This is a genomic window from Nocardioides pinisoli (assembly GCF_024199985.1).
GTDB classification, from domain to species: Bacteria; Actinomycetota; Actinomycetes; order Propionibacteriales; family Nocardioidaceae; genus Nocardioides; species Nocardioides pinisoli.
Genome location: NZ_JANARS010000011.1, coordinates 1 through 114117 on the forward strand (window position 1 = coordinate 1; position 114117 = coordinate 114117).

At 72.1% G+C, this 114117-nt stretch carries 96 protein-coding genes, 5 tRNA genes and 1 other RNA gene; 59 read left to right on the forward strand and 43 right to left on the reverse strand.

All coding sequences use genetic code 11. The features are described from left to right. Nucleotides 1-164 precede the first annotated feature (164 nt). From NCI01_RS19550 to NCI01_RS19570, 5 genes are read left to right on the forward strand one after another with little or no spacing between them, the layout of a single operon-like run. On the forward strand, nucleotides 165-614 hold the full coding sequence (locus NCI01_RS19550) for a YbaB/EbfC family nucleoid-associated protein (protein ID WP_254183169.1): 450 nt from the start codon (nucleotides 165-167) through the stop codon (nucleotides 612-614). Next, the gene (locus NCI01_RS19555) at nucleotides 611-928 is read left to right on the forward strand and encodes a type VII secretion target (RefSeq protein WP_254183170.1); all 318 of its coding nucleotides are present in this window, start codon (nucleotides 611-613) and stop codon (nucleotides 926-928) included. The genes NCI01_RS19550 and NCI01_RS19555 overlap by 4 nt, the downstream gene beginning before the upstream one ends. A 1-nt stretch (nucleotide 929) precedes the next feature. Next, nucleotides 930-1751 carry a hypothetical protein gene (locus NCI01_RS19560; RefSeq protein WP_254183171.1) on the forward strand — a complete coding sequence of 274 codons (822 nt, stop codon included), beginning with the start codon at nucleotides 930-932 and terminating at the stop codon, nucleotides 1749-1751. Continuing rightward, complete coding sequence (locus tag NCI01_RS19565; protein ID WP_254183172.1) at nucleotides 1748-2155, forward strand: YbaB/EbfC family nucleoid-associated protein; 408 nt, start codon at nucleotides 1748-1750, stop codon at nucleotides 2153-2155. Before NCI01_RS19560 ends, NCI01_RS19565 begins: the two co-directional genes overlap by 4 nt. Continuing rightward, nucleotides 2152-2808 carry a hypothetical protein gene (locus tag NCI01_RS19570; RefSeq protein ID WP_254183173.1) on the forward strand — a complete coding sequence of 219 codons (657 nt, stop codon included), beginning with the start codon at nucleotides 2152-2154 and terminating at the stop codon, nucleotides 2806-2808. The genes NCI01_RS19565 and NCI01_RS19570 overlap by 4 nt, the downstream gene beginning before the upstream one ends. Nucleotides 2809-2860: 52 nt before the next feature. On the opposite strand, the gene NCI01_RS19575 is transcribed toward NCI01_RS19570, so the two are convergent. From NCI01_RS19575 to NCI01_RS19585, 3 genes are all read right to left on the reverse strand, one after another. Further along, the gene (locus NCI01_RS19575) at nucleotides 2861-3781 is read right to left on the reverse strand and encodes a sugar ABC transporter permease (protein ID WP_254183174.1); all 921 of its coding nucleotides are present in this window, start codon (nucleotides 3779-3781) and stop codon (nucleotides 2861-2863) included. Then, entirely contained in the window at nucleotides 3781-4728 is a 948-nt protein-coding gene (locus tag NCI01_RS19580) for a carbohydrate ABC transporter permease (protein WP_254183175.1), read from the reverse strand. Before NCI01_RS19580 ends, NCI01_RS19575 begins: the two co-directional genes overlap by 1 nt. A 101-nt stretch (nucleotides 4729-4829) precedes the next feature. Beyond that, nucleotides 4830-6137 (reverse strand): extracellular solute-binding protein, encoded by a 1308-nt coding sequence (locus tag NCI01_RS19585; protein WP_254183176.1) that lies wholly within the window; start codon nucleotides 6135-6137, stop codon nucleotides 4830-4832. Nucleotides 6138-6262: 125 nt separating this feature from the next. Here NCI01_RS19585 and NCI01_RS19590 point away from each other — a divergent pair, with 125 nt between their 5' ends. The 3 genes from NCI01_RS19590 (at nucleotide 6263) to NCI01_RS19600 (ending at nucleotide 12183) form a co-directional block, all read left to right on the forward strand. After that, complete coding sequence (locus NCI01_RS19590; RefSeq protein WP_254183177.1) at nucleotides 6263-7282, forward strand: LacI family DNA-binding transcriptional regulator; 1020 nt, start codon at nucleotides 6263-6265, stop codon at nucleotides 7280-7282. A gap of 557 nt (nucleotides 7283-7839) precedes the next feature. Further along, nucleotides 7840-10176, forward strand: a complete 2337-nt coding sequence (locus tag NCI01_RS19595) for a DUF3376 domain-containing protein (RefSeq protein ID WP_254183178.1) — start codon at nucleotides 7840-7842, stop codon at nucleotides 10174-10176. 714 nt (nucleotides 10177-10890) lie between these two features. Further along, nucleotides 10891-12183: an HNH endonuclease signature motif containing protein gene (locus NCI01_RS19600; protein ID WP_254183179.1), complete on the forward strand. Its 1293-nt coding sequence runs from the start codon at nucleotides 10891-10893 to the stop codon at nucleotides 12181-12183. Between the two features lie 17 nt (nucleotides 12184-12200). Here the strand turns inward: NCI01_RS19600 and NCI01_RS19605 are convergent, their stop codons facing one another. The 3 genes from NCI01_RS19605 to NCI01_RS19615 all read right to left on the reverse strand — a co-directional run bounded on the left by NCI01_RS19605 (nucleotide 12201) and on the right by NCI01_RS19615 (nucleotide 14725). Further along, nucleotides 12201-12884 (reverse strand): VIT1/CCC1 transporter family protein, encoded by a 684-nt coding sequence (locus NCI01_RS19605; RefSeq protein ID WP_302182356.1) that lies wholly within the window; start codon nucleotides 12882-12884, stop codon nucleotides 12201-12203. A gap of 103 nt (nucleotides 12885-12987) precedes the next feature. Continuing rightward, entirely contained in the window at nucleotides 12988-13566 is a 579-nt protein-coding gene (thpR, locus tag NCI01_RS19610; protein WP_254183181.1) for an RNA 2',3'-cyclic phosphodiesterase, read from the reverse strand. Nucleotides 13567-13579: 13 nt separating this feature from the next. Further along, entirely contained in the window at nucleotides 13580-14725 is a 1146-nt protein-coding gene (locus tag NCI01_RS19615; RefSeq protein WP_254183182.1) for an acyl-CoA dehydrogenase family protein, read from the reverse strand. 84 nt (nucleotides 14726-14809) lie between these two features. Between NCI01_RS19615 and NCI01_RS22870 the strand changes: the two genes are divergently transcribed. Beyond that, a complete protein-coding gene (locus tag NCI01_RS22870; RefSeq protein ID WP_254183183.1) occupies nucleotides 14810-16609 on the forward strand; it encodes a sensor histidine kinase in 1800 nt (599 codons plus the stop codon). A gap of 113 nt (nucleotides 16610-16722) precedes the next feature. Continuing rightward, nucleotides 16723-18525 carry a sensor histidine kinase gene (locus tag NCI01_RS19625; RefSeq protein ID WP_254183184.1) on the forward strand — a complete coding sequence of 601 codons (1803 nt, stop codon included), beginning with the start codon at nucleotides 16723-16725 and terminating at the stop codon, nucleotides 18523-18525. A gap of 3 nt (nucleotides 18526-18528) precedes the next feature. Here the strand turns inward: NCI01_RS19625 and NCI01_RS19630 are convergent, their stop codons facing one another. Next, nucleotides 18529-19206 carry an NAD-dependent deacylase gene (locus NCI01_RS19630; protein WP_254183185.1) on the reverse strand — a complete coding sequence of 226 codons (678 nt, stop codon included), beginning with the start codon at nucleotides 19204-19206 and terminating at the stop codon, nucleotides 18529-18531. 80 nt (nucleotides 19207-19286) lie between these two features. On the opposite strand from NCI01_RS19630, the gene NCI01_RS19635 reads away from it, so the two are divergent. From NCI01_RS19635 to NCI01_RS19645, 3 genes are read left to right on the forward strand one after another with little or no spacing between them, the layout of a single operon-like run. Further along, on the forward strand, nucleotides 19287-20090 hold the full coding sequence (locus NCI01_RS19635; protein ID WP_254183186.1) for an N-formylglutamate amidohydrolase: 804 nt from the start codon (nucleotides 19287-19289) through the stop codon (nucleotides 20088-20090). Further along, on the forward strand, nucleotides 20087-21274 hold the full coding sequence (locus tag NCI01_RS19640) for a peptidase MATCAP family protein (RefSeq protein WP_254183187.1): 1188 nt from the start codon (nucleotides 20087-20089) through the stop codon (nucleotides 21272-21274). The genes NCI01_RS19635 and NCI01_RS19640 overlap by 4 nt, the downstream gene beginning before the upstream one ends. Beyond that, nucleotides 21271-22311: a glutathione synthetase gene (locus NCI01_RS19645; protein ID WP_254183188.1), complete on the forward strand. Its 1041-nt coding sequence runs from the start codon at nucleotides 21271-21273 to the stop codon at nucleotides 22309-22311. The genes NCI01_RS19640 and NCI01_RS19645 overlap by 4 nt, the downstream gene beginning before the upstream one ends. Before the next feature lie 26 nt (nucleotides 22312-22337). Here NCI01_RS19645 and NCI01_RS19650 read toward each other — a convergent pair whose 3' ends face one another. Continuing rightward, nucleotides 22338-23498, reverse strand: coding sequence for a sterol desaturase family protein (locus tag NCI01_RS19650; RefSeq protein WP_254183189.1), 1161 nt, complete (start codon nucleotides 23496-23498; stop codon nucleotides 22338-22340). Between the two features lie 18 nt (nucleotides 23499-23516). Beyond that, nucleotides 23517-24452: a 1,4-dihydroxy-2-naphthoyl-CoA synthase gene (locus NCI01_RS19655; RefSeq protein WP_254183190.1), complete on the reverse strand. Its 936-nt coding sequence runs from the start codon at nucleotides 24450-24452 to the stop codon at nucleotides 23517-23519. Nucleotides 24453-24649: 197 nt separating this feature from the next. Here NCI01_RS19655 and NCI01_RS19660 point away from each other — a divergent pair, with 197 nt between their 5' ends. Continuing rightward, a complete protein-coding gene (locus NCI01_RS19660) occupies nucleotides 24650-25090 on the forward strand; it encodes a nitroreductase family deazaflavin-dependent oxidoreductase (RefSeq protein ID WP_254183191.1) in 441 nt (146 codons plus the stop codon). A gap of 3 nt (nucleotides 25091-25093) precedes the next feature. Here the strand turns inward: NCI01_RS19660 and NCI01_RS19665 are convergent, their stop codons facing one another. Next, nucleotides 25094-25261 carry a hypothetical protein gene (locus NCI01_RS19665; protein ID WP_254183192.1) on the reverse strand — a complete coding sequence of 56 codons (168 nt, stop codon included), beginning with the start codon at nucleotides 25259-25261 and terminating at the stop codon, nucleotides 25094-25096. Between the two features lie 134 nt (nucleotides 25262-25395). Between NCI01_RS19665 and NCI01_RS19670 the strand changes: the two genes are divergently transcribed. Next, nucleotides 25396-26712, forward strand: a complete 1317-nt coding sequence (locus NCI01_RS19670) for an MFS transporter (RefSeq protein WP_254183193.1) — start codon at nucleotides 25396-25398, stop codon at nucleotides 26710-26712. A 206-nt stretch (nucleotides 26713-26918) separates the two neighbouring features. Here NCI01_RS19670 and NCI01_RS19675 read toward each other — a convergent pair whose 3' ends face one another. From NCI01_RS19675 to recC, 4 genes are read right to left on the reverse strand one after another with little or no spacing between them, the layout of a single operon-like run. Continuing rightward, a complete protein-coding gene (locus NCI01_RS19675; protein WP_254183194.1) occupies nucleotides 26919-27527 on the reverse strand; it encodes an ACT domain-containing protein in 609 nt (202 codons plus the stop codon). A gap of 36 nt (nucleotides 27528-27563) precedes the next feature. Beyond that, a complete protein-coding gene (gene recD / locus NCI01_RS19680; protein WP_254183195.1) occupies nucleotides 27564-29372 on the reverse strand; it encodes an exodeoxyribonuclease V subunit alpha in 1809 nt (602 codons plus the stop codon). Then, on the reverse strand, nucleotides 29369-32734 hold the full coding sequence (locus tag NCI01_RS19685) for a UvrD-helicase domain-containing protein (RefSeq protein WP_254183196.1): 3366 nt from the start codon (nucleotides 32732-32734) through the stop codon (nucleotides 29369-29371). The genes recD and NCI01_RS19685 overlap by 4 nt, the downstream gene beginning before the upstream one ends. Nucleotide 32735: 1 nt before the next feature. Next, the gene (recC, locus tag NCI01_RS19690; RefSeq protein ID WP_254183197.1) at nucleotides 32736-36119 is read right to left on the reverse strand and encodes an exodeoxyribonuclease V subunit gamma; all 3384 of its coding nucleotides are present in this window, start codon (nucleotides 36117-36119) and stop codon (nucleotides 32736-32738) included. 246 nt (nucleotides 36120-36365) lie between these two features. On the opposite strand from recC, the gene NCI01_RS19695 reads away from it, so the two are divergent. After that, nucleotides 36366-37538 (forward strand): hypothetical protein, encoded by a 1173-nt coding sequence (locus NCI01_RS19695; protein WP_254183198.1) that lies wholly within the window; start codon nucleotides 36366-36368, stop codon nucleotides 37536-37538. Here the strand turns inward: NCI01_RS19695 and NCI01_RS19700 are convergent. Next, entirely contained in the window at nucleotides 37528-37701 is a 174-nt protein-coding gene (locus tag NCI01_RS19700) for a CsbD family protein (RefSeq protein ID WP_254183199.1), read from the reverse strand. The genes NCI01_RS19695 and NCI01_RS19700 overlap by 11 nt on opposite strands. A gap of 162 nt (nucleotides 37702-37863) precedes the next feature. After that, nucleotides 37864-38043 carry a hypothetical protein gene (locus NCI01_RS19705; protein ID WP_254183200.1) on the reverse strand — a complete coding sequence of 60 codons (180 nt, stop codon included), beginning with the start codon at nucleotides 38041-38043 and terminating at the stop codon, nucleotides 37864-37866. 126 nt (nucleotides 38044-38169) lie between these two features. Between NCI01_RS19705 and NCI01_RS19710 the strand changes: the two genes are divergently transcribed. Further along, complete coding sequence (locus NCI01_RS19710) at nucleotides 38170-39006, forward strand: DICT sensory domain-containing protein (RefSeq protein ID WP_254183201.1); 837 nt, start codon at nucleotides 38170-38172, stop codon at nucleotides 39004-39006. A 17-nt stretch (nucleotides 39007-39023) separates the two neighbouring features. Here the strand turns inward: NCI01_RS19710 and NCI01_RS19715 are convergent, their stop codons facing one another. Then, complete coding sequence (locus NCI01_RS19715) at nucleotides 39024-39299, reverse strand: DUF7218 family protein (protein WP_254183202.1); 276 nt, start codon at nucleotides 39297-39299, stop codon at nucleotides 39024-39026. 84 nt (nucleotides 39300-39383) lie between these two features. On the opposite strand from NCI01_RS19715, the gene NCI01_RS19720 reads away from it, so the two are divergent. From NCI01_RS19720 to NCI01_RS19735, 4 genes are all read left to right on the forward strand, one after another. Further along, on the forward strand, nucleotides 39384-39848 hold the full coding sequence (locus NCI01_RS19720; RefSeq protein WP_254183203.1) for a DUF6328 family protein: 465 nt from the start codon (nucleotides 39384-39386) through the stop codon (nucleotides 39846-39848). Between the two features lie 41 nt (nucleotides 39849-39889). Beyond that, nucleotides 39890-40489 (forward strand): Dps family protein, encoded by a 600-nt coding sequence (locus NCI01_RS19725; protein ID WP_254183204.1) that lies wholly within the window; start codon nucleotides 39890-39892, stop codon nucleotides 40487-40489. A gap of 63 nt (nucleotides 40490-40552) precedes the next feature. After that, nucleotides 40553-41131, forward strand: a complete 579-nt coding sequence (locus NCI01_RS19730) for a TetR/AcrR family transcriptional regulator (RefSeq protein WP_254183205.1) — start codon at nucleotides 40553-40555, stop codon at nucleotides 41129-41131. Beyond that, the gene (locus tag NCI01_RS19735) at nucleotides 41128-42249 is read left to right on the forward strand and encodes an SGNH/GDSL hydrolase family protein (RefSeq protein WP_254183206.1); all 1122 of its coding nucleotides are present in this window, start codon (nucleotides 41128-41130) and stop codon (nucleotides 42247-42249) included. Before NCI01_RS19730 ends, NCI01_RS19735 begins: the two co-directional genes overlap by 4 nt. A 331-nt stretch (nucleotides 42250-42580) precedes the next feature. Here the strand turns inward: NCI01_RS19735 and NCI01_RS19740 are convergent, their stop codons facing one another. Together NCI01_RS19740 and NCI01_RS19745 are read right to left on the reverse strand one after the other, a co-directional pair. Next, complete coding sequence (locus tag NCI01_RS19740; RefSeq protein WP_254183207.1) at nucleotides 42581-43573, reverse strand: formylglycine-generating enzyme family protein; 993 nt, start codon at nucleotides 43571-43573, stop codon at nucleotides 42581-42583. A gap of 49 nt (nucleotides 43574-43622) precedes the next feature. After that, a complete protein-coding gene (locus tag NCI01_RS19745) occupies nucleotides 43623-44924 on the reverse strand; it encodes an aspartate aminotransferase family protein (protein WP_254183208.1) in 1302 nt (433 codons plus the stop codon). Between the two features lie 77 nt (nucleotides 44925-45001). Between NCI01_RS19745 and speB the strand changes: the two genes are divergently transcribed. Both speB and NCI01_RS19755 read left to right on the forward strand, forming a co-directional pair. Beyond that, on the forward strand, nucleotides 45002-46012 hold the full coding sequence (speB, locus tag NCI01_RS19750) for an agmatinase (protein ID WP_254183209.1): 1011 nt from the start codon (nucleotides 45002-45004) through the stop codon (nucleotides 46010-46012). A 101-nt stretch (nucleotides 46013-46113) separates the two neighbouring features. Then, nucleotides 46114-46299 carry a hypothetical protein gene (locus tag NCI01_RS19755; RefSeq protein ID WP_254183210.1) on the forward strand — a complete coding sequence of 62 codons (186 nt, stop codon included), beginning with the start codon at nucleotides 46114-46116 and terminating at the stop codon, nucleotides 46297-46299. An 18-nt stretch (nucleotides 46300-46317) separates the two neighbouring features. On the opposite strand, the gene NCI01_RS19760 is transcribed toward NCI01_RS19755, so the two are convergent. The 3 genes from NCI01_RS19760 to NCI01_RS19770 form a co-directional block, all read right to left on the reverse strand. Beyond that, a complete protein-coding gene (locus NCI01_RS19760; RefSeq protein ID WP_254183211.1) occupies nucleotides 46318-47145 on the reverse strand; it encodes a nucleoside hydrolase in 828 nt (275 codons plus the stop codon). Between the two features lie 38 nt (nucleotides 47146-47183). Further along, complete coding sequence (locus NCI01_RS19765; RefSeq protein ID WP_254183212.1) at nucleotides 47184-47723, reverse strand: hemerythrin domain-containing protein; 540 nt, start codon at nucleotides 47721-47723, stop codon at nucleotides 47184-47186. A gap of 194 nt (nucleotides 47724-47917) precedes the next feature. Then, nucleotides 47918-47990, reverse strand: a tRNA-Arg gene (locus NCI01_RS19770). Nucleotides 47991-48196: 206 nt separating this feature from the next. Here NCI01_RS19770 and NCI01_RS19775 point away from each other — a divergent pair. The 6 genes from NCI01_RS19775 to NCI01_RS19800 all read left to right on the forward strand — a co-directional run bounded on the left by NCI01_RS19775 (nucleotide 48197) and on the right by NCI01_RS19800 (nucleotide 57206). Further along, nucleotides 48197-50035, forward strand: coding sequence for a phosphoenolpyruvate carboxykinase (GTP) (locus tag NCI01_RS19775; RefSeq protein ID WP_254183213.1), 1839 nt, complete (start codon nucleotides 48197-48199; stop codon nucleotides 50033-50035). A 35-nt stretch (nucleotides 50036-50070) separates the two neighbouring features. Continuing rightward, nucleotides 50071-52329, forward strand: coding sequence for a putative bifunctional diguanylate cyclase/phosphodiesterase (locus NCI01_RS19780; RefSeq protein ID WP_254183214.1), 2259 nt, complete (start codon nucleotides 50071-50073; stop codon nucleotides 52327-52329). A 45-nt stretch (nucleotides 52330-52374) separates the two neighbouring features. Further along, nucleotides 52375-53802, forward strand: coding sequence for a glycosyltransferase family 2 protein (locus tag NCI01_RS19785; protein WP_254183215.1), 1428 nt, complete (start codon nucleotides 52375-52377; stop codon nucleotides 53800-53802). Between the two features lies 1 nt (nucleotide 53803). Then, on the forward strand, nucleotides 53804-54082 hold the full coding sequence (locus NCI01_RS19790; protein WP_254183216.1) for a hypothetical protein: 279 nt from the start codon (nucleotides 53804-53806) through the stop codon (nucleotides 54080-54082). 128 nt (nucleotides 54083-54210) lie between these two features. Next, the gene (locus NCI01_RS19795; RefSeq protein ID WP_254183217.1) at nucleotides 54211-56058 is read left to right on the forward strand and encodes a phosphoenolpyruvate carboxykinase (GTP); all 1848 of its coding nucleotides are present in this window, start codon (nucleotides 54211-54213) and stop codon (nucleotides 56056-56058) included. Between the two features lie 140 nt (nucleotides 56059-56198). Continuing rightward, complete coding sequence (locus NCI01_RS19800) at nucleotides 56199-57206, forward strand: TrmB family transcriptional regulator (protein ID WP_254183218.1); 1008 nt, start codon at nucleotides 56199-56201, stop codon at nucleotides 57204-57206. A gap of 208 nt (nucleotides 57207-57414) precedes the next feature. Here NCI01_RS19800 and NCI01_RS22460 read toward each other — a convergent pair whose 3' ends face one another. The 3 genes from NCI01_RS22460 to NCI01_RS19810 all read right to left on the reverse strand — a co-directional run bounded on the left by NCI01_RS22460 (nucleotide 57415) and on the right by NCI01_RS19810 (nucleotide 58324). Continuing rightward, nucleotides 57415-57540, reverse strand: coding sequence for a hypothetical protein (locus NCI01_RS22460; RefSeq protein ID WP_299931283.1), 126 nt, complete (start codon nucleotides 57538-57540; stop codon nucleotides 57415-57417). Between the two features lie 165 nt (nucleotides 57541-57705). Next, nucleotides 57706-57799, reverse strand: a tRNA-Ser gene (locus tag NCI01_RS19805). A 63-nt stretch (nucleotides 57800-57862) separates the two neighbouring features. Beyond that, entirely contained in the window at nucleotides 57863-58324 is a 462-nt protein-coding gene (locus NCI01_RS19810) for a hypothetical protein (protein ID WP_254183219.1), read from the reverse strand. Nucleotides 58325-58448: 124 nt separating this feature from the next. Here NCI01_RS19810 and NCI01_RS19815 point away from each other — a divergent pair. From NCI01_RS19815 to NCI01_RS19825, 3 genes are all read left to right on the forward strand, one after another. After that, nucleotides 58449-58536 (forward strand) — tRNA-Ser (locus NCI01_RS19815). Between the two features lie 148 nt (nucleotides 58537-58684). Beyond that, nucleotides 58685-59557, forward strand: coding sequence for an AAA family ATPase (locus tag NCI01_RS19820; RefSeq protein ID WP_254183220.1), 873 nt, complete (start codon nucleotides 58685-58687; stop codon nucleotides 59555-59557). Further along, entirely contained in the window at nucleotides 59554-60933 is a 1380-nt protein-coding gene (locus NCI01_RS19825; protein ID WP_254183221.1) for a vWA domain-containing protein, read from the forward strand. Before NCI01_RS19820 ends, NCI01_RS19825 begins: the two co-directional genes overlap by 4 nt. Nucleotides 60934-60948: 15 nt before the next feature. Here NCI01_RS19825 and NCI01_RS19830 read toward each other — a convergent pair whose 3' ends face one another. From NCI01_RS19830 to NCI01_RS19840, 3 genes are read right to left on the reverse strand one after another with little or no spacing between them, the layout of a single operon-like run. Next, the gene (locus NCI01_RS19830; protein ID WP_254183222.1) at nucleotides 60949-62277 is read right to left on the reverse strand and encodes a hypothetical protein; all 1329 of its coding nucleotides are present in this window, start codon (nucleotides 62275-62277) and stop codon (nucleotides 60949-60951) included. Further along, entirely contained in the window at nucleotides 62274-63236 is a 963-nt protein-coding gene (locus NCI01_RS19835; RefSeq protein ID WP_254183223.1) for a hypothetical protein, read from the reverse strand. The genes NCI01_RS19830 and NCI01_RS19835 overlap by 4 nt, the downstream gene beginning before the upstream one ends. A gap of 1 nt (nucleotide 63237) precedes the next feature. Beyond that, nucleotides 63238-63678 (reverse strand): hypothetical protein, encoded by a 441-nt coding sequence (locus NCI01_RS19840; RefSeq protein ID WP_254183224.1) that lies wholly within the window; start codon nucleotides 63676-63678, stop codon nucleotides 63238-63240. Nucleotides 63679-63879: 201 nt separating this feature from the next. Between NCI01_RS19840 and NCI01_RS19845 the strand changes: the two genes are divergently transcribed. Next, entirely contained in the window at nucleotides 63880-65397 is a 1518-nt protein-coding gene (locus NCI01_RS19845; protein ID WP_254183225.1) for a potassium/proton antiporter, read from the forward strand. A gap of 184 nt (nucleotides 65398-65581) precedes the next feature. Here the strand turns inward: NCI01_RS19845 and NCI01_RS19850 are convergent, their stop codons facing one another. Both NCI01_RS19850 and NCI01_RS19855 read right to left on the reverse strand, forming a co-directional pair. After that, on the reverse strand, nucleotides 65582-66085 hold the full coding sequence (locus tag NCI01_RS19850) for a LytR C-terminal domain-containing protein (protein ID WP_254183226.1): 504 nt from the start codon (nucleotides 66083-66085) through the stop codon (nucleotides 65582-65584). Then, a complete protein-coding gene (locus tag NCI01_RS19855) occupies nucleotides 66082-66378 on the reverse strand; it encodes a type II toxin-antitoxin system VapB family antitoxin (protein ID WP_254183227.1) in 297 nt (98 codons plus the stop codon). The genes NCI01_RS19850 and NCI01_RS19855 overlap by 4 nt, the downstream gene beginning before the upstream one ends. 70 nt (nucleotides 66379-66448) lie before the next feature. On the opposite strand from NCI01_RS19855, the gene NCI01_RS19860 reads away from it, so the two are divergent. Next, on the forward strand, nucleotides 66449-68116 hold the full coding sequence (locus NCI01_RS19860; RefSeq protein ID WP_254183228.1) for a helicase HerA-like domain-containing protein: 1668 nt from the start codon (nucleotides 66449-66451) through the stop codon (nucleotides 68114-68116). A gap of 247 nt (nucleotides 68117-68363) precedes the next feature. Here NCI01_RS19860 and eccCa read toward each other — a convergent pair whose 3' ends face one another. After that, entirely contained in the window at nucleotides 68364-72359 is a 3996-nt protein-coding gene (eccCa, locus tag NCI01_RS19865) for a type VII secretion protein EccCa (protein WP_254183229.1), read from the reverse strand. 126 nt (nucleotides 72360-72485) lie between these two features. Between eccCa and NCI01_RS19870 the strand changes: the two genes are divergently transcribed. The 8 genes from NCI01_RS19870 (at nucleotide 72486) to NCI01_RS19905 (ending at nucleotide 81369) form a co-directional block, all read left to right on the forward strand. Beyond that, nucleotides 72486-73853 (forward strand): hypothetical protein, encoded by a 1368-nt coding sequence (locus NCI01_RS19870; protein WP_254183230.1) that lies wholly within the window; start codon nucleotides 72486-72488, stop codon nucleotides 73851-73853. A gap of 185 nt (nucleotides 73854-74038) precedes the next feature. Then, entirely contained in the window at nucleotides 74039-74350 is a 312-nt protein-coding gene (locus tag NCI01_RS19875) for a WXG100 family type VII secretion target (protein WP_129454118.1), read from the forward strand. A gap of 36 nt (nucleotides 74351-74386) precedes the next feature. After that, on the forward strand, nucleotides 74387-74677 hold the full coding sequence (locus NCI01_RS19880; protein WP_254183231.1) for a WXG100 family type VII secretion target: 291 nt from the start codon (nucleotides 74387-74389) through the stop codon (nucleotides 74675-74677). Nucleotides 74678-74826: 149 nt separating this feature from the next. Then, complete coding sequence (gene eccD / locus NCI01_RS19885) at nucleotides 74827-76209, forward strand: type VII secretion integral membrane protein EccD (protein WP_254183232.1); 1383 nt, start codon at nucleotides 74827-74829, stop codon at nucleotides 76207-76209. Nucleotides 76210-76225: 16 nt separating this feature from the next. Next, nucleotides 76226-77650, forward strand: coding sequence for a type VII secretion protein EccB (locus NCI01_RS19890; protein WP_254183233.1), 1425 nt, complete (start codon nucleotides 76226-76228; stop codon nucleotides 77648-77650). Then, on the forward strand, nucleotides 77650-78915 hold the full coding sequence (locus NCI01_RS19895) for a S8 family serine peptidase (protein WP_254183234.1): 1266 nt from the start codon (nucleotides 77650-77652) through the stop codon (nucleotides 78913-78915). The genes NCI01_RS19890 and NCI01_RS19895 overlap by 1 nt, the downstream gene beginning before the upstream one ends. A 34-nt stretch (nucleotides 78916-78949) precedes the next feature. Then, nucleotides 78950-80017, forward strand: a complete 1068-nt coding sequence (locus NCI01_RS19900; protein ID WP_254183235.1) for a sugar phosphate nucleotidyltransferase — start codon at nucleotides 78950-78952, stop codon at nucleotides 80015-80017. 50 nt (nucleotides 80018-80067) lie between these two features. Continuing rightward, nucleotides 80068-81369, forward strand: coding sequence for a UDP-N-acetyl glucosamine 2-epimerase (locus NCI01_RS19905; protein ID WP_254183236.1), 1302 nt, complete (start codon nucleotides 80068-80070; stop codon nucleotides 81367-81369). Between the two features lie 71 nt (nucleotides 81370-81440). Here the strand turns inward: NCI01_RS19905 and NCI01_RS19910 are convergent. Next, a tRNA-Ser gene (locus NCI01_RS19910) sits at nucleotides 81441-81526 on the reverse strand. A 106-nt stretch (nucleotides 81527-81632) separates the two neighbouring features. Between NCI01_RS19910 and ffs the strand changes: the two genes are divergently transcribed. The 7 genes from ffs to NCI01_RS19945 all read left to right on the forward strand — a co-directional run bounded on the left by ffs (nucleotide 81633) and on the right by NCI01_RS19945 (nucleotide 88139). Continuing rightward, an RNA gene (gene ffs, locus NCI01_RS19915) (signal recognition particle sRNA small type) lies at nucleotides 81633-81723 on the forward strand. Between the two features lie 91 nt (nucleotides 81724-81814). Beyond that, nucleotides 81815-84022 (forward strand): DNA polymerase III subunit gamma and tau, encoded by a 2208-nt coding sequence (locus tag NCI01_RS19920; RefSeq protein WP_254183237.1) that lies wholly within the window; start codon nucleotides 81815-81817, stop codon nucleotides 84020-84022. 55 nt (nucleotides 84023-84077) lie between these two features. After that, a complete protein-coding gene (locus NCI01_RS19925; RefSeq protein WP_254183238.1) occupies nucleotides 84078-84455 on the forward strand; it encodes a YbaB/EbfC family nucleoid-associated protein in 378 nt (125 codons plus the stop codon). Nucleotides 84456-84464: 9 nt separating this feature from the next. Then, complete coding sequence (gene recR / locus NCI01_RS19930) at nucleotides 84465-85061, forward strand: recombination mediator RecR (RefSeq protein ID WP_191194126.1); 597 nt, start codon at nucleotides 84465-84467, stop codon at nucleotides 85059-85061. 49 nt (nucleotides 85062-85110) lie between these two features. Beyond that, complete coding sequence (locus NCI01_RS19935) at nucleotides 85111-85692, forward strand: DUF5063 domain-containing protein (RefSeq protein ID WP_254183239.1); 582 nt, start codon at nucleotides 85111-85113, stop codon at nucleotides 85690-85692. Between the two features lie 91 nt (nucleotides 85693-85783). Next, nucleotides 85784-87082 (forward strand): aspartate kinase, encoded by a 1299-nt coding sequence (locus tag NCI01_RS19940; protein ID WP_254183240.1) that lies wholly within the window; start codon nucleotides 85784-85786, stop codon nucleotides 87080-87082. A gap of 1 nt (nucleotide 87083) precedes the next feature. After that, on the forward strand, nucleotides 87084-88139 hold the full coding sequence (locus NCI01_RS19945; RefSeq protein WP_254183241.1) for an aspartate-semialdehyde dehydrogenase: 1056 nt from the start codon (nucleotides 87084-87086) through the stop codon (nucleotides 88137-88139). Nucleotides 88140-88250: 111 nt separating this feature from the next. Here NCI01_RS19945 and NCI01_RS19950 read toward each other — a convergent pair whose 3' ends face one another. Together NCI01_RS19950 and NCI01_RS19955 are read right to left on the reverse strand one after the other, a co-directional pair. Beyond that, nucleotides 88251-88805, reverse strand: coding sequence for a hypothetical protein (locus NCI01_RS19950; RefSeq protein WP_254183242.1), 555 nt, complete (start codon nucleotides 88803-88805; stop codon nucleotides 88251-88253). 83 nt (nucleotides 88806-88888) lie between these two features. After that, nucleotides 88889-89863, reverse strand: coding sequence for a DUF2157 domain-containing protein (locus NCI01_RS19955; protein WP_254183243.1), 975 nt, complete (start codon nucleotides 89861-89863; stop codon nucleotides 88889-88891). A 149-nt stretch (nucleotides 89864-90012) separates the two neighbouring features. Between NCI01_RS19955 and NCI01_RS19960 the strand changes: the two genes are divergently transcribed. Then, nucleotides 90013-90714 (forward strand): LppX_LprAFG lipoprotein, encoded by a 702-nt coding sequence (locus tag NCI01_RS19960; RefSeq protein ID WP_254183244.1) that lies wholly within the window; start codon nucleotides 90013-90015, stop codon nucleotides 90712-90714. Further along, the gene (locus NCI01_RS19965) at nucleotides 90711-92486 is read left to right on the forward strand and encodes an MFS transporter (protein WP_254183245.1); all 1776 of its coding nucleotides are present in this window, start codon (nucleotides 90711-90713) and stop codon (nucleotides 92484-92486) included. The genes NCI01_RS19960 and NCI01_RS19965 overlap by 4 nt, the downstream gene beginning before the upstream one ends. 80 nt (nucleotides 92487-92566) lie before the next feature. On the opposite strand, the gene NCI01_RS19970 is transcribed toward NCI01_RS19965, so the two are convergent. From NCI01_RS19970 to NCI01_RS19985, 4 genes are all read right to left on the reverse strand, one after another. After that, a tRNA-Pro gene (locus NCI01_RS19970) sits at nucleotides 92567-92643 on the reverse strand. 99 nt (nucleotides 92644-92742) lie between these two features. Continuing rightward, nucleotides 92743-93378, reverse strand: coding sequence for a dihydrofolate reductase family protein (locus tag NCI01_RS19975; protein ID WP_254183246.1), 636 nt, complete (start codon nucleotides 93376-93378; stop codon nucleotides 92743-92745). 10 nt (nucleotides 93379-93388) lie between these two features. Next, nucleotides 93389-93949, reverse strand: a complete 561-nt coding sequence (locus NCI01_RS19980) for a dihydrofolate reductase family protein (protein ID WP_254183247.1) — start codon at nucleotides 93947-93949, stop codon at nucleotides 93389-93391. A gap of 76 nt (nucleotides 93950-94025) precedes the next feature. Next, nucleotides 94026-94961 carry a metallophosphoesterase gene (locus NCI01_RS19985; protein ID WP_254183248.1) on the reverse strand — a complete coding sequence of 312 codons (936 nt, stop codon included), beginning with the start codon at nucleotides 94959-94961 and terminating at the stop codon, nucleotides 94026-94028. A gap of 26 nt (nucleotides 94962-94987) precedes the next feature. On the opposite strand from NCI01_RS19985, the gene NCI01_RS19990 reads away from it, so the two are divergent. Then, the gene (locus NCI01_RS19990; protein WP_254183249.1) at nucleotides 94988-95446 is read left to right on the forward strand and encodes a GatB/YqeY domain-containing protein; all 459 of its coding nucleotides are present in this window, start codon (nucleotides 94988-94990) and stop codon (nucleotides 95444-95446) included. Between the two features lie 12 nt (nucleotides 95447-95458). On the opposite strand, the gene NCI01_RS19995 is transcribed toward NCI01_RS19990, so the two are convergent. After that, a complete protein-coding gene (locus NCI01_RS19995; RefSeq protein ID WP_254183250.1) occupies nucleotides 95459-97858 on the reverse strand; it encodes a transglycosylase domain-containing protein in 2400 nt (799 codons plus the stop codon). A gap of 196 nt (nucleotides 97859-98054) precedes the next feature. Here NCI01_RS19995 and NCI01_RS20000 point away from each other — a divergent pair, with 196 nt between their 5' ends. Further along, a complete protein-coding gene (locus NCI01_RS20000) occupies nucleotides 98055-98342 on the forward strand; it encodes a WhiB family transcriptional regulator (RefSeq protein ID WP_254183251.1) in 288 nt (95 codons plus the stop codon). Nucleotides 98343-98545: 203 nt separating this feature from the next. On the opposite strand, the gene bagB is transcribed toward NCI01_RS20000, so the two are convergent. Both bagB and bagA read right to left on the reverse strand, forming a co-directional pair. Next, on the reverse strand, nucleotides 98546-99718 hold the full coding sequence (bagB, locus tag NCI01_RS20005) for an ArsA family ATPase (protein ID WP_254183252.1): 1173 nt from the start codon (nucleotides 99716-99718) through the stop codon (nucleotides 98546-98548). A gap of 11 nt (nucleotides 99719-99729) precedes the next feature. Next, nucleotides 99730-100755, reverse strand: a complete 1026-nt coding sequence (bagA, locus tag NCI01_RS20010; protein WP_254183253.1) for an ATPase BagA — start codon at nucleotides 100753-100755, stop codon at nucleotides 99730-99732. Nucleotides 100756-100974: 219 nt separating this feature from the next. Here bagA and NCI01_RS20015 point away from each other — a divergent pair, with 219 nt between their 5' ends. The 3 genes from NCI01_RS20015 (at nucleotide 100975) to NCI01_RS20025 (ending at nucleotide 109613) form a co-directional block, all read left to right on the forward strand. Next, on the forward strand, nucleotides 100975-107928 hold the full coding sequence (locus tag NCI01_RS20015) for an OmpL47-type beta-barrel domain-containing protein (protein WP_254183254.1): 6954 nt from the start codon (nucleotides 100975-100977) through the stop codon (nucleotides 107926-107928). 187 nt (nucleotides 107929-108115) lie between these two features. Then, nucleotides 108116-108943, forward strand: a complete 828-nt coding sequence (locus tag NCI01_RS20020) for a CoA transferase subunit A (RefSeq protein WP_254183255.1) — start codon at nucleotides 108116-108118, stop codon at nucleotides 108941-108943. Between the two features lies 1 nt (nucleotide 108944). Next, entirely contained in the window at nucleotides 108945-109613 is a 669-nt protein-coding gene (locus NCI01_RS20025; protein ID WP_254183256.1) for a 3-oxoacid CoA-transferase subunit B, read from the forward strand. On the opposite strand, the gene NCI01_RS20030 is transcribed toward NCI01_RS20025, so the two are convergent. Further along, nucleotides 109540-110496, reverse strand: a complete 957-nt coding sequence (locus NCI01_RS20030) for a hypothetical protein (RefSeq protein ID WP_254183257.1) — start codon at nucleotides 110494-110496, stop codon at nucleotides 109540-109542. The genes NCI01_RS20025 and NCI01_RS20030 overlap by 74 nt on opposite strands. Before the next feature lie 113 nt (nucleotides 110497-110609). Between NCI01_RS20030 and NCI01_RS20035 the strand changes: the two genes are divergently transcribed. Continuing rightward, nucleotides 110610-111413: an aldo/keto reductase gene (locus tag NCI01_RS20035; protein ID WP_254183258.1), complete on the forward strand. Its 804-nt coding sequence runs from the start codon at nucleotides 110610-110612 to the stop codon at nucleotides 111411-111413. Between the two features lie 117 nt (nucleotides 111414-111530). Next, nucleotides 111531-112430, forward strand: a complete 900-nt coding sequence (locus NCI01_RS20040) for an arginase family protein (RefSeq protein ID WP_254183259.1) — start codon at nucleotides 111531-111533, stop codon at nucleotides 112428-112430. Between the two features lie 18 nt (nucleotides 112431-112448). On the opposite strand, the gene NCI01_RS20045 is transcribed toward NCI01_RS20040, so the two are convergent. Then, nucleotides 112449-112832: a VOC family protein gene (locus NCI01_RS20045; protein WP_254183260.1), complete on the reverse strand. Its 384-nt coding sequence runs from the start codon at nucleotides 112830-112832 to the stop codon at nucleotides 112449-112451. A gap of 197 nt (nucleotides 112833-113029) precedes the next feature. Between NCI01_RS20045 and NCI01_RS20050 the strand changes: the two genes are divergently transcribed. Then, nucleotides 113030-114085, forward strand: coding sequence for an LLM class flavin-dependent oxidoreductase (locus NCI01_RS20050; RefSeq protein WP_254183261.1), 1056 nt, complete (start codon nucleotides 113030-113032; stop codon nucleotides 114083-114085). The last annotated feature ends 32 nt before the right edge of the window (nucleotides 114086-114117 follow it).

Sequence of the window (114117 nt, forward strand, 5' to 3'; positions counted from 1 at the left end):
GGCCTCCTATGCCTGTGGATAGGTCGAGCAGGCCACTCCTGCCCGACAACCCACGTACATGCATGTGAGAGGCCCCGGCCTGCAACCCCCTCAGTCCGAGGCGGTCACGTCATACCGTCTGAGACCGGGGTTTGAGCGCGAGCGCGTCGGGGGACGATGCCGCCATGGCAGACGACGTCTCGGGAGCGGCACGGTTCGCCACCGGCCCGCTCCCGCTCCCGGAAAACCCGATGCGCACGGACAGCCCCAACCGGGCGGCCGTCCTCGACATCCGCGAGATGGTCCTGACCACCATGGAGAAGGCCATGGCCGACCAGGAGAAGGCCAAGGCGCGGCTCGACGCCGCCTCCGCCGGGGCCACCGGCGAGGCGCTGCAGGGCGCCGTCCAGGTCCGGGTCGACGGCAAGGGCCTGGTCAACGGTGCCACCTTCGGGCCCGAGGTGACGGGCATGACCCCCGACGAGCTGCGCGCCGAGACGCTCGCCGCCCTCGAGGACGCCAAGTCCAGGCTCGGCCTGCGGACGCTGCGCCCCGAGGACCTCGCCAGCCTCGACGCACGTCCGGTGGCCGACGCGATCATGAAGCTCCTCACCGGACGGGAGCGCGAGCGATGAGCGGCGGCTTCGAGGTGCAGCCGCAGGAGCTGCACACCAACGCAGGCGACCTCCTCGGCGTCGCCGGCCAGGTCGCTCAGGCGGCCGGCGCGGGCGCGGCCGTGACGGCGCTCTCGCCGCAGGCGTTCGGCCTGCTGTGCTCGTTCTTCACCCCGCCGTGCCTGGCCATGTCGGCAGCCGCGCTGGGCGCCATGGTGCCCCTCGAGGCCGCGCTCGTCGGCAACGCCGGTGTCGTCGGCGCCATCGCTCTCGACTTCGACGCCGCGGACGCGGCGTGTGCGGAGCGCTCCGACGTGCTGAAGGCGAGGCTGTGAGATGAGCGACGGACTGATCGACGTCGCCGCCACCGACCTCGCAGGCTCGCCCTACTCCCAGGTCGCCGAGGGCGACTTCTCCGGGCTGGTGCAGGCCTCCCCGGCCGCCGACGAGGCGTGGAAGGCCGGTGAGGCGTTCGCGCAGGGCGACTGGGCCCTCGGCGTGGCCAACGTGGCCGGCGGGTGCGCCGAGCTCGTCGCCATGATCATCGACCCGATCGCGGCGCTGGGCTCCAGCGTCGCGGGGTTCCTCCTCGACTACATGCCGCCGCTGCCGCAGATGCTCGACGCGCTGGCGGGCAACCCGGCCCTCGTGGAGGGCATCGGCGGGTCGTGGAACAACATCGGCGGTGCGATCGACACGGCCGCGACCGACCTCCAGGCCGCGATGCACAAGGTGATGGCGTCGTGGTCGGGCCTGGCCGCCGACGCCTATGCCGCGGCCGTCACCCTCCTCGTCGACGTGATGTACAAGATGGGCGGGATGTGCCGCGCCATCGGTCAGGGTCTGGCCGTGGCCAGCGACGTGGTGCAGGCGGTGCGCGGCTTCACCAAGAGCCTGATCTCCGAGCTTGTCGGCCAGCTCATCAGCTGGGCGGCGCAGGTCGCGGCCACCTTCGGCCTGGGCGCCTCGTGGGTGGTCCCGAAGGCGACCCACCGCATCTGGATCACGGTCGACGACTCGCGCCAGGTCGCCGACCTGCTGGTCAACGCGATCCGTCACTCCGACCTGCTGGTGACGACCCTCAAGGAGGTCCTGACCGACAAGGTCGCGGTGGGCCTCGCGGCCTACGCCGGCGGACTGGACGTGGCCAACGGATGAGCTACCAACCCCCTGTCCAGGTCACCGCCGACAACCTCGACCAGGTCGCCGACGACTACCGACGTCGCGCCCAGAAGGCCGACGTGGCCGGCGACCGGGTCCTGCTGATCCGCGCCACCGGTCGCTCCGCCCAGGGCCTCGTGGAGGTCACCGTCGACGGCAGTGCGATGGTGGTCGACGTGCAGTTCTCCCAGGGCGCGTCGAGCGCGCCCGCCAACCTCGGGTTCTTCCTCAAGCAGGCCCACGACCGCGCGGTCGCGGAATGGAACCGGCAGGTGACCGTGATCGCCGAGGAGGAGCTGCCCGACGACCCGCAGCTGCGCGACCACATGGTCCGGCAGAGCGCCGCCGACCTCGCCGCGCACGTCGACCCCGCCAACCTCGACGAGACCGAGGACGAGTGAGCTTCACGGTCGTGCTCGCCGCCGTGGGCGTCGTCGGGCTCTTCTACCTCGGCTACCGCGTCCTCGTGCAGGGCAAGCAGCTCTACGGCGTCGAGCGCTCCCGCGAGGCCGGGTGGGACGCCGGCCGGCAGAGCACCCTCGACCTGGCCGAGCTGCAGGGATGGGCGGTGGACGAACACCCCGTCCGCGCCTGGCCCGACGACCTCGTCTCGGCCCGCCCCGACGCGAGGACCTGCCTCCTCGTCGTCCGCGGACCCGACTTCGAGGCCAGCACCTGGGCGGCCAAGGAGCGCCTCGCCGGCGCCGGAGCCGGCGTGCAGAGCCGGATCTGGCTGCTGCGTCTCGAAGCCCCGGAGGTGCGCGACGAGCTCTTCGTCCGCCGCTCGACGGGCGGCGACGAGCTGTTGCTGCTGCCGCGACGCCTCGAGGGTCGGGTGCAGGTGCAGGAGCCGGTCGGCGGCCTGCTCGCCGGCGGCGACTTCCTCGCCGCTCGCGACCGCCTCGGCCCGCTCGTAGACCAGGTGGCCGCGAGCGGATCCTGGGTCATCACCTCGCCCGGGGAGGTCACTGTGCTGGCGACTCTGGTCCCCGACGCCGACGGCTTCGAGTGGCGGCTCGACCTGGCCCGCCGTGTCGCCGCGGCGCTCGCCTGACGCCGTACGGGCCGCGGCCGGGACCGTTCCCTGACCTGAGGCGGTCCGGGGCTCAGCCCTTCGTGCCGCCCGCGGTCAGCCCCGCCACCAGGTGCCGCTGGGCGAAGAAGAAGACGATCGCCGCGGGGAGCGTCACGAGGACGGCCCCGGCGGTGAGCAGCTCCCAGCGCGGGCTGAACTGCGGGACGAACTGCTGCAGGCCGGCACCGAGCGTGTAGTTGCGGCTGCTCTGCATGAACGCGATGGCGTACGCCACCTCCGCCCACGCGGTCAGGAAGGTGTAGAACGCCGTCACGGCGATGCCGGGCCGGGCGAGCGGGAGGACGATGCGCCAGAAGATGCCGAACGGGCCGAGGCCGTCCAGCGAAGCCGCTTCGTCGAGCTCGCGCGGGATGGTGTCGAAGTAGCCGCGGAGCATCCACGTGCAGAACGGGACCGCGACGGTGAGGTAGGCGATGACGAGGGACGCCTTGGTGTCGATCAGCCCGAGGTTCGCCATGATCGTGTAGATCGGCACGATGAGGATCGCCACCGGGAACATCTGCGTGAGCAGGAAGGTCCACATGAGGCCGCGCTTGCCCGGGAAGTTGTAGCGGCTCAGGGCGTAGCCGGCGGTGGCGGACATCGCGATGCCGAACGCCATGGTGAAGGCCGCGACGATGACCGAGTTGAGGAACCAGTAGGGGAAGTCGGTGTCGCTCAGCAGCGTCCGGTAGTTCTCCAGCGTCGGGCTGGCGAAGAGCGCGATCTCCGAGCGGCGGATCTCGCTGGCCGGCTTGATCGAGCTCAGCATCACCCAGGCGATCGGGAACAGCGCGCAGAACGTCGCCACGACCAGCGTGGCGTGCAGGCCGACGCTCGCGAGGACCGAGCGCTCGCTGCGGCGACGCTGGCGCGGTGCGCGCGAGGTGGCGACGGTCTCGACGGGGTCGGCCGCAACTGCGGCAGGTGGCATCGCGGACATGCCGGACATCAGAACACCTCTCCCTGCTTGGCGAGCATCCGCCTGTAGACGCTGGCGTAGACGACGAGGATCGAGAGGATCAGCACGCCGTAGGTCGCGGCCAACGAGTAGTCGCGGATGCCCTCGAAGGCCGCGCGATAGGCGCCGGTCACGAGGATCTCGGTCTCGCCGGCGGGTTGGCCGCGGGTGACGAAGAAGATGATCGGGAACATGTTGAAGGTCCAGATGGTGCCGAGCAGGATCACCGTCGAGCTGACCGGGCGCAGGCCCGGCAGCGTGATGTTGACGAAGCGCTGCCACGACGACGCGCCGTCGATCTCGGCCGCCTCGTAGAGGTCTCCGTTGATCGACTGCAGCCCGCCGAGCAGGGCCACCATCATGAACGGGACGCCCAGCCAGACGTTGGCGACGATGGCGGTGAAGAGTGAGGTCCAGCGTTGCTCGAACCATGACACCGGGTCGAGGCCGATCGCTCGCAGGGCGCCGTTGATCACCCCGAAGCGCTCATCGAAGATGAACCGCCACGCGAAGGCCGCCACGAAGGAAGGCACCGCCCACGGCAGGATCAGGGCCACCCGGTAGAAGCCGCGGAAGCGGAACTCACGGTTGAGCATCACGGCCAGGCCGAGCCCCAGCCCGAAGTGGAAGGCGACGCAGGCAACCGTCCACACCAGGGTGTTGACGAACTGCAGCCAGAAGTCGCCCTGCGCACCGGTGAGGATGTCGACGTAGTTGTCGAGCCCCACGAACTGCGCGGCGTCGGGGTTGGGCTCGCAGGTCTCCGCACCACCGAGGACCTTGGTGCAGATCTCGTCGCGCTGGTTGGACTCGTTCAGGTTGGTGAACGACTGAAGCACGCCACGCACCAGCGGGTAGAACACGAGGACACCGAGCACGATCACGGTGGGGAGCACCATCGCCCACGCGTACCAGTGCTTGTCGAAGCTCTTGCGCATCCGTTGTCTCCGGGGGTTCGAGAGGTTGTGCTGGGTCGGCGCTTTCCGCAGGGGGCCGGGCCGGGACGTCACCCGGCCCGGCCCCCGCGGTCAGCAGGGTGTCACTGGAGCGCGTAGTCCGTCACGACGTCGCTCTTGTAGGTCTTCGCGACCTTGTCCAGGGCGGGCTGCACCGGCTTGTCCTGGATGAGCACCTCCGTGGCCATCTCGTCGAGCGGGGCGAAGAACTGGCCGCCCTCGGCGATCCACGGCCGCGGCTGCGCGACCTCCATGGCGTCGGCCCACAGGGCGACGCGCTCGTTGCTGACCATGTCGTAGGCGTCGGCGTTGCCCGGCAGCAGGCCGAGCTCGTCGGCGATGAAGGCCTCGGACTCGGCCGAGCTCATGAAGGCGATGAACGCGGCTGCGGCCTCGGCCTTCTCCTCGTCCATGCCGGAGTAGACGACGTAGTTGTGGCCGCCCACCGGGGCACCCTGGCCGGCGCTGCCGGCGGGGACGGGCGCGACGCCGAGGTTGTCGATGCCTCCGAAGTTGGGGTCGTCGCTGATGCCGGCGACCTCCCAGGGGCCGTTGATGATCATGCCGACCTTCTGCTCCTTGAACAGGGTCATCATCGTGCCGTAGGGGTCGTTGGCGGTCGGCTTGACCGAGGTGCCGTCCTTGACCATGTCCTGGGCGGTCTGGATGCCGGTGACCGCCTCGGGGCTGTTGACGGTGATCTCCTCGGCCTCGACGTCGACGAGGTCAGCACCCTCGCCGTACATGAAGGGGAGCAGGAAGTAGCCGCCGGAGTTGAGGTAGATGCCGTCGACCTTGGCCTTGCTCTTGAGCGCCTTGGCCGCCTCGCGGACCTCGTCCCACGTCGTCGGCGGGGCTTCGGGGTCCAGGCCGGCCTTCTCGAAGAGCGCCTTGTTGTACATCAGGCCGAGGGTGTCCGTGACCTGCGGGACGCCGTAGGTCTTGCCCTCGTAGACGTTGCTGGAGAGCGGGGTCTCGAGGAAGTTGTTCTCCAGGGCGGCGGTGCCGTCGAGGGCGTAGAGGTAGCCCAGCGACGCGAACTCGGGGGTCCAGGCGACCTCGGCGCGGAGGATGTCGGGGGCACCCGAGCCGGACTCCGCGGCGGTCTTGAACTTGTTCTGCGTCTGGTCGAAGGGGACCGTCTCGTGCTTGATCGTGACGTCCGGGTACTCCTCGTTGAACTTCTTGATCAGCTCGTCGTAGGCGGGCGCCTCGTTGGTGGCGTCGGAGGTGTCCCACCAGGTGAGCTCGGCGCTGAGGTCGGCAGAGCTGCTGTCGCCCTCGTTTTCGGTGTTGCTGTCCGAGTCCCCGCTGTCGCTACCGCACGCCGCGAGCGTGAGGGCGAGGGCGGCGACGGCGATCCCGGCGGAGCCGGCCTTGAATCGGCGCATCGATGTCTCCCATGAAGAATGCGCGTCCGGATGGACGCTTGTGATGACGGTCACCGGAGGCTAGCAAGAACATTCAGGATCTGAAAGACCTTGCAGGCAACTTGCAAGACTGCTTACATTCCGCCATGGCCACCCTCTCCCAGATCGCCGTCGAGGCAGGCGTGAGCGAGGCGACCGTGAGTCGCGTCCTCAACAGCAAGCCGGGCGTCAGTGAGGGCACCCGGCAGTCCGTGATCACCGCCCTCGACGTCCTCGGCTACGAGCGGCCGACCCACCTGCGCCAGCGCTCGGCCGGCCTCGTCGGACTCGTGGTCCCCGAGCTCGAGAACCCGATCTTCCCGGCCTTCGCCCAGGTGATCGAGGACGCGCTCGCCCGCCGCCGCTTCACTCCGGTGCTCTGCACGCAGTCGCCCGGCAGCCTCTCGGAGGACGAGTACGTCGAGTCGCTCCTCGACCACGGCGTCGCGGGCATCATCTTCGTCTCGGGCAAGCACGCCGACACCCGCGCCGACCACGAGCGCTACCAGTCGCTGCTGGAGCGGGGACTGCCCGTGGTGTTCATCAACGGGTACGTCGACGGGGTGGCGGCGCCGTTCATCTCGGCCGACGACCGGGTCGCGATGGACATCGCCGTGGCCCACCTCGCGCACCTCGGCCACCGCCGCATCGGCCTGGCGATCGGGCCGGCGCGGTTCATGCCGTCGGCGCGCAAGCACGAGGGCTTCGTCGCCGCGCTGGAGACCCACCTGGGCCTGTCCGCCACCGAGGCGCGGTCGTGGATCGCGGAGACGATCTTCTCCGTCGAGGGCGGAGCGGCCGCAACCGACCAGCTGCTCGAGCAGGGCGCCACGGCCATCGTCTGCGGCTCCGACATGATGGCGATCGGCGCCATCCGGGCTGCGCGGGCCGCCGGTCACGGGGTGCCCCACGACGTCTCGGTCGTCGGCTTCGACGACTCCCCGCTGGTGGCCTTCCTCGACCCGCCGCTCACCACCGTGCGCCAGCCGGTGGCGCAGATGGGCAGTACGGCCGTCGCCGCCCTGGCCGACGCCATCTCCGGCGACCCCGTCGCGTCGCGGGAGTACCTCTTCGCGCCCGAGCTCGTGCTGCGCGGGTCCACCGGCCCGGCGGTCGACCGGGCCTGAGCACTTGGTGTGGCCTCGGGCCACCGGACACTCGCGGAGTTCGTTCCAGCCTTCGGCTGACGGCGATTGTCCTCGGTTTGGCCCTCTCCGTTCAGATTGGGCGAGTCTCTGAGGCGCTGCGAACCGCCCAGAATGGGCGCCCGACGGTGGCAGGTGATCTCTGTGCCGCTGCGCATTCTTGTGGAACATGCGGCGGGCAAGATCGACATGTCGGACTTCGACGGCTGAACGTGCCGTTGGCCTTCTGGATGACGAACACTGGCGCCGACGTGGGTTTCACCGTGGTGGACCTCTGAACCCCCTTTGGCGACCTCGAAGACGCGCGTGCCATTCCCGCCCGTGGCAAGCGGCCTTGGATCCATCCCATCATCCGTTCGGGGGTCCTTCGACGTGCTCCTGCGCCACGTTCATGTTCCAACCCGTCTGTCCACGGCGGCTTCAAGCTATCGATAGCGGAACGTTTGGTGTCGCCAATTCTGGGGTTGCGCCGCCTCCCGAGCAGGGACACCGTTCAAGAGCGCTCACAGCTCGGAGGTGGAGTTATGAAGGAAACCCGGGTGGCCCTGGTGATGAACGGCGGCGTCAGTCTTGCCGTGTGGATGGGTGGCGTGACTCACGAGTTGAACAGGCTACGACTGGCAGCTGGTGGCGTCGAGCCCGATGACGAGCGGGAGAAGGCCGTTCACCGAGCATGGAAGGCGATACTCGGCCCCCAGTCGCGGGTGGTCGTCGATACGGTCGCGGGCACGAGCGCGGGCGGACTCAACGGCACCCTGCTGGCGACCGCTGTTGCCCACGGCTCCGACTTGACGGGACTGAAGGAGGTGTGGCTCGAGCGTGCATCGCTTGAGCCGGGGAAGCTTCTCCGCCGTAACCCGCGCGACGCCAACAGTCTGCTGGACGGTGGCTACTTCACCGACTCGATCAACGAGGTACTGGCGAAAATTGCGCACGGAAAGACCGGGCAATTTCCAGTACAGGACGTCACCCTTCTCGTGACGGCGACCGGAATCGGAAACAACCTCGCCCCGATGTTGATGGAGGGAGGCGTCAGCGACTCGTACCGGGATAGCCGGCGGGTCTACCGCTTCCAACGCCGTGCCCGCCATGACGGCAATGAACTCAGCAACGACTTCGCGGTACCCAAGGAGCCTGCTCGCAATGGCGAGCCGTCTGGGCCGCTAGCCGGCGCGGCACGTGCCTCGGCGAGCTTCCCGACCGCCTTCACCCCGGTCCTGGAAGACGAAGATCTTCAGAAGTTTCGCGCGCCGGGCAGTGCCAACGTCGGTAGGAGCCGCCTGATGGACGGTGGCGTGCTGGACAACGCCCCATTCGGACCGCTGCTTGCTGCACTCCAGGAGCGTCCCGTCGACGCGCTGTTCGACCGAGTAGTGCTGTACGTCGTGCCTTCCGCAAGTGCTCGCAAGATCGCGCAGCTGGGAAACGACGAACTTCCTGACGTGGGAAACGTCCTCAGCGCCGTTGCCTCGACGGTCCGGGAGCCGGACCAGCGGCTCGACGTCACGCTCTTGGAGCATGCGTTTGAGCAGATGTCCTACCAGAACTCCACGACTCATGCGGTCCTGGCGGGGGCTCTCTGCGGCCGCCAACCCGACGCCAATGTGTTAATCGGCGCCGCGAGCGCACTCCTGGATACTTATCGCACCGGGCGCGGCGAGGCCGTCCATCGGTGGTTAGCCGGCATCGGTCGCCCCGTCGATCTGACGAGGCCGAGACCGATCAGCGGGAACCCCGACGTCATCCCTGTCGTCCCTCCGCCGCGCCGGACCGGCGCGCCCCCGCTGACGCCTGGAAAGCCCTGGGTCTGGGGCTCATCCACCGCGGATCGGGTGCTGCGCTGGCTCGGGCGAGCGCTCGTGCAGATTGCCTCCGATCGCGGGCCCGAGACGAGCGAGGACAAAGAATTGGCGACGACGTTCGCTGCAATCGGGCGATCACAACGGTGGGTGTATGAGGTAGATGGTGAAATCGTCCAAGCCTTGACCGACGCGGTTCAGCCCGGCGACGACCTGGACACCAGGCTCAAGACCTTCAAGAAAATCTTGACCGCTTACGACACGGAGGATCCATTCGGCAACGCTGTGCGCGACGCCGCGGTTGCTGTCGCCGCGTGGTTGTCATCACCGAACGACACAGTCGATCCGGATGACGTTATCGCTGCTGCGCTCGCCATCGAGGTCGTCAGCTCTGTGTTCGCGTGGGGTGGTGACGAGGGCGACGTCCCGATGTTCACCTACCTCCAGGTGTCGCCCCTGGCCCGCAGCCTGGTGTCCGTGCCACCGCTCAACAAGGATCCCGGCCAAGTTGGCTACGACGACCAGAATCAGCAGTGGGCGGCTCGGAAGCTCTATGGCGAGCGGTGGGGTCACTTCGGCGCGTTCGCAACCAAGAAGGGGCGACAGCACGACTGGCGGTGGGGGCGGCTTGACGGAGCCAGCGCATTGGTTCACATGATCTTGGGGCCAAACGCGGCAGAGGACGACCGAACGACCGACTTGGTGAACGCCATCTTGGCCGCCGAGTACTCCGGCGAGGGCCCTCCCCCATCACCCACGGAGCTGAGGAACGCGGTGGAGAGGGACGCGGAGCGCGTCATGGACTTGGAGATGGGTGATCTGTACCGGCTCATGCTCGAGGACGGTGGGGGCGAGGAGGCCCGCGAGCTGCTGTTGGCCACCGTCCCAGAGGTGCTCGGCGAAACTCCGGTAATTGGCGGGAAGGGCGAGTTTTTTGCTCGCGTCATCACCAAGGGCACTGAAGCGTACTTAGATGTCAGCGAAGCGGGGTCAGACGTCAAGGCAAGGTGCCGTGACATCCTTCAGGGGGCCTGGAGACACCTGCCGTGGGCGTCGAAGGAGGTTGACGACTCATGAGCGTCGAGAACCCCGTGAGCCCCAAGGCGATCGCCTCGACGGCCGGGGCCGGAATTGGGGCGGCCATCAGCAGCCTCATCACCTGGCTGCTCGAATCACGATCTGGGACGCATCATCCGCGGCGGCTGACGTATCCGACGCGATAGCCGCCGTGCCGGCGCCGGTATCTGGTTTGGTCGTCGTACTAATCCCCGCGGCCCTCGCGGCCGCCGCGGGCTGGAAGGTCAATGATCCGCATCGCATCACAACTTCGCAATTGAGCGAGCTTAGGGATGCGGGTAACGCATAGGCGCGTGCAGGCAGCCGCCCCAAGCCACGCGTCGGGAGGGAATGCAGACCAGCCCGCCCGCATCATTTGCCCGTGCCAACCCTGGAGCGACTACTCCCGACGGCGCTCAGCAGGCGAGGGTGGCCGATGCACGCCGCCCTGACGCGCCTTCGCTTGTGCCAGTAGCCGGCTCTGCCACCTTCCACGCAGGCGCATCGGCGACCATTCCGCCGCAATTGTCGTTCGAACACGCTTGCGAATAGGCGTTGCGACGTGTAGTCTGGTCGCACGCTTCAAACGGTCCATCGTTCTAGGGTCAGTGACTCGGACGGTGGCTGGGTGGGCGAGTTGCGAGGGATGTAAGTGTCCGGCTGGGCCGGCCTCCAGGAGCGACGACCGTCAGTGAGTTGCGCGTGCGCGACGACGTCGTCGAGAGGAGGCCGCACATGTCCCATCCGATCCTGGCTGCGGCCACGGCGATGGACGCCGTGCTGAAGGACGTGGCGGATGCCAACCCGCTCTTCATGTCGGCCGCTGAGAAGGCGGATGCGCTGCGCGAGCTGGCTCGCATCGAGTCCCGGGTAGCCGAGCTGCGGATGCGCGTGCTCGTCGACGCCGGGGACGTGGCGACCGGGGTCGGGGCGCGCGACGCAGCCGGTTGGTATGCCGACGCCACCCACACGCGGTTCGAGGACGCGCGGGCCGACCTCCGGCTCGCGACCGCGCTCGACCGGCGGTGGAGTGCCCTGGGGGCCGCCCTCCGCGAGGGCCGGGTCAACACCGCCCAGGCGCGGGTGGTCGTCCGATCGCTCGAGGACCTCCCCGACTCCGTGCCGGCCGAGCTGCTGGACCGGGCCGAGGCCTTGCTGATCGAGCACGCCCAGCGGCTCGGCCCGAAGCAGCTGGCGCGGGTCGGGCGTCACGTCCTCGAGGTCGTGGCGCCCGAGGTGGTAGCGGAGATCGAGGGCAAGCGCCTCTCCGCCCTCGAGGCGGAGGGTCGCCGCCGCACCCGGCTGATGCTCCGGCGGCTCGGGGACGGCACCACGCGCGTCTCGGGCCGCCTGCCCGACGCGGTCGCCACCCGCCTCGCCACCTACCTCGAGGCCTACGCGAACCCCCGGCGCGACGGGGTCACGACCCCACTCGGTGAGCCGGCCGCGCCCCTCCTCGACCCCGTGCCGCGGCTGCCGTACCCCCGCCGTCTCGGCGAGGCCTTCTGCCAGCTGCTCGAGAGCCTCGACCCGCAGCGCCTGCCGGTCCACGGAGGCGACGCGACCACCGTGGTGGTGACCATCTCGCTCGAGACGCTGAGGTCCGAGCTCGGCGCGGCCGACGTCCTCGGGGCGGGCACGGTGCCGGCCGATCCACACGGCGACCCGTGCGCCGGCGAGCGGATCAGCGCAGGAGAGGCGCGTCGGCTCGCGTGCAACGGACGGATCCTCCCAGCCGTGCTGGGTGGCAGGTCCGAGATCCTCGATCTCGGGCGCGCCCAGAGACTGTTCAACGCCGCGCAGCGGCGGGCCCTCCTGCTGCGCGACAAGACCTGCCGTGCCGCGGGCTGCGACGTGCCGGGCACCTGGGCCGAGGCCCATCACTGGCTGCCGTGGATGTTGGGCGGCCTGACCGACCTCGACAACGCCGTGCTGCTCTGCGCCCACCATCACCACCGGGCCCACGACGCCGACTACGTCGCCGAGCGTCTACCGAGCGGTGAGGTGAGGTTCCACAGACGCAGATAGGGCGCCGAGGCAGAGGACTATCCCAGCTGGGTGCCGGCGAGCGTGCCGATCAGGTAGGTGACGCCCATCGCCAGCAGGCCGCCGGACACGTTGCGCACCACGGCCGGCAGCCGCGGGCTGTAGCCGATGCGCGAGCTGACGAACCCGGTGAGCGCCAACGCCGCGACCGTGCTGAGGACGGTGACCAGGACCCGCACCGCGTCGGGCACGAACGCGACGACCAGCAGCGGGAGCAGGGCGCCGGCGGTGAAGGCGAGCATCGAGGCCCAGGCGGCGTGCCAGGGGTTGGTCAGGTTGTCGGGGTCGATGCCGAACTCGATGTCGGCGTGCGCGCGCAGGGCGTCGTGCTCGGTCAGCTCGCGGGCGACCTTCTCGGCGGTCTCCTTCGTGAGGCCCTTGTCGACGTACATCTTGGCGAGCTCGCGCTCCTCCGTCTCCGGCATCCGCTCCAGCTCGCGCGCCTCGAGGTCGAGCAGCGACTTCTCCGAGTCGCGCTGCGTGCTCACGGAGACGTACTCGCCGGTCCCCATGCTCAGCGCGCCGGCGGTCAGCGCCGCGATGCCCGCGATCACGATCGCGCCGCTGTCGTCGGTGGCGCCGGCCACGCCCATCACGACGCCGGCGGTCGAGACGATGCCGTCGTTGGCGCCGAGCACCGCGGCCCGCAGCCAGTTGAGGCGCGACCCGACGTGGTCGCCCATGTCGTCGTGGAAGTGCCGCGGGTCCTCGTCCGTTCCGATCTCAAGGCTCACGGGACGATCGTTCCTCCTGACCGCGCGCCGCGCAACGAAGGTGAGGCTGCGCTCAGCGAGCGCGCCCGGTGAGGGCGTACGTCGCGACGACCTCGTGGCGCGGGCGCCCGCGCGGTCCCTCGCCGAGGTGGGAGGCGACGAGGACGATCTCCTCGGCGACCCACGGCGGGCCGGCGTAGGCGTCGAGCAGGCGCACCCAGGACGTGACGTTGTCGGGGCGGCCCAGGCGCCCGAGCGTCAGGTGGGGCCGGAACCGTTGCCCGTCGACCCGCGCCCCGGCGCGCGACATCGCCGCCCGGCACCCGGCCGCGAGCAGGTCGAGCCCGGCCGCGACGTCGTCCCCCACGCCCAGGCGGGCGTAGAGGATGCGGGCGCGGTCGGCGTGAGGGAAGGCGCCACCCCCGGCGACCCGCAGCTCCACGGCCGGGCGGCGGGTCGCCAGACGCGCCAGCCGCTCGTCGAGGTCGTCGAGGCTGCGGTCGGGCACGTCGGCCGCGAACGCCAGCGTCAGGTGCCACTGGCCGGGGTCCGACCAGCGGAAGGCGGCTGCGTCGCGGCGTACGTCGAGGAACTCCTCGAGGTGCTCCACGGCGCCGGGCGAGGGCACCAGCGCGACGAACATCCGGGTCATGGCACCAGTGTGGCTACAGCCCCAGGTCGCGGCCGATCAGCATCTTCATGATCTCGTTGGACCCTGCCCAGATCTTGGTCACCCGGGCGTCGCGCCAGGCGCGGGCCACGCGGTACTCGTTCATGTAGCCGTAGCCGCCGTGGACCTGCACGCAGTGGTCGAGGACGTCGTTCTGGACCTGGGAGGTCCACCACTTCGCCTTCGCTGCGTCGACGGGCGTCAGCTCCTGCTTGGTGTGGGCGACGACGCACTGGTCGACGTACGCCTGGGTGACCTCGACCCTCGTCACGAGGTCGGCGAGGAGGAACTGGGTGTTCTGGAAGGAGCCGATCGGCTGGCCGAACGCCTGCCGGTCCTTGGCGTACTGGACCGTCTCGTCAAGGATCTGCCTGGCGTGGGCGAGGTTGGTGATGGCCGAGCCGAGGCGCTCCTGGGGCAGGAACTGCATCATCGAGATGAAGCCGGTGTCGAGCGGGCCGACGAGGTCGTCGTTGCTGACGCGCACGTCCTCGAAGGCGAGCTCGGCGGTGTCGGACTCGTCCTGGCCGACCTTGTCGAGCACGCGGCCGACGCTGAAGCCGTCGAGGGTGGTGTCGACGGCGAACAGCGAGATCCCCTTGGCCTTCTTCTCGGGGCTGGTGCGGGCCGCGACCAGCACGATGTCGGCCGAGCCGCCGTTGGTGATGAAGGTCTTCGAGCCGTTGATGACCCAGTCGTCGCCGTCGCGCACCGCGGTGGTCTTGAGGTTGGCCAGGTCGGAGCCGCCGCCGGGCTCGGTCATCCCGATGGCCGTGAGGATCTCACCGGTCGCGGCGCCGGGCAGCCAGCGCGCCTTCTGCTCGTCGTTGGTCAGGTGCACCAGGTAGGGCACGGTGATGTCGGCGTGGATCCCGACGCAGCTCGGGAGGGTCATGTTGACCTTGGCGAGCTCCTCGGTGAGGACCGCGTTGAAGCGGTAGTCACCGGCCTCGGAGCCGCCGTACTCCTCCGGGATCTCGAGGCCGAGGAAGCCCTGCTTGCCGGCGGCGAGCCAGAAGTCGCGGTCGAGCCCGTGGCCGGCGGCGTAGGTGTCGAGGTGCGGGGTGACCTCACGGTCCAGGAACTGCTTGACCGAGGCGCGGAACGCCTCGTGGTCCTCGTCGTAGATCTCACGCTTCATGCGGCTATGTTACCCGCGAGTCACCAAGTGTGGAGAAACAACCGGAACCGCTCCGGGCGGGCCGGATCAGGCGTAACGTCACGGGTGTCGGCTCGGGACGAGGCAGGGACGGTGATGGACGAGGACGGGCTGTGGGTACGCCCGCGGGGACGGGCCTGGGGCAACGAGGCCCAGCGCGCGGTGCTGCACGCCATCGCCGAGGACGTCGCCAAGCGGACCCACTACAAGGTGGTCGCCATCGAGGCCCTGCGGTCCGACGGCTACCTCGAGTTCGTCGCCATCGCCGGTGACGACGACGCCCGCGACAAGATGCTGGGCCAGGCCTCGCCACTGGCGCTCGACCACATCCACCAGCTCGGCGTGGAGATGGGTGGATGGCGGCACATCCCCGGCGAGCGGCTGGACGACGTCACGCGCGCCTGGCTGGACGAGTACGGCCACCGCCCCGACGTGCCCCCCTCCGGCCTGCCCGGCGGCTGGGACCCCGACGACCAGCTGGTGCGCCTGCTGGAGAACGACGACGGGGAGCTGCGCGGGCTGCTCTACCTCGACGAGCCGCACTCCGGGCTCCGCCCCACGCCCGAGACCGTGGCGGTGATCAACACCGAGGCCGGGGTGCTCTTCGAGGCGGTGATCAGCATCGTCGAGCGCGAGCTCTACGGCGAGCAGGTCCGCATGGTCACCCAGGCGCGGCGCGCGATCGAGAGCGTACGTCCTGGGCTGGGGGTGCAGGACCTGCGCAGCGAGCTGTCCCGCGCGATGGCGGAGGCGATGGACGTGGCGACCGTCGACGTGATCGTCGCCGGCGCGGACGTCCCCGGGCTCGAGGAGGACCGGCGCCACGTGACGGAGCTGATGCGTGAGCAGTGGGCACGCCGCGGGCACGTCGTCGTCGAGCGCCAGCGGACCTGGAGCACGCAGGAGGAGTCCATCGAGACCCCCCGGTCGCTGACGCGCCTGCTCGACGTCCACGACCTCGGGTCAGGGCTGCTGGTCCCGATCGGCGCCGGGGACGAGTACCTCGGCACGCTGTCGATGGGTCGTGCCCGCGACGCGCCGCGGTGGAACGCCTCCGAGATCAACGCGGCCACGACGGTGGCCTCGGACGTCGCGCGGCTCCTGCTCGAGGCGCGCCTGATGGAGCGGGAGCGGGCGCTCAACGCCGAGCTCCGCGACGTCAACGACTACCGCCGCGACATGGTGCTGACGCTCGCCCACGAGCTGCGCAACCCGGTGAGCGTCCTCTTCTCCCACCTCGAGCTGCTCGCCCTCGAGAGCCACAGCGACGAGTCGCGCCACTCCCTCGAGGCCCTCGACCGGGCCGCCCGCCGCATCGAGGCCATGGTCGCGGACCTGATGACCCTCGCCTCGGTCAGCGACCGCGAGCGCGGCGCTCCCTCGGACGAGGTGGACCTGTCGGCGCTGCTGCGCGAGACCGGCGACTTCCTCGCCCCGACGGCCTCGCGCGCGGGGGTGGCGCTCGACCTGGTCGTGGCCGACCACCTCCTCGTGACGGGTGACGCGGCCGGGCTGGAGCGGATGGTCGCCAACCTGGTGTCCAACGCGATCAAGTACTCCCAGGAGGGCGGGCGGGTGTGCCTGGAGGCCTCGCCCCGGTCGGTCGACGGGACCGACGGGGTGCTGATCACCTGCACCGACACCGGCATCGGCATCGCGGCCGCCGAGGTCGACAAGGTCTTCACCCCGTTCTTCCGCTCCCGCAGCCCCGAGGCGCGCCAGCGTCCTGGCACCGGCCTCGGGCTCGCGATCACCGAACGCGTCGTGTCCGGCCACGACGGGACGATCGGGGTCGACTCGGTCCTCGGCAGGGGCACCACCTTCACCGTGTGGCTGCCCGTCCGGGGCCCACGCACGACGTCCTGACGCCTCACCGGCCGGACACAGCATGTCCACGCCGGACGCCACAACCGGCAAAACGGTCCAGACCGCTGGGTCGCCCGCCTACGATCCGAGTGGCGGGTGGGAGGGCGGACGCCATGGAGCAGGTGCGGACAGGGGAGCGCAGGACGCGCGACCTCAGCTGGGGTGACCCGCGAGCGCGGGCGCTGGTGCACGCCCTGGCGCGCGACGCCGCCACCCGGACCGGCTTCCGGATCTGCGCCGTCGAGGTGGTCCGGCCCAAGGGCCTGCTCGAGTTCGTCGCGATCCACGGCGACCTGGCCAGCGCCGAGGAGCGGCTCGGCACCGCCTCGCGCCTCGCCGACATGCACCTCGTCTTCGCCGAGGGGGAGCAGCACGGCCGCCTCCTCTGGATCCCGTTCGAGAACCTCTCCGAGGACATCCTCGAGCGCCTCGACGGCGTCGTCGTGGTCCCTGACGTCCCCGCTCCCAGCGCACCCGGCGAGTGGCACCCCATGGACATGCTCGTCGCCCGGATCACCGACGAGCGCGGCGATCTGCGTGCCCTGCTCTACCTCGACGTGCCGACCGGCCTCGCGCGGCCCGACAAGGCCCGGCTCCTCGCGATCAGCGACGAGCTTGAGACGGTCCTGCTCTCGATCCTCTCGGTGGTGGAGCGCGAGGAGTACGCCGACCACATGCGCGTCATCCGCGCCACTCGTCGCCTGGCCCGCTCCAACCCGGCCCGCCACGACGTCGACCACCTGGTGCGGGAGGCCCGCTCGACCCTGCTCGGAGCGCTGTCGGTCGACGAGCTGGAGATCCGGGTCTTCATCGACGAGGGCACCGACACGCGCGACAGCCTGGGCCTCCGGATGGCGCCCGAGGTCCGGCGCGCGCTCGACGAGGCGGCCGCCCGCGCGTGGACCGACCAGCGCGTGCTGATCATCGAGCCGGGCCACGTCTGGGGCGACCCCGAGCTCGCGACGTACGCCGACTGGTTCACCGCCGCGCTCGACGCTGCCGGCTTCGAGGCCGTCGTCGTCGCGCCCGTCGGCGTCGACGACGAGGTGCTCGGGATGCTGACCTGTGCGCGCCGCTCCGGGTCGCGCCGCTGGACCGACGGCGAGGGCGTCGCCGCCCTGGAGCTGGGCCACGACCTCGGACGTGCGATCGCCAACGCCCATGCCACGCAGCGCGAGCGCCGCCTGCTCGAGGAGCTGCGCGAGCTCGAGGTCGCCCGGCACTGGTTCCTGCGCGAGCTGACCCACGAGATCAACAACCCGATGACGGTCATCGCCGCCAACGCCGAGTTCCTGACCTGGAGCGAGGACATCACCGCCACCGACCAGCGCCGGGCGCAGGCCATCCTGCGCGCCAGCGAGCGGTTGGACGACCTGCTGCAGGGGCTCTCGATGCTGTCGCAGGTCAGCGACCCGCAGCACCCGCCGGCCATGCAGCACGTCGACCTCGTCCGGGTGGTCGAGGAGACGATGTCGGCGATGACCGCCGTGGCCGAGCGCGCGGGCATCACGCTCCACCTGGTCGGAGAGCTCGACGAGGCCGTCGTCCAGGGCGACGCGCGCGAGATCGCCAGCGCTGTGTCCAACCTGGTCGACAACGCCGTGAAGTACTCCGACGCCGGTCACGAGGTGTGGATCGGCGTCGAGCGACGGGCCGATGGCGGGCTGTCCTTCGTCTGCACGGACGAGGGCCTCGGGATCTCGGAGGCCGACCAGGCCAACCTCTTCGCCCCCTTGTTCCGCTCGACCAACGAGCAGGCGCTGATGCGGCCCGGGACCGGTCTCGGCCTCGGCATCGTGCGGGAGATCATGCAGCGCCACGGCGGCACCATCGAGGTCGAGTCGACCCTCGGTCGCGGCACCCGGGTGCGGCTCCACTTCCGGCCCCTCCTGCCCCGGGCCGGCTCAGGGTCCTGACACTCAGGCGAGCAGCTCGTTAACCCAGTCGGGGACGAGGCGCGTGGCCGGCCCCCGGCGCGACTCGGCGAAGTCGCCGGCCCCGGCGCTGGGCTCGAGGTTGAGCTCGAGGGTGGCACCACGGGCCCAGTGGACGAACGCCGCCGCGGGGTAGACCACCCCCGACGTGCCGATCGACACAAAGAGGTCGCACTCCTCCAGCGCCTCCTCAACGAGATCCATGCCGTAGGGGATCTCGCCGAACCACACGATGTCGGGTCGGAGCTCGGACCCGCCGCACGCGGGGCAGGCCGGTCCGTCGGCCAGCGGGCCGTGCCAGTCGTGCCGCTCGTCGCAGCGGGTGCACCACGCCGAGCGCAGCCGGCCGTGGATGTGGTGCACCCGACGCGAGCCCGCCCGCTCGTGGAGGTCGTCGACGTTCTGGGTGACGACCAGCAGGTCGTCGCCGAGCGCGGCCTCGAGGCGTACGAGCGCGTGGTGGGCCGCGTTGGGCTCGACCTGCGTCAGCGCCGCCCGTCGCGCGTCGTAGAACCGCTGGACGAGGCCGGGGTCGTCGGCGTAGGCCTCCGGGGTGGCGACCTGCATGGGGTCGTGGCCCTCCCAGAGGCCGCCGGAGTCGCGGAACGTGGTGAGGCCGCTCTCCGCGGAGATCCCGGCACCGGTCAGGACGACGATCCGCATGCCCCAGTCCTACCAGCCCGTCACCCGAAGGGGTGCGCGTCAGGTGGAGGTGGGCTGCGGACTCCGGTAGACAGGCCGCCATGACTGACCTGGGAGGGACGTCGGACGCTGTCGCGTTCGTCGGCGAGTGGAACGGCCCGGTCGTGGCGACCGCGGTGCACGCGGGGCACGAGCTGCGGCCCGAGATCGCCGAGGCGATGGTGCTCGACCGGGTCGAACGCTTCCGCGAGGAGGATCCGTTCACCGACCGGCTCGCCGCTGTCGTTCCCGATCATGTGCTCACGTCGCGCTCGCGCTTCGAGGCCGACCTCAACCGGCCCCGCCGCGAGGCGGTCTACCGCACCCCGGACGACTGCTGGGGCCTCGACGTGTGGCGTGACGGCGAGCTGTCCGACGACCTCTTCAAGGGCAGCCTCGAGACCTACGACGCCTTCTACGACGCCCTCGCGCCGCGTCTCGACGCGCTGGCCGAGCGCGGGCCGTTCGTCCTGCTCGACGTGCACTCCTACAACCACCGGCGCGACGGCGCCGACGAGCCGCCGGCCCCGGCGTCGGAGAACCCCGAGGTCAACGTCGGCACCGGCAGCGTCGAGGAGGACGTCTTCGGACCACTGGTCGAGCGGTTCATGGGCGACCTGCGCGACGCCTCGCTCGGGTGCGGTCCCATCGACGCGCGGGAGAACGTCGCCTTCGAGGGCCGCAACCTCGCGTGGTGGGTGCACGACCGCTACCCGCGCGTGGGCTGCGTGCTGGCCCTGGAGTTCAAGAAGACCTTCATGGACGAGTGGACCGGCGAGCTGCACGCCGACCGCTTCCGCCGCTCCCAGATCGGCCTCGCCGCGGCCCTCCCCGGCCTGCACGACGAGCTCGAGCGCCTGCGGTGACCGACGGCGACCCAGCAGGGCCGGGTGCGGAGCTCAGTGCCACCGACCTGGCCGTGGACCACCACCTGTCCCTGCTGGCGCAGAGCTTCCGCTTCCTGCTCGACATCACCCCCGTCGACGCCGACGACCTGCGCGACGACTTCCTGGAGGGTCGTGCGCCCGAGCCGCCGTTCACCTACCGCGAGCTCGAGACCGACCCCGCCGTCGTACGCGCCGAGCTCGACAGCGTCGACCTCGGCACGGTGGAGGACCCCGTCCTCGGCCAGCTGCTGCGAGCCAAGCACCGCGAGATGGAGCTCCAGCTCGACATGCTGGAGGCGCGCGACACCGAGGACTTCCTGCCGCTGAGCGTGGAGCTCTACGGCGGGGTGTCGCCGTCCTTGCGCGCCCAGGCGGAGGCGCTGCTCGCCGGCATCACCCGCACGGAGCCCACCGACGAGCCGCTCGACGCCGAGGCGTTCCTCGAGCTGGCCGAGGCCGAGATCGCGCGCTACCGCGACGAGGACCCCGACCTCGACATGCACGCCGAGATCCGCTCGGACGTCAACGGCGTCATGGTCTCCGGCGACGTCTTGCTGATCGGCCCGGAGACCAAGGTGCAGCAGGCGCGCGCCCAGGCGCTGCTCCACCACGAGGTCGGCACGCACCTCGTCACCCAGGCCAACGGCAGCCACCAGCCGATCAAGGTCCTCGGCGTCGGGCTCGCGGGCTACGACGAGACGCAGGAAGGTCTGGCGGTCCTCGCCGAGATCGCCTGCGGCGGACTCACCGCCTTCCGCCTGCGCCAGCTCGCCAGCCGTGTCGTCACCGTGCACCGGCTCGTCGCCGGCGCGACCTTCGCGGAGGCGCACGAGGCGCTCGTCGCCGACGACTTCCCCGCCGGCAGCGCCTGGACGACGGTGATGCGCGTCTACCGCTCCGGTGGGATGACCAAGGACGCGATCTACCTCCGCGGCCTCGTCGAGCTGCTCGAGCACCTCGGCGCCGGCGGGTCGCTCGACCAGCTCTGGCTCGGCAAGTTCTCGCTGCGCGACCTGCCCCTGATCGGCGACCTGGAGTCCCGCGGACTGCTCCGGGCGCCCCGGGTCCTGCCCCGATACCTGCACGACCCGTCCGCGCACGACAACCTCGCCCGCGCGGCCGGCACCGAAGATCTCAGCACACTCCTGGAGGGACACGCATGAAGATCGGATTCGTCGTCAACGACATCGAGACGGAGAAGGCGGAGTACACCACCAACCGTCTCGCCCTGGCCGCCAAGGAGATGGGCCACGAGGCCTGGTACATGGGCATCGGCGACTTCGCCTACGAGCCCGACGGGTCGCTGAGCACCAAGGCCCGCGCCGGTCACGCCAAGTCGTACCGCTCGCTCGAGCGGCACCTGGCCGACGTGCAGAAGCCCGACGTCGAGCAGCTCATCGGCATGGACGAGTTCGACGTGGTCATGCTGCGCAACGACCCGGCCGACGACGCCGAGACCGACCCGTGGCGCAACAACGCCGGTGTCGCCTTCGGCCAGCTGATCGCCTCGAGCGGCGTGCTCGTCGTCAACGACCCCACCAGCCTCGCCAACGCCCTGTCGAAGGCCTACTTCCAGCACTTCCCGGAGATCGTGCGGCCGCGCACCCTCATCTCGCGCGACGAGGACATGATCGAGGAGTTCATCACCGACCTCGGCGGCAAGGCCGTGCTCAAGCCGCTCCAGGGCTCGGGCGGTGCGGGCGTCTTCCTCGTCGACCGCAAGGAGGCGCCCAACCTCAAGCAGATCATCGAGGCCATCTCCCGCGACGGCTACGTCGTCGCCCAGGAGTACCTCCCCGAGGCGGCCAAGGGCGACGTCCGGATGTTCGTGATGAACGGCGAGCCGCTGGTGGTCGACGGCGAGCACGCCGCGTTCCGCCGTACGCCGTCGACGAAGGACATCCGCTCCAACATGTCCGCCGGCGGCAAGGCCGAGAAGGTCAAGGTCACCGACGACATGCTGCAGATGGTCGAGGTCGTCCGTCCCAAGCTGGTCGCCGACGGGATGTTCCTCGTCGGGCTCGACATCGTGGGCGACAAGCTGATGGAGATCAACGTCTTCAGCCCCGGCGGCCTCGGCAGCGCGCACGCCCTCTACGAGGTCAACTTCGCGCCCGCGATCATCGGCGAGCTCGAGCGCAAGGTGAACATCCGCAAGCACTACCCCGAGATCGACAACATGAGCCTGGCGACCAGCTGAGCGGGTCGGGCCGAGCGGGGTCGGGGTCACGCGACGCCTGCAGCCGCGCGACGGGCGTACGCCCAGCCCGGGCGCCGCAGCAGGAACGACCATCGGTCCTGCCAGGTGTCGGCCGCGGCCACGTCGGCGGCGATGTCGACCCACTCGTGGGTGGCGATGCGCGCGGGGTTGTAGGAGCCGACATTGGCGGTGAGGCCGTAGACCACCGGCTCGTCCTCCTCCTCGAAGGTGCCGAAGAGGCGGTCCCAGAGGATCAGGATGCTGCCGTGGTTGCGATCGAGGTAGTCGCGGTTGGACCCGTGGTGCACCCGGTGGTGCGAGGGGGTGTTGAACACCTTCTCCACCCAGCCGAGCCGACGGATCGCCTCGGTGTGGATCCAGAACTGGTAGATCAGGTTGATGCCGCGCGCCTGCTCGATCAGCGCCGGACGGACGCCCGCCAGCGCGAGCAGTCCGTAGGGGACGGTGAGCGTCACGCCCTCGGCGACCGGCTGGCGCAGCGCCGTCGAGAGGTTGTAGCGCTCGCTCGAGTGGTGCACGACGTGCACCGCCCACAGCCAGCGGCTCTCGTGGCTGAATCGGTGGTTCCAGTAGTAGACGAAGTCCCAGCCGAGGACCGCCGCGACCAGCGCCCACCGACCGCCGCCGAGGTCGAGCGGTGAGCGGTCGAAGAGCCGCCTGCCCGAGGTCAACGCGGCCCACGTCGTCGAGGTGATGAGGGCGGTCGAGGCGACCGCGCTGACCGCGAGCGCGCCGTGCGCCTTGCGCAGCACCGGCGGTGTGCGGTCCTCACTGACGACGGCCGGGCCCTGGCGGATCTCGGCGAGCTCCTCCTGCACCTCGCGGACCTGCGCCGAGACGGTCTGCGGGTCCGGCAGCGACCCGTCGCGCAGCCGACGGCGTACGACGTCGCCGACCGTGGTCAGCACGGCGGCCGCCGCGCCCACGGCCAGCAGGGTGCGCCCGTGCCGGCCCACCCCCGGGGTGACGGGGTCGAGCAGCCGCTTCGCGACGTAGGGCGCGGCCAGGCTTCCGACGCCCATGCTTAGGCTGGCGACGGTGTCGGCCAGCTGGTAGTCACCGGCGCGGGTGCCCGGCTCGACCGGGTGCGCCCGCTGCCAGGCGTACTCCGCGGCCATCGCCCCGATGAAGGCGGGGATGGCCGCGACGGTCAGGTCGATCTTCACGCGGCCATGGTGCCCTGATCAGTAGTACCAGGGGTAGGGCGACCAGTCGGGCTCGCGCTTCTCGAGGAACTGGTCGCGCCCCTCCTGCGCCTCGTCGGTCATGTAGGCCAGACGGGTCGTCTCGCCGGCGAACAGCTGCTGACCGACGAGCCCGTCGTCGAGCAGGTTGAAGGAGTACTTCAGCATCCGCTGCGCGGTGGGGGACTTGCGGTTGATCTTGCGGCCCCACTCCAGGGCCTCGCGCTCGAGGTCGGCGTGGTCCACGACGCGGTTGACCGCGCCCATGCGGTGCATGGTCTCCGCGTCGTACTCGTCGCCGAGGAAGAAGATCTCGCGGGCGAACTTCTGGCCGACCTGGCGGGCGAGGTAGGCCGAGCCGTAGCCGCCGTCGAAGGAGCCGACGTCGGCGTCGGTCTGCTTGAAGCGGGCGTGCTCGCGGCTGGCGAGGGTGAGGTCGGCGACGACGTGCAGGCTGTGCCCGCCGCCGGCCGCCCAGCCGGGGACGACGCAGATGACGACCTTGGGCATGAAGCGGATCAGCCGCTGGCACTCGAGGATGTGCAGGCGGGCGAGCCTGGCCTTGTCGATCGGGTTGGGCTCGGCGCCGGCGTCGGTGTGCCCCTCGGTCTCGTACTGGTAGCCCGCCCGGCCGCGGATGCGCTGGTCGCCCCCGGTGCAGAAGGCCCACTTGCCGTTCTTCGCGCTCGGCCCGTTGCCGGTGAGGATCACGCAGCCGACGTCGGCCGACGTGCGCGCGTGCTCGAGGGTGCGCAACAGCTCGTCGACCGTGTGCGGGCGGAACGCGTTGAGCACGTCGGGGCGATCGAAGGCGATGCGCACCGTGCCGTGCTCCCGGGCCCGGTGGTAGGTCAGGTCGGTGAGGTCGTCGAAGCCGGGCACGACGTCCCAGGCCTCGGGGTCGAAGATCTCGCTGACGCCCTCGATCGCACTCATGCACGTACTCGCTTCGCTCCGTGCGCGCATGAGGCACTGGGCACGCTGCGTTGGATGATTCGTTCGCTGCGCTCACTCATGGCCGGAGGGTAGTTCACCGGGAAACGGTCGTCCGGACCGCCCGTCGACGACCGTTGACCGGTGGACTACCCGCAGCGGCGTGGAAGATCACCGGCGGTCGTGGTGTTGTGGCAGGCATGGCACTGACTGGAACGTACGTCCCGAGCAAGGCGGAGTGGGTCCGCAACCAGGTGGCCGAGTACGAGGCCAGCGACGGCCGGGAGGCGAACACGCTCCCCGACACGAACTACCCCATCGTCGTGATCACCTCCGTGGGCGCGAAGTCGGGCAACCTCCGCAAGAACCCGGTGATGCGCGTCGAGCGCGACGGCGCCTACCTCGCGGTCGCGTCGAAGGGTGGCGCTCCCGACAACCCGGAGTGGTACTACAACTTCGTCGCGCACCCCGAGGTCGAGCTCCAGGACGGCGCGGAGAAGCACGTCTACACGGCCCGCATCCTCGAGGGCGAGGAGCGGGCCGACTGGTGGGAGCACGCCGTCGCCACGTGGCCGACGTACGCCTCCTACCAGGAGAAGACCGACCGGGAGATCCCGCTCTTCCTGCTCGAACGCGCCTGAGCCTCAGGGCGAGGTGACCTCGGGCGGGAGGCCGCCCTCCTCGTCCACCACGGCTTCCTCGTCGAGGTCGAGGTGCGCGACCTCCTCCTCGTCCGGGTCGAGGTGCGAGGGCGCCTCGGGCTCGAAGGCGTCCGTCGACTGTTCGTCGGGTTCGATGTCGCCACTGGTCATGGTCTGTCCCTTCGTCGAGCAGGTCTCGTCCGCACCTGAGCGCACCACGCGCGTACGCACCGTGTCCACCGCGCAGGGCGAGGTCGTGCCGTGAAGTCCTTCCCGGGCCGCCGGTTCGGCCTCACAATGACGCCGTGACGACCACGCTGCCGACCCGTTCGGCGTTCGACGAACCCGTCGACAACCCGCCGGCTCGGTGGGTCGGCGCGCTGGTGCTGCTCAACCTCGGCGTGATGGCCGGGTGGTTCGGGCCGATCCAGGTCCTGCTCGCCCAGCAGGCCGAGCGGATCGCCGCCGCGGAGCCAGGGGGCATGAGCAAGGAGGCGCTGCTCGCCGTCGTCCTCTTCAGCGGGGCGGCCGTGTCGATGGTCGCCAACCCGGTCTGGGGCGCCTTCAGCGACCGCACGCGCTCGCGGGTGGGCCGGCGGGTGCCGTGGGTGCTCGGTGGCGTGGTGCTCGGCGCGGCGTCGCTGCTGCTGCTGTCCGTGGCCGAGAGCGCGCTGTGGATGGTCGTGGCGTGGAGCCTGGTGCAGCTCGCGCTCAACGCCGCGTGGGCCGGCGGTGTCGCGGCCGTGCCCGACCAGGTGCCGGTCGAGCGGCGCGGCCTCATCGGCGGTCTCGTCGCGATCGCCGGCACCGTCGGCGTGTTGATGGGCATCAAGATCGCGGAGGTGACCGGGTCGATCGCGCAGGGCTACCTCGTCATCGCGGTCGTGATGCTGCTGCTCTCGGTCCCCTACCTCGTCGGCTCGCGCGACCTCGCGCTGCCGCGCGACCACCCGCTCGAGCCGCTGGACTGGAAGCGGCTGGTCCGCTCCCTCTGGGTCTCGCCGCGCGAGCACCCGGACTTCGCGTGGGCGTGGCTCACCCGGCTGCTGGTCAACCTGGGCAACTGGATCGCGCTCAACTACCTCTACTACTTCCTCACCGACGGGCTCGGGTTCGGTGACGACGACGCCACGGCCAGGCTCGGGACGCTCGTGCTGATCTACGGCGTGTGCACCGTGGCCACCACGGTCGTCGTCGGGCACTGGAGCGACCGGGTGGGCCGCCGCAAGGTCTTCGTCATCTGGTCCGGGGTGCTCATCGGGGCGAGCTCGCTCGTCCTCGGCCTGTGGCAGGCCTGGCCCGGTGCGCTGCTGGCCGCCGCCGTCCTCGGTGCCGGGTTCGGCGTCTACCAGGCCGTCGACTTCGCCCTCATCACCCAGGTCCTGCCCGGTGCCGGCGACCGCGCCAAGGACCTGGGCGTCATCAACATCGCCTCCGCGCTGCCCCAGGTGCTCGCCCCGGCGATCGCCGGCCTCATCCTCGTCGTCGTACGCGAGCTGGGCGGGTCGGTGGCCACCCAGGGCGAGGGCTGGTCCCTCGGCTACGGCGTGGTCTACCTCGTCGGCTTCGGGCTCTGCGTCCTCGGCTCCGTGTTCGTCACCCGGATCCGGTCCGTCGCCTGACCCCCTCGCTCGTCGGAGCGGTGCGCGAGGCGGCTTTCCGGTCGGCGGAACCCACGTGACGCACCGCTACCGACATGTCGTACGCCGACTCGCGACTGGGGCGGTGCGCGAGGGGGATTCCCGAGCGCGCGGATCCCCCTGAGGCACCGCTCGAGGGGGCGCGGCAGTGAGGCAGGAGGGCAGCGGGTGGGGACCCGGGACCAGCGTCAGTGGCTGATGGTCATCGCGAGGCCGACGAGGTGCTCGAGGCGGGCGAGCTCAGAGTCGAGGAACTCCGGGCCGCCACGGCGGCCCATCAGCACGAGGTCGTCGCCGAAGGGGGCGGCGCACTCGACGTAGACCTCGTCGCCGGGGAGGCGCGTGGGAGCGGAGACCCGCTCGATGTCGTAGGCGGACGGGGCAGCGTCGGTCGCGTGGACGACGGTGGCGCCCACCCCGTCGACGCCCGGGGTGACGCGGGCGGCCCAGTCGACGCGGAAGGCGATCGGCAGCAGGTCGACCAGGCGGTCACGGGCGGAGTCGGGGTCCTCGGTGAGCGCCTCGACGACCTCGAGGTCGAGGAAGAGGTTGCCCCCGGCCGCGTAGCGGTTGATCCACAGCACGCTGACCCCGTCGAGCACGCTGCAGGCGGACACGACCGAGTCGGGCATGGTGCCCTGCGCCATCTCGAGGAGCACGTCGTCGACCGCGAACCCGTCGCGCTTCTCCACGATCTCGATCGCCTCGATGTCGCCGCCGGCCTCACCGATCGCGCTGGCGACGCGACCCAGCGACCCGGGGACGTCCGGGAGCTCGACTCGCAACAGGTAGGGCATGCGAGGAGGCTAGCGGTGATCTGTGTCGGCGGGGTTTCACGCGCGCGACGGCGGCACGCCCTCTTCGGTGGGTGAGCCGGCGGTGGCGAGACGCCGGGCGAGCCCGCTCGCGCGCTGGGCCCGACGGCCGATCGCGGCCCGGATCGCTGCCTCCGACCCGACCACGCGCACCTGCGAGCGGGCGCGGGTGACGGCGGTGTAGAAGAGCTCGCGCGACAGCAGCCGGGAGTCCTCGTCGGGCAGCAGGACCGTGACGACGTCGGCCTGCGAGCCCTGCGACTTGTGGATCGTCATCGCGTGCATCGTCTCGACGTCGCCCAGCCGGGAGGGCGCGAGGTCGCGCGGGCCCTCGCTGGCGGCGATCACCGCGCGCGGACCGGTCGGCGTCAGCACCACGACCCCGCTGTCGCCGTTGTAGACGCCGAGCTGGTGGTCGTTGGCCGTGACGAGCAGCGGCCGGCCGACGTAGGCCCGCTCGAACAGGGGGTCGCCGGTCTCGGCCGTGAGCCAGTGCTCGATGCGGCGGTTCCAGTGGCGTACGCCGAAGGGGCCGTCGCGGTGCGCGCACAGCAGCCGGTGGCGGTCGAGCGCCGCGAGCGCGCCGGCGACGTCGCCGCGCTCGGCAGCGTCGCGGACGGCGAGGGCCGCGTCGAGCGCGGTCGTGCGGATGCGCGAGGCCGGGTCGGGCTCGTCGACCCACTCGACCGCCTCGTGCCGGGCGGCGAGGACGGCGAGGGCGGTGTCAGCGTCGCCCGTGCGCAGGGCCTCGGCGAGCGCCCGGATGTCCGGCCCGAAGCGGTGGGTGGACTCCAGCGCGGCAACCGGCGAGTCGGCGCGGCCCTCGAAGCCGCGGACCACGTCGCTGAGCACGGCCCCGGCCTCGACCGACGACAGCTGGTGCGGGTCGCCCACGAGCACAAGCCGCGCATCGGGGCGTACGGCCTCGAGCAGGCGTGCCATCTGGGTCAGGGACACCATCGACGACTCGTCGACGACGACCACGTCGTGCGGCAGGCGGTTGCCGCGGTGGTGGCGGAAGCGGGTGGAGTTGCCCGGGTCGGGGCGCAGCAGCCGGTGCAGGGTGGAGGCGGTCACGCCGGCCAGCCGGGCCCGGTCGCCCTCCTCGAAGGCCTCGGCCTCCTGGTGCACCGCCTGCTGCAGGCGGGCGGCCGCCTTGCCGGTCGGTGCGGCGAGCGCGATGCGCAGGCCGCCGGGGTGCTGGTCGAGCAGGCCGACCAGCAGGGACGCGACGGCCGTCGTCTTGCCGGTGCCCGGACCGCCGGTGAGCACCGTCGTCCACTGCCCGGCCGCGGCGAGGCACGCCGCGACCTGCTCGCCGTAGGACGGCTCCGGCAGGCCTCGCGCCACGGCAGCCGCCTTCATCGCGGCCACCACGCGCTCCAGGGAGGCGCGCATCAGGTCGGGGTCGTGGTCGGGCGAGCTCGCGGCCCGCGAGAGCAGGTCGTCGACGACCTGGGTCTCCTGCTCGTGGTAGCGGTCGAGGTAGAGCAGGTCGTGGTCCCAGCGGACCAGGCCGGCCGCCACCAGCGGGCTGGCCGCGACGACGCGGGTCCACGCGGCGGTCTCGGGCCACGGGAGGTCGGGCGGGTCGGCCACGGTCGCGAGGTCGACGCAGACCGACCCGCCGCGCACGGCTCGCACGGCGAGCGCCACGGCCAGCAGCACCCGCTCGTCGCTCTCGCGTCCCAGTCGGCCGAGGGCGGCGGCGACGTGGACGTCGGCGCTGGTCAGCACGCCCGCGGTGTTGAACTCGCCGAGCAGACCGGTGGCGCCCAGCGCGAGCCGGGCGTCGGTGGCGTCGATCGGCTCGAAGAGGTCGGTCATGGGTGCACCCCGTCGAGGAGGTCGGAGAGTGCCGTCACCAGCGCGACCGGCGGCTGCCACGCGAACACGCCGCAGGGCTGTCCGTCGACGAGCGGCGTGGCGGGACCGCACATGCCGCGCAGGTAGAGGTAGAGGACGCCGCCGAGGTGCTCCGCGGGGTCGTAGTCGGGGAGCCGCCACCGCAGGTAGCGGTGGAGCACGACGGTGTAGAGCAGGGCCTGGAGCGGGTAGTCGGAGTGGCCCATCGCCTCGTCGAGGACCGCCGGCCGGTAGTCCCAGGCCGTGGCGGGCGCGGCGCGGTCGCCGAGCCAGTTGGTCTTGTAGTCGATGGTCAGGTAGCGGGTGCGGCCGGCGACCGGCACCCGGACCACGACGTCGATCGACCCGGTGAGGTAGCCCAGGAGCCGCTGGCCGGCCAGGTCGCGGTCGCCCTCGAGGGTCGCGGCGAAGGCCAGCAGCGGGTCGCCCGCGGGCAGGTGCGCGCGCAGCAGCGGGGCGAGGTCGCCGAGCACGACCGACGCCGCGTCGCGCGCCGACGTGAGGTCGCCGCCGACCAGCGGCACCTCGAAGTCGAGCTCGCGCAGCCGGTCGCCCAGGTGGATGTCGCGGAGGGTGAGTCCGCCCGCCAGCGGGCCGAGCGGGGAGTCGCAGACCGCGACGAGCGCGTCGGCCAGGGTCTCGGCGTCGACCTCGACCGCCCACCACGCGCGGTGCTCCTCGACCTGGGCCAGCAGCTCGGCGCGGAGGTCGGGTGCGGCGGGGTCGGCGTGCTCGAGGACCTCGTGGACGAGGGAGCCGAACGCAGCACCCACCGGCAGGTCGGCCATCGGTGAGGGCACGGCGGTCAGGGCCAGGTCCGGGTCGGGCGCGGGGGCCTCGTCGAGCGGCTCGAGCTCGGTGTCGTCGAGGTCGGGCGCGTCGTCGGGCTCGGACAGTACCCGGTCGGGCGCCCCCGCGTGGGGTGCGCCGGCGGCGGCGAGCGCGGAGTAGGACGTGCGGCGCCAGTCGGTGTCGACGTCGCGGTCGAAGGTGCGCACCGCCAACGGCGGCAGGTCGCGCTGGATCGGGGTCGTGTCGACCGGCACGAGGGCCGCCACCTCGGGCTGCGGACCGCCGGCCGCCTTCCAGCGACCGAGGATCTCGACGAGCTCGTCGTCGTCGACGACCGGCTGCTCGTCGTTGACGCGGGGGTGTCCCGGGGCGCGCCCGAACAGCATGCGGTGCAGCGGGGCCGCGGCGGTGTTGTTGGCCGTCGGGCAGTACCACGCGACGACCTGCGACTGGGCCCGGGTGAGGGCGACGTAGAGCAGCCGGAGCGACTCCCCGGCGTCCTCGTGGCGGCTCGCGGCCACGGCGGCGTCGCGCCACCGGCTCGGCCCGCCGACGTCGCGGCAGCGCTCGCCGTCGGCGTCGTGGAAGAGCGGTACGTCCTCGTCACGCACCCACCGGTCCCACAGGGTCGGGAGGTAGACGACGGGGTACTCCAGCCCCTTGCTGCCGTGGATCGTCACCAGCTGCACCGCTGCGGCGTCGGAGTCGAGGCGGCGGGTGCGCTCGGAGGCGACCTCGATCTTGTCGTCGGCCACCTGGGTGCGCAGCCAGCCCAGCAGGCCGACCACGCCGAAGCGCTCGCTGACGGTCACCTTGTGCAGCGCCTCCCCGACGTGGCGCAGGTCGGTCAGGGTGCGCTCCCCGCCGACGCGTCCGAGGACCCGGGCGGTGAGGCCGTCGAGCACCGCGCTCTCCAGCACCGCCGCGACGCCGCGCGCGGCGAAGACGTCGGCGAGGCGGCGTACGTGCTCGCTCAGCTCGTCGGTCGGGTCGGGCTCGGCCTGGAGGTCGTCGGCGCTGCGGCCGAAGAAGTCGGTCAGCGCGGCCGCACGCACGCGGTCGGCGCGGTGGGGCTGCTCGAGCGCCTCGAGGAGGGTGAGCCACTGGGTGGCCGCGGCGGTCTTGAAGACGGACCCGCCGGCGTTGAGCACGGCCGGCACGCCGACGGCGGCCAGCGCCTCCTGGGCGGCGAGCAGGTCGGCCCGCCGGGCCGCGAGCACGGCGACGTCCCGGGGCTCGATCGGCCTGGCGTCGTCGCCGGCACCGACGCGCGCGCCGCTGGTCAGCATGCGCTTGACGTCGGCGGCGAGGTCGGTGAGGACGTGTTCGCGCCAGTCGCCGATGCGGGGGCGCCGGCGGCCGAGCTCCTCGTGGCGCACGACCCGGAGCCGGAACGGCGCGCCCGCGCCCTCGAGCCGGGAGGTGTCGTGGTGGGCGCTGACCGGGTGGACGGGGATGCGCTCGTCGCCGAGGGCGGCGCCCTCGACGAGCACGTGCAGCGCGTCGAGCAGCGGCTGGTCGGCGCGCCAGTTGACCCCGAGCGTCTGCCGGGTGGTCGCCTGCTCGGCGGCCTCGAGGTAGGTGACGATGTCGCCGCCGCGGAAGGCGTAGATGGCCTGCTTGGGGTCACCGATCAGCACGAGCGTGGCCACTCCGTGGAAGGCGCGCTCGAAGACCTGCCACTGGACGGGGTCGGTGTCCTGGAACTCGTCGATCAGCGCGACCTTCCACCGCTGCCGCATCCGGGTGCGGGCCGGCGCGTCGTCGTCCTGGAGCGCGTCGGCGAGCTGGCCGAGGAGGTCGTCGTAGGACAGCACGCCCAGCCGGCGCTTGCGCCGGTCGATCTCGTCGAGCACGCCGCACGCGAAACGCACCCGGGCGGCGGCCCGGCCGTCGGGGTCGCCGGCGAGCGCCTCCTGGGGCGCCACCCGCGCCCGGGGGTCGCCGACGACCGCGCGGGCGATGCCGAGGGCCTCCTCGCGGGTCCACGCCGCCTGCTGCTCGCGGGCGAAGAGGCTGAGGTAGCGGTCGTCGGTGACCTCGGTGGTCAGCTGCTCGAGGTCCTCGACCAGGACGGCCCCGGTGTCGGTGTCGCCGGCGACGCCCAGGCTGCGCAGCACGAGCTGGCAGAACTGGTGGATGGTCGCGATCGTCGCGGCGTCGAACGACGTCAGCGCGTCGGTCAGCCGACCGAGCCGGACGGCCCTCTCGTCCTCGTCGGCGTCGAGCAGCCAGTCGTGGAGGCGGTTGGCGGGGTCGGCGGTGGTGGGATCGGCGAGCACGGCCGCGGCGTCGTCGAGCTGGCGGCGTACGCGGTCGCGGAGCTCCTGGCTCGCCGCGCGGGTGAAGGTGACGACGAGCATCTCCTCCAGGGTGGCGACGCCCTCGACGAGGTAGCGGGTGACCAGCGCGGCGATGGTCCAGGTCTTGCCGGTGCCGGCGCTCGCCTCGAGCAGCGTGGTGCCGGTCGGCAGCGGACCGCAGATGTCGAAGGTGTCCATGCCGGACGTGGTGGTGGGCAGGTCGCTCATGTCAGATCCCCCGCACCAGCTCGTGGGCGAGCAACGGCGACCAGACGCGGAGCGCGTAGAGGCCGAGCCGGTGGGGTGCCGGTCGGTCGGTGGTGCCGTCGTCGACCTCGTCGGACAGCAGCGGCGCGGCGAGGAGGTCGTAGGGCGCCTGCTCGCCCCAGGCGCGCACGTGCCACTGGTCGCCGTCCTCCTTGGGGAAGCCGGTCTCGTTGAAGCGCGGGGTCACCCACTCGGCGGCCGCCTTGGCGTCGGGGTCGGACTGGCCGCCCCCGCCCGACCGCTCGCTGATCGCGAACTCCTCGGCGAACGCCAGGCTGGTCTTCACCGGCAGCGGCAGCGGCTCGCGTCGGCCGCGCTCCATCACCGCGACGAGGTCGCGGAGGTGGGTGCGGGCGTCGTCGTCGGTCATGGGCGAGATCAGCGCGCGGCGGCCGGCGGATCGTCCCCAGCGTCCGATCGTGTGGGCGGTCCAGTTCTCGTCGGGGTGGCCGCCGGCGAGGGCGAGGGCGTCGAGCCAGGCCGCCAACCGGTGCTTGGCCCCGAGGCTGGAGTAGCTGACCGAGACGAGGTTGTTGCCGAAGACGCCGCCGACCGTGCCGGTGAGCCGGCGGTCGCCGAGGTCGATGTCGACATCGAGCGTGCGGGCAGGTCCGGCGCGCAGCGGGAGCGCGGCCTCCACCAGGGGGCGCACCCGCTGGACGATCTCGGTCAGCATGGCCGAGCCGAGCTCCTCGGGCGGCAGCAGCCCGCGCAGCTGCTCGGCCAGCATCGCCGCCTGCGGGTCGCCGCCGCTGAGCACGTCACGCACCAGCCGGTCGCCGACGTCCCACTTCTCGAGCCCGTCGAGCGTGATCGGGACGGCGTCCTTGGTCTCGTCGACGTCGTAGGGGGTGGTGACCCGCAGCTGCTGGCGCAGGAAGCTGCGCACCGGGTGGGCGAAGAAGTCGTGCAGGTCGGCGAGCGCCACCTCGCGGACGGGCTCGGGAGCGGGCAGGGGCGTGGGCACGAGCGCTCGCGGCGCCGGGCGCGGGGCCCGTGCCGCCCGGGCGCCGGCCAGCGCCGTGCGGTCGAACGAGAACGGACGGTCGAGGGAGGCGACCAGGGCGCCGGCGGTCAGGTTGGCCTCGTCGAACGGCTGGAGCGGGTGGTGCACGAGCACGTCGTCGCGCACCGGCGCGCTGCTCGTGCGGTCGAGGGTGTCGAGGAGCTCGCCGAGCGGCACGGCCGGGGGCTTGTCGTCGTTGGTGTGCTCGCCGCGTCCGGCGTAGGTCACCACGAGCGTCTCGGTCGCCGCGCCGATCGCGTCGAGGAGCAGCTGTCGGTCCTCCGAGCGGACATCACGCTCGCCGGTCATCGGCCGCCGGGCCAGGACGTCGTCGCCGTCGACCGCCTCGAGTCGCGGGAAGACGCCGTCGTCGAGCCCGACGAGGCACACGACGCGGTGGGGGACCGAGCGCATCGGCACCATCGTGCAGACGGTCAGCGTGCCGGTGCGGAAGTTGCTGCGGGTGGGGCGCCCGCGCAGCCGGTGGCGGAGCAGGGCGCGTACGTCGGCGTGGCGCAGGCGGGTCTCGTGGTCGCCGACACCGGCCGAGATGCGGGCCAGCTCACGGTCGAACTGCGCGACGCGCCACGCGTCGTCGGGTCCGCTCAGGGTGAGGCCGTGCACGGCCCGGCCGAGGGCGGTCGTCCAGTCCGCGACCGACGTCGCGGAGGCGGCGGCCCGCACGAAGGCGTGGAGGCGGTCGACCATCTCGACGAAGCTGCCGACGAGGTCGAGGTGGCCGTCGCCGACGTCGTCGAGCGGCAGCGTGCCACCCACGAACCGGTGGCCCTCCCCGGACATCGCCGCACCGAGGAGCACCCGCTGCAGGCCGGAGAGCCACGTGTTGGCGTCGAGGTCGAGGCCGAACGCGGAGCGGTGGTCACGGTCGTAGCCCCAGCGGATGGCCGCCTGGTCGACCCACCGCGCCATCCGCTCGAGGTGGTCGTCGGTGAACCCGAACCTGGCGCGCACCGGCTCCGTGGCGGCGAGGTCGAGGACCGAGGTGGCCGTCATCCGGCCGGCGGCCAGCTCGACGAGGTCGGCGGCCACGCCGAGGAGCGGGTTGGTCGCACCGGGCGACCGGTCGGCGAGGCGGACCCGGAGCCGGTGGGCCGGGTGCCCGACGTCCTCGCGTGCGACGTCGGCCAGCCCGAACCCCGCCGAGATGAGCGGCGCGTAGGTCTCGATGTCGGGACACATCACGAGGATGTCGCGCGGCTCGAGCGTCGGGTCGTCCTCGAGCAGGCCGACCAGGACCTCGCGCAGCACGTCGACCTGGCGGGCGGTGCCGTGGCAGGCGTGCACCTGCACCGAGAGGTCGGTGGGTCGGCGCACCCGGGCGGCGAGGGTGTCGGCGCCGGGCGCGCGGTTGGCCCGGAGGTCGGACTGCAGCCAGCCGAGCAGCGTCGCGGGGTCGGCGTGGCTCGCCGGGTGCTGCTCGGCCTCGAGGTCGCCGAGGGTGCGTCGCAGCTCGCGGGAGTCGCGGCCCAGGGAGGCCAGCAGCGGGTGGCGGACGAGGTCGGCGGACCGGTCGTCGGCGCGCGCAACGGGCCCGTCGGCGGCCGTCGGCGCGAGCGCCTCCCACAGGACGGGGGAGGGCTGCGGCAGCCACAGGTGGACGTCGCGGTGCTCGCCCAGGGCGCGCAGCAGCTCGACCTCGGTGACCGGCAGCCGCGTGTGGCCGAACAGGGAGAGGCGGCCGGGCAGGTCGAGGCCGTCGGCGCCACCGCGCAGCTGGTCGACCGTGGTGGCGTGCCGGAGGTCGGGCGCGGGTGACCCGACCCGGACGACCAGCCGCCTCCACAGCTCGGCCTGCCACCGCAGGTCGGGGTCGAGGGCGCCGCCGGCGCCATCGGTGTCGTCACCCGCCCGCCAGTCGCGCACGAGCTGCGGTCGCTGGACGGCGTAGGAAGAGAACAGTCCGGCGAGACGCCGGGCGACGGCGTAGCGGCGGGCCGAGCGGTCGTCGCCGGGGTCGCCGCCGCCGAGGTGGCGGGTGAGGTCGTCGAAGCCGGGCGCGCCCATCGCCTCGTCGACCACCTCGAGGAGCGGCCACGCCAGCCGGTCGGGGCTCCAGGGGTCCTCGGCGTCGCGGTCGAGCAGCATCGACACGAGCGAGTGCGGCGTCACGAAGTCGACGCCCGCGCACACGCCGTCGCCACCGCGGGCGCCCACGCCGAGCCGGTGCGAGAGCCGCTGGGTGAGCCAGCGCTCGACGCCGCGCGCGGGCACGACGACGACCTCGCGCGCGAACGGGTCGGCGAGCGGGGTGACCAGCAGGTCCGCGAGGCCGTCGGCGAGCGCGTCGGTGCGCTCGGCGGTGTGCAGGTGCAGGGTCACGGCGCCACCCTATGAGCGGCGACCGACACGCGTGCGGGCGACGCGGTCAGGCTGTGGACGGAGGCGTCAGCGGGAGAGGAGGTAGACGACCAGCATCAGCAGCACCGCCAGGATGATGCCGACGATCGCGCCCGTCACCAGGACCGGCCGACCGCTCTTCCGAGGGGTCGATCCGGTCGGGGTCGTGGCCGTGGGTCATGCCTCCTCGTACCCGCTGGTCGTCCGCCCATGCGCCACAATCGGTGGATGTGCAGCCGGGTCCTCGTGGTGATGGCGTCGTTGGGTGCCCTTGCGCTGGCGGCCTGCGAGGGGGAGTCCGCCCCGCCCGAGCAGGTGGAGATGACCTGGGTGGAGCGTCCGCTGCCGCCGCACCCGGGGCCGCCCGGTCGTACGGTCGTGCGTGACGCCGTGGAGTGCGGCGACGGCTGGTGGGTCGCCGGCGCGGTCTTCCTCGACCGGCCGACCGAGACCCGCGACACCCGCCCCGCGCTGTGGTTCTCCACGGACCGGGAGCGGTGGGAGCCGGTGCCCGTCGGGGCCCGCACCTACTGGGGGCGGCGGGCGATCCTCAACTCGATCGCGTGCTCGCGCGACCGGATCGCGGTCGTCGGGGCGCGCTCCGGGGGCGCGCACGGCAACCCCAGGGTCACCACCTTCTGGATGGACGGCAGGACGTTGGTCGACGTCCGCGCCGTGTTCACGCAGTACGGCGGCGTCAGCGCGACCAACGTCGGCCCGATCGCGGGCGGCCCGGCCGGCTGGCTGATCACCGGCAACCGGACCTCGGGGCCGGGGGTCTGGTGGACCGACGACCCGCGCGGGTTCACCCGGGTCGAGGGCGAGCCCGGGCTGACCGACGACGGCGACCTCGAGTCGCTCGCGCAGGGCGCCGGCTGGGCGGGGGAGGAGTGGGTGGTGGTCGGCGCGGGTGCGCGGACCGGTCGCCATCTCGACCCGGACCCGCTGGCGTGGACGTCGCCCGACGGACTGACGTGGGCGCCGGAGGAGATGCCGGCGGCGGACGGCGCGCAGGACGTGCACCGCGTGACGGTCCTCGACGACGGGCGGCTGCTGGCCGTGGGCCGCAGCGACGACACGTTCGCCGCCTGGGTGCGTGACGACGACGGCTGGCAGGGCCCGGTCGGGTTCGGCCGGATCGCGGACTCCTGGCACGGCACGCCCTACGTCGCCTCGCTCGCCACCACGACGGCCGGCGTCCTGGCGAGCGTCAGCACCGGCGACCACTACGAGCTGTGGCACACGTCCGACGCCCGCACGTGGCAGCGGGTCGAGGTGCCGCTCCAACCGCAGACCGCCGGCGACCACACGTTGTCGGTGGCCGCCGGCGGCGAGGTGCTGGTCGTCGCCGATGCGGGCGACGGTGGGCACGTGTGGGCAGGAGAGCCCGTCAGCCCTTGAAGGCGTCCTTGACCTTCTCGCCGGCCTGCTTGAGGTTGGCGCCGGCCTGGTCGGTCTTGCCCTCGGCCTCGAGCTGCTCGTCGTCGGTCGCCTTGCCGGTGGCTTCCTTCGCCTTGCCCTTGAGCTCGTCGGACTTGTTGTCGAACTTGTCGTCCAGACCCATCGTCGTTCCTCCTGTGGTGAGGGGTGGTGAGGTCGGTACGGACCTGGTGGTCCGTCCTCCAACCTGCCACGGGGGTGGTCGCGCAACGACACCCGTGCGGGTGGGCCGGGCCGGGGGTGCGCGCCGGCCCACCCGGGGTCGTCCACCGCGACCAGGAGGGGGTCAGGACGATCGCAGCGACGCGGGGTGGGAGCCCTCGGTGCCTCCGAGCTGGGGGCGCGGGGTCGGGGGAGGGGTGTGCTCGATCTCGTCGGCGCGGAGCATGTCCATGCGCCAGATGACGGCGCAGCCGACGATCGCGACGAGGATGGCGGCGGTGCTGATGAGGATCACGCTGACCATGGGAGTCTCCTGGTGGTCGATGGGTGGATGACGACAAAACCTCTACACACCTGTATAAGTTATGCGAGCAGGTCTGGCAAGGGCTGGGCGGCACGAGTTTCGGTCGACGACCACTGAGGAGGACGCGTGACGGAGCAGGTCTCGGAGGGCTTCAGCATCGGTGTGCTGGCGGCGCGCGCGGGCGTGACGCCGGGCGTGCTGCGCACCTGGGAGAACAGGTTCGGCTTCCCCCGCGGCGAGCGCTCCGCCTCCGGTCACCGCCGCTTCACCGACGCTGACGTCGACCTCGTGCGCCAGGTGCTGGAGGTGCGCGACTCCGGCCTGCCGCTCCAGGTCGCCATCGACTCCGTCGTGCGCGCCCAGGAGGCCGCGGAGGAGCGGTCGGTCTTCGCGGCGGCCGCCGACGCCGTCGCGGGCGTACGACCCCTCCGGCTGCACCGGCGCCCACTGATCGCCGCGTCGCACGCGGTGGAGGACGAGTGCCTGGCGCGCGGCGACCGGTCGGTCGTGCTCGGCGCGTTCCAGCTCGGCCACCGCTACGAGTCCTCGCGCCACCGCTGGGAGGAGCTGGGCCGCACCGCCGCGTGGGCCGCCGTCGTCGCCGACTTCGGCGGGGAGGCCGACCTCGGCGCCTCACCCGTGCGCTGCCAGCTGCCCGGCGACTCGCCGCTGCGCCGCGAGTGGGCGGTGGTCTGCCTCAGCGAGACCTATGCCGCCCTCGTCGCCGCGTGGGAGGTGCCGGTCGCGACGGGCCCGCCGGTCTACGAGGCCGTGATCAGCACGCACCGCGGAGCCGCGACGGCGGCCGGCCGGGTGCTCGCCGGGGTCGTGCGTGCGGCCGGGGGCGACGTACCTCCTGCGGCGGCACGGCTGCTCGACGCCGCGACACCGATGCCGGCGACGTCAGCGGTCGACGCCGACCGCACGTGGTTGCGCGCGCTGGCCGAGCTCGACCCGCGCTGAGGGGTGCTCGCCGGACCTCAGTGGTTGCGGAGCGCGTCGATCAGCTCGTCCTTCGTCATCGAGGAGCGGCCCTCGATGTCGAGCTCGGCCGCGCGCTTGCGCAGCTCGTCGACGGTGCGGTCCTCGTAGTCCTCGCCGTGCCCGCCGCGGCTGCCCACCTTCGAGCGGCCCTGGGCGGCCGCCGCGTTGGCGATGCGGGCGGCCTTCTCCTTGCTCGCGCCGTCGTCGCGCAGGGCCTCGTAGACCTCTGCGTCCTTGACGGACGGTCCCGGATCCTTCTTCTTCTCGGCCATCCATCCACGGTGCCACCACCCGTGCGCGGCCTGCTCACCCGTCAGGGGGTGGGCGGCCGGCGCACCGCGAGTAGCGTCGCGAGGATGGGTGATCCGGCACGTGACGAGACCCCGCAGGAGCGGGCCGACCGCAACTGGAACGACCTGCTGCAGGAGCTCCGGGTGAGCCAGACCGGGGTCCAGCTGCTGGCCGGGTTCCTCGCCACGCTGCCCTTCCAGTCCCGTTTCGAGGTGCTCGACGACTTCCAGCGAGCGTGGTACGTCGGCCTGCTGGCGCTGGCCTTCGGCACCGTCGCCGTCACGCTCGCGCCGGTCGCCATCCACCGTCGCGTCTTCCAGTCCGACGCCAAGCCCGAGCTGGTGCAGGCCGGGCACCGTTTGACCAGCGTGGCGCTGGTGATGATCGCGGTGCTGCTGGGCGGGATCTTCTTCCTCGTCGTCGACATGGTCTTCGACCGGATGGCGGCCGCTGCGGCGGCCGTGGGCTCCGTGGTCGTGCTGGCTGGGCTCCTGTTCGTGCTTCCGAAGCGGGTCGCGAGCACCAGCTGACGAGGTGGTGCCGGGTTGGGCGGCGAGCCTAGGTTGAGGTCATGGCCAAGAAGACGACACGTTCCTCCCGCACCGCCCCGGTCACCAGCGACGCCGACGCGCCGCTGACGGTCCCGGGTCTCGACACCACGACGGGTCACGCCGTCGCCGACGCCCTGCAGATGCGGGTGCACGCGCTCAACGACCTCGCGCTGACGCTCAAGCACGCGCACTGGAACGTCGTGGGCCCGCACTTCATCGGCGTCCACGAGATGCTCGACCCGCAGATCGACGGCGTGCGCGGCATGGTCGACGTCCTCGCCGAGCGGATGTCGACCCTCGGCGTCCCGCCCAACGGGCTCCCCGGGGCCCTGGTCGCCGCGCGCACCTGGGACGACTACGACGTCGACCGGGCCGACACCGCCGCCCACCTCGCCGCGCTCGACCTCGTCTACACCGGCGTCATCGAGGACCATCGCGCCGCGATCGAGGCCGTCGGCGACGACCCAGTCACCGAGGACATCCTGATCGGGCAGACCGGCGAGCTCGAGCAGTACCAGTGGTTCGTCCGCGCCCACCTGCAGGGCACGAGCGGCGCGCTCGTCTCGGCGGGTGCCGAGGACGAGGTCGGCGCCGCCCGGAAGGCCACCCGCAAGCGCTGAGACCATCCCCCAAACCTCATGTGTTAAGGTTTTGACCTAGACACATGAGGAAAGGGGGGGCGCATGCCTCGTGCAGGACTCACGAGCGCCCGGGTGGCGCAGGCGGCCGCCGACCTCGCGGACGAGGTCGGGCTCGAGCAGGTGACGCTGACGGCGCTCGCCAAGCACTTCGACGTGGCGACGCCGAGCCTCTACACGCACGTGCGCAGCAGCGCCGACGTGCGCACGCGCATCGCGCTGCTCGCGCTCGACGAGACCGCCGACCTGGTGGCCGACGCCCTCGCCGGGGTCAGCGGCCGCGCCGCGCTCGCGTCCGTCGGCAGCGTCTGGCGGGCCTACGCCCGCGAGCACCCGGGGCGCTACGCCGCCACCCGCCTGCCCCTCGACGCGTCGGAGGCGGCCGTGAGCGCGGGGCCGCGCCACGCCGAGCTCTCCCGCGCGGCCCTGCGCGCCTACGCCCTGTCGCCCGACGACGAGACGCACGCCGTGCGCCTGCTCGGCGCGACCTTCCACGGCTACGCCGCCCTCGACGCCGCTGGCGCCTTCAGCCACGGCGGACCGGACACCCCGACGTCCGACGACACCTGGGAGCGCGTCGTCGACGGGCTCGACACCCTCCTCCGAACCTGGGAGACCCGATGATCGACCACCCGCCGACCCCGCTGCTCCGGGGCGCCCTCGAGCTCGAGGACACCGGCACCGGCCTGCTGCCGCACCGCCTGCCCGCGTGGGCGCGCGCCCAGACCGACGACCCGCAGCTCCACCTCGTCGAGGCCCAGCCGGCCGGCGTACGCCTCGCGCTGCGCACGTCGGCCACCCGCCTCGAGCTCGACGTGCTGCCCACCAAGCGCCAGTACGCCGGGGCGCCCGCCCGCCCCGACGGCACCTACGAGGTGCTCGTCGACGGCGAGCTCGTGCAGCAGCTGTCCGCCACCGGCGGCAACGTGCTGACCGTCGACATGATGACTGGCGCGCACACGTTCGAGGCAGGCAGCCCGACGACGCTGCACGTCGACCTCCCCGCGGGCGAGAAGACCGTCGAGGTGTGGCTGCCGCACGACGAGCAGACCGAGGTCGTCGCGCTGCGCGCCGACGCGTCGGTGGCCCCCGTCGACGAGGACCGGCCGCGCTGGGTGCACCACGGCAGCTCCATCAGCCACGGCTCCGCGGCCACCCACCCCACCGGCACCTGGCCGGTCGTGGCCGCCCGCCTGGCCGGCCTCGACCTGGTCAACCTCGGGCTCGGCGGCAGCGCGCTCCTCGACCCGTTCGTCGCGCGCACGATCCGTGACGCCCCGGCCGACAGGATCAGCGTCAAGCTGGGCATCAACCTGGTCAACGCCGACCTGCTGCGGCGTCGTGCCCTCGGGCCGGCGGTGCACGGATGGCTCGACACCATCCGTGACGGCCACCCCGACACGCCGATCCGGCTCGTGTCGCCGATCTTCTGCGGCGTCCACGAGACCACGCCCGGACCCACCGCGCCCGACATGGCGGCCATGGCCGAGGGCCGCGTGGCGTTCGTCGCCGGCGGCGACCCGGCGGCGGTCGCGACGGGGGCGCTGACCCTCGAGGTGGTGCGCGAGGTCCTCGCCGAGGTGGTCGAGCGGCGTGCCGACCCCCACCTGTCCTACGTCGACGGGCTCGGGCTCTACGGCCCTGAGGACGCCGAGCGGCTGCCGCTGCCCGACAACCTTCACCCCGACTCCGCCACCCATCGGCTCATCGGCGAGCGGTTCGCCGCGCTCGGGGACTGGTAGCCGGGCCGGGGGCCCGATGGTGGCGGCACATTGCGTCGAACGGCGCCCGTGGCCTGCGATCTGCCGCCACCTCGGACGGGGCCATGGCGATGGTGGCGGCACATTGCGTCGAACGGCGCCCCTGGCCTGCGATCTGCCGCCACCTCGGACGGGGCCATGGCGATGGTGGCGGCACATTGCGTCGAACGGCGCCCGTGGCCTGCGATCTGCCGCCACCTCGGACGGGGCCATGGCGATGGTGGCGGCACATTGCGTCGAACGGCGCCCCTGGCCTGCGATCTGCCGCCACCATCGGCGGCGGTGACACGTGAACGCTGGGCGCCGGCCTCTTTCACCCGTCGTTGGCGCAGCGGAAGCCGATGTTGCCTGAGGACGACTCGGCGGTGTTGGAGGACCGCGCGGCCACGCGGTAGCGGTTGCAGTAGCTGTCGTGGCACAGGTAGGACCCGCCGCGCATCACCCGCGGCACCAGCCCGTCGTCGACCGAGGACGGCTCGGCCGCGACCGGGTCGACGACCGCGGCCTCGCCCGCCCGGTCGGCGTACTCGCCGGGCCGGAACGCGTCGTGGCACCACTCCCACACGTTGCCGACGGTGTTGTGCAGGCCGTGGCCGTTGGGCTGGAACGCGGTCACCGGCGCGGTCGTGAGGTAGCCGTCCTCGAGCGTGTTGCGCCGGGGGAAGTCGCCCTGCCAGATGTTGCAGCGCCAGTGGCCGCCACGGGTGAGCTCGTCGCCCCAGGGGTAGCGCGCGCGGTCGAGCCCGCCCCGCGCGGCGTGCTCCCACTCGGCCTCGGTCGGCAGCCGCTTGCCGGCCCAGCGGCAGTAGGCCCGGGCGTCGCGCCACGAGACGTGCACGACCGGGTGGTTCTGCAGGTCGCCGATGTCCGAGCGCGGTCCCGCCGGGTGGCGCCAGTCCGCGCCGCGCACCGCCAGCCACCACGGCACGCCGGCCACGCGCCGGAGCACGTCGGCCGGGGCGGCCTGCACGGCGAGGTGGAAGACCGCTGACACGCCGTCGCGCTCGGCCTCCGTCACGTGGCCGGTCGCCTTGACGAAGGCGGCGAACTGCCTGTTGGTCACGGCCTTGGTGTCGATGAGGTACGACGACAGGCGGACCGCGTGCACGGGACGCTCGCCGTCCGCGGGGTCGCCGTCGCCGTGGCTGTCGCCCATCCAGAACGTGCCCGCCGGGATCCGGACCTGGCCGCGGGTGCTCCGCTTGCCGGAGGAGTGGGCCGGCGCCGTCGCCGCGGGAGCCGAGCGGCCGGCCGTCGGTGCGCAGCAGGAGGTGCCGTGCTCCTCCGGGCCGGTCGGCGTGCTCATGCCGTCAACGGTAGGTCAGGCGAGCGACGCGCCGGACGACCTCGTGGCCTCAGCCCGCCAGCGCGCCCGCGATCGCCTGCTCCAGCCGGTCCACGCCGTCGTGGAGCTCGGAGTCGGTGATGGTGAGGGGAGGCGCCATCCGGATCACACCACCCAGGCCGGGCAGCTGGACGATGTTGATGTGCAGCCCCAGCTCAAGCGCTGCCGCGGTCACGGCGCGGCCGAGGGCGTCGGCGGGCGTCCGGCTCTCCTTGTCGGTGACCAGCTCCACGCCCTGCAGCAGACCGCGACCGCGGACGTCGCCGACCACGTCGTAGCGCTCGTGCAGGTCGAGCAGCCGGTCGCCGAGCTCCTTGCCGAGCACCTTCGCCCGGTGGGCGAGACCCTCGCGCTCGACCACGTCGAGCACCGTCAGCGCGACGGCCGCGGCGAGCGGGTCGGAGGAGTGGGTGGTGAAGAAGAGGTGCCCACGCTCGTGGCAGCGCTCCTCGACCTCCGCGGAGGTCACCACCACCGCGACCGGCAGCCCGGCGCCGAGGGTCTTGGAGAGGGTGATGATGTCGGGCACCACGCCGTCGCGCTCGACGGCGTACATCGTGCCGGTGCGGCCGAGCCCCGTCTGGGCCTCGTCGACGACGAGCAGCATCCCGCGCTCGCGGCACTTCTCCTGCAGGCGGACGAGGTAGCCCTCGGGCAGCTCGAGGATCCCGCCGGAGGACAGGATCGGCTCGACGAGGCAGGCGGCGAGGCTGCCGGAGGACTGCCGGTCGAGGGTGGCGAAGCCCCACTCGAGCTCGGTCTCCCAGTCGTGGCTGCCGTCGGGGCGTCGGAAGGGCGAGCGGTAGGCGTCGGGCGCGGGGAGGGTGAGGTTGCCGACCGGCGGCGGGCCGTAGCCCTTCCGTCCGGCGGAGAACGTCGCCCCCGCCGCGCCCGTCGTCATGCCGTGCCACGACCGGTCGAGGGCGACGACCTCGTAGCCGCCCGTGAAGAGCTTGGCCATCTTGATCGCCGCCTCGTTGGCCTCGCCGCCGGTGCTGAGCAGCTGCATGCGGGTCAGCGGCTCCGGCAGGCTCGCCGCCAGGCGGCGGCCCAGCTCGACCACCGGCCGGCTGAGCATCCCGGAGTAGAGGTGGTCGAGCGTCGAGATCGACTCGGTGACCGTGCGCACCACCTCGGGGTGGGAGTGGCCGAGGACGGCGCTCATCTGGCCGGAGGTGAAGTCGAGGATCGCGCGGTCCTGCTCGTCGTAGACGTAGCAGCCGGCCGCCCGGGCGATCACCCGCGGCGTGAACCCACCGCCGTACCTGATCAGGTGCCGCTCGGCGTCCTGCCAGAAGGTGTCGTCTCCCATGCTGCCTCCCCGCTCGTCGGTCCGTGGGCACAGCCTCGCAAAGGACACGCCCGGGCACGAGACCCTAGAGTCGGCGCATGGCTCGATACGGCGCCCAGTTCGGACCCGACATCACCTTCCTCGGCGTCCCGGCGTGCGACCTCGACGACGAGACGACCTACGCCGACGCGGACGTCGTGGTCGTGGGCGCGCCCTTCGACGGCGGTACGTCGCACCGCCCGGGCACGCGCTTCGGTCCCCAGGCGATCCGGATGACCGACTACTTGCCCCACGACGGCTCGCGGCCCTCGCTGGCGCTGCGCACCGACGCGCTGCAGGACCTGCGGGTCGTCGACGCCGGCGACGTCGAGCTGCCGCCCGGCGACATCGAGACCACCCTCGGCCGGCTCGAGGCCGCGGTGGAGAAGGTCGCCCGGGCCGGCGCGATCCCGGTCGTGCTCGGCGGCGACCACTCGATCGCCTACCCCGACGCGAAGGGGGTGGCCAACGTGCTCGGCCACGGCCGGGTGTCGATGATCCACTTCGACGCCCACGCCGACACCGGCGACATCGAGTTCGGCTCGCTGTGGGGGCACGGCCAGCCGATGCGGCGGCTCATCGAGTCGGGCGCGCTGCGCGGCGACCGCTTCCTCCAGGTCGGGCTCCGCGGCTACTGGCCGGGACCGGGGACCCTCGACTGGATGGCCGCGGAGAACATGCGGTCCTACGAGATGACCGAGATCGTGCACCGCGGGCTCACGGAGTGCCTGACGGAGGCCTTCGGCATCGCGACCGACGAGTGCGAGGGCGTCTTCCTCTCCGTCGACATCGACGTGTGCGACCCCGGCCACGCGCCCGGGACCGGGACGCCGGAGCCCGGCGGGCTGTCCGCGCGCGAGCTGCTCGACTCCGTACGCCGCATCTGCCTCGAGCTGCCCGTCGTCGGGATCGACGTGGTGGAGGTCAGCCCGCCCTACGATCACGCCGACATCACCGCGGCCCTCGCCAACCGCGTCGTCCTCGAGGCGCTCTCCGCCATCGCGCGCCGGCGCCGCGACGAGCGCGACGGCACCACCTGGGATCCTGCCCGCCCGCTGCTCGACCGCTGACGACGTCGGGACGTCCGACGGCCCGGTCCGGGCCCTTCGGTCCCGCCGTCGCGGGTCGAGGACGCGCAGGCTGGAGGCTCCGACGAGCCACGGAGGTCCCGATGCTCCCCCAGCAGTACGTCCAGCACGACTGGTCGCCCACCCTCTTCGCGCTTGTGTTCCTGACCCTGGCGGTCCTCTTCGTGGTGGGCATGGGGCTGTTCCTGCTCGGGGCGAACCGCGAGCAGCGCGGCACGACCGCCCGCCACGCGCGCGCCCACGACAAGCACGGCCCGCTCCCGCACTGACGCGCCGCCTGCCCGGCGTCAGGTCAACAGCAGGGTCTCGACGAATGCCGTCGCGACCGCCGGTGCGTCGACGCCGACCACGACGTCGAGCAACCGGCCGTCGTCCGTCTCGGTGAGGTGGCCGCCGACCTGCCCCATCCGACGCGGCTCGACGTGGAAGAGGTGCGGGTGGGTCAGCAGCACCAGCGCTCCGGCGTCGCCGACGAGGTGGGCCCGGCGCACGGCGAGGAGCTCGCCGGCCAGGCTCGCGGCGGGCTGGCCGGACGACCTCACCCGGGCGACGTCGGCCGGCGGGACGGACACCTCCTGGAAGACGTCGGCGACGTAGAGGGTCGTCGGCCGGTCACCGGCGAGGACGCGCGCGGTCGCGACCGGGTCGTGGCCCGCGTTGGGCTCGGGCGGCTCCTCGGTGGCCAGCTCCCCGCCGACCAGGACGAGGTCGGTCGCCGCCGCGGCCGTGCCGGCGACGTTGGTGAGGGGAGCCAGACCCACGAGGGTGACCGGTCCGCCGTCGGCTGTCGCGCGCAGCACGGTCGCCGGGTCGTCGTACGACGGATCGGTGCCGGCCGGCATCAGCACGCCGCCCAGCCCGTCGGGGCCGTGGTCGGTGGGGCCGGGGCGGGGTCCGGCCCCGGCGAGGGTGCGGGTGGCGCCGACCGCCACCGGCACGTGATGCGCGCCGGCGCGTGCCAGGACGGCCAGGGAGCTGCGCGCTGCCACGTCGGCGGGCACGTTGCCCACGACCGTCGTGACGGCGCGCAGGTCGAGTGCCGGGCTCGCCACGGCGTAGAGGATCGCGAGCGCGTCGTCGATCCCGGTGTCGACGTCGAGGACGACCCGTCTCACGCGGCCACGGTAGCCGGAAGTGAGCGGCGCCCGACCGGCTAGACGCCGAGCCCCAGCAGCCCCAGCGGCTCGGTCATCTCGGCCTCCTCGTAGGCGAAGTGCGACTCCAGGTCGGTCCGCAGCTCGGCGACGGCCTCGACGAGCTCGGCGGCCCGGGTGGGGTCGGACCGCACGGCAAGCGCCAGGTCGTCGACCCGCTCGAGGTGGGCGTGCACCACGAGGTGCTCCTCGGCGAGCCGCTGCGCGACAGGAGCGTAGGTCTCCATCGTCGCGACCGCGGGGAACAGGTTCTGGTCCTCGATCGAGTGGTGCATGGTCAGGAAGCGGCACACCTGGCCGCACAGCCCGGCCACCTGCTGGGCCGTCAGCGACGGCGCCAGGTCGTGCACCCCGGCCCGTACGTCGTCGACGTCACCCGCCCCGTCCCGCACCGACTCCGCGGCCCGGGTCAGGGTCTCCAGCTGCTGGCGGAAGTGGTCGTGGATCATCCGCAGGTGGTCACCGGCCGCGCGCTGCCGCGGGGTCAGCTCGACCGATCCCGCGACGCGCGGGCGGGTGGCGTCATCGATGGGCGGCACGCCGCCGAGCCTAGGTCCCGGCGGGGAGACCAGGTACCCGCACATGCAGAACGGCCCGGTCGTGATGACCGGGCCGTCGTCCTGCGCGCCTGGTCCCGCTCGCTGCGCTCGCGAGCAGGCGCTTGCTCGGCGTCAACGAGACAGACCCACCGGGATGAAGCGTTCCGGTGGGTCTGTCTCGCTGAACCTCGCTGCGCGCCTGTAGGGATTCGAACCCCAAACCTTCTGATCCGTAGTCAGATGCTCTATCCGTTGAGCTACAGGCGCTCGTCCCGTGCGGCCGGATCGGCTGCGAGGACTGGTCGAGAATAGCCGACGGGGAGCGAGTCGGTGAAATCAGGGTCGGCGACCCCGCGCGGGACCTTCCTCGCCGGGTCGGGACTTCCGACCCCCGTCCCGCACCCGGACCGTGGCTTATGGTGCCTAGCACCCGCACCGCGGCGAGGCACCGCCGCACGACGAGAGGCAGCGCGATGGCAGATCTCGAGGCAGTCATGGACGAAGCCGGACTGACCAATCCCCAGGTCCGCGAGTTCGTGAAGGAGTACGCCGAGCTCACCGGCGCCGCGCAGGTCGAGGTGGTCAACGCCTCCGACGACGCGCGCCTCATCGAGGAGGCCGTCGCGGCCGGCGAGCTGCAGATGGCCGGTGAGGGGCGCTACTACTCCCGCAGCTACTACAAGGACACGGCCCGCTCCGAGGAGCGCACCATCGTCGCGACGAACGACGAGAAGGACCGCGGTGTCTACAACAACTGGCGTCCCGCCTCGGAGATGAAGCCGCTGCTCCACGACCGGATGCGGGGTGCGTCCGAGGGCAAGACGATGTACGTCATCCCCTACCTGATGGCCCCCGCGGGCAACCCGCTCGAGCCCTGGGCGGCCGGCGTCGAGCTCACCGACACCCGCACCGTCGTGCTCCACATGATCCGCATGGCCCGCGTCGGCGTGCAGTTCGTCAACGACCTCGAGGACCCCGACTCGTTCGTCCGCGCCGTGCACGTCACCGGCGACCTCGAGCACCTCGGCCAGGGCACCGCCGACGACCAGCGCTACTTCGTCACGGTCGCCGACGAGCGCACGATCCTCCACTTCGGGTCGTCCTACGGCGGCAACGCGCTGCTCGGCAAGATCGCCCACGGCCTGCGGCAGGGTGCGTACGACGGCTGGGCCAGCAGGAAGTTCCTGGCCGAGCAGTACATGCTCATCGGCATCCACGACAAGGAGACCGGCCGCACCTACCACGTCTGCGGCGGCTTCCCGAGCGCGTCGGGCAAGACCAACCTCGCGATGATGGCGGCTCCCGACGCGCTGGGCGACCGCTACCACGTGTCGTTCTACGGCGACGACATCGCGTGGCTGTGGGTCGACGAGGAGTCGGGTCGCCTCATGGGCATGAACCCGGAGTACGGCGTCTTCGGCGTCGCGAAGGACACCAACGAGACCACCAACCCCAACGCGCTGGCCTCGATCGCGGAGGGCACGCAGGCGATCTTCACCAACGTGGCCTACAACCCGTCGACGGGCGAGGTGTGGTGGGAGGGCAAGACGCCCAAGCCGCCGACCGACGTCCGCGGCTGGCTGGACTGGACGGGATCGCCGCTGGCCGACCGCAAGGACAACGACACCGCGGCCTGGGCGCACCCCAACAGCCGCTTCACCACGACGCTGGACAACGTGCCCAACATCGCCCCCGACTACGACGCACCGGCCGGCGTGCCGATCGACGCCATCATCTTCGGCGGCCGCACCAGCGACCGCGAGCCGCTGATCCGGGCGATCAACGACCTCGCCGAGGGGGTCTACGACGGCCTCACGCTGGGCGCCGAGGCCACCTTCGCCGCGGAGGGCGTGGACGGCCAGCTCCGCTACGACCCGATGTCCAACCGTCCGTTCATGGCCTACGGCGAGGGCGACTACGCCCGCCACTACCTCGACGTCGTCGGGTCGGCGAAGGAGCAACCGATCTTCGCCCACGTCAACTGGTTCCAGAAGGACCCGGACGACGGGCACTTCCTCTGGCCCGGCTACCGCGACAACCTGCGCCCGCTGCTGTGGCTGCTGCAGCTGAAGAACGGCGAGGTCGAGGGCCGCCGCACGGCGGTCGGGATCCTGCCGACCGAGGAGGAGCTCGACCTCTCCGGGATGGACGTCCCCGCCGCGGACCTCGACCGCATCCTCACGATCGACAAGGAGCGCTGGCAGCAGGAGATGGGCTTCCGCGAGGAGCACCTGGCGCAGTTCGACCGGATGCCCGAGGAGATCTGGGAGGCCCACCGCCGGGTCGCCGCCGACCTCGACTCCACGGACTGACCCCGCGAGGTCGCCCCCGCCACTAGGCTGGCGGGGTGCGACGTCGTGTCTCGGGGACCGCCGCACCCAGGTCCTCCTCCTCACCCTCAGACCTCAGGCGAGGCAGCCCCGCCCTGGCCGCGCCCTTCGGGCTCGTGGCCGCGCTGGGCCTCGTCACCGTGGCGCTGCCGCCCTACGAGCGGCCCTGGTGGGTGGCGGGCCTCGCCGCCCTCGTGCTGGCGCTGGTCGTGACGATCTTCGTCGTGAGCCGGCGCCGGTCGGAGCGCACCTGGCTGCACCCGCTGGCCGTGTACCTGATGTTCCTCTACGCCGGGCTCGTCAACGACGCAGCGGGGGCCGGCAGCGGCGGGTCGTCCTCGGGCATGACGGTCCTGCTGCTGGTGCCCATCCTCTGGATGGCGATCACCGGCACCCCACGAGAGCTCTGGACCGCCAGCGGTCTCGCCGTCGCCACCCTCGTCCTGCCGGTCCTGGTGATCGGGCCGCCCGAGTACACGCTCGGGGACTGGCGCCGGGCGCTGATGTGGGGCGCCGTCGCACTGGTCCTCGCACCCGTCCTGCAACGGATCGTGCGCGACCTCGAGCGGCAGAGCCGCCGCGCCCGCGTCTCCAACGAGCGGGTCGAGAAGCTGTTCGACGACGCCCCGCACGGGGTCGCGCTCCTCGACCCGTCCGGCACCATCATCCGCGTCAACATCTCGATGGCGGTCCTCGTCGGCCTCGACCCGCCCGAGATGGTCGGTCACCGCCTCGCCGACTTCGAGACGCCCGGCGAGACCAGGATCGAGGACCACCTCGGCCGGCTGATGCTCTACCGCGGCGACTCCCTGCAGTCGGAGTGCAGCTTCCGCGACTCCGGCGGCAACGACGTCAACGTCTCCCTCAGCAGCACAGTGGTGGGTGACGCGCAGATGGGCGAGATCGTGATGGTCAACGTCGTCGACATCTCCGACCGCCGCCGCTACCTCGACCGGCTCGCCCACCTCGCGGACCACGACGTCCTCACGGGCCTGGCCAACCGCCGTCGCTTCGAGAGCGAGCTCGACCGCCACCTCGACCGCTGCCGACGCCACGGCCCCACCGGGGCCCTGCTGCTCCTCGACCTCGACAACTTCAAGCAGGTCAACGACACGCTCGGCCACAACGCCGGCGACCAGCTCCTCGTCACCATCGCGGGGCTGCTGCGTCGCTCGATCCGCAGCACCGACGTCGTGGCCCGCCTCGGCGGCGACGAGTTCGCCATCCTGCTGACCGACTGCGAGCAGGCCGACGCCGAGCGCGTGGCCAACCTCGTCGTCGAACGCATCGCCACCCACGCCGCCACCCTCGATGGCGTGGCCCGCCGGGTCACCGCCAGCGTCGGAGCGGTGACGTTCCGGGCCGCCTCCGAGCACGCCGCCGACGTGCTCGCCCTCGCGGACATGACGATGTACGACGCCAAGGACGCCGGCCGCAACCAGGTGGTGGTGCTGTCGGAGGGCGACGAGCGCGGGCCGCGCACCGCCGCCCGCCTGCACTGGCAGGACCGCATCGAGGGCGCGCTCGCCGAGGACCGGTTCGAGCTGCACCTGCAGCCGATCATGGACATCGCCACCGGCCGGATCACCTCGGCCGAGGTGCTGCTGCGCCTGCGCGACGAGGGCGAGCTCGTGCCGCCGTCCCGGTTCGTCTACATCGCCGAGCGCGTGGGCCTCATGCCGCAGGTCGACGCGTGGGTGGTCGACAGGAGCCTGGAGCTGCTGGCCCGGATCCGCCGCGAGCACGACGCGACCTTCGAGCTCGAGGTCAACCTGTCGGGCCACTCCATCGGCAACCCCGACATCGAGAAGGCGATCGTCGCCTCGCTCGAGAGGCACGGCGTCGACCCGTCGGCCCTCATCCTCGAGATCACCGAGACCGCGGCGGTGGCCGACGTGGCCCTGGCCCGCACCTTCGCCGAGAGGATGACCGAGCTGGGCTGCGCCTTCGCGCTCGACGACTTCGGGGCCGGCTTCGGCTCGTTCTACTACCTCAAGCACCTGATCTTCGACTACGTGAAGATCGACGGGGAGTTCGTGGCCCACGTCCACGAGTCGGCGGTCGACCGCACCATCATGCGCTCGATCGTCGGCATCGCCCGTGACCTGGGCAAGCGCACGGTGGCCGAGTTCGTCTCGGAGCCGGAGATCCTCCAGGTGTGCCGCGACGAGGGCGTCGACTTCGCCCAGGGCTACCTGATCGGCAGGCCCGTGCCCTACGACGAGTTCGTCCGCGACTTCCTGCCATCCGTCGTCGCGTTGGCGCCGAACGACTGAACGGTCCGGCGCTCGCGCGCCTGACGGGACGAGGAGGATCCGCACATGCAGTGGCTGCAACGGTCGGTGGGCCTGGCGATCATCGGGTCGGCGACCCTGGGCGCGGGCGCGCTGTGGGCGGCGGTCGCCGCGGGCGACCCCGAGGTGGGTCGTGCCCCCGACGAGGGGGTGCTGTTCGGCATCTGGCGGGTCTTCTACGACACCGCGATGCCCTCGCCCCGGGTGCTGCTCGCAGCGGTCGGTGTCGCCCTGCTCCTCGCTGCCGGGGTGGCCGGCATCGAGCGGCGACTGCTCACCCGGGCCCGCCGCAGCGAGGACGGCAACCGGATGCCCCTGGCGCCCAAGCTCGTGATGACCGAGACCCGTGGCGCGTACGCCGGTCCGGTGACGATCACGGTTCTCATCCCGGCGCACAACGAGGAGAGCTGCATCGCCGAGACCCTGGCGTCCCTGCAGTCGCAGTCGCTGCCGCCGGCCCGGATCGTGGTCGTCGCCGACAACTGCACCGACGGGACGGTCCGCCTGGCCCGGGAGGCCGGCGTCGACGTCTTCGAGACGGTGGCCAACACGCACAAGAAGGCGGGCGGCCTCAACCAGGCGCTCGCCGAGGTCCTGCCCGGGCAGGGCGACAACGACTGCGTGATGATCATGGACGCCGACACCACGCTGGACGCCGGCTTCCTCGAGGGCGCGGCCCGCCGGCTGACCGACGACCGTGCCCTGATGGCCGTCGGCGGCCTCTTCTACGGCGAGGACGGCTTCGGCCTGATCGGCCAGTTCCAGCGCAACGAGTACACCCGCTACCAGCGCGACCTGCGCCGCCGCCGGGGCCGCGTGTTCGTGCTGACCGGCACCGCGTCGGTGTTCCGTCCGCGTGCGCTGCGCGCCGTGGCCGAGGAGCGGGGCAAGATCCTGCCCGGCGTCCCGGGCGACGTCTACGACACCGTCGCCCTGACCGAGGACAACGAGCTGACGATCGCGCTCAAGACCCTCGGCGCGCTGATGATCTCGCCCAGCGAGTGCACCGTGGTCACCGAGGTGATGCCGACGTGGCGGGCCCTCTGGGCCCAGCGGCTGCGCTGGCAGCGCGGCGCCCTGGAGAACCTCGCCGCCTACGGGCTGCGTCCCCAGACCTTCCGCTACTGGATGCAGCAGCTGGGCATCGGCTACGGCGTGATCGCCCTCGGGTCCTACCTGGCGCTCATCATCCTGATGGTGCTCGCGACCTCCAACTGGGTGTGGTTCCCGTTCTGGATCGGCATCGGCCTCGTCTTCACCCTCGAGCGGGTCGTGACGGTGTGGCGCGGCGGCTGGAAGGCGCGGCTGCTGGGGCTGTCCCTCTTCCCCGAGCTCTTCTACGCGATGTTCCTCAACGTCGTCTACCTCAAGGGCATCTGGGACCTGTCCCTGGCCCGGCAGGCGGCGTGGAAGCACGTCGTGCAGACCGGCTCCGGCGTACGGGTGGAGAGCTGACGTGCTGACTGTCGTCCCGATGGGCGTGCTGCTGCCCGACAGCATCCTGCGCAACGAGGTCATCGCCGTGCTGGCGGCCTTCGTCGCCATCAACACGATGGTCTACGTCACGCTCGCCGTGGCCAAGATCCTGCCCAAGTTCTACCTCCGCGACTGGCTCGCGGCGAGCAACCGTCGCTCGGAGACCCGGAGCATCCACCCCGACGCCCCGGTCGGCGGACCGACCGGAGGCTCGCTGGGCGACCGCCTCGCCCAGCCGCACCGACGCCGGGAGCAGTAGCGAGACCCACGTCACACATCTGTGATCGATCCAATATGTGCGCCGATTCACGAGCGTTAACGTCCGCGACAAGTCGCCGACAACGAGGCCGCGCGAACAACCCGCGACGCAAGCTGTGAGGAACCGGCATGACCGCAACGATCGACACCCAGACGACGCCACCCACCACCCACGCAGGCATCCTCGCCTGGGTCACCGAGGTGGCCGAGCTGACCCAGCCCGACGCCATCCACTGGTGCACCGGCTCCGACGAGGAGTGGGCGCAGCTCACCGCGGCCCTCGAGGCCACCGGGACCTTCACCCGCCTCAACCCCGACGTGATGCCCAACTCGTTCCACGCGGCCTCCGACCCCACCGACGTGGCGCGCGTCGAGGACCGCACCTACATCTGCTCGGTCGACGAGCGTGACGCCGGCCCCACCAACAACTGGATGGACCCGGCGAAGATGAAGGACCTCATGCGCGGGCTCTACGCCGGCTGCATGCGCGGTCGCACGATGTACGTCATCCCGTTCGTGATGGGCCACCTGGAGGCCGAGCACCCGATGTTCGGCGTCGAGGTCACCGACTCGGCCTACGTCACCGTCTCCATGCGCGTGATGGCCCGCATGGGCACCGACGTGCTGCGCCGCGTCGAGGAGCTCGAGGCCGCCGGCGAGGACCCGAAGTGGGTGCCCGCCCTGCACTCGGTCGGCATGCCGCTCGAGCCCGGCCAGGCCGACGTCGCGTGGCCGTGCAACGACACCAAGTACATCGTCCAGTTCCCCGAGGAGCGGATGATCTGGAGCTTCGGCTCGGGCTACGGCGGCAACGCCCTGCTCGGCAAGAAGTGCTACGCGCTGCGCATCGCCTCCGTCATGGCGCGCGACGAGGGCTGGCTCGCCGAGCACATGCTCATCCTCAAGCTCACCTCGCCGCAGGGCGTGACCAAGTACGTCGCCGCCGCGTTCCCGAGCGCGTGCGGCAAGACCAACCTCGCGATGCTCAAGCCCACCATCCCCGGCTGGACGGTCGAGGCGATCGGTGACGACATCGCGTGGATGCGCATCGGCGAGGACGGCCGCCTGTGGGCGGTCAACCCGGAGTTCGGCTTCTTCGGCGTCGCGCCCGGCACCAACGAGCACACCAACCCGCACGCGATGGAGACCATCCGCAAGGGCAACTCGGTCTTCACCAACGTCGCGCTGACCCCCGACGGCAACGTGTGGTGGGAGGGCCTGGAGAACACCCCGGCCGAGGCCACCAGCTGGAAGGGCGAGCGGTGGACGCCGGAGCTCGCCGAGGAGACGGGTGAGCTGTCCAGCCACGCCAACAGCCGCTACTGCACCCCGATCAAGCAGTGCTCGATCCTCGCCGACGAGTACGACGACCCGCGCGGCGTGCCGATCGACGCCATCCTCTTCGGTGGCCGTCGCAAGACCACCATCCCGCTGGTGACCGAGGCCCGCGACTGGAACCACGGCACCTTCATGGGTGCCACGCTCTCCTCGGAGACCACCGCCGCCGCCGTCGGCGCCGTGGGTGTGGTCCGCCGCGACCCGATGGCCATGCTGCCCTTCATCGGCTACAACGCCGGCGACTACTTCGGCCACTGGGTGGGCATCGGCAAGGACAACGACGCCGCCAAGCTGCCCAAGATCTTCTACGTCAACTGGTTCCGCCGCGGCGACGACGGCGGCTTCCTCTGGCCGGGCTTCGGCGAGAACAGCCGCGTCCTCAAGTGGGTCATCGAGCGCATCGACGGCCAGGCCGCCGCCGTGGAGACCCCCATCGGCCACGTGCCGGCGCCGGGCTCGCTCGACATCGACGGCCTCGACCTGACCGAGGAGGAGCTCGCCCAGGCCCTCGCCGTCGACGCCGAGGAGTGGAAGGCCGAGCTGCCGCAGATCCAGGAGTGGTTCGAGAAGTTCGGCGACGACCTGCCCGCCGTGCTCTGGAGCGAGCTCGACACGCTCAAGGCGCGCCTCGACGCCTGAGCCACGCACCACGACACCGACCCGCCGACCGGTTCCCCGGGCGGCGGGTCGGTGCGTCGCGGGCCCGTCCGTGACGGTGACGCCCGGGAAGGGTGTGGCACCATCCTCCCCACGGAGATGTCGGTCGAGCGGAGTGAGCCATGCCCTTGGGGCCTGATGAGCGGACCCTCTTCGAGGAGCAGGGGACGCCTCTCTACGAGGAGATCGTGACGTCCGGTGGCCTCAACGCCTCCGACGCGCGCATCGTCGCGGGGGGCGAGCTGCACGCCGCCTTCGCCCTGCTGGTCGACGTCGGCCTCGTGACCAGGAGCGACGACGGCCTCACCTGGACCGCCGTCGACCCGGCCGCGGTGCAGGCTCGCGTCGTCGCCCCGCTCGGGCAGCAGGGCGCCGAGCTCATCGCCGAGTCGGCCCACTGGGCCCACGCGTTCAGCGCCGTCTCGCACGTGTGGCGTCGCTCCCCGAGCGCCGTAGGCGGTCCCTTCGCGGAGATCCGCGGGCTGGCGACCATCGGCACGTTCCTCGCCTCACTGGTCAGCGACGCCGAGGAGGAGCTGCTGACCGCCCAGCCGCAGTACCGCCGGGGCGTCAAGCAGCTCGACGCCGGTGTCGGTGCGCGCGACATCGCTGCCCTCAAGCGGGGCGTCAAGATGCGCACGCTCTACCAGCACGCCGCGCGGCGCAGCGCGGACACCCGCAAGTACGTCGCCGCGGTGACCGCGGCCGGAGCGGAGGTGCGCACGCTCGACGAGTTCTTCAACCGCCTCATCGTGGTCGACCGGCGGGTGGCACTGATCCCCAGCCACGAGGGCACCGACGCCGCGATGGTCATCAGCGACAAGTCGATGGTCGGCTACCTCGTCGACATGTTCGAGCGGCACTGGGAGCGCGCCCGCCCCTTCACCAGCAGCGAGACCTCGCTGATGCGTGACATCGCCGCCGAGCAGCGGGCGATGACGATCCGGATGCTCCTCGAGGGTCGTGCCGACCCGGCCGGCGCCAAGCGCCTCGGCGTGAGCCCGCGGACCTATGCGGCCTACGTCGCGGACCTCAAGAGCGAGTTCGAGGTGGAGACGAGGTTCCAGCTGGGCTACGAGATGGGCAAGCGCGGCATCTCGGGCCGGGAGGCGGACAGTCCGTCCGCCTGACTCGCCTCGCTCGACTCTCTCCGGGGCGCCCTGCGCCCGCGTCACCCCCGGCTCAGGAAAAGGGGGAGGGCAGCACCTCTGGAGAGGTGCTGCCCTCATGCCGGGACGGGCCTGTGGGGGAGGCCGTCGGACCAGAACTCGTGGGGGGTTGAGGGGTCCGTGTCCCAGCTCTTCGTTGCGTGCCCATCATGGCACGACTGGCTTCGGATCAGCGGATGACGGTCCGCCCCCAGCTGGTGTCGACGGCCTGGGCCGGCGCGGCGCCGATGGCGGCGACACCGAATCCGAGGACTGCCACGAGTGCGGCGGCGGCGATACGACGTACTGGGCTCATGGGGTTTCCACCTCTTGGTCTGTCACAGGGGATGACGCCTTTCATTGTCGCCCACCGCGCGCAGCCGCGTCCCGTCCAGTCGACTGCAGGTCTGTGCATTGCAGGTTCCTGCAAATGCAGGCGCGATGAACCATGTCGGCCCCCTCCGGTGGAGGGGGCCGACACTGGCGGAGGCGGAGGGATTTGAACCCTCGATGGGGTTTTAGCCCCAAACCCGCTTAGCAGGCGGGCGCCATAGACCGGACTAGGCGACGCCTCCATGCCCGACCGGGGCCGGGCGCACAGAAGGTTACAAGGCCCGGCGCGCGTGCGCCGAATCAGGTCACAGTTTCCTGAGGCCGTGTCCGCGCTGGAGGTGGTCCTGGACGTCGCGCACGAAGGCCTCGCGGTCCACCGCGAGCATCTCGACGGGGATCGTGGTCGTACGTCCGTCGCGCAGCCGCAGGACCACCACGGGCGCCTCGGCGACCGTCGTGGTGACGGCGTCCTCGACGTCCTTCCACCGCGCCGCCGCCGCGCCGACGCCACGCACCCACTGCACCCGGTAGCCCTCGGGCGTCATCCGCACCACCCAGCCCTTCGTGCGCCACGCCCACCAGCAGGCGACGAGCACCGCCACCGTGAGCAGGACCGGGACGAGCAGGAGGACCGTGTGCAGGTCGAGCACCGCGATCGCCAGCGTGCACGCCAGGATGAGGACGGCGACCGCGCAGAGCACGACGCCGAGCAGCCGCGCGGCGACTGCGGGGGCGAGGCGGTGGACGGTGGCGGTCTCGGTCGTCACACCCCGGATTTCACCACGCGAGCGGTCGGCCGCCTGCGCTCGGGTCCATCACTCCTCTCCGGGCGACGCGTGCCCCGGCCGTTGGGTAGAGTCCCGCGGTGTGCGGCGCCCCGGCGTCGTACGAGGAGGGGTGCCGGAGCGGCCGATCGGAACCGCCTTGAAAGCGGTCGTAGGGAGACCTACCGCGGGTTCGAATCCCGCCCCCTCTGCCAAGCCGAAGCGGAGCGAGGCGCCGGGCTGAGGGGGCGTCGATCCCGCCACTTGCCCCTGTAACGCCGGGTTAGCGGCTGTACCCACCCCCTTGCAAGGGGGTGGGTACAGGCGGTAACCCGGCGTTACAGCGACGGATAGGCTCGCGGGGTGACGACGAGCTGGTTCACCTCGCCCGACGACGCCGCGGCCCGGCTGCGCGAGTCCGGCTACCTCACCGACGACGCCACGGCGCTGACGGCCTACCTCGCGGGGGCGCTGGAGAAGCCGTTGCTCATCGAGGGCCCGGCGGGTGTCGGCAAGACCGAGCTCGCCAAGGCGGTGGCGCGCGCGACGGGCGCGGAGCTCATCCGGCTGCAGTGCTACGAGGGCCTCGACGAGGCGCGCGCCCTCTACGAGTGGAACTACAAGAAGCAGCTGCTCCGGATCCAGGCGAGCGGTGGTGACCAGGCGTGGAGCGAGACCCACGACGACATCTTCACCGAGGAGTTCCTGCTGAGCCGCCCGCTGCTCAGCGCCATCCGGCGTGACGGGCCGACCGTGCTGCTGGTCGACGAGGTCGACAAGACCGACATCGAGGTCGAGGGGCTGCTGCTGGAGGTGCTGAGCGACTTCCAGGTCACCATCCCCGAGCTGGGCACGGTCTCGGCCACGCGCCGCCCGTTCGTCGTGCTGACCTCCAACGCCAGCCGTGAGCTGTCGGAGGCGGTCAAGCGCCGCTGCCTCTTCCTGCACCTCGACTACCCCGACGCCGAGCGCGAGCGCGCGATCGTCACCGGCCAGGTGCCACGCCTCGACGACAAGGTCGTCGCCCAGCTGGTCGACGTCGTCGTACGGCTGCGTGAGCTCGAGCTCAAGAAGGCCCCCTCGATCGCGGAGTCCGTCGACTGGGCGCGCACCCTGGTGGCGCTGCAGGTGGGCGACCTCGACGAGGCGACGGTCGCCCGCACGCTCGGCGTCGTGCTCAAGCACGCCTCCGACCAGCAGCGAGCGGCCAGGGAGCTCAAGCTGGCCGCGGGATGAGCCTCCTCGACACCCACATCGGCTTCGTGGAGGCCCTGCGCTCCGCGGGCCTGTCGGTGTCGCTGGCCGAGGGACTCGACGCGATCAGCGCGCTGGAGAAGGTGCACTGGCACGACCGGGAGACCGTGCGCGCCGCCTACGCCGCCACGCTCGTGAAGCGGCAGCCGCAACGGGTCACCTTCGACGCGGTGTTCGACATCTACTTCCCGCGGCTCATCGGCAGCGGCGTCGCCGGGGACGGCCTCGAGCCGGCGTCGGGCCCTCAGGACACCGGCCCCGACCTGGAGCGCTTCCGGGAGGCGCTGGCCGACGCGCTCGCCTCCGGCGACCTGCAGGCCCAGGACGGCCGCACGCTTCAGGACCTGGCGGCCGAGGCGGTCGCCCGGTTCGGGGCGATGCCCGGTCGCGGACCGGGCCTGTCGAGCTGGTCGGCCTACACCTCGCTGCAGCGGGTGTCGCCCGCCGAGCTGGTCGACCGGATCGTGCAGGGGCTGCTCGGCCAGGGGCTGGGGGACGACGAGGCCCAGCGCGTGGCCGGACGACGCGTCGGTGACTTCACCCGGCTGGTCGAGGGGGACGCCCGGCGCCGGATCGCCGAGGAGAAGGGACCCGAGCACGTCGCCGACGTCACCGTGCGGCCCACCATCGACCGGCTCGACTTCACCGCCGCCCGGCGCAGCGACCTCGACGAGATGCGCCGCGAGATCTACCCGCTCGCCCGTCGGCTCGCCGCCCGGCTGACCAAGGAGCAGCACGCCCGCCGGCGCGGACCCCTCGACGTACGCCGCACCGTGCGCGCCTCGATCGCCACGGGCGGCGTGCCGCTGACCACCCACCACCGGCCGAAGCGCCCGCACCGGACCGACCTCGTCGTGCTGTGCGACGTGAGCGGCTCGGTCGCCAACTTCGCGCAGTTCACCCTGCTGCTGGTGTTCGCGCTGCGCGAGGCGTTCAGCGGCGTGCGCGCGTTCACCTTCGTCGACGACGTCGTCGAGGTCAGCGACAGCTTCCGCCCGGGCGCCGACGTGGTCGAGGTCATGGAGTCGCTCGCCGGGCGCATCTCCCACGCCGCGCTGTGGGGGCGCACCAACTACGGCCGGGCGCTGACCCGCTTCGCCGAGGAGCACCCCGACGCCGTCGGACCGCGCTCCTCGCTGCTCGTCCTGGGGGACGGCAGGTCCAACTACAGCGACCTGGCGCTGCCGGTGCTCGCCGACCTCGCCGGGCGCGCGCGGCACGCGTGGTGGCTCAACCCGGAGCACCCCCGTCACTGGGGCACGGGCGACAGCGCGGCTGACCGCTACGGCGAGGTGGTGCCGATGGTGGAGTGCCGCAACCTCGCCCAGCTCGGCGAGTTCGTGCACGGCATCGTCTGACCCGACGCCGCGACGTCAGCCCGCGAGGAAGCCGAGCTCCTGCAACCGGCTGATCTCGGCCTTCAGCTCGGGGTGGCCCGCGCTGTCGGCGGCCCGGGCGCCGGCGACGTAGAGCTGGGCGCCCTCGGCGCCAGCCGCGTCGAAGACCACCGTGAGCCGGTTGGCCGTCGAGGCGTTGATCAGCGAGCCGAGCATCACCACCGGGTCGGTGCGGTCCTCCAGCGACAGCACCCGGGTGGCCTCGGGGATCCGGGGGACCTGGGCCGACGGTGCGCCCGCCGTGACGACCTGGTCGACCACGAACCGCGGCGAGCGGGTGGTCGCGGCGATCTCGGCGGCGATCGTCCCGCCGGCCGCCGAGCCGACGAGCATCACCCTGGCGTCGTCCTCGGTGACCGCCTTCTCGATCGCGCGCACCACCTGGCCGGCCGACGTGGTCGGGTCGGCGCCGACGAGGCGGAGCCGGCCGGTGTCGGGGGTGAGCGAGCCGGGCAGGTAGGCGATGTAGCGGCCGGTGCCGACGCGCTGGACGCTGATCCGCCGGTCCTCGGCGACCAGGTTGGCCATCAGCTCCTCGAGCGAGCGGGGCGCCGTGCCGGTGCCGCTGCCGACCTCGGCCTCGGGAGCCTCCGCCTCGACGAACGACCCCGCGGAGTCGCGGAACGCCGACACGGCGTCGGTCGGGAACGGGTCGACGCCGATCGCCCGCAGGCCGCCGCGTGCCGCGTGCGCGCCCTGCTCGGACCCGAGCACCCCGGCGGTCAGGAGCGACCGCATGTGCAGCCCGTCGAGCAGGCCGCCGCCACCGGAGAGGTGGTCCATCAGGTCGGGGTTGTTCTCGGCGAGCTCGCTGAGGTAGGCGGTGACGCCGTCGCGGTCGAGCGTGTCGGTCTCGATGAGCCCGGCGCTCACGATCGCGCCGCCGAGCGCGACCTCCGGTGCGAGGTAGCCGATCGCGCGGCCGGCGATCGAGCCGAGGGTCTTGTAGGCCGCCTCCTGCAGCTCGTCGATCCAGCGGTAGGTGAGGACCGTGGCACGTACGACGAGCGCGTCGGCGTCGAGCTCGACCGAGCGGGTCAGCAGGCCGTGCTTGCCCGTGGTGGCGGCGCGGATGTCCTCCTCCGCCTGTCCCCACGTCGCCTTCGACAGCTCACCGGAGTCGACGACGTCGTCGTCGCCGAGGATCTCGGTGCCGAGCCGGGCGCGGTTGCGCATCTCGGTGCCGGAGCTGTCGAACAGGTCGGCCAGGGCCAGCATCTGGTCGTACTTGTCGGCGGCGACCGAGGCGGAGGAGTCCCGGGGCGCGTCGCCCTCGTGGGTGCGGGGGATGTCGAGGTCGCTCATGCCGGGCTCCCTGCGGCGTCGTCGGACGGGTGGGCGACCTGTGCCAGCACGGGCGCCAGCTCGGTGGCCAGGTCGTCGGGATCGACGCGGGCGACCGCGACCCGCGCGCCGTCGTCGTGTCGGGGGGTCAGCGAGTGCCAGCCGTCGCGGAGCAGCACCCAGGACACGACGCCGACCGACGTCGTGGCGCGCTCGGACACCTCGGCGGCGAGGATGCGCATCCGGCCGCGGCCCTCGGTGTGCACGGCAGAGACGGCGTCGACCGCCTCGGGGCCGCTGATCTCGCGGCCGTCGGCGAGGACGACCCCACCGGACTGGCCGACCAGCACGGGGACGAGGTCGGAGCGCCCGGAGCGCAGCGCCTCCCCGACAGAGTCGGCGAGGGCGTAGGGGACGTCGAGCAGGGCTGGCACGTGCGAGGCGGTGAGCGGCAGGTCCTCGGGCGGGGCGGTGACCCGCGCGAGCTCGTTGGTCCACTGGTCGACGGGGAACCAGGCCAGCTCGAAGACGATGCCGTCGCAGGTCGACAGGCTGGCGACCGCGCCGCCGGACTGGCGGTGCCAGGCCTTGACCTGGGTCGTGCCGGCCGCGACGTCGATGTCGAGGGCCAGCCGCGGCGTCGCGAGCAGACCGACCGCCCCGACGATGCCGGGGTCGGCACCCGCGTCGGTCACCAGGCCGCGGCGGCGCAGGGTGTCCTCCGGGTCGTGCAGCGTGCGGACGGCGTCGAGGTAGGCGGAGTCCTCGACCGATCCCCGGCTCTGGCCCAGTCGTCCGGAGAGCGAGCCGGTGTCGGCATCCTCCTCGCCAGCGCCCGGCAGGTCGAAGGGCAGCGGCGCGCCGCCGGCGAGCTCGGCGACGAGCCGGAGCTCGGGCAGCGTCAGCGCGAGGCGTCGGGCGATCGCGTCGATGAAGCTCGTGCTCGGCGGCGGAGGCGTGGTCAGGTCGATGGTCACCATGTCAGAGCCCCGGGAGCGAGACGGTCAGCCAGTCCTTGTGACCGGCCGGTGGAGGGTCGAAGGCGAGCAGTGCGGCGTCGGTGTCGGTCTCGTCGTCCTCGGCCAGCACGTCGTCGGACACAGTGGAGCGACTGGCGCGGGTGCGGGCGTCCTCGACGAGGGCGGTGGCCTTGTGGGCGCGCTGGTCGATCGCCTCCTTGAGCGCGTCGACCTCGGTGAGGTGCCGGGCGAGCGAGTCGGCGGCGGTCTCGTGGTGAGCGGCAGCGGTGCGCAGGTGCGAGGCACGCTCCTTGATCCGCTCGCGCATCGCGTCGGCTGCCTTGCCGTGCCACGGCACGGCCTCGGCCTGGGAGACGAGACGGGCGGCCAGGGCCCGGATGTCGCCGCCCTGCTCGCGGAGCTGCGCGACGCGCTTGCGGCCCGCGGCGGTGTCGCCGTACATCGATCACTTCCTCTCGTCCGGGGACGACTACCCGATCGGCTGGACCTCAAACGTCCGTCCCCGGTCCCCGATTGTGCCGCAGCCGGAGGCCGGCGTGCTGCCGCCGGACCGTCCACCGCCGGTCCGGACGGCCGCGGCGACGCCTGCCGGCCGATAGGATCCAGAGGCCCCCGGAACCCGAAGAGCCGCCCAGAGGTGTGCATGACGTTCGACGTCCACCAGCTCGACGAGTTCGTGCTGGTCGGAGCGGTCGTGACGCTGGCGGCGATCCTCGCCGTGCGCGTCTCGGCGCGCGCGGGGCTGCCGTCGCTGCTGATCTACCTCTTCATCGGCGTGCTGCTCGGCGAGGGCGGCCCGTTCGGCATCCCCTTCGACGACGCCCAGCTCGCCCACGCCCTCGGCTTCGGTGCGCTGGCGATGATCCTGGCCGAAGGCGGCCTGACGACCGACTGGCGGCAGATGCGCTCGAGCGTCGCTCTCGGGCTCTCGCTGGCGACGATCGGCGTGGCGGTGTCGGTCGCCGTGGTCGCCGTCGGCACCCACTACCTCCTCGGGCTGCCGTGGGAGCTGGCGATCCTGCTGGGGGCCATCTGCTCGCCCACCGACGCCGCGGCCGTCTTCTCGGTCCTGCGGGCGTTGCCGTTGCCCAAGCGTCTCACCGGTGCGCTGGAGGCCGAGTCGGGCCTCAACGACGCCCCGACGGTCGTGCTCGTCGGGATCATCTCCACCGGCGCCGTCGGCGAGGCCGGGCTGCTCCAGACCAGCGGCATCATCGTCTTCGAGCTGATCGCCGGCGGGCTGATCGGCGCTGCGATCGGCGTCGGCGGCGCCTGGGTCATGCGGCGGGCGGCGCTGCCGTCCTCGGGCCTCTACCCGCTCGCGGTCCTGTGCCTGGCGTTCACGGCGTACGGCGCCGCGTCGGCCGTGCACGCGTCCGGGTTCGCCGCGATCTACGTCGCCGCGCTGATCCTCGGCAACAGCGAGCTGCCGCACCGGGTGGCGACCCGCTCCTTCTCCGAGGGCGTGGCGTGGCTGGCCCAGATCGGGCTGTTCGTGATGCTCGGCCTGCTCCTGTCGCCCTCGCGGATCGACCTCGACACCGTCGTGCGGGCGCTGGCGACCGGGCTCGTCCTCACCCTCGTCGCCCGGCCACTGTCGGTCGTGGTGAGCAGCCTCGTGCAGCCGATGGGACGGCGCGACCTGGCCTTCCTGTCGTGGGCGGGGCTGCGCGGCGCCGTGCCGATCGTGCTCGCCACGATCCCGCTGGCGGAGGGCGTGGTGGGCGCCGAGGACCTGTTCGACATCGTCTTCGTGATGGTCGTCGTCTACACGCTGCTGACGGGACCCACGCTGCCCTGGGTGGCCCGGACGCTCGGGGTCGCCCACCGGTCCGATCCGCGCGGCCTCGACGTGGAGGCGGCGCCCCTCGACCGGGTCGCCGCCGACCTCCTGCAGGTGACCATCGCGCCCACCTCGAAGATGCACGGCGTCGAGGTCGGCGAGCTGCGGCTGCCGCAGGGAGCCTCGGTCTCCCTGGTGGTCCGCTCCGGCGAGGTGCTGGTGCCCGAGCGTCGTACCGTCCTGAGGCACGGCGACGACCTGCTCGTCGTCACCCCCCGCAAGCTGCGCGAGGCCACCGAGGCGCGCATGCGCCAGGTCTCCGACAACGGGCGCCTCGCCCAGTGGGTCGGCGACCCCTCACGCCGCGACAAGGACTGAACCGGCGCACTCTGTCGCCGGCGCCGGTGGCGGCGCCGGTGGGAAGAACTGCGGCGGTACGACGCGTCGGCGGGCCCCGCGGCGTCGTACGGCCGCAGTTCGTCGAGCTGTTCGACCTCAGGATGCGCCGACTCGACGTCGATCGGACCTCAGGACGCGCCGAGTCACTCGACCGCTGGGGCCGTCACTCCGAGCCGGTCGCCTTGCACCAGGTCGCGTCGGCCTCGGCGACGACCGACTCGACCTGCTTCTTCTTCAACGACTGGAACTTCTCGCCCACCACGACGACGACGCCCGGGCCGAGGGCGTCACCCGGCACGACCTGGGCCCTCTTGAACTGCCGCTGGACGAGCACCACGGCCGGGTTGGTCGGGTCGGAGGACCAGATCTGGGTGGTGCCCGCAGGCTGCGGGGAGTCGCCGACCGTGCCCTCGACGAAGCCCCGTTCGGCGAGCTGGGCGCTCGTCGCGCCGGCCAGCCCGCTGCGCCCGCTGCCGTTGAAGACGCTGACCACGACCTGGTCGCGGCGCACCTCGGACCCGGCGGTCACCGTCGTGTCCTCGCAGATCGCGACCGGCTCGTCCTGGGGGAACGGCTCCGTGAAGGCGGCCCACCCCCACACCGCGGCGGCCACGACCACCAGCGCCAGGAAGGCCAGCGTGAGCGCCGACCGGGCTGCGCCCGTCACTCCGCCGCCTGGTGGACCCGCGCGTGGAGCACGCTGCGCTGCTGGAGGGCGGCGCGGAGGGCGCGGTGCAGGCCGTCCTCGAGGTAGAGGTCGCCCCTCCACTGCACGACGTGGGCGAACAGGTCGCCGTAGAACGTCGAGTCCTCGTCGAGGAGCGTGTCGAGCCGCAGGGTGTCCTTGGTGGTCACCAGCTCGTCGAGCCGCACCTGGCGCGGAGGCAGGTCGGCCCAGCCGCGCGAGTCGAGCCCGTGGTCGGGGTAGGGCCGGCCGACGCCCACCCGCTTGAAGATCACGCCGGTGATCATAACGACGCCCCCGCGCGGACCCTCGTCGTCACCTCCGGCCGTGGTTAGGCTCGCCGGCATGACCGAGACCCCCGAGGCCCAGCCCGCGCCGCCCGACCCGATCGCCGAGACTGTCTCGGACCCGGTCTCCGACCCGATCGCCGAGGCGGTCGCACCGGGCTACCGGTTCGAGGGCGAGGCCCTGGAGCTCGGCGGGCTGATGCTCGACGCGGAGCGCCTCGGCGACGTACGCATCCGCATCCCGCTGGCGATGCTCAACCGCCACGGCCTCGTGGCCGGCGCCACCGGCACCGGCAAGACCAAGACCCTGCAGCTGCTCGCCGAGCAGCTCAGCGCACACGGTGTGCCCGTCTTCGCCGCCGACATCAAGGGCGACCTCTCGGGCATCAGCGTCCCGGGCGAGCCCAGCGACAAGCTGAGTGCGCGCACGGCGAGCGTCGGCCAGGAGTGGACGGCGACCGGCTTCCCGACCGAGTTCTACGCGATCGGCGGCCAGGGCGTCGGCGTACCCGTCCGCGTCACGATGAGCGCCTTCGGTCCCACCCTGCTCGCGAAGGTGCTCGGCCTCAACGAGACCCAGGAGTCCTCGCTGGGCCTGGTCTTCTACTACTGCGACAAGCAGGGCCTGCCGTTGCTCGACCTGGCCGACCTGCGCGCGGTGCTGCAGTACCTCACCGGCGACGCGGCCGGGAAGGCCGAGCTCAAGACGATCGGCGGCCTCTCGCCGCAGACCGCCGGGGTGATCCTGCGAGAGCTGGTCGCCTTCGAGGCGCAGGGCGCCGACGTCTTCTTCGGTGAGCCGGAGTTCGAGACGAAGGAGTTCCTGCGCACCGCCGAGGACGGCCGCGGCATCGTCAGCCTGCTCGAGCTGCCCAACCTCCAGGACCGGCCGGCGCTCTTCTCGACGTTCCTCATGTGGCTGCTCGCCGACCTCTTCCACGACCTGCCGGAGGAGGGTGACCTCGACAAGCCCAAGCTGGTCTTCTTCTTCGACGAGGCGCACCTGCTCTTCAACGACGCCTCCGACGACTTCCTCGACCAGGTCGCGCAGACCGTGCGGCTCATCCGGTCGAAGGGCGTCGGCGTCTTCTTCGTGACGCAGTCGCCGACGGACGTGCCCGACGAGGTGCTGGGGCAGCTCGGCTCACGGGTGCAGCACCAGCTCCGCGCCCACACCCCCAACGACGCCAAGGCGCTCAAGGCGACCGTCAACACCTACCCCAACAGCGCCTACGACGACCTCGGCGAGGTCATCACGTCACTGGGGATCGGCGAGGCCGTGGTGACGGTGATGAACGAGCGCGGCGCCCCGACCCCCGTCGCCTGGACCCGGCTGCGGGCACCGGAGTCGCTCATGGACCCCGCCCCCACGGCCGACATGGAAGCGGCGGTCAAGGCCTCGCCGCTCACCGAGAAGTACGCCGAGCCGATCGACCGGGAGTCTGCGCGCGAGCTGCTCGCCAAGAAGCTCGAGGAGGGCGCCCGCAAGGCCGCCGAGGACGCCCGCGTCAAGGAGATGGCCCGCGAGCAGAAGAACGCCCGGGTGACAGAGAAGGCCTCGCAGAAGTCGTCGCAGAAGTCCTCGCAGCCCTCCTCGCGCCGGCCCGCGCCGAAGGACGAGGACAGCATGATGGAGAGCGTCGTGAAGTCGCGGGCCTTCAAGGACTTCATGAGCACCGCCGCCCGCGAGATCGCCCGGGGGATGTTCAAGAGCGGCCGCCGCTGAGCGGCGCCCCCGGCGCGGTGGGTGAGCGGTGCGTGACGGGGGTTCCGCGGGTTGGAAATCCGCCTCACGCACCGCTCGCCGGCGCGGCGGCGTACGACACGTGGGTGAGCGGTGCGTGACGGGGGTTCCGGGGGTCGCAAACCCGCCTCACGCACCGCTCGCCGGCGTACGACATGCGCGGGGGGTGCCTCAGCCACATGGTGGCGCTGGAATGCGGCTCACGCACCGCCCACGGGCGCGCGCGCGGTCACATGGTCGGGTCGAGCCAGGCGAGCTGGGCGGTCTGGGTGCCGCCGTCGCGGGTGACGACGCGGGCGCGTCCCTCGGGGGCGGGCTGCGGGCGGAGGTTGCCGATCAGGATGCCCTCGTCGCGCGGTCCGGAGAGCATGACGCCGGGCATCGCGAGGTCGCGGAGCGACTGGATGACGGGCTCGTAGAGCGCGCGGGACGCACCACCGGTGCGCCGGGCGACGACGACGTGCAGGCCGACGTCGCGCGCCTGCGCCATCAGCGGCTGCAGCGACGACACCGGCGATGACTGTGCGGTGGCGACGAGGTCGTAGTCGTCGACCACCACGAAGACCTCGGCGCCCGTCCACCACGACCGGCTGCGCAGCTGGTCGGGCGTCACGTCGGGGCCCGGGATGCGGCCCTCGAGGTAGCTCGCGATGTCCTTGAGCGTCGGCGTCGCCTGGGTGGCCGAGGTGAGGTAGTTGAGCAGGTACTCGTCGGGCACCTCGCCGAGCATCGAGCGCCGGTAGTCGACGAGCACGATCTGCGCTTCCTTGGGCGTGCGGGTGCGCATGATCTCGTGGACGTAGGCCCGCAGGAGCGCGCTCTTGCCGGACTGGCCGTCACCGAAGACCAGCATGTGCGGCTCGGCGTCGACGTCGAGGCCGATCGGTGCGAGCTCCTTCTCGTTGATGCCGAGCAGGATCTGCTTCTCCGGCATCCCGCGCCGCACGGCGTCCTCGCGGATGGCCTCGAGCGTGACCTTCTCCGGCAGCAGCCGCAGCTTGGGTCCCTGGGGGCCCTTCCACGCTCCGGCCATCCGCTTGATGAGGTCGTCGACGCCGTCGCCGAGGGTGTCGGCGCTGCCGTCGCCATCGATGCGCGGCAGCGCGCCGAGGAAGTGCAGCTTGGACGGCACGAGGCCGCGGCCCGGGCGCCCGACGGGCACGAGCGCGGCGACCTTGCGGTCGATCTCGGAGTCGAGGGGGTCGCCGAGCCGCAGCTCGAGCTTGGAGCCGAAGACGTCGCGCATCGCGGCGCGGTAGTCGGCCCAGCGGGTCGAGGCGGTGACGATGTGGAGGCCGAACGTGAGGCCGCGCGCGGCCAGCTGCTGGATCTCCATCTCGAGGTCGTCGAACTCCGCGCGCAGCGTGCTCCAGCCGTCGATGACCAGGAAGACGTCGCCCCACCCGTCGTCGGCCCGACCCTGCGCCCGACGCGAGCGGTAGGTCTCGATGGAGTCGATGCCGTTCTGGCGGAAGTAGGCCTCGCGCCGGTCGACGATGCCCTCGACCTCGGCCATGACACGACGAACGACGTCCGGCTCGGAGCGGGTCGCGACGCCGGAGACGTGCGGCAGCCGGGTCAGCGGCGCGAACGTGCCGCCACCGAAGTCGAGCACGAAGAACTGCGACTCCAGCGGCGTGGTGACCAGCGCCATGCTGGTGACGATGCTGCGCAGCATCGTGCTCTTGCCCGAGCGGGGGCCGCCGACGACGGCGACGTGGCCGGCCGCGCCGGTGAGGTTGAGCGTCATCGTGTCGCGGCGCTGCTCGCGTGGGCGGTCGACGGTGCCCAGCGGGATCACCAGGCCGGGCACGTTGCGCCACTGCGGCGAGGTGAGGCCCAGGTCGGGGCTCTCGACCAGGTCGGGCATGAGCTCGTCGAGGGTGTCGGGCACGTCGAGCGGCGGCAGCCAGACCTGGTGCGCGGCCGGACCCTTGCCGACCATGCGCGTCACGGCGATGTCGAGCAGCGACGGCTGCTCGCCTTGCTGCGGCTGCGGCGCGGCCACCTCGGTGACCTCCTCGGTGGGCTCGAGCGCCTGCACCTCCGAGATCGTGAAGGGCAGGATGCCGCGGATGGCGCCGCCCTCGTCGCGGGTGACGCGGGTGCGGCTCGACGGCGGCCCCGAGACGTACGCCGCCTTGAACCGCAGCAGCGTGGACTGGTCGGGCTTGAGGTAGCCCAGGCCCGGGACGGCGGGGAGCTCGTAGGCGTCCGGGACGCCGAGGACCGCCCGGGACTCGCCGGCCGAGAACGTGCGGAGGCCGACGCGGTAGGACAGGTGCGACTCGAGGCCGCGCAGGCGGCCCTCCTCGAGGCGCTGCGAGGCGAGCAGGAGGTGGAGGCCCAGCGAGCGGCCGAGGCGGCCGATGGCGACGAAGAGGTCGATGAACTCCGGCTTGGCCGAGAGCATCTCGGAGAACTCGTCGACGACGATGAAGAGCGACGGCATCGGCTCGAGCGGCTCGCCGTTGGCGCGGGCCTTCTCGTAGTCGCGCACCGACGCGTAGTTGCCGGCGTCGCGCAGCAGCTCCTGGCGCCGCGTCATCTCGCCGGACAGGGCGTCCTGCATGCGGTCGACGAGGGTGAGCTCGTTGGCCAGGTTGGTGATGACCGCCGACACGTGCGGCATGTCAGCCATGCCGGCGAAGGTCGCGCCGCCCTTGAAGTCGACGAGCACGAGGTTGAGCTGCTCGGACGAGTGCGTCATCACCAGCCCGAGCACCAGCGTGCGGAGGAACTCCGACTTGCCGGAGCCGGTCGCGCCGATCACCAGGCCGTGCGGGCCCATGCCCTGCTGGGCGGACTCCTTGATGTCGAGGTGGATCAGCCCGCCGGAGTCGCCGATGCCGATCGGCACCCGGAGCCGGTCGCGGGCCGGTCGCGGCCGCCAGGCGGTGGCCGGGTCATAGCTGAAGATGTCGCCGAGACCGAGCAGGTCCATGTGGTCGGGCGTCGTGGAGGTGATGTCGACGGCGCCGCCGGCGGACGACGACTCGGCGCTCGCGGTCTTGAGCGGGGCGATGCGGCGCGCGAAGGCCTCGGCGGTGGCGATGTCGCACTGGTCGGCGAGGGCGCGGACCGGCTCGCCGCGCAGGCGCAGCGCGCTCACCGGGCGCTTGCCCAGCTCGTCGGGCGCGTCGGCGAACTCGAGCCGCAGCCGCGTCGGGTCCTCGAGCTCGTCCCACCGGCTCGGCAGGTCGAGCAGCGTGACGCCGTGCAGGCCGTCGGGCGGGACGATGTGGTTGCCGGGGGGCAGGTGCCCGCCGTCGATGACGAGCAGGATGTGCGGCGTGGCGGCGCGCTCGTCGGCGCCGAAGCGCGGCCGGTCGCTGAGGTCGGGCGGCAGCAGGCTGCCGAGGTCGTCCAGCGAGGTCGAGACCAGGCGCATCGGGCCGACCGCGTCGACCTCCCGGGTGCTCTGGGCGTGCGGCAGCCACTTCACCCAGTCCCAGTGGGTGAGGTTCTGCTCGGAGCTCAGGACCGCGACGATGAGCTGGTCGGGGTTCTGGAACGCCGTCGCGGAGCAGATCATCGCGCGCGCCGTCGAGCGGACCTCCTCGGCATCGCCGCACAGCTCGATGCGGTCGAAGGCGCGCAGGTCGATCGAGGCCGGCAGGTTGGGCTGGAGCCGGTGCACGACGAGCAGGCGGTGGAGGGCGGACGCGGCAGCCGGGTCGACCTGGTCGACCGGCGCGCTCTCCGGGGGCACGAGCTCCAGCGACAGCGGTTGCGAGCACAGGCCGTAGCGCACGTGGAGGAAGTTGTCGTCGGACGCGGTGTGCTCCCACAGCCGGGTGCGGTCCTCGGCCAGGGAGGGCAGCGCGGAGGGCTCGGGGTGGTGCCAGTTGAGGGCGCGGCGCTGCTGGTCGGCCGCCTCGCGCGCCACCCGGCGGATGTTGCTCAGGTAGCGCAGGTACTCGGTCCGCGAGCCGGTCACCTGCTGCGCGCGCTGCTTACGCTGCCGGTCGATCTGCACGATGATGAAGCCCAGGGTGGCGAACAGGAACATGCCGGCAGCGAGGAAGCTGCGGCTCCGGTTGGCGCCGCCCATGGTCGCGACGAGCACGATGGAGCCGAGGCTGCCGAGCATCGGGATGGCGTTCATCAGCACGCCGCCGGCGCCCTCGCCCTCCTGCAGCTCGGGCGGCGGCTGCAGCACGATCTGGCCACCCGGCATCTCCGGCTCGTCGAGCCTCTGGCCACCCCGCAGTGTCGTGCTCAACGCGTCCCCCAGTGCCGTGCCCGATGAAGTCGCCCCGATGATAGGTGTGCTGCCACGCGGGTCGCACCTGCGACTACTCTCCAGCGGAGGGCTGCTCGTCCCACGGGCGACGCGAAGGGGGAACTGGTGTCGGACGTCGCGATGTCCAGCGGTGCTGGCGCGACCATCGCGCTGAGCATCCACGGCCCGGCCGGGGTGCTCGACCTCGTCGTGCCCGCGGGTGCCACCTCGGTCGACGTCGCCCGCGAGTACGCCAAGCAGGCCGACGTGCCGGGCATCCCGCTGCTGCAGACCGCCCTCGGCGAGCGCCTCAACGCCGCCGTCCCGCTGGGCGAGGCGGGCATCGAGCCCGGTGACGTCCTCGTCGCGACGACGGGCGTGCACCGGCCGCGCCGGGTGACGCTGCTGCAGGCGGCGAAGAACGCCCCGGAGAGCCCCGCGCTGGCCGCGCTGATCGCCTGGGTGGCCGCGCTGGTCGCCGCGCTCGCCGCCTGGTACGCCGGTCGCGCCGGCGACGACGTCGTACGCACCGTCACGGTGGGGCTGCTGCTCGCCTGCTCCCTCGTCGGGGTGCTCCCGCTCGGTCGCCATGCCCGGCAGCGGGCAGCGGCCGCCCCCGCCTTCGCCGCGGCCGCCGCGTTCGCGGCCCTCTACGAGCCCGGCGTCCACCTGCTCCCGGCCATCCTGGGTGCGGCCGGCATCGCGGCCGCGGTCGTCGCCGGCATCGGCCGCGCGCTGTCGGTCGGCAGCGACGAGGTGAGCACCGTGTGGATCGTCAGCGGGCTCGCCGTCTTCGCCTGCTGTGCCGTGCCGGCCATGCTCGGCTGGGACGCGCGGGTCGCCTGGACCCTGCTGGTCTTCGGTTCGATGATGGCGGCGCGCTTCGCGCCCTCGCTCGCGGTCGACGTGCCCGACGAGGCGCTGCTCGACCTCGACCGGCTGGCCGTCACCGCCTGGTCGGCCCGCGACACCCAGCGCCACGGCCGGCGCGGACGCATCGTCGTCGCGGCCGACGCGATGGAGCGCCTGGTGCACCGCGCCTCGCGCATCGTCACCGGCGCCGCGGCCGCGATCCTGGTGACGGTGCTCGTCGCCAGCCCGCTCCTGCTGCACACCGCGACGATCGACCTCGACCGCATCGGTGCCCGCTGCCTCGTGTTCTTCGCGGGCTGCTCGCTGCTCCTCGCGGCCCGGTCCTACCGCCACGCCGCGGCGCGGGTCCTGCTGCGCCTGGCCGGCCTCGGCGCGCTGGTGGTGCTGGGGGTGCACCTCGCCACGGGGCCGGGTGCGGCCCACGTCGACACGTTCTTCTACGTCACCGTCGTGCTGGGCGTCATCGCCGTGGCGGCGGCCGTGGCCACCGGGCGCGGGTGGCGGTCGGTGTGGTGGTCGCGCCGCGCCGAGGTCGCCGAGTCGCTGTGCGGCAGCTTCGCCTTCGCCGCTGCCGTCGTCGCGGCAGGCGTCTTCCGCCGGCTGTGGGAGATGACGTCGTGATCGGCACGGGTCCGCCGGTCTCCCGCGGCGGCGTCGATCGGTGGATTGATGTTTAGCCCGAAAACGGTCGGGTAGATGCACGTCAGCGCGGGGGGCCGGGACGTCTCCCCGAGCACCGGATCACAGTCCAGTGAGTCACCAACACAACACTCGGTCGGTTCGGCCACCGAGGGAGAAGGATCGACATGAGCGAGATGTACGGCCAGACAGAGAAGGCCCTCTCCAAGGGTGCTGACTTCGTCGACCAGGCCCGCGGCGACGTCAAGAACAAGTGCGGTGTTCTGTCCGGCAACATCCAGACGATGATGGGCGGATGGGGCGGCCAGGGTGCCACCGCGTTCAACAACCTGATGATCGCCTGGGACCAGAAGCAGGAGACCATCCTCAAGGCCCTCGACCAGCTCGCGGCCTCCATGAAGGAGACGGAGCGCGACAACGTCTCGACCGACGAGGCCCAGTCCGCCACCCACGCCAACCTCCAGGGCCGTCTCGGCTGACGCCGACACCTGACTTCTGAGATCTAGGAGATCGACATGACTTTCGACGGAATCAAGGTCCAGCACGGCAGCCTCGACGCCGGTGCGGCCGACGTGATGAAGGCGGCCAAGGACATCGAGGCCCGCCTCACCCAGCTCGAGAACGAGCTCAACCCCCTCAAGTCGGACTGGAACGGTAACGCCAAGATGGCCTACGACCAGGCCAAGGCCAAGTGGGACCAGGCGATGTCCGAGATGACCCTCCTGCTGCAGCAGGCCAGCCAGGGTGTCGACGCGTCCAACGCCGAGTACAAGGCGGCCGACGCCCGGGGCGCCAACCGCTTCTGAGCAGCACCCACCGTCCGAGGCCGGTCGTCCCTCCGGGGGCGTCCGGCCTCGTGGCATTTCCGCGAGCGGCTTTCGCCTAGGCTGCTCCCCGTTCAGTGCTCCGGCCCCTCGGCCGACGCAGGTGCAAGGACATTCAGGGGGAAACACCAATGAGTCAGGGGTCCTCGGTCGCGTCGGGCCTGGTCCGGGTGACCATCGCCTCCGGATCGCGACGCGTCGATCTCGTGCTGCCGGGCTCGATCCCGGTGGCCGAGCTCGTCCCGGAGCTCGCCCGCTCCGTCGGCCTGCTCGACGCCTCCACCGTCTACGGCGGCTACCGCCTGGTGACGCAGGAGGGCCGGATCCTTGCCAACAACGCCGGCCTGACGATGCAGGGCATCGAGGACGGCGGCCTGCTGACGGTCACCGCCGGTGTCGACGACAAGGCCCCCCGGGTCTACGACGACGTCGTCGAGGCCATGGCCGACGTCGTGGAGAACGAGCTGAAGCCGTGGGAGCCCGCGGCGGGACGTCGTACGGCGCTCGGCGCGGGCAGCATCCTGCTCGGCCTCGGCGCCCTGGCCCTGCTGCTGCAGGGCGAGAGCCTGCTCGGCGGCGTCGCCGCTGCGGTGATCGCCGCGCTTCTCGTGGTCGGCGGCATCGTGCTGACCCGCGCGCAGGGCGAGCCCGAGGCCGGTGTCGCGATCTCGCTGCTCGCCGCGCTCTACGCCGCCGTCGCCGGGCTCTTGCTCGCGCCCGGCGACCTGCCGGAGTGGACCTGGCCGCTCGCCGAGGCCTTCTTCGCCGACCCGCTGCTCTACGCCGGCCTGGGTGTCCTCGCGGTCGGGCTCGTCGCGGTGGTCGGCCTCCAGGACGGTCGGGCCCTGGTCATCCCCGCCGTGGTGGTGGGTGCGGTCCTCGTCGCCGGCTCGGTGCTCATCCGGGTCTTCTCGCTCGAGCCGTCGACCGTCTTCGTCGTCCTGCTCACCCTCGTCGTCCTGGCGGGCAGCGTCTTCCCGTGGCTCGCCCTCGGCGTGACCGGCACCAGCGTCGACCAGCTCTACTCGCTCCACGACATCACCGCCGACCCCGACGAGATCGACCCCGACGAGGTGGCCGACGACGCCCGCGTCGGCCACGAGATCCTCCTCGCGGTGTCGGCCACGGTCGGCACCCTCCTGGTCCTCCTCGCCCCCTTCGCGGTGGGGCGTGGCGTCTACGGCACGGTCCTCGCCGCGGTCTGCTGCCTCGCCGTCATGTTCCGCACCCGCCAGTACCGCACCGGCTCTGAGGTGCTCGCCGGCCTCACCTCGGGCATCCTCGGACTGGTCTCGGTGGCGCTGTCGATGCTGCTGATCCACGACGGCTGGCGCGCCGGTGCCGCCATCGGCCTGGCCGGCGTCGGCGCGGTGCTGCTCGCGCTCACGCTCGTGCCCGCCTCGCCGTCGGTGCGCCGCGGCCGCATGGGCGACGTGGTCGAGACCATGACGTTGCTCGCGCTGCTACCGCTGATGGTGCTCGCGGCCGGCTTCGTGTCCGCGGTGGCGGGCTGAGGCGGGCGGGCGAGAGATGGCCACCAAGAAGGACCTCGTCGAGGCCCACGCGTTCAGCCGCCGCCGCCTCGTCACCGCCTTCGTCTCCGGCGCTCCGGGCGGCCGCGAGGTGGAGCCGGTGCGCCCGGGGCGGGTGCTCATCGGCGGCGTCGCCCTCTCCGTGCTGCTCCTCGCCGGTGCGGCGATCGCGGGCTTCCTGCTCGGTCGTCCCCCAGCGCAGTGGCTCGACGACGGCAGCTTCGTGATCTCCAAGGACACCGGCGAGCAGTACGTCGTCCTGCGCGGCGACGGCGACGAGCCGCTGCTGCAGCGGGTGCCCAACTACGTCTCGGCGCAGCTGCTGCTCGGTGATGCCGAGCTCACGCCGTTCACCGTGCGCGACAAGTACATCCGCACCGTCCAGCTCGGCGAGGACCTCGGCATCGACGCCGCCCCGGCCAGCCTCCCGTCCGCCGACGAGCTCGTCGACGACGGCTGGACCGCCTGCACCGGCGAGGGCCTGGGCATCAAGCTCGCGGTGCAACGCACCCCGACCGTCGAGGACCTGGTGGCGTCCGCCTTCCTCGTCCGCAGCAAGGGCACCGACTGGTTGATCGCCACGGCGCCCCCGGTCGGCAGCGAGCAGGGCAGCGCCTACCGCTTCCCCATGCCCGCCGACGAGACCCAGGCCTCGACGCTGGGCGACCGGCTCGGCTTCGGTGCCTCGGCGACCGAGGTGGACCCCGACTGGCTCAACCTCTTCCGGCTGGGCCAGCCGCTCGAGCAGACGTCGTTCGGCGTGACTCGCGCGGGTGAGCCCGTGCCCTACGGCAGCACCGGCACCGATCTCTCGCGCTACCAGATCGGTGACCTGCTGCGCTCCAGCAGCGGCGCCTACTACCTGCTGGGCGACGAGAAGCCCGAGCGGCTCAGCGACTTCGACGCCATGGTCTACGAGGTGGTCGGCGGGTCCACCCAGGAGCTGTCCGAGGACCTGTCGGCGTCGTTCGGCGACCCGAAGACCCCCGCCGAGTGGCCCGGCGAGATCCCGCAGCCGATCACCAACGGAGCGCTGTGCGCGGTGCTGCACCCCGAGCCCGGCGCCGACGCGTCCTTCACCCTCGCGACCAACCCGACCGGCGCGGCCGACCCGGCCGAGGCCGACGTGCGCCCGGGCCGCCACGCCGTCGACGTCGAGCCGAGCGCCGGGGCCTACGTGCTCTCCGGCTCCGGCGAGGCCGCCGACACCGGCACCCGCTACGTCATCGACCCCAAGGGCGAGAAGTACGAGCTGGTCGGCGCGGAGGTGCCCGACTACCTGGGCTACGGCGACGTCGACCCGCCGCTGGTGCCGAGCGCGTGGCTGGAGTTCTTCGAGCCCGGCGTGCAGCTGTCGACCAACGGCGCGCGGCGGGTCCCCGTGGACGCCCCGGCGGAAGACGCTGCGGCGGACGCCGGCTGATGGCTGCGCCGTCGCCGGGCCGTCGCCCGACCCTGCGCCGCCCGCTCGTGCGTACGACGCTCGCCGCGGGCCTGCTCGCCGCCTCCGTCGTGCCGCTGGGCGCCGCGCCCGCCGCCGCCGACCACGCCGCCCCCTGCGTGGAGAGCGAGGTGCCGGGCTCCGAGCGGCTCGCCGACACCCACACCAAGGACAACGCGGCCCACGACCGGATGCACGTGGAGCAGGCCCAGGAGGTCGCGACCGGCCGCGGGGTGAAGGTCGCCGTGATCGACAGCGGCGTGGTGGGCTTCGAGGGGCTCGCCGTCGCCGGCGCCACGACCATCGCGGGCGTCGACCCCGCCACCCGGCTCTCGGGCCACGGCACCATCGTCGCGGGCCTGATCGCGGGCCCCCGCGGCGTGGCGCCCGACGCCCAGGTCTACGACGTCAAGGTCTACGACGCCGCCGAGGCCGACACCACCCAGGGGGAGCGGGCGCTGACCTCGGCCGGCATCGCCGCGGGCATCGAGGCCGTGATCCGCGCGCAGCCCCAGCAACAGGTCGACATCGTCAGCATCTCGCTGGCCGTGCCGCAGCCCGACCCGGTGCTCGAGTCCGCGGTGGCCCGGCTCGTCGACCAGGGGGTCGTGGTCGTCGCCGCCGCCGGCAACGCCTCGGCCACCCCCGACGAGGGTTTCCGGGGCACGCCGGGCAACGACGCCGACGTCTATCCCGCCGACTACCCCGGGGTGCTCGCGGTCAGCGCCGTGCCACCGGGGGACGAGCACCCCAGCGCCTACGTCCTGCCCAACCTCGACACCGACGTCGCGGCGCCCACCGTCGGTGCCATCTCCGTCAACGCCACCGGTCAGGTGTGCGAGGTCGACCAGGTCGCGACCTCGTGGGCCGCGGCCGAGGTCACCGGCGTCATGGCGCTGCTCAAGGAGCGCTTCCCGCGGGAGACCCCCCAGCAGCTCGTCGCCCGGCTGCAGGCGACCACCGAGGGGGCCGGCGCCCCCGAGGGCCCGGACGGCGAGGCGGCGAGCCCGTGGACCGGCGCCGGCGTGGTGCAGGCCCACGACGCCCTCACCCGCGAGATCGAGCCCGGTCGCAAGGGGAAGGTCGAGACGACCGTCCCGGAGGTGCGAGCCGACGCGCAGGCGCCGCCGGCGCCCGAGCGCGTCGACCTCTTCGGCACGCCCCGCGCCATCCTGCTGTGGTCGGGCCTGGTCGCCGGGTCGCTGCTGGCGCTCGCCTTCATGCTGCGGCCGTTGCTGCGACGTTGAGCCACGACGTCGCGGTCCATGATGGAATCACGCCATGCCTGACACCTCGGACGAGCCCGTCGCCGTCATCCTCGCCGGCGGCCAGGGCTCGCGCCTGTGGCCCATCAGCCGCGACCGCGCCCCCAAGCAGTTCCAGCCGGTCGTGCGCGACCGGCCGCTGCTCACCGGCACCATCGAGCGGCTCAGCGAGATCGTGGACCCCAGCCGCATCCACGTCTCGACCCGCGCCCGCTTCGCCGACGCCGCCCGCGCCACCCTGGGCCCGGTGCCGCCGGAGAACCTGATCCTGGAGGAGGACCCGGCCGGGCCCGCGACGGCGTTCGCGCTGAGCATCGCCACGCTGTCGCACAAGTACGGCAACGCGCCGGCGCTCATCGCCCCCTCGGACCACCTGATCACCGAGGAGGACGCCTTCAACGAGGCGTCGCGCGACATGCTCCAGCAGCTCGACCGGACGCCCGGCTCGATGGTGGTGCTGGGTGCCGAGCCCACCCGCTTCGACGCCAGCCTGGGCTACATCCACACCAAGGGCGGCGACGACGCCGTGCAGGTCATCGACTCCTTCCACGAGAAGCCCGACGAGGGCCTGGTCGCCGAGCTGGGCGAGACGGGCAACCTGTTCTGGAACACCGCCTGCTACGGCGTACGGGTCGGGCGGGCGTGCGAGGCCTACCGCAGCGCGCTGCCCCTCATCTTCGAGGCGATCGAGCGCTTCGCCCGCGGCGCGACGTCGGAGAAGGCCTACCGCGGTGCCGCCATCGGCGGGCACGAGATCTACCCGCTCATGTGGGCCGGGATGGAGTGCCTGGTCGTCCCCCGCCAGCTCGGGTGGACCGACGTCGGCACCTGGCCCCGCCTCGAGCGGGTGCTCCACGACCAGCGGGTCACCTCGATCGGTCCCGCGCTGCAGCTCGACGCCGAGGACACCCTCGTCGCCAGCATGGACGGCCGCCCGGTCGTCACCCTCGGCGCGCGGGGCCTGATCGTCGTCACCCACGAGGACGCCGTCTACGTGCTCGACCGCCAGAAGGCGCTCGACACCGGCACCCTCGAGCGGCTCCGCTCGCTCCTCGCGGCCAGCACCCGCGAGGACCTCCTCTGACCGGTCCGCCCGCGGACCTCCTGCCCCACGGCCCCACCCCGAAGGAACCCATGTCCCACGAGAACAGCCAGCACATCGTCGTCGTCGGCACCAAGCCCGACATCATCAAGCAGGCGCCGATCTACCACGAGCTGCGCGAGCGCGGTCACGACGTCGTGCTGTGCCACACCGGTCAGCACTACGACCACAACCTCTCGCAGTCGATGCTCGACGAGTTCGGCGTGCGCGAGGACATCAACCTCGAGGTGCGCGGCGGGGTCAACGACCTCGTCTCTGGCATCACCGCCAAGCTCGCGCAGTACCTGCGCGGCTTCTCCGAGCGCGGCGGCTTCCCGATCACCTACGTGCACGGCGACACGACGACCGCCATGGCCGGCGCCCTCGCCACCTTCGGCGAGCGCCAGGCGCTGGTCCACGTCGAGGCCGGGCTGCGCACCCTGTCGCCCAGGCCCGAGGTGCTCAAGGGCTGGATCGAGCAAGGTGCCGACCTCGACTGGGCGTCGTTCCGCGAGCAGTCGATCGACCGCGCCAGCTGGGCCAAGGGGAGCCGCGAGCCCTCGCCCGAGCAGTTCAACACCCGCGTCGCCGACGCCGGCTCCGACCTGCACGCCGCCCCGGTCGAGCTCAACCGCGAGTTCCTCGTCGAGGAGGGCTTCGCCCCGGCCGCCATCGACGTCGTCGGCAACTCCGTCGTCGACGCGCTCGCGCAGGCGGTCGCCGGCAGCGACAAGAACCAGGTGCTCGAGAAGTTCCCGCAGATGGGCGACGGGTCCTTCCTCCGCTTCTGCGTCCACCGTCGCGAGAACACCACCAACCGCGACCGCTTCAACCTGCTGATGGACGCGATGGAGTCGCTGCTCGAGCAGGGCCACCACGTGCTGTTCATCCGCCTGCTCGGCACCGAGGCCGCGATCGACAACTTCGGGCGCCGCCAGTGGCTCGAGGACCTCGAGGCCCGCTACGGCGACGCCCTCATCTCGACGCCCGTGTGGGACAGCTACCTCGACGTCGTCGCCGCCATGTCGATGTGCGCCGTCATCGTCACCGACTCCGGGAGCATCGTGGAGGAGGCCAACGTCCTCGAGGTGCCGTGCGTGACCCTGCGCTTCGGCTCCGACCGCTCCGAGACGTTCCTCGCCGGCAGCAACTTCCTCGCCCCGCCCGTCGACAAGGACCTGATGACCAGCGTCATCCACAACGTCTTCGAGCACCGCGCCGAGCTGTCGTGGGACCGCGTCTACCCCGAGAAGGCCTCGGCCATGCTCGTCGACGCGGTCGAGCGCCGCCTCGACGAGGGGAGCCTGCTGATCTCCGAGGAGTGGCGCTACGGCCTCAAGGCCCAGCTGCGCTGATCGTCGTACGACGATCCCGGCCGGACACGACGAGGGCCCCGCACCGGATCGGTGCGGGGCCCTCGTGGCGGCGGAGGTAGGGGGATTCGAACCCCCGAGGGCTGTTAACCCAACCCGCTTTCCAAGCGAGCGCCATAGGCCACTAGGCGATACCTCCGCCGAGGAGAGTACCGGTCGGTCCGGTGGCCGGTGAAATCGCCTGCCGACCCCTGGGTGCGGGCCGGGTTTGGGTGGCCGTCCGGGCCTCGCCTAGACTCCCCGACAACCCCCCACGCGGCGTCACCTCGCCCAATTCCCCCAGGGCCGGAAGGCAGCAAGGGTAAGTGAGCTCTGACGGGTGCGTGGGGGGCCTCTTCATGTCCGGCCCCGGTGGTCCCGCCGGCACTTCGCAGGGGCCGCGCTCCCGCGGTGGGCACTGTGGGTGGGCACGGTTAGTGTTCACGACGTGGAGTCACCGCTCGCGCTCTATCGCCGTTACCGGCCCGAGACCTTCCAGGAGGTCATCGGGCAGGACCACGTGACCGAGCCGTTGCGGGCCGCGCTGGCGGCCAACCGGGTCAACCACGCCTACCTCTTCTCCGGTCCGCGCGGCTGCGGCAAGACCACCTCGGCCCGCATCCTGGCCCGCGCCCTCAACTGCGCCCGGGCGCCGATCTCCGACCCGTGCGGCGAGTGCGACAGCTGCCGCGACCTCGCGCGTGGCGGCCCCGGCTCCATCGACGTGATCGAGATCGACGCGGCCTCCCACGGCGGTGTCGACGACGCGCGCGACCTGCGGGAGAAGGCGTTCTTCGCGCCGGTCCGCGACCGCTACAAGGTCTACATCATCGACGAGGCCCACATGGTCACGACGCAGGGCTTCAACGCCCTGCTCAAGCTGGTCGAGGAGCCGCCGCCCCACCTGCGCTTCATCTTCGCCACGACCGAGCCCGACAAGGTGCTGCCGACCATCCGCTCGCGCACCCACCACTACCCCTTCCGGCTCATCCCGCCGCGCCTGCTCAGCGACTACCTCACCCAGCTCGCGGGCGAGGAGGGCGTGGCCATCGAGCCGGCCGCCCTGCCGCTGGTCGTCCGCGCCGGTGCCGGCTCGGCCCGTGACACGCTGTCGGTCCTCGACCAGCTGCTCGGCGGCGCCGGTCCGGCCGGGGTCACCCACAAGCTGGCCACCGACCTGCTCGGCTTCACGCCCGACTCGCTCCTCGACGAGGTCATCGAGGCGTTCGCCACCCGCGACGGCGCGACGGTGTTCTCCGTGGTCGACAAGGTCGTCGAGACCGGCCAGGACCCGCGCCGCTTCACCGAGGACCTGCTGCGCCGGCTTCGGGACCTCGTCATCGTCACCGCCGTGCCCGACGCCCCCGCGACCGGGCTGATCGACCTCTCGGAGGACGCCGGCGAGCGCCTCGTCGCCCAGGCCGCACGCTTCGGCGCGATCGAGCTCAGCCGGGCCGCCGACATCGTGGCCGCCGGCCTCACCGAGATGCGCGGGGCCACCGCCCCCCGCCTGCTGCTCGAGCTGCTCTGCGCGCGGGTCCTGCTCCCGGGAGCCGACCACACGGCCGACGGCGTGATGGCCCGCCTCGAGCGGCTCGAGCGCCGCATGGACGTCACCGGCGCCCCCGCCCCCGCGGCCGGCTCGGCTCCCTCGGCTCCCTCCGTGCCCTCGCGTCCGGCCGCCCCCGCCGCGACCGCCGCCCCCGCCGCCCCCGCCGCACCGACCGAGGCTCCCGCCGCTCCGCCCGCGACCCGACCCGCCGACCGGGCTGCATCCCCGCCACGCGCCGACGAGCCGGCCCCGCCGCCGCCCATGCCGACCGCGGCCGCGCCGTCACGCGACGACGGACCGCCTCCGCCCCCGCCGATGCCGGGATCGGCGCCCCACGAGCCCTCCCCGCCGCAGGCACCCCCCGTGGTCGCCGAGCCGGCCCCTGCCCCGGCCGCTGCGGCCGCGCCCGACGCCCCGGTCGCCGAGCAGCCGGCCGGTCCGCGCGGAGGCCTCAGCCTCGTCGACGTACGCCGGCTGTGGCCCGACATCCTCGAGCAGACCAAGAACCGTCGCCGCCTCGCCTGGATGGTGCTGTCCCAGCACGCCCACGTGGTCGACGTCGACGGCGTGCGGCTGACCGTGGGCTTCGCCAACGCCGGTGCGCGCGACTCCTTCGTCAACGGCGGGTGCGACGAGATCCTGCGCCAGGCCGCGATCGACGTCGTCGGCATGGACTGGCGCGTCGAGTCGATCGTCGACCCGTCGGGCGCGGCCGCGGAGGCGCCGGTCGTCCGCCAGGCGGCCACCGACCCCCACCCGTCGTCCGCACCGGCTGCCGCGCCCGCCGCACCTCCCGGCGCGCCGGGGCAGCCGGCCCCCGACGGCCCGCCCGACTGGGTGACCGGCGACGCCGCTCCTCCCGCCGGCGCCGACGCCCCTGCGGCCGCCCCTCCCGCCCCGCCCCCGGTCTCGGCCGCACCCGCCCGCGAGGCGCTGGAGGCGGCCCGTGCCGGGGGACCGGCCGAGCCGACCGGGCCCGTCCGCTCGGCCGACGACGACGTCGACCCCGACGACCCCGACGCCGACTCCGACGCCGTCGACACCGAGTCGCTGCTCAGCCAGACGCTCGGCGCCCGGCTGATCGAAGAGATCAAGAACGACTGACCGCGATGACCACCCCAGACCACCCAGACCACCCAGACCAGCAGCGGGAGACCCGATGAGCCAGAACCCCTTCGACGCCCTCGGTGGCGGCGGCTTCGACATGAACGCCCTGCTCCAGCAGGCGCAGCAGATGCAGCAGCAGCTCGAGGAGGCGCAGGCCAACCTCGCCCAGCAGACCGTCGAGGGCACCGTCGCAGGCGGTGCCGTGACGGTCACCGCCAACGGTGTCGGCGAGCTGGTCGGCGTGACCATCCGCTCCGGTGAGTTCGACGGCAGCGACCCCGACGACCTGTCCGACCTCTCCGACCTCATCGTCGCCGCCTACCGCGACGCACGCGCCAAGTCCGAGGCGCTCGCCGGCGACTCGCTCGGCCCGCTGACCGAGGGCCTCGGCGGAGGCGGCGGCATGCCCGGCCTCCCCGGGCTCGGCTGAGGACCCTCGTTGTACGAAGGTGTCGTCCAGGACCTGATCGACGAGCTCGGTCGGCTGCCGGGCGTCGGTCCCAAGAGCGCGCAACGCATCGCCTTCCACCTGCTGCAGGCCGAGCCGACCGACGTACGCCGCCTCGCCGACGTGCTGATCGAGGTCAAGGCCCGCGTGAAGTTCTGCTCGACGTGCTTCAACGTCAGCGAGGACGAGCAGTGCCGGATCTGCCGCGACGAGCGCCGCGACCCGAGCGTGCTGTGCGTCGTCGAGGAGTACAAGGACGTCGTGGCGATCGAGCGCACCCGCGAGTTCCGCGGCCGCTACCACGTGCTCGGCGGCGCGATCTCGCCGATCGACGGCATCGGCCCCGACCAGCTCCACGTCAAGGAGCTGATGCCGCGCCTGGCCGACGGCACGGTCACCGAGGTCATCCTCGCCACCGACCCCAACCTCGAGGGCGAGGCCACCGCGACCTATCTCACGCGACTGCTCCTGCCGATGGGGTTGCGCGTCACCCGCCTGGCGAGTGGACTGCCTGTGGGCGGTGACCTCGAGTACGCCGACGAGGTCACGCTCGGACGAGCGTTCGCCGGACGGCGATCAGCCGAGTGATCGATCGAGTGATCCAAGCAAGCGCAGATGCCGGAAGGGGACCAGTGCCGTGACCCAGACTGACGACAGAGTGTTCGGTGAGCAGATCGCCGACTCCGTGGAGAGCTTCCTGCTCGCCCTGCGTGCCATCGCCCGCGAGGGCAACGGGGCGCAGGCCGTCTCGCTGCTGCTCCTCGAGATCAGCCAGGTCCTGCTGGCCGGTGCCCGGATGGGTGCGCAGCACGACTTCACCCCGCGCGAGGAGTACCAGCCCGACGTGGGTCCCGAGGCCGACATCGACGACCTGCGGCTGCGGCTGGCCGACATGCTCGAGGGCGTCGACGCCTACACGTTCGTCTTCGACCCCTACGTCCCCGAGGTGGTGGAGAGCCGGCTCTCCGACGACCTCGCCTCGATCGCCATCGACCTGGAGAACGGCCTGCGCCACTTCCGGGCGGGCGACGTCGACGAGGCGCTGTGGTGGTGGCAGTTCTCCTACGTCAACAACTGGGGCAACCTCGCCGGCGCCGCGCTCAACGCGCTGCTGACCGTCGTGGCGCACGACCGGTTCGACACCGACTTCGAGGCCGACGCCGACGCCGTCGCGGTCGCGGATGAGATGCTCGGGAGCACCCCCACCGTCCAGCCGTAGAATCTGCGGTGGCCTGGCGGCAACGGCGCCGGCGGGCTCGCCAGAGCACCGCGGCCCCTGACGGCCGCACCCCGATCCCGAGGACCAAACCGTGGGCATTGTCGTGCAGAAGTACGGCGGCTCCTCGCTCGCCGACGCCGACGCCATCAAGCGCGTCGCGCGGCGCATCGTGGACGTCAAGAAGGCCGGCCACGACGTCGTCGTCGCCGTCTCCGCCATGGGTGACACGACCGACGACCTCTACGACCTGGCCAACGGCGTCTCGCCGCTGCCTCCGGCCCGCGAGATGGACATGCTGCTCACCGCGGGGGAGCGCATCTCCATGGCGCTGGTCGCCATGGCGATCAGCGACCTGGGCTACACCGCGCGGTCGTTCACCGGCTCCCAGGCCGGCGTGATCACCGACTCGGTGCACGGCAAGGCGAAGATCATCGACGTCACGCCCGGCCGCATCACCCAGGCCATCGGCGAGGGCCACATCGTGATCGTGGCCGGCTTCCAGGGCGTGTCGGCCGACACCAAGGAGATCACCACCCTCGGCCGCGGCGGCACCGACACCACCGCCGTGGCGCTGGCCGCCGCCCTCGAGGCCGACATGTGCGAGATCTACACCGACGTCGACGGCGTCTTCACCGCCGACCCGCGCATCGTGCCGAGCGCCCGCAAGCTCAGCAAGGTGTCCTACGAGGAGATGCTCGAGCTCGCCGCCTGCGGCTCCAAGATCCTGCACCTGCGCTGCGTGGAGTACGGCCGCCGCTACGGCATCCCGATCCACGTGCGCTCGTCGTTCAGCCAGCTCGAGGGGACCTGGGTCACGAGCGAGCCCAACCTGGACGGACCCAGTCTCGACGGACCCGAGGAAGTGACCATGGAACAGCCCATCATCGCCGGAGTCGCCCACGACGTCAGCGAGGCCAAGATCACCGTCGTCGGCGTCCCCGACAAGGTCGGCGAGGCGGCCCGCATCTTCGAGGCCCTGGCCGACGCCCAGATCAACCTCGACATGATCGTGCAGAACATCTCGGCCGCGGCGACGAGCCTGACCGACATCTCCTTCACGCTGCCGCGCACCGACGGCCAGGTCGCGATGACGGCTCTGGCGCGGATCCAGGCCGAGGTCGGCTACGACAAGCTGCTCTACGACGACAAGATCGGCAAGGTGTCCCTCATCGGTGCCGGCATGCGCTCGCACCCGGGCATCACCTCGAAGTTCTTCGGCGCGCTCGCCTCGGCCGGCGTCAACATCGGCATGATCTCCACCTCGGAGATCCGCATCTCGGTCATCGTCGACGAGAGCTCGGTGGGCGACGCCGTCCGCGCGACCCACACGGCGTTCGACCTCGACGCCGACGAGGTCGAGGCCGTCGTCTACGGCGGGACGGGGCGCTGACATGGTCAACATCGGCATCGTCGGCGCGACGGGCCAGGTCGGGGTGGCCATGCGCCAGATCCTGCTGGAGAGAGCCCACACCGGGATGATCGGGCCGGACGACCAGGTCCGCTTCTTCGCGTCCTCCCGCTCGGCCGGCACCGTGCTTCCGTTCGGCGACCGTGAGATCACCGTCGAGGACGCCGCGACCGCCGATCCGGCCGGGCTCGACATCGCGCTCTTCTCCGCCGGCGCCACCACCTCACGGGCCCTCGTGCCGCGGTTCGTCGACGCCGGCGTGATCGTGGTCGACAACTCGAGCGCCTTCCGCAAGGACCCCGACATCCCGCTCGTGGTCTCGGAGGTCAATCCCGACGCGATGGCGCCGGTGATCGAGGCCGGGCGCGGCATCATCGCCAACCCCAACTGCACGACGATGGCCGCGATGCCCGTCCTCAAGCCGCTGCACGACGAGGCCGGGCTGACCCGCCTCATCGTGTCGTCCTACCAGGCCGTCTCCGGCTCCGGCGTCGCCGGCGTCGAGGAGCTGGCGGGCGGCGTGGCCGCCGCGGGCGACAAGGCGCGCGAGCTCGCCTACGACGGTTCGGCGATCGCGTTCCCCGACCCGGCGACGTACGTCGAGCCGATCGCCTTCAACGTCCTGCCGATGGCCGGTTCGGTCGTCGACGACGGGCTCAACGAGACCGACGAGGAGCAGAAGCTCCGCAACGAGTCGCGCAAGATCCTCGGCCTGCCCGACCTCCTGGTCTCCGGCCTGTGCGTGCGCGTCCCGGTGTTCACCGGCCACTCGCTGGCGGTCAACGCCGAGTTCGAGCGGCCGATGACCCCCGCCCGCGCCCGCGATCTCCTCGGCTCGGCGCCGGGCGTCGAGCTCGACGAGGTGCCGACCCCGCTCAAGGCGGCCGGCAAGGACCCGTCCTACGTCGGCCGGCTCCGGCAGGACCCGGGCGTCCCCGACGACCGCGGACTCGCGCTGTTCATCAGCAACGACAACCTGCGCAAGGGCGCCGCCCTCAACACCGTGCAGATCGCCGAGCTGGTCGCGGCCGCTCGCTGAACCTGTCGGCCCGTGCACGGCCTGACAACTTCAGGAATCCCCGGGCGGCCGGGGATCCCTGGACATGTCGGCCCGTGCAACGCCTGACAAGTTGAGGGAGTGGCTCGCGGATCAGTCGTCGCCGGCGGCCGTGGTGACCCACCACGAGACGCCGTAAGCGATCGCCGACGCGACGGGGACGGCGACGAGCGCCCACCACTCGTCGAGCGAGCCCAGCAGGAAGACCAGCACCAGGACGGCCAGGATGCCGACGGCGAGCGCGCTGGTCGAGCCGGGGTGCGGCACGCCGAGCAGGCGCAGCAGCAGGCTTCCGGACCACGCCAGGGCCGCGAGGACGACCAGGAGGATCAGCAGCCCGGGTCCGCCGCCGCAGGACGACGTGCCGCGCACTGCCTCGCAGCCGACGCCGGCCAGCCAGGCCAGCAGGACGGCCTGCCCACCGACCGCGACACCCGTCAGCGCCGCCGCGGGGAGTCCGGTCAGCGGGACGTCCGGGAGCCGTCGCCGGGCACCGCCAGGGGACGGCTCGGACGGCTGGGGGACCTCTGGGGGCGGTGCCTCGGTCGGCCGGGAGCTCACCGGTCCGTCGGACGTCCTCGTCCGGCGCCGCAGCGACAGGGAGGGCATCTCGAGCGGGGGACCGTCGTCGGGGGCACCGTCTGCCATGGAGGCACAGTGCCACACGACCGGGGCTCCCGGCCGTCGGGACGACCGTGCCTGCCGCACCCGCCACGTCAGTTCGTACGACGTCACGACCGCTTCGCACCCTGGTGCCGGGCGACCCAGACCGCCGCCCCGACCAGGGTGGCGCCGGTCGCGAGCAGCGTGAGCGCGGCCGAGAGCCGTCCGGGGAACCAGGCGTCGGCGGCGCGCGGCATCGTCCAGAGCAGGGTGATCGCGGCGACGCCGAGCCAGGGCAGGCTCCGCTCCCACAGCGCCAGGCCCACTGCGGCGACCGCGGTCGCCAGCGCGAGCGCGATGCCCACGTCGGACGGCATCGCGAGGGCGCCCAGGACGGCACCGAGCGCGCCGAAGGCCACCCCCGGGACGCGCGGCTCGAGCCGGCCCGCCCACGACAGTGCGGCCCAGCAGGCCGCGGTGGCCCACACGAGGGCGCCGCCCCACGAGGAGTCGGTCGAGGTGAGCTCCATGCCGACGCCCATGGCGGAGACCAGCAACGGCGCGAGCAGGGCCAGCTGCTGGAGCCAGGTGCGACGCAGCCACCAGAGGGCGCCCGCGACGACCGCCGTCAGCGGGCCGATGACGACCAGGGCGTGCTCGTCGTACCGGTCCAGCACCTCGGTGCTGAAGACGCTGAAGAACCCGGCGGTGGCTCCCACGCCGAGGGCCCACAGCACCGAGCGCACGCGGCCGGCCACCTCGCCGAGGCGCTCGGGCACGGCGAAGCCGGCGCCGATGAGGGCCAGTGCCGCGGCACCGATCAGGGCGAGCCGGAGGGGCACCGAGAGGTCGGGCCAGAGCATCCCGGTCAGGATCCCGGCGCCGATCAGCATGACGACGCCACCGAGGTAGCCGAGGGCCTCGACGACCAGGGACGGACCGGCCTCCGGCGACGGCTGCAGCGCGACCGCGGCGTGCGGCCCACGTCGCGCCGCCTCGTGCTCCCGGATCGCGCGCGACTGCTCGGGCGTGAGGAGTCCCGACGCCACCCACTCGTCGAGTGCGTCGAGCGCCGACGGAGACGGCTGGTGCGCGCTCCCCATCGCTGCCTCCTCAGGACGTGCGGTACGACGGGTCGTCCCGCACCTCCATGCTCGTCGCGCCGGTCGCAGCACGACATGTCCGAAAGGTCCCTCCTCGGAGGACGTTGTCCCCTGTCCCCGCACCTGCGGCGGTCGTAGTGTCGATCGCCATGGAGCGGGTACGCCGCGGCGTTGCGTCGCTGGCCGCCCTGGCGGCCCTCACGACGACGTTCGCGGCCTGCTCCGGCGGCGGCGGACAGGAGTCGGAGGAGACCCCCCAGGACGTGCTCGCCGCGGCCAAGACGGCGCTCGACGAGACCAGCGGCGTGACCCTGTCCCTGACCACCCAAGAGCTCCCCGACGGCGTCGACGGCGTCCTGGAGGCGACCGGCGTCGCCACCCGCGCGCCGGCCTTCGACGGCGACCTGGTCGTCATGGTCAACGGGCTGGAGGTGGACGTGCCGGTGGTCTCCGTCGACTTCACCGTCTGGGCCAGGCTGCCGTTCACCCGCTCGTTCAGCAAGGTCAACCCCGCGGACTACGGCGCCCCTGACCCGGCGGGGCTGATGGAGCCGGACAGTGGCCTGTCGTCCTGGCTCACCGCCGCGACCGACGTCGAGGAGGGCGACCGGGTCCGCGACGGCGAGGTCGTGCTGAGCTCCTACACCGCGACGCTGCCCGGCCGCGTGGTCGACGCGGTGATCCCGAGCGCCGACGAGGACGCCACGTTCCCCGCGACGTTCCGGATCGACCAGGACGGCCGGCTCCGTGCCGTGGACGTCTCCGGCCCGTTCTACGGCCCGAAGGGCACGGTCGACTACACCGTCAGCCTGGACGACTACGGGACCGACCAGGACATCCGCGCCCCGTGACCGGGTCCGACGCACCGGACCGCGAGGTCGACCGGCGCGGCCGGGTCCTGCTCGGCCTGGCCGCCGTCGCGGTGGGCTTCGCGGCGGCCGACAACTACGTCGTGGTGCTCGCCCTGCCCGACATGATGGGGTCGGCGGGGTTGTCGGCGGAGGACCTCCAGCGGGCCGCCCCGATCATCTCCGGCTTCCTGCTCGGCTACGTCGCGATGCTGCCGCTCATCGGGCGCATCGCCGACGTCCGGGGCCGGTTGCCGGTGCTGGTCGGGTCGCTCGTGGTCTTCGCGCTCGGCTTGCTGGTGACGGCCACCGCCTACGACCTCACCAGCGTGGTGGCCGGACGCCTCCTCCAGGGAGTGGGCGCCGGCGGACTGCTGCCCCCGACCCTCGCGCTGGTGGCCGACCTCTACCCGCCCCGTCGCCGGGGCGTGCCGCTCGGGGTGGTCGGCGCCGTGCAGGAGCTCGGCAAGGTCGTGGGGCCGGTGTACGGCGCCGTGGTGCTCGCGTTCGGCAGCTGGCGCACCATCTTCTGGATCAACCTGGCGGTCGGCCTCGTCCTGGCCGCTGCCCTCCGGCGACGGGCCGCGGGCACCACGCTCGAGCCTGTCGAGCCGCGTCGGGTCGACGTGCCCGGCCTGGTCCTCGCCGCCGCGGCCCTCGGCTGCCTGGTGCTGGTGATGGTCCAGCCCCCACGGTTGCTGGCGGACGTGACGGCCGGGCTCGCCTTCCTCCCGGTGGTCGGGGACAGCCGGTGGCTCTCGCCCCTGGCACTGGCGTGCTTCGCGCTGACCCTGCTGCTCGTCCTCCGCTGCCTGACGGCGCGCGAGCCGCTGGTCGACGTCCGCTCCTGGCGGGCCACCCTGGCCGAGGTCGACCTGCCGGGCGCGTTCCTGCTCTCGGTGGTGCTGGCGACGATCATCCTGGCCTTCGCCACCGCCGACCCAGAGGTGCAGGTGCTGTCGCCGGCCGGCCCGTGGCTGCTCGTCGTGGGCGCTGTCGCCGCCGTGCTCTTCTGGCTCCGCAACCGGTCCGTGCCCCACCCGCTGGTGCCACCTCGCGCGGTGACCGCGACGCCGGCGTGGGGAGCGCTGGTGGTCAGCTTCTTCATCGGCGCGGCAGTGATCGCCGCGCTGGTGGACATCCCGATCTTCGCCCGCATCACGGTCCACAACGACTCGCAGCTGATGGCTGCGCTGGTGCTGCTGCGGTTCCTCGTCGGGCTCCCGGTCGGCGCGTTCGTGGGCGGGTGGCTGACCCACCGCATGGGCGCCGGCGTGGTGACCGCCCTCGGCATGGCGGTGTCCGCGGCGGGGTTCGGGTGGATGTCGCAGTGGCAGTTCGAGGCGCTGGAGAGCCCGGTGGCCACGGTGCCGCTGGTCGCCGCGGGCCTCGGCATCGGCCTGGCCATGGCGCCGGTCAACGCCGCGCTGCTCTCCGTCACCGCCGCCGGTGTCCACGGCCTGGCGAGCGCCCTGCTCATCGTGGCGCGCACGGTCGGCAAGCTGGTCGGCATCAGCGTGCTGACCACGATCGGGCTGCGACGCTACTTCGCCGCGCAGGCCGACCTGCCCGAGCCGATGGACGTCTGCGGGCCGGGGGACAGCCGGTGCGCCGAGTTCAGCCGGATCCTCCAGGACGCCGGGCTCGTCCAGCTGCAGACGATCTTCTTGGGCGCAGCGGCCTGCTGCGTCGCGGCCGGGCTGGTCGCGCTCGTGGTGTTCCGGCACGCCGACACCCGCGAGGTGCGCACGCCCCCCGTCGGGTCCGGGATCTAGCCCGGCCGACGGGCCGGAGAAGACGAACACCCGGACCCACGTCGTGGGTCCGGGTGTCCGCGATGTCCTGCGACATCACATGGTCGGGCTGACAGGATTTGAACCTGCGGCCTCCTCGTCCCGAACGAGGCGCGCTACCAAGCTGCGCCACAGCCCGCCGCCCTGATCGAGTGACCTCGTCAGGGCAACGTCGGCGAGCATACCGGAGCGGTCAGGGGCTCTGGAAATCGCCCCGAGCCCGCGGACACCGGCCGGCTCACGGGGCGTGCTTGCGGGTCATGGTGAGGTGGGTGACGCCGCTGGGCGAGGACACCGCCTCGATGTCGAAGCGCTCCTCCAGCGCGTCGAGGCCGTCCCAGAGCCGCACGCCGCGACCGAGCACGATCGGCACCTGCACCACGTGCATGTGGTCGACCAGCCCGGCGCGGACGAAGTCGCGGATCATGCTGGCGCCACCGCCGAGGCGTACGTCGAGCCCACCCGCGGCCTCCATGGCCGTGGCCAGCGCGTCGGCCGGTGACGCGTCGAGGAAGTGGAAGGTGGTGCCGCCCTCCATCTCGACCGACGGCCGCGGCCGGTGGGTCAGGACGTACGTCGGGGTGTGGAAGGGCGGGTCGTCCCCCCACCACCCTCGCCAGTCGGGGTCGTCCTGCCACCCCGGCGGGCCGAACTTGTTGGCGCCCATGATCTCGGCGCCGAAGCCGACGTCGTGGCGCGAGGCGTAGACGGCGTCCATCCCCGACTGCCCGTCGTCGTCCCAGTAGCGGGTCGCGAACATCCACTCGTGCAGCCGCTCGCCGGCGTGGCCGAACGGCGACTCCAGGGACTGGGGCTCGCCGGTGCCGAACCCGTCGAGGGAGATCGAGAAGTTGTGGACCCTGGCGAGTGCCATGGCGCCTCCTTCAGGCGAGCGGTGGACGGTCGAGCACGGTGGGCCGGTAGTCGAGCATCTGCAGGCGTCCGTCGAAGGTGCTGCTCTCGACGAGCTCGAGGCGGACGTCGGGGTAGCCGTCGAAGACCCGCTCGCGGCCGGTCGCCCCGTTGATCACCGGGAAGACGACGACGCGCAACCGGTCCACGAGGCGGGCGCTCAGGAGCGTCCGGGCCAGCGTCAGGCTGCCGAGGGTGCTCAGGAGCGGGCCGTCCTGCGCCTTCATGGCCCGCACCGCCTCCACCGGGTCGTCTGCCACCAGCCGGGTGTTCGCCCACGCCAGCGGCTCGGTGAGGGTCGAGGAGAACACCACCTTGTCCCTCGCCTCCAGCTGGGCGAACGCCTCCGGCTCCTCGTCGGCCATCCCGGACATCAGCCGGTAGGTGGTGGCGCCCATCAGCGTCGTGCGCGTCTCCTGCCGGTCGAGCCAGGCGAAGTAGTCGGGCCCGCCCATGCCCCAGAGGCCCGGCCAGCCGTCGGCCGCGGCACACCCGTCGAGGGACACGATGAGGTCGACCATCAGCTCGCGCACGCCACGACTCCCTTCTCCGTGCTCCCACACCACCACAGGCGGGCGCCGGTGAAAAGGGGTCAGGTACGACGCGAGCTCAGCCGGTGGGGACGAGCGTCAGCAGCGTCGCCTCGGGGTGGCAGGCGACCCGGAAGCGGACGTAGGGGTTGGTGCCGAGGCCCGCGGAGACGTGCAGCCAAGCCGAACCCTCGTCGCCGGGCGCCGAGTCCGCCGGGTGACGGTGCAGGCCGCGGGCGCGGGCCGGCTCGAGGTCGCAGTTGGTGGTGAGCGCCCGCCCGCGGCCGGAGAGGGTGGGCAGGCACACCTGGCCGCCGTGGGTGTGTCCGGCGATGATCGCGTCGTAGCCGTCGGCGGCGAACTGGTCGAGGACGCGCAGGTAGGGCGCGTGGGCGACGGCCAGCCTCAGGTCGGCCGACGGGTCGGCCGGCCCGGCGACCCGCTCGAGGTCGTCGTAGGACAGGTGGGGGTCGTCGACGCCGGCGAAGGCGATCGTGGTGTCCCGCACCGTCAGCGACCCGAAGCCGTTGGTGAGGTCGAGCCAGCCGGCTGCGTCGAAGCGCGCCTTGAGGTCGGGCCAGGGGAGCTGTGGGGTCGAGGTGTTGCGCTTGCCGGTGTCGGGGAGCAGGTAGAGCAGCGGGTTGCGCATGCCCGGCGCGTAGTAGTCGTTGGACCCGAGGACGTAGACCCCCGGGACGTCGAGCAGGCCGCCGAGGGCGTCGGCGACGACCGGCACGGCGCGCATGTGGGCGAGGTTGTCACCGGTGTCGATCACGAGGTCGGGCTCGAGGGCGGCCAGTCCGCGCACCCACTCCTGCTTGGCACGCTGGTCGGGCGCCATGTGGATGTCACTGAGGTGGAGCACCTTCAGCGGTGCATGGCCCGGAGGGAGCATCGGGACGGTGACGCGGCGGAGGGTGTACTGCCGAGCCTCCCAGGCGGCGTACGTCGCCAGGCTTGCGCCTGCGAGCGTCCCGACCCCGAGCGTGCGGCGTACGACGGGGAGGAGAGGCATTCGGCAAGGCTGCCACAATGGTGCGCATGAGTGCTCTGAAGGACCGCCTCCGCGCCGACCTGACCACCGCCATGAAGGCGCGTGACGAGCTGCGCTCCTCGACCATCCGGATGGTGCTGACCGCGATCACCAACGCCGAGGTCGCCGGCAAGGAGGCCCGCGAGCTCTCCGACGACGACATCATCGGCGTCCTCTCGACGGAGGCCAAGCGGCGCCGCGAGGCAGCGGTGGCCTTCGAGGAGGGCGGGCGCGCCGAGATGGCCGCCAAGGAGGCCGCCGAGGGCGAGGTGATCGCCGAGTACCTCCCGGCCCAGCTCAGCGAGGCCGAGATCGCCGAGCTCGTCAGCGCCGCGATCGCGCAGACCGGCGCCGCCGACGAGGGGATGCGCGCGATGGGCAAGGTGATGGGCGTCGTGACGCCCCAGGTCAAGGGCCGTGCCGACGGTGGCGCGGTCGCCGCGGAGGTCCGCAAGCAGCTGGGCTGAGCCCGGGAGGGGTCAGCCTCGCCCGTTGCCGTTGCCGCGGCCCCTGTTGCCGTTGTTGCCGTTGCCGTTGCCGTTGCCACCGCCGTTGCCGCCGTTGTCGGTGGACGGCGGGGGAGGCACGTAGCCCGTCGAGGTGTAGAGCGTGACGGTGTCGCCGCTGCTCAGCTGTGCTCCACCCTCGGGCGAGGTGTAGGCGACGAGACCGGCCCCGGTCTCGGAGTTGACCTCACCGCCGTCGGCGACGGTGAAGCCGGCGCCCTCGAGGGTCGCGGTCGCAGCCTCGACGCTCTGGCCCGCCACGTCGGGCACGGTGCTGAGCACGCCGGCGATCTGGTCGCCGGGCGGCGCCTGGAAGTCCTCGTAGGGGAGCTTGGGTGAGGCCGCTGCCATCGCCTCGCCCCAGATCGGTCCGGCGACCGTCGAGCCGAACGCCTCGTAGATCGGGACGCCGCCGACGGTCTGGCCGTTGAGGCTGACCCACTCGCCGAACTGGTTGGCGCCGGCCACCATGGCCGCCGTCGCGATGGTGGGCGTGTAGCCGGCGAACCACACCGACATGTTGTTCTGGTTGGTGCCGGTCTTGCCGGCCGACGGCTTGTCGATGGCCAGGGACGAGCCGAAGCCGCCGGGCTCCATCACGCCGCGCAGGATGTCGTTGACCGCGTCCGCGGTGGCGCCGGGCATGACCTGCTCGCACTCGGGGGCGAAGTCCTTGAGGACGCCTCCGGAGGAGTCGAGCACCTGGGTGACCGGACGCGGCTCGCAGTGCAGACCGCGGGCGGCGAAGGTGGCGTACGCCTGGGCGATCTCGAGCGGGCTGCTGTCGGAGACGCCGAGGATCCACGACGGCACCTTCTGCGCCAGCGGGACCTTGACGCCCATCTCCTTCGCCAGCTCGAGCGGCTTGCACATGCCCGTCTGGGTCTCCAGCTGAGCGAAGAAGGTATTCACCGACTGCTGCGTGCCGGAGTAGAGGTCGAACGTGCCCGACCCGGTGGAGTTGGAGACGTTCCAGCCCTCGCCGTCGCCGCGGTAGGGGCCGTCGCAGTTCTCGAACGCCTCGTCCGGGATCGTCATCTCCGGCGGGGAGTTGATCGTGGTGCTCAACGGGATGCCCTGGTTGATCGCCTCGGCGAGGACGAACACCTTGAAGGTCGAGCCGGCCTGGAAGCCGTTGGCGTCGCCGTACTTCTTGGGCACGACGTAGTTCAGGTAGGTCTCGCCGCCCGCCTTGTCCTTGCCCATCGGACGGGACTGCGCGATCGCGCGTACGTCGCCGGTGCCGGGCTCGACCATCGCGAGGCCGCCGATGGCCTGGTCGGTCTGGAACACGTGGTTCGAGACCGCGTCGTCGGCGCCCTTCTGCATGTCGAGGTCGATCGTGGTGTTGATCGTGAGACCGCCGTTGTTGAGCGTGCGGCGACGCTCCTTCGGCGTGTCACCGAGCACCGGGTCCTTGAGCAGCCAGTTGACGACGTAGTCGCAGAAGAACGGCGCGCGCGACTGCTGGCAGCCGTTGGGCGACGTCTCGATCTTCAGCGTCTCCCCGATCGGGGTGCCCTTGAGGCGCTCGGCCTTCTTCTCGGTCAGGATGCCGAGCTGCGCCATGCGGTCGAGGACGACGTTGCGCCGGCTCTCGGCCCGCTCGGGGTTGTCGACCGGGTCGTAGCCGACGGGGTTCTTCACCAGGCCGGCGAGGGTGGCTGACTCGAGGAGGTTGAGGTCCTTGGCGTTCTTGGAGAAGAAGTGCCGTGCAGCCGACTGCACGCCGAAGGCGCCGTCGCCGAAGTAGGCGATGTTGAGGTAGCGCTCGAGGATCCAGTCCTTGGTGTGGTTCTTCTCGAACGCGATCGCGTAGCGCAGCTCGCGGATCTTGCGAGCGTAGGTCTCCTCGGTCGCCGCCTTGCGCTCCTCGTCGGTCTCCGCCTGGTAGAGCAGCGTCTGCTTCACCATCTGCTGGGTGATCGACGAGCCGCCCTGCACCGACCCGCCGTTGGCCTGGTTGGTGATGAAGGCCCGGAGCGTGCCCTTGAGGTCGAGGGCGCCGTGGTCGTAGAAGCGGTAGTCCTCGATCGCGACGATCGCTTTCACCATGGGCCGGGAGATCGAGGCCAGCGGCACGTTGATGCGGTTCTGGTCGTAGAGCGAGGCGATCAGGTTGCCGTTGACGTCGTAGATCCGCGTCTTCTGCGACAGGTCCTTGGCCTCGAGCGACTCGGGGAGGTTGACCATGCCCTTGCTGACGTCCTTGGCCGCGACGCCGACCAGGCCCGCGAAGGGGATGGCCAGGCACGCGACGAGGACACCCATGACGACGGCGACGGCCGCCATCACGGCGAGGTGGGAGGCGACACGACCGGCGTCGGGACGCCTCTGGGGGCGACCGAGGGAAGAGGACGAGCGTGAGGACATGGGCACCAGAGTACGGGGCGGACGCCTACCACCCGGAATTCCAGCCGCGCAGTCGAATAGTCACATCGGACTATACGAATTGAGCCACACGGTCCCTGTCTGGACCGGGGTAGTTCGTTTACTTTTTCATCACGAGTCGAGGATGGCCGCTATGGGGGCGGCCGACCGGCTCGACAATCACCGTGGGGTTTGACTTATGTGGGTCGAGGACTGGGCAGCACGCGCCGCGTGCAAGGGCGACACTCCGGACGCGCTGTTCGTGCGTGGCGCGGAGCAGAACAAGGCGAAGCAGGTGTGCGCGGGGTGCCCCGTGCGGACCGAGTGCCTCGCCGAGGCGCTGGACAACCAGATCGAGTGGGGTGTCTGGGGAGGCATGACCGAGCGTGAGCGCCGTGCGCTGCTCCGCCGTCGTCCCGGTTCGTCGTGGCGCACCATCCTGGAGACCGCCCGCACCAAGGTCGAGACTCCCTCCGTCACGGTCTGAGACGTGCAGCGGCGAGTGAGGAACGAGCTCGCCGCGTGGGCACGGCCAGATCGAGCAAGACCCGCGGCTGAGGCACGAAGCCGCGATGGTCGCGTCGAGATCCCTTGTGGAGGCAACGCAATCTCAGGATTGCCTCGCCAGGCTCTCGCCGATCGCACGCAGTCCGTCGAGGTCGTGGACGTCGCTGTGGAGGCAACGCAATCTCAGGATTGCCTCGCCAGGCTCTCGCCGATCGCACGCAGTCCGTCGAGGTCGTGGACGTCGCTCGCCATCGCGGGCACGACCGCGGTCGGCACCTTCGGGTGGGCGGCGGCGAAGCGCTCGCGCAGGTGCTGCTCGCGCTCGATGATGCGGACCCGGTCGGCGTGCAGCCGCAGCAGGCCGGCGGTCACGGACGAGGAGTCGCCCTGCTGGAGCCGGTCGGCGGCCGTGATCGCCGCCTCGGCCGACAGTGCGGTGCGTGCTGACGGGCTGGCCCGGTTGACGACCAGGCCGGCCAGCGGCATGTCGTCATCGGTGAGCCGCTCGACGAAGTAGGCCGCCTCCCGCAGCGCGTCGGGCTCTGGAGCCGCGACCACGACGAACGACGTGGCGTCCGCCTGCAGGAGCGCGAAGGTCTTATCGGCCCGCTGCCGGAAGCTGCCGAACAGGGTGTCGAGGGCCGTGACGAAGGTCTGCACGTCCTTGAGCATCTGGCCGCCCAGGATCTTGGCGAGGGCGTTGGTCACCACCGAGAAGCCGGCGGTCATCAACCGCGCCGGTCCGCGGGCGGGGGCGACGAGCAGGCGGATCAGCCGACCGTCGAGGAAGCTGGACAGCCGCTCGGGAGCGTCGAGGAAGTCGAGCGCCGAGCGCGAGGGCGGGGTGTCGACCACGATCAGGTCGTACCTGCCGTCGGCGAGCGCCTGACGGTGCAGCTGGCCCAGCTTCTCCATCGCCATGTATTCCTGCGTGCCGGCGAAGGAGCTCGACAGCGCGACGTAGAACGGGTTCTCGAGGATCTGCCTCGCCTTCTCCGGGCTGGCCTGCGACTCGACCACCTCGTCGAAGGTGCGCTTCATGTCGAGCATCATCGCGTCGAGCGACCCGCCCGCGTCCGCGCCGACCGACGGCACCGGTCGCGGGGTGTTGTCGAGCTGCTCGATGCCCATCGCCTGCGCGAGGCGCCGAGCCGGGTCGATCGTCAGCACGACGACCTTGCGGCCCCGCTCGGCGGCCCGCAGCGCGAGCGCCGCCGACGTCGTCGTCTTGCCGACCCCGCCCGCGCCGCAGCACACGATGATCTCGGTGCTCCGGTCGTCGAGCAGCGCGTCGATGTCGAGGACCGGGGCAGCGGCAGGTCGCGAGGAGGCGGTCGTCGCCGGAGTGGTGCTCATCGGGGTGATCTTCATGCCATCCCCTGGAGGCGCAGCAGCTGGGCGAGCTCGACGAGGGCTCCCTGGTCGATGCCGCCGGCCAGGCGCGGGAGCTCGTAGGTCGGCACTCCCTCGGCCGCGACGAGCGCGCGCTGCTCGTCCTCGAGCTGTCGTCGTACGGCGTGGTCGCGCGCCTCTGCGACGAGGGACTCCACCAGCCCCGCGTCGACGTCCACCCGCGCGCGCGTGAGGTCGGAGGTGACCGCGGTGGGGTCGACGGCGTCGTCGCGGACCAGCGCCAGAGCGCTCGGGCTGAGCTCCTGGGGGCGCACCAGGTTGACCACGACCCCGCCGACGGGGAGGCCTGCGGCCCGCAGCTCGGCGATACCGTCGGACGTCTCCTGCACGGGCATCTCCTCGAGGATCGTGACCACGTGCACGGCCGTGCGCGGCGAGCGCAGCAGCTCCATCACCTTGTCGGCCTGGGACTTGATGGGGCCGACCTTGGCGAGCCCGGCCAGCTCGGAGTTGACGCCGAGGAACTGGCTGATGCGGCCCGTGGGTGGTGCGTCGAGCACCACGGCGTCGTAGGTGACCTGGTCCTTGTGCCGGCCGCCGCGGGGCCGCTGCACCGCCTCGTAGATCTTGCCGGTGAGGAGCACGTCGCGCACGCCGGGGGCGACGGTGGTGGCGAAGTCGATGGCACCGATGCGGTCGAGTGCCTTCCCGGCGCGCCCCAGCTTGTAGTACATCGAGAGGTACTCGAGCAGCGCCGACTCCGGGTCGATGTGCAGCGCGTGGACCTGGCCGGCGCGGCCGTCCGCGTCGGGGGCCCCCTTGGCGATGCGGCGCTCCTCGTAGGGGAGCGGGTCGATGTCGAACATGCGCGCGATGCCCTGGCGACCCTCGACCTCGCAGAGGAGCACGTTGCGCCCCGACGTCGCGAGCGCGAGGGCGAGCGCCGCGGCCACGGTGGTCTTCCCGGTCCCGCCTTTGCCGGTGACGACGTGGAGGCGCACCTTCGGCCAGTCGACGGGACGGTCGGTGCTGGCGGTCACGAGCCGAGGATAGCCAGCGGTCCGCGACGCCCCACCGGCGCTTCTAAGCGGGAACGCGCGTCTTTGTGTCCACGCCTTCCGTCTTTTGCTTGACCACCAGACAAAAGTCTGTGAGCGTCCCTCGGAGACGGTCCGTGACCCACGTCACAAGCGCAGTCATCCGCTGCCCGCGCGCCGCTCGAACACCTGCTCACCTGCTCGCCTTCTGGAGGCTCCGGGATGTCCCTCACCACCTCGCCACGACCGATCGTCCGTCGGTCGTCCGTCGGCACCGCGCTGACCGCCGCGCTCGCGCTCGTCGGCAGCGTCCTGCTCGGCGTCGTCGCCGCCGTGCCCGCACAGGCCCACGAGGGCCACGGGCACGTGCTGATCTTCACCGAGGACGCCGCCGGCGACTGGCACGACGCTGCCATCGCGCAGGCGACGCCGAAGGTCGAGGCGGCTCTCGAGGCCGAGGGCATGGAGGTGACCGTCGTCCACAAGGAGACCGCCGGCGGCTCCGAGGCCGTGTTCACCGACGAGGGGCTGGCGCCCTTCGACGCGATCCTCGTCTTCCAGGCCAACGGCGACCCATGGAACGCCTCCGAGAAGGCGGCGCTCGAGCGCTGGCAGGCGGCGGGCAACGGGATCGCAGCGGTGCACAACGCGCTCGACATGCGCGGCAACTACCCCTGGTGGGACAACATGGTCGGCTCCCTGATGCCCGGCCACGCCCCCACCGGCACGGACCCCGGCCCGTCGGGCGTGGTGCGCAACGAGGACACGACCCACCCCTCCACCAAGCACTTCGAGGGCACCGAGGACGTGACGCGCTGGACGCGCAACGACGAGTGGTACAACTTCAGCAACAACGTGCGCGGCACCGCCCACGTGCTCCAGTCCATGGACGAGACCACCTACTCCGGCGGCAACATGGGCTACGACCACCCCATCACCTGGTGCAAGCCCTACGAGGGCGGCCGCTTCTGGGGCACCGCGCTGGGCCACTTCCCCTCGCACTACGACGAGCCCGACTTCATGGCCGAGCTCGTGGGCGGCATCAAGTACGTCGCCGGGCTCGAGGAGGGCGACTGCGGCGGCACCGTGTGGAGCAACTACGAGCGCATCCCGCTCGACCAGAACACCTCGGCCCCCTTCGCGATCGACGTCGCCGACGACGGCAAGGTCTTCTACACCGAGCTCGTCCGCGGCCAGCTGCGGATGTACGACCCGGAGTCGCAGGCGGTGACCACCGTCCTGTCGCTCCCGGTCTACTCCGGCGGTGAGGACGGCCTGCTCGGCGTCGCGCTCGACCCCGACTTCACGACCAACGGCCACATCTTCCTCTACCGCTCGGCGGAGTCCCCCAACAACGCAGATCCCGGCAACTTCTGGTCCACCGTCTCCCGCTTCACCTTCGAGAACGGGTCCGTCGACCCCGCCTCGGAGAAGGTGATCATCAAGATCCCCGCCCGGCGCTTGCCCGACGAGCCCGGCCACACCGGCGGCGGCCTCGACATCGACGACGACGGCAACCTCTTCATCGGTGTCGGCGACGACGTCAACCCCCACTCCGAGCCGTCCGGCGGCTACGCCCCGCTCTCCGAGCGCGCCGGCACCTTCCACGACGCCCGCGAGACCTCGGCCAACACCAACGACCTGCGCGGCAAGATCCTGCGCATCACGCCGGTCGACGAGCCGGGCGAGCCCGGCGCCGGCTCGAGCTACACCATCCCCGACGGCAACCTGTTCCCCGAGTCCGAGGACGCCGGGCGCGACAAGACGCTGCCCGAGATCTACGCGATGGGCTTCCGCAACCCGTTCCGCTTCTCCATCGACAGCGAGACCGGCTGGCTGAGCATGGCCGACTACTCGCCCGACAACGGCACCGACGCCCCGGCCACCCGCGGCCCCGCCGGCATCGCCGAGTGGAACCTGATCAAGAGCCCGGGCAACTACGGCTGGCCGCTGTGCATGGGCGGCAACCACCAGGGCCAGAACCCCAACGGCGAGCCGTTCCGCGACGTCGACTACGGCACCACCACGCCGCTCAACCCGCCGGTCGTCGGTGACTACTTCGACTGCGCCAACCCGGTCAACGACTCGTCGCGCAACACCGGCCTGACCAACCTGCCCCCGGCCCGCGCCGCGGACATGTACTACGGCTACCGCCGCTCGTCGGTCGGCGCGATCCCGCAGGGCGGTGGCCTGGCCCCGATGGGTGGCCCGATCTACCGCTACGACGAGGAGCTCGAGTCCGACACGAAGTTCCCCGCGTCCTACGACGGCAAGCCCTTCTTCTACGACTGGGCGCGCAACAAGATGTACAACATCCAGCTCAAGGACCCGGCCGCCGCGCAGGGCACCCAGGTGGAGAAGGTCAACCCGTTCCTGCCCAACGTGCCGTTCCTCGCGCCGATCGACTCCAAGTTCGGTCCCGACGGCTCGATGTACGTCCTCGACTGGGGCGGCGGCTACGGCCGTGACAACCCGACCTCGGGCCTCTACCGCATCGACTACATCAGCGGCTCGCGCTCGCCGGTCGCCCGCATCGACGCCACGCCCGACTCCGGTCAGGCGCCCCTCGAGGTGACCTTCGACGGCAGCCGTTCCAGCGACCCCGAGGACGAGGAGCTCACCTACGCCTGGGACTTCGACGGCGACGGCACGACCGACGCCACCGGCGTCACCGCCACGCACACCTACGAGACGAACGGTGTCTTCGACGCCCGACTGACCGTCACCGACCCGGCCGACAAGAGCGGTACGACGACGGTGCCGATCACGGTCGGCAACACCCGGCCCGTGGTCGAGCTCGAGGCCCCGCCCAACGGCGCGTTCTTCGACTTCGGCGACGAGATCAGCTGGAACGTCGAGGTCACCGACCCCGAGGAGGGTGACGACGTCGACCCGCAGGCGGTCGAGGTCCAGCCCGCCCTGGGCCACGACGACCACGCCCACCCGCTCAACGCCTCGCGCGGCCTCACCGGCTCGCACGTGACGAGCATCGGTGGCCACGCGGCCGACGAGAACATCTTCTACGCCGTCGACGCCCGCTACACCGACACCGGTGGCGTCGACGGGGCCGACAAGCTCCTGGGCTCCGACACCGCCGTGATCTTCCCGAAGCTGCGGCAGGCCGAGTGGTTCGACGCCAAGTCGGACACCGCGACCGTGGCGCCGGGCCGTGACGCGGCCGGCGGCGGTCAGGTCGTGGTCGGCAAGGACGGCGCCTGGCTGCAGTTCGAGCCGGTCAGCTTCCACCAGATCGACACCTTCAACCTGCGGGTCCAGGCCAACGCCGCCGGCGGCACCATCGAGCTGCGCAAGGGCAGCCCGATCGGTGACGTGGTCGGCACGGCCGAGGTGCCCGCGACCGGCCTGCAGTACCGCGACGTCGCGGTCGACGTGAGCGAGGTGGGCAGCGAGACGATGGAGCTCTACCTGGTGTTCACCGGGACCGGCGACATCAAGCTCAACTTCACCGAGGCCATCGGCCAGGGCATCTCGCCGACCGCCAAGCCGGTCGTCGCCCTCACCGAGCCGGTCGACGGCGACAAGCTCGACCCCGGTGCCGAGGTGGCCGTCGCCGCCGACGCGACCGACGCCGACGGATCGATCGACAAGGTCGAGTTCTTCGCCGGCGACACGAAGATCGGCGAGGACGCCACCGCGCCCTACACCGCCACCTGGACCGCTCCGGACGAGGAGGGGCTCTACGAGCTGACGGCGAAGGCGACCGACAACGAGGGCAACACCACCACCTCGCGCCTGGTGCAGGTGCAGGTCGGCGAGCTCTTCGGCGACCTCGTCCCCTTCAGCAACGTCAACGGTGAGTTCGAGCGCCTCGGCGCCGGTGCGTTCCGGATCTCCGGCGCGGGCGCCAACGCGTGGCAGGGCACCGACCAGTACACGACGCTCTACAAGCCCGCCGGGGGCGACGACGAGTACGACGCGATCGTGCGGGTCGACGCCAGCACCCTGGTCAACAACTCCGGCAAGGCGGGCCTCATCATCCGCAACGACATGACGCAGCCCGGCACCTCGCCCGGCTACGCCATGCTCGCCTGGCGCCGTGCGTCCGGGATGGAGTTCCTGTCCGACCCCGACGGCAACGGTCAGCTCAACGCCTCGACCGCGGGCGGTGCGAGCACCGTGCCGAAGTGGCTCAAGCTGAGCCGCCGCGGCGCCCAGGTGTCGGCGTACTGGTCCAACAACGGCACCACCTGGACCCAGGTCGGGACCACGGTGACCCTCGCGGGCATCGCCGCCACTCAGGACGTCGGCATGTTCATCATGGCCCACGAGAACGTGGTCCGCACCGCCGACTTCTCGCAGTTCCGCATCGACATCGACCCGCAGGAGCCGCAGCCGGAGCCGACGACGCCGAGCGACCCGCTCACCTGTGTCACCGGGCCCGTCTCCGACGAGTTCGACTCGCCGGCGCTGCTGCCCAAGTGGGCGGTGCGCAACGCTCCGGGTGCCCCCATCACCCAGTCCGGCGGCTCGCTGCGCCTGCCCGTGACGAACGGAGACATCAACGAGACGAGCCCCGGCCCGGTGAGCTTCGCCGGCCAGCCGGTGCCGTCCGGCGACTGGACCGCGACCACGAAGATCACGCTCGACCACAGCTCGCACTGGCAGTGGGCCGGCCTGGTCGTGCACCAGTCGGACGACGAGTACAACAAGATCGGCTTCGTGCGGCACCAGGACGGCACGCGGTTCGTGGAGTTCCAGTCCGAGACCAACGGCCGGCGCACCACGCCTGCCGCCCCGGTCGTGGCGGCGGACTTCCCGAGCACGATCCAGCTGCGGCTCACCAACGTCGCGGGCAAGCTCAGCGGGGCCTACTCGGCCGACGGTGAGGCCTGGACCGAGCTCACCGGCACGCTCGACCTCAAGACCGGGTCGGGTGCCAGGATCGGTCTGATGGCCGCCGGCGACCTCGGAACCACGCCGCGCGTTGCGCAGGTCGACTGGTTCCGGGTGACCCCGGACCGGACGGCGCCGGCCGTGACGCCCGACGACGAGTTCGACGGCACCGCGCTGGACGCCTGCCGCTGGGCGGAGTCGGTGCGCTACAACTCCGTCACCGAGTCGGTGGCGGACGGACACCTGAAGATCGCGACGGAGCCGGGCGACATCAACGGCAACAACCCGATCAAGCCGCGCAACTTCATCCTGCAGGACGCGCCCGCTGGTGACTGGGTGGCCGAGACGAAGTTCAAGGCCCCGCTCAAGCACCGCTACCAGCTGGCCGGGCTGCTGATGTACGGCGACGACGACAACTACGCCAAGGCCGACATCGTCGCCTACAACCTGCCGGGTGCCGCGCTCGACCTGCGGGCCGAGCTCGCGGCGGAGAAGGGCGGCAACGGGGTCGGTGGCGGTGACGCGCTCAACATCGCCGACACCACCGAGAGCGGCTACTGGTGGGTGCAGGTGACCAAGGTCGGCACGACCTACACCGCCGCGGTGAAGTCCACCGCCGGTGCCTCGTGGACGCCCATCGGTGACGGCATGACCTACGACGGACCGCTCAGCTCGCTGGGTCTCATGGCGATCGGTCCCGACCAGGACGAGCCGGTCACGGTCGAGTTCGACTACTTCCACCTCGACTCCGAGGGGGAGGAGCCGCCGGCCGACACGACCGCACCGGTCACCACCGCTGCCCAGACCGTCGTCGAGGACGGCGTGCAGGTCACGCTGACCGCGACCGACGAGACGGACGGCTCCGGCGTCGCGTCGACCGAGTACCGCATCGACGAGGGCGAGTGGACCGACTACACCGCTCCCTTCACCGTCAGCGAGCCCGGCACCCACACGGTCGAGTTCCGCTCGACCGACGTGGCGGGCAACGTGGAGACGGTCAAGACCCTCGAGGTGGTCGTGGAGGCCGCCGACGAGACCGCTCCGAGCACGAGCATCACCTGGTCGCCGGCCGAGGCCGACGGCGAGGAGGGCTGGTACGTCACCGCTCCGAGCTTCACGCTCGAGGCGGAGGACGACGACTCGGCTGTCGCCACGACCGAGTACCGCATCAACGGCGGTGCGTGGACGACGTACGAGGCGGCGGTGGAGGTGCCCGACGGTGAGCACACCGTCGAGTTCCGCTCGACCGACGCGGCCGGCAACGAGGAGGACGTGCAGTCCTCCGAGGTGAAGGTCGACACGGTCACCCCGGCGACGGGCGCGACCCAGGAGCGGTCCGGCGACGGCGTGCGCGTGGCCCTCGAGGCCACCGACGCCACCTCCGGCGTCGCCCTGACCGAGGTCAAGGTCGACCAGGGTGCCTGGAAGACCTACACCGCCCCGGTCATGGTCAACGGTGCCGGTGAGCACACGGTGCGGTTCCGCTCGACCGACAAGGCGGGCAACGTGGAGGACGAGCAGTCCGTCACGATCACCGTCGACGGCCCGCCCGCCGACACCACGGCCCCGGTCACCACCGTGCGGACCGCCCCGGCATCGCCCAACAGCGCCGGCTGGTTCGCCACGGCCGTGACGGTGACGCTCACCGCCGCGGACGCAGGCTCCGGGTTGGCGCGCACCGAGTACCGCATCGGCAACGGCGCGTGGACGGCGTACACCGCTCCGTTCACGATCACCCAGCAGGGCCGCCAGGTCCTGCAGGTGCGGTCGGTCGACAAGGCCGGCAACGTCGAGACCGCGCAGTCGAAGGAGGTCGCGATCGACACCGGCGCGCCGGAGGTCACCATCTCCGGGCTCCGGGAGCGCACCTACCCGAGCCACAAGACGGCAGAGGTGGCGTGGACCGCGACGGACGCGACGTCCGGTGTGGGCACCGTGCGGGCGACGCTCGACGACCAGCCCGTGGCCGCCGGCGAATGGCAGATGTGGACGCTGTCCACGGGCCGCCACGTCCTGACGGTCACCGCGACGGACAACGCCGGCAACACCAGCTCGCGCACGGTGAGCTTCACCGTCCGGGCGACCGGCAAGTCGCTGAAGAACGTCGTGAAGGCCGTGGCCGCGGACGGCGAGGTGGGCCCCAAGCTGGCCACCAAGTTGCTCCAGGCCGACAAGGACGCTCGCAAGGCCGAGCGCTCCGGCGACCGGCGGGCCGCGAAGAAGGAGCTCAAGCAGCTGCGCAAGCTGGTCCGTCGCAAGCTCGACGGTGAGCTCCGCGCCGCCCTGCTCGCCCAGGTGAAGGAGCGCATGGCCAAGCGCTGAGCGAGCAGGTCCGGCACCGAGACTGGCCGGGCCCGGGGAGGGTGCCTCTTCCCCGGGCCCGGCTCTTCCACGCCTACGGGCCCCTCGGTGCCCGTCCCGATGTCCGCTCCGACCCACACCCGGAGGGCCGGACTGTGGTGCCCGCCCACACGGTGTCGACGGTCACACCCCCGCTAGGGTCTCGGGCATGGACAAAGTGGTCTCTTCTGCGGCCGAGGCGGTCGCCGACATCCCGGACGGCGCCACCCTCGCGGTCGGCGGGTTCGGGCTGTGCGGCATCCCGTCGGTGCTCATCGATGCGATCCTCGAGGCCGGCACGACCGACCTCGAGGCGGTCTCCAACAACTGCGGCGTGGACGAGTGGGGACTCGGTCGCCTGCTCTTCGCCAAGCGGATCCGGCGGATGATCTCCTCCTACGTCGGGGAGAACAAGGAGTTCGCCCGGCAGTACCTCTCCGGGGAGCTCGAGGTCGAGCTGACGCCCCAGGGCACCCTCGCCGAGCGGATGCGGGCCGGCGGCTCGGGCATCCCGGGCTTCTACACCGCGACCGGTGTCGGCACCCAGGTGGCCGAGGGCGGTCTGCCGTGGAAGTACGACGACTCCGGCAACGTGATCGTCTCCTCGCCGCCCAAGGAGACGAAGGTCTTCGCCACCGCGGAGGGGGAGAAGGAGTACGTCCTCGAGGAGGCCATCGTGGCCGACTTCGGGCTCGTGCGGGCCTGGAAGGGCGACCGGCACGGCAACCTCGTCTACCGGCAGTCCGCGCGCAACTTCAACCCGCTCGCCGCGATGTGCGGCCGGGTCACGATCGCTGAGGTCGAGGAGCTCGTCGAGCCCGGCGAGCTCGACCCCAACGACGTCCACACCCCGGGTGTCTACGTGCAGCGCGTGGTGGCGCTGACGCCCGAGCAGGCGGCGGACAAGAAGATCGAGAAGGTCACGACGCGGCCTCGACTGGACTCCTCGGGTGATGCACTCGTGGACGACGCGGCGACGCACGGACTGGGAGGCTGACATGAGCTGGACGCGTGAGGAGATGGCGGCCCGGGCCGCCTCGGAGCTGCAGGACGGCTCCTACGTCAACCTCGGCATCGGGCTGCCGACGCTGGTGCCCAACTACGTCGCCGACGACGTGGAGCTGGTGCTGCAGTCGGAGAACGGCATCCTCGGCGTGGGGGCCTACCCCTTCGAGGGCGAGGAGGACCCCGACCTGATCAACGCGGGCAAGGAGACGGTGACCCTGCGCCACGGCGCCTCCTTCTTCGACTCCGCGCAGTCCTTCGGGATGATCCGCGGCGGGAAGATCGACGCCGCGATCCTCGGCGCCATGCAGGTCTCCGCGGTGGGCGACATCGCCAACTGGATGATCCCCGGCAAGATGGTCAAGGGGATGGGCGGCGCGATGGACCTGGTCCACGGCGCCAAGCGGGTGATCGTGCTGATGGAGCACGTGGCCAAGGACGGGTCGCTGAAGATCCTCGACGAGTGCGACCTGCCCTACACCGGCAAGCGCGTGGTGCAGCGGATCATCACCGACCTCGCGGTCATCGACGTGATCGACCCCGCCACCGGCGAGGTCGCCCCGTCGGGCACGCTCGGCGACCGGGTCCTCAAGCTCGTCGAGCTGGCTCCCGGGGTGTCCGAGGACGAGGTCCGGGAGAAGACCCAGCCGCCGCTGGTGTGACGCCCGGTTCGCGGGTCGCGAAGTAGCCCTCGAGCTCCCGGAGGGTGTCCTCGTCGAGCGCGCCCTCCGGGTCGGCCGCGATCTCGCGCTGCAGGTGCTCGCGCGCGGCGTCGTACAGCGGCGGGCTGAGGGCGTAGGGCAGGTTGGCGACGTACCAACGACGGAACGTCCGCGCCCCCAGGCGCTGCAGGAGGCGGGCCAGCAGCCCCGGCATGCCGCGCCTGATCCAGAAGCCGACCGCTCGGCCGAGCACCCAGGCGACACCGAGGGCGAGGCCCATCACGAGGAGGGTCGAGGCGATCTCGTCGCCTGCGAAGTTGTCGGTCAGGGTGAAGAAGTTGCCGTAGTAGACCGGGATCAGCACGTCCACCTGGTCGGTGAACGGCCGCACCTGCTCGACCACCTCGGCCAGCTGCCGGATCGAGTCGAGGTCGGGTCGCGCGTCGTAGGCGTTGCCGACGTGGCCGATCGCGTCGCGCACGTTGGCGAAGGTGCCGCTGATCCCGTCGAGCTCGAGCACGTCGCGCGCCTGGCCGACCTCGTCGTACGTCGTCTCGATGGCGCCGAGCGTCCGCACGCTCTCGTCGGCCGTCCGCTGCAGCTCCTCCTGCGGGAGGGTGTGCTCGTTGAGGTAGGTGACGGCGGCCTGGATCTGCTCGCGGTGGTCCACGACGTACTTCGCCTCGTGGTACTTGTCCGCCAGGTTGGGCACGGCGCGGATCGCGTCGCCGGCCTTGCCGCCCGCCGTCTCGGCGTCGCTCAGCGCGACGCTCAGCGCCGCGCCGGCGCCGTAGGCCTTGACGAGGGTCTCGGCCAGGGAGCCCACCAGGAGTCGTCCGAGCTCGAGCCGGCGCCGTGCTTCCGAGAGGTCCGGGCGGGGCATCACGGGTCCTTCGTCGATCGGCCGGCGGATGGACGAGTCGCTGCAGGCCGCCACGATCCCACCCCGCTCCGCGCCGATGTCCACCCCGAGGGGTGCGGGCCTAGCATCGATCCATGACCCACGAGCCCGCCGCCCCGCAGCTTCCGCGCCAGACGCTCACCCTCTCCGGGGGCGCGGACATCCCGCTGCTCGGGTTCGGGACCTGGCAGATCACGGGCGACGACGCCGTCCGCGCCACGTCGGCGGCACTCGAGGCCGGGTACCGCCACCTCGACACCGCGACGGTGTACGGCAACGAGGCAGAGGTGGGCAGGGCGCTGGCCGAGAGCGGGGTTCCTCGTGACGAGGTGTTCGTGACGACCAAGTGCCCGCCGGACGACGCCGGCAACGAGCTCGACACCCTGCACAGGAGCCTCGAGCTGCTGCAGCTCGACCACGTCGACCTGTGGCTGATCCACTGGCCGGGGGCGGGGTCCGTCAACGCCGACATGTGGCGGGCGTTCGTCAAGGCCCGCGAGGCCGGGCTGGCCCGGGCGATCGGGGTGAGCAACTTCGACGCCGAGCTGCTCGACGAGGTCACCGAGGCGACCGGTGAGGCGCCGGCGATCAACCAGGTCCGGTGGAGTCCACTGCTCTTCGACGCCACCGTGCTGGCGGAGCACCGCGCGCGTGGAGTGGCGGTCGAGGGTTACAGCGCGCTCCGGGGCGGGACGCTCGAGCACCCCGCGATCACGGCGATCGCCGACCGCGTGGGTCGTACGCCGGCCCAGGTGATCATCCGCTGGCACCTGCAGCACGAGGTCGTCGTGATCCCCAAGTCGGTCGATGCCGAGCGCATCCGGTCGAACGCGGACGTGGCCGGGTTCTCCCTCGGCGACGAGGACATGGCGGCGCTCGACGCCGTCGGCGGCCGCTAGGCCTGCCGGCGGGGGGTCAGGTGATCGGTGAGGACCTCGGGGCTCACCGCACCCGCAGGGGTGGCGTGGCGCGCCGCAGGATCGCCGGTCGTCGCGTCATGCGGCATCCTCGATGCGATGGCGAACATCAACGTCCTCGGCTACCCGAGCAGCGCGGGCGCCTACTGCGTCGGCGTCGAGCACTCTCCGGCCGCCCTCCGTGACGCCGGCCTGGTCGCTGCGCTGCAGTCCGCCGGGCACGAGGTCACCGACCTCGGCGACCTGCCGGTCCACCTCTGGAGACCGGACCAGGAGCGGCCGCTGGCCCAGAACCTCGACGAGGAGGTCGAGGCACTCCGGGTGCTGGTCGACGCGGCGGCGCCGTTGGTCACGACCGACGACCGCCTGCTCGTCCTCGGCGGAAGCTGCACCGTGGCGCTCGGGCTGTGCGGGGCAGTGGCATCTGCCGGGATCGAGCCCCACCTCGTCTACGTCGACCGGCACCTCGACCTCAACACGCCCGACTCGACCACCGAGGGCTCGCTCAGCTGGATGGGCATGGCCCACGCGCTCGACCTGCCCGGCGCGGAGGAGTCGCTGGTCGGACTGGGGGGTCGAGGGCCCGTCCTGCAGGCGGAGCACCTGGTCTACCTCGGCGTCGAGCTCTCGGGCGAGACCACGGAGTGGGAGCGCGACCAGGTCGACCGCCTCGGGATCACCGTCACCACGCAGGCGGAGCTGGTGGCGGACCCAACGGCCGCCGCGCTGCAGGCGAGAGGCGCCCTGCCCGACGGGCCGTTCGTGGTCCACGTCGACGTGGACGTGCTGGACTTCCTCGACGCCCCGCTGGCCGAGAACGTCAACGGCCGCAACTCCGGCCCGACCCTGGTCCAGCTGGGTGAGGCGCTGGACGCGCTGTGGCGCGCGCCGGGCTTCATCGGCATGTCGATCGGGCAGCTCGTGCCCGCGCACGCGGCGTCCGACCCCACCTCCCTCGGTCGACTCGTGGAGGCGCTCACCCCGCCGGGCGACGCCTGACCTCGACGACCGGCGGGGTCAGGCGCCCGCGCCGCCCGACCGGTCGGGCAGCTGCTGGAGCGCCCAGCCGTTGCCGTCGGGGTCGGCGAAGAAGACGAACCGGCCCCAGGCGAGCTCGTCGACGTCGCTGACCTCGACGCCGCGCGCCACCAGGTCGGCGTGGGTCGCGTCCGCGTCGGCGATGACCATCTGCAGGTTGTCGAGCGAGCCCGGCTCCATGCGGGTGAGGCCGCGACCGATGGCGATCGAGCACGCCGAGCCGGGCGGCGTCAGCTGCACGAAGCGCACCTCGTCGCTCACGGTCTGGTCGTGGTCGACGACGAAGCCCACCTTCTCGTAGAACTCCTTGGCCCGGTCGACGTCCGTCACGGGCACCATCACCAGCTCCAGCTTCATGTCCATGCGTCGAGGCTAGGAGTCCATCAGGCCAGCTGCCGTCCTCAATCCCTCTTGATATCCGAGGACGCCGCGGTCGGGACCGGCCCTCGTTCCCGTCCGCCACGTCCTCAGGTATCGCCATGCGGGCGCGGGAGAGCAGTGGGAAGGCCGGGGTGTGCTATCTGTAGTAACTCAGTAGAGATTGCTCGGAAAGGAGCACGATGGAGTTCCTCTGGTACGTCCCCAACCAGGTGTCGGCGGGTCACCGGCTCGACGACACGGTCGAGGGGCACAACAGCCTGCAGCGCCTGACGGCGCTGGCCCGCCTGACCGAGGACCACGGGTGGGGTGGTGCGCTCATCGGCACCGGCTGGAAGCGGCCCGACACCTTCACGGTGGCGACCGCCCTCGCCGCGGCCACGACGAGGTTCAACCCCCTGATCGCGATCCGGCCGGGCTACTGGACGCCGGCGCACTTCGCCTCCTCGGCGGCGACGCTCGACCAGCTCAGCGGCGGCCGGGTCAAGGTCAACATCGTGAGCGGGCCCGACCACCAGCCGCAGTACGGCGACGACGAGGGCGACCAGGCCCAGAGGTACGCCCGGACGCGCGAGTTCATGCGCCTGGTCCGCCGCTACTGGACCGAGGGCGACATCGCCGTCGAGGGCGAGCACTACCGGGCCGAGGGCGCCACCCTCGAGCACAAGCCGGTGGCGCGCGAGGGACGGCCGCACCCGCCGCTCTACTTCGGCGGGGCGTCCGAGGCCGCCCAGCGCACCGCGGCCGCCGAGGCGGACGTCCAGCTGTTCTGGGGCGAGCCGCTCGACGGCGTCGCGGCACGCATCGACCACCTCCGGACGCTCAGTGCCGACCTCGGCCGCGACCTGCCGCCGCTGGAGTACGGGCTGCGCATCACCACGCTGGTGCGCGACACGACCGAGGAGGCCTGGGCCGATGCCGAGGCGAAGGTCGCCGCGATGGCCCGGGGGCAGGACGAGTGGGCCGTCGACCTCGGTCGTCGGGTGGCCGTGGGCCAGCAGCGCCTGCTCGACCTCGCCGAGAAGGGCGACGTGCTCGACGACTGCCTCTACACCGCGCCCGGCCGCGTCGGCGGCGGCGGTGCGGGCACCACCTGGTTGGTCGGCTCGCCGGACGACGTGGCGAAGGCGCTGCGTCGCTACGCCGACCTCGGCGTCACCCACTTCGTGCTCAGCGACACGCCGTACGAGCAGGAGATCGTGCGCGTCGGCGACGCCCTGCTGCCGCTGCTGCGCTGAGGGGTCGGGCCCGCCGGTCGGCGTGGTCGCGA

Bases quoted from the DNA above. Each gene is read 5' to 3' on its own strand.
- NCI01_RS19550 (WP_254183169.1), top strand. From the start codon at position 165: ATGGCAGACGACGTCTCGGGAGCGGCACGGTTCGCCACCGGCCCGCTC.
- NCI01_RS19555 (WP_254183170.1), top strand. From the start codon at position 611: ATGAGCGGCGGCTTCGAGGTGCAGCCGCAGGAGCTGCACACCAACGCA.
- NCI01_RS19560 (WP_254183171.1), top strand. From the start codon at position 930: ATGAGCGACGGACTGATCGACGTCGCCGCCACCGACCTCGCAGGCTCG.
- NCI01_RS19565 (WP_254183172.1), top strand. From the start codon at position 1,748: ATGAGCTACCAACCCCCTGTCCAGGTCACCGCCGACAACCTCGACCAG.
- NCI01_RS19575 (WP_254183174.1), bottom strand. From the start codon at position 3,781: ATGTCCGGCATGTCCGCGATGCCACCTGCCGCAGTTGCGGCCGACCCC.
- NCI01_RS19580 (WP_254183175.1), bottom strand. From the start codon at position 4,728: ATGCGCAAGAGCTTCGACAAGCACTGGTACGCGTGGGCGATGGTGCTC.
- NCI01_RS19585 (WP_254183176.1), bottom strand. From the start codon at position 6,137: ATGCGCCGATTCAAGGCCGGCTCCGCCGGGATCGCCGTCGCCGCCCTC.
- NCI01_RS19590 (WP_254183177.1), top strand. From the start codon at position 6,263: ATGGCCACCCTCTCCCAGATCGCCGTCGAGGCAGGCGTGAGCGAGGCG.
- NCI01_RS19600 (WP_254183179.1), top strand. From the start codon at position 10,891: ATGTCCCATCCGATCCTGGCTGCGGCCACGGCGATGGACGCCGTGCTG.
- NCI01_RS19605 (WP_302182356.1), bottom strand. From the start codon at position 12,884: ATGGGCGACCACGTCGGGTCGCGCCTCAACTGGCTGCGGGCCGCGGTG.
- thpR (WP_254183181.1), bottom strand. From the start codon at position 13,566: ATGACCCGGATGTTCGTCGCGCTGGTGCCCTCGCCCGGCGCCGTGGAG.
- NCI01_RS19615 (WP_254183182.1), bottom strand. From the start codon at position 14,725: ATGAAGCGTGAGATCTACGACGAGGACCACGAGGCGTTCCGCGCCTCG.
- NCI01_RS19625 (WP_254183184.1), top strand. From the start codon at position 16,723: ATGGAGCAGGTGCGGACAGGGGAGCGCAGGACGCGCGACCTCAGCTGG.
- NCI01_RS19630 (WP_254183185.1), bottom strand. From the start codon at position 19,206: ATGCGGATCGTCGTCCTGACCGGTGCCGGGATCTCCGCGGAGAGCGGC.
- NCI01_RS19635 (WP_254183186.1), top strand. From the start codon at position 19,287: ATGACTGACCTGGGAGGGACGTCGGACGCTGTCGCGTTCGTCGGCGAG.
- NCI01_RS19645 (WP_254183188.1), top strand. From the start codon at position 21,271: ATGAAGATCGGATTCGTCGTCAACGACATCGAGACGGAGAAGGCGGAG.
- NCI01_RS19655 (WP_254183190.1), bottom strand. From the start codon at position 24,452: ATGAGTGCGATCGAGGGCGTCAGCGAGATCTTCGACCCCGAGGCCTGG.
- NCI01_RS19660 (WP_254183191.1), top strand. From the start codon at position 24,650: ATGGCACTGACTGGAACGTACGTCCCGAGCAAGGCGGAGTGGGTCCGC.
- NCI01_RS19665 (WP_254183192.1), bottom strand. From the start codon at position 25,261: ATGACCAGTGGCGACATCGAACCCGACGAACAGTCGACGGACGCCTTC.
- NCI01_RS19675 (WP_254183194.1), bottom strand. From the start codon at position 27,527: ATGCCCTACCTGTTGCGAGTCGAGCTCCCGGACGTCCCCGGGTCGCTG.
- recD (WP_254183195.1), bottom strand. From the start codon at position 29,372: ATGACCGACCTCTTCGAGCCGATCGACGCCACCGACGCCCGGCTCGCG.
- NCI01_RS19685 (WP_254183196.1), bottom strand. From the start codon at position 32,734: ATGAGCGACCTGCCCACCACCACGTCCGGCATGGACACCTTCGACATC.
- NCI01_RS19695 (WP_254183198.1), top strand. From the start codon at position 36,366: ATGTGCAGCCGGGTCCTCGTGGTGATGGCGTCGTTGGGTGCCCTTGCG.
- NCI01_RS19700 (WP_254183199.1), bottom strand. From the start codon at position 37,701: ATGGGTCTGGACGACAAGTTCGACAACAAGTCCGACGAGCTCAAGGGC.
- NCI01_RS19705 (WP_254183200.1), bottom strand. From the start codon at position 38,043: ATGGTCAGCGTGATCCTCATCAGCACCGCCGCCATCCTCGTCGCGATC.
- NCI01_RS19715 (WP_254183202.1), bottom strand. From the start codon at position 39,299: ATGGCCGAGAAGAAGAAGGATCCGGGACCGTCCGTCAAGGACGCAGAG.
- NCI01_RS19720 (WP_254183203.1), top strand. From the start codon at position 39,384: ATGGGTGATCCGGCACGTGACGAGACCCCGCAGGAGCGGGCCGACCGC.
- NCI01_RS19725 (WP_254183204.1), top strand. From the start codon at position 39,890: ATGGCCAAGAAGACGACACGTTCCTCCCGCACCGCCCCGGTCACCAGC.
- NCI01_RS19730 (WP_254183205.1), top strand. From the start codon at position 40,553: ATGCCTCGTGCAGGACTCACGAGCGCCCGGGTGGCGCAGGCGGCCGCC.
- NCI01_RS19735 (WP_254183206.1), top strand. From the start codon at position 41,128: ATGATCGACCACCCGCCGACCCCGCTGCTCCGGGGCGCCCTCGAGCTC.
- NCI01_RS19740 (WP_254183207.1), bottom strand. From the start codon at position 43,573: ATGAGCACGCCGACCGGCCCGGAGGAGCACGGCACCTCCTGCTGCGCA.
- NCI01_RS19745 (WP_254183208.1), bottom strand. From the start codon at position 44,924: ATGGGAGACGACACCTTCTGGCAGGACGCCGAGCGGCACCTGATCAGG.
- speB (WP_254183209.1), top strand. From the start codon at position 45,002: ATGGCTCGATACGGCGCCCAGTTCGGACCCGACATCACCTTCCTCGGC.
- NCI01_RS19755 (WP_254183210.1), top strand. From the start codon at position 46,114: ATGCTCCCCCAGCAGTACGTCCAGCACGACTGGTCGCCCACCCTCTTC.
- NCI01_RS19775 (WP_254183213.1), top strand. From the start codon at position 48,197: ATGGCAGATCTCGAGGCAGTCATGGACGAAGCCGGACTGACCAATCCC.
- NCI01_RS19785 (WP_254183215.1), top strand. From the start codon at position 52,375: ATGCAGTGGCTGCAACGGTCGGTGGGCCTGGCGATCATCGGGTCGGCG.
- NCI01_RS19795 (WP_254183217.1), top strand. From the start codon at position 54,211: ATGACCGCAACGATCGACACCCAGACGACGCCACCCACCACCCACGCA.
- NCI01_RS19800 (WP_254183218.1), top strand. From the start codon at position 56,199: ATGCCCTTGGGGCCTGATGAGCGGACCCTCTTCGAGGAGCAGGGGACG.
- NCI01_RS22460 (WP_299931283.1), bottom strand. From the start codon at position 57,540: ATGAGCCCAGTACGTCGTATCGCCGCCGCCGCACTCGTGGCAGTCCTC.
- NCI01_RS19825 (WP_254183221.1), top strand. From the start codon at position 59,554: ATGAGCCTCCTCGACACCCACATCGGCTTCGTGGAGGCCCTGCGCTCC.
- NCI01_RS19830 (WP_254183222.1), bottom strand. From the start codon at position 62,277: ATGAGCGACCTCGACATCCCCCGCACCCACGAGGGCGACGCGCCCCGG.
- NCI01_RS19835 (WP_254183223.1), bottom strand. From the start codon at position 63,236: ATGGTGACCATCGACCTGACCACGCCTCCGCCGCCGAGCACGAGCTTC.
- NCI01_RS19840 (WP_254183224.1), bottom strand. From the start codon at position 63,678: ATGTACGGCGACACCGCCGCGGGCCGCAAGCGCGTCGCGCAGCTCCGC.
- NCI01_RS19845 (WP_254183225.1), top strand. From the start codon at position 63,880: ATGACGTTCGACGTCCACCAGCTCGACGAGTTCGTGCTGGTCGGAGCG.
- NCI01_RS19860 (WP_254183228.1), top strand. From the start codon at position 66,449: ATGACCGAGACCCCCGAGGCCCAGCCCGCGCCGCCCGACCCGATCGCC.
- NCI01_RS19875 (WP_129454118.1), top strand. From the start codon at position 74,039: ATGAGCGAGATGTACGGCCAGACAGAGAAGGCCCTCTCCAAGGGTGCT.
- NCI01_RS19880 (WP_254183231.1), top strand. From the start codon at position 74,387: ATGACTTTCGACGGAATCAAGGTCCAGCACGGCAGCCTCGACGCCGGT.
- eccD (WP_254183232.1), top strand. From the start codon at position 74,827: ATGAGTCAGGGGTCCTCGGTCGCGTCGGGCCTGGTCCGGGTGACCATC.
- NCI01_RS19890 (WP_254183233.1), top strand. From the start codon at position 76,226: ATGGCCACCAAGAAGGACCTCGTCGAGGCCCACGCGTTCAGCCGCCGC.
- NCI01_RS19895 (WP_254183234.1), top strand. From the start codon at position 77,650: ATGGCTGCGCCGTCGCCGGGCCGTCGCCCGACCCTGCGCCGCCCGCTC.
- NCI01_RS19900 (WP_254183235.1), top strand. From the start codon at position 78,950: ATGCCTGACACCTCGGACGAGCCCGTCGCCGTCATCCTCGCCGGCGGC.
- NCI01_RS19905 (WP_254183236.1), top strand. From the start codon at position 80,068: ATGTCCCACGAGAACAGCCAGCACATCGTCGTCGTCGGCACCAAGCCC.
- NCI01_RS19925 (WP_254183238.1), top strand. From the start codon at position 84,078: ATGAGCCAGAACCCCTTCGACGCCCTCGGTGGCGGCGGCTTCGACATG.
- NCI01_RS19945 (WP_254183241.1), top strand. From the start codon at position 87,084: ATGGTCAACATCGGCATCGTCGGCGCGACGGGCCAGGTCGGGGTGGCC.
- NCI01_RS19950 (WP_254183242.1), bottom strand. From the start codon at position 88,805: ATGGCAGACGGTGCCCCCGACGACGGTCCCCCGCTCGAGATGCCCTCC.
- NCI01_RS19955 (WP_254183243.1), bottom strand. From the start codon at position 89,863: ATGGGGAGCGCGCACCAGCCGTCTCCGTCGGCGCTCGACGCACTCGAC.
- NCI01_RS19960 (WP_254183244.1), top strand. From the start codon at position 90,013: ATGGAGCGGGTACGCCGCGGCGTTGCGTCGCTGGCCGCCCTGGCGGCC.
- NCI01_RS19975 (WP_254183246.1), bottom strand. From the start codon at position 93,378: ATGGCACTCGCCAGGGTCCACAACTTCTCGATCTCCCTCGACGGGTTC.
- NCI01_RS19985 (WP_254183248.1), bottom strand. From the start codon at position 94,961: ATGCCTCTCCTCCCCGTCGTACGCCGCACGCTCGGGGTCGGGACGCTC.
- NCI01_RS19990 (WP_254183249.1), top strand. From the start codon at position 94,988: ATGAGTGCTCTGAAGGACCGCCTCCGCGCCGACCTGACCACCGCCATG.
- NCI01_RS19995 (WP_254183250.1), bottom strand. From the start codon at position 97,858: ATGTCCTCACGCTCGTCCTCTTCCCTCGGTCGCCCCCAGAGGCGTCCC.
- NCI01_RS20000 (WP_254183251.1), top strand. From the start codon at position 98,055: ATGTGGGTCGAGGACTGGGCAGCACGCGCCGCGTGCAAGGGCGACACT.
- bagB (WP_254183252.1), bottom strand. From the start codon at position 99,718: ATGAGCACCACTCCGGCGACGACCGCCTCCTCGCGACCTGCCGCTGCC.
- NCI01_RS20015 (WP_254183254.1), top strand. From the start codon at position 100,975: ATGTCCCTCACCACCTCGCCACGACCGATCGTCCGTCGGTCGTCCGTC.
- NCI01_RS20020 (WP_254183255.1), top strand. From the start codon at position 108,116: ATGGACAAAGTGGTCTCTTCTGCGGCCGAGGCGGTCGCCGACATCCCG.
- NCI01_RS20025 (WP_254183256.1), top strand. From the start codon at position 108,945: ATGAGCTGGACGCGTGAGGAGATGGCGGCCCGGGCCGCCTCGGAGCTG.
- NCI01_RS20030 (WP_254183257.1), bottom strand. From the start codon at position 110,496: ATGCCCCGCCCGGACCTCTCGGAAGCACGGCGCCGGCTCGAGCTCGGA.
- NCI01_RS20035 (WP_254183258.1), top strand. From the start codon at position 110,610: ATGACCCACGAGCCCGCCGCCCCGCAGCTTCCGCGCCAGACGCTCACC.
- NCI01_RS20040 (WP_254183259.1), top strand. From the start codon at position 111,531: ATGGCGAACATCAACGTCCTCGGCTACCCGAGCAGCGCGGGCGCCTAC.
- NCI01_RS20045 (WP_254183260.1), bottom strand. From the start codon at position 112,832: ATGGACATGAAGCTGGAGCTGGTGATGGTGCCCGTGACGGACGTCGAC.
- NCI01_RS20050 (WP_254183261.1), top strand. From the start codon at position 113,030: ATGGAGTTCCTCTGGTACGTCCCCAACCAGGTGTCGGCGGGTCACCGG.